Origin of the sequence: Mycobacterium appelbergii, from assembly GCF_032883035.1 — a bacterium.
In the GTDB taxonomy this organism is placed as follows: Bacteria; Actinomycetota; Actinomycetes; order Mycobacteriales; family Mycobacteriaceae; genus Mycobacterium; species Mycobacterium appelbergii.
In genome coordinates this window covers 55,757-171,099 of the sequence record NZ_JAMQTH010000016.1, presented here as the reverse complement: position 1 = coordinate 171,099, position 115,343 = coordinate 55,757, and the positions used below count along the sequence as shown (strand labels likewise).

Genomic DNA, 115,343 nt, shown 5'->3' with positions numbered 1-115,343 from the left:
GCCGGGAGACCGGGTCCTCGTCGACGACGGCAATGTGGGGCTGACAGTCGAGAGCATCGACGGTGAGGACGTCATCTGCACGGTCACCGAGGGCGGCCCGGTCAGCAACAACAAGGGCATGTCGCTACCCGGCATGAACGTCTCGGCCCCGGCGCTGTCGGAGAAGGACATCGACGACCTGGAGTTCGCGCTGCGGCTCGGGGTCGACCTCATGGCGCTGTCATTCGTGCGCTCACCGGCCGACATCGAGCTGGTGCATGAGGTGATGGACCGGGTCGGGCGTCGGGTGCCGGTGATCGCCAAGCTGGAAAAGCCCGAGGCGATCGACAACCTCGAGGCGATCGTGTTGGCCTTCGACGCCGTCATGGTGGCCCGCGGTGATCTCGGCGTGGAACTGCCGCTCGAAGAGGTGCCCCTGGTGCAGAAGCGGGCCATCCAGATGGCCCGGGAGAACGCCAAGCCGGTGATCGTCGCCACCCAGATGCTCGAGTCGATGATCGAGAACTCCCGCCCCACCCGCGCGGAGGCCTCCGATGTCGCCAACGCGGTGCTCGACGGTGCCGACGCGGTGATGCTCTCCGGCGAGACGTCGGTGGGCAAGTTCCCGCTGGAGGCCGTCAGGACGATGGCGCGCATCATCTCCGCGGTGGAGGACAACTCGGTGGTGGTTCCGCCCCTGACCCACGTGCCGCGGACCAAACGCGGGGTGATCTCCTACGCCGCCCGTGACATCGGTGAGCGACTGGACGCCAAGGCGCTGGTCGCGTTCACCCAGTCGGGCGACACAGTGCGCCGGCTGGCGCGCCTGCACACGCCGCTGCCGGTGCTGGCCTTCACCGCACTGCCGGAAGTCCGCAGCCAGCTCGCGCTGACCTGGGGCACCGAAACGTTCATCGTGGCGCAGATGGACACCACCGACGGCATGATCCGCCAAGTCGACAAGTCGTTGCTGGAGCTCGGCCGGTACAAGCGTGGAGAGCTGGTTGTGATCGTCGCAGGCGCACCGCCTGGCACAGTAGGCTCCACCAATCTGATCCATGTTCACCGCATCGGGGAGGACGACGTCTAGCGAGTTGATGGAAGGTGCCCGGTGTCACACTCGGATTTTGCGGAGCTGCTGGCGGTTCTCGATCTCAACAGGATCGACGACGACCTGTTCATCGGTTCGCATCCGAGCAAGAACCCGGTGCGCACGTTCGGGGGCCAGATGGTTGCCCAGGCGTTCGTTGCCGGGGGCCGCACGCTGGAGCACAAGCTGGCCCCCAGCGCGCTCAACGCGCATTTCATCGCGGGCGGTGATCCGGAGAAAGACCTGGAGTTCCACATCATCCGGTTGCGCGACGAACGACGCTTCGCCAACCGACGTGTCGACGTCATGCAGAACGGTCAGCTGCTCACCACGGTGGTGATCTCGTACATGAACGGGGGGCGCGGCCTCGAGCACAACATCGCCGCGCCGCAGGTGGCCGCTCCCGATACGCTGCCCAAGATCGACGAGTTGCTGCGGGGCTACGAGGAGACCGTGCCGCTGTTCGTCAACGCGCTGCGGCCGATCGAATGGCGCTACACCAACGATCCGGCCTGGGTGATGCGGGACAAGGGCGAGCGGCTCGACCACAATCGTGTCTGGCTCAAGACCGAGGGCGTCATGCCCGACGACCCGCTGCTGCACGCCGCCGCGTTGGTGTATTCGTCGGACACCACCGTGCTCGACTCGATCATCACCACACACGGTCTGTCGTGGGGTTTTGACCGGATCTTCGCGGTCACGATGAATCACTCGGTGTGGTTCCACCGCCCGATCCAGTTCGACGAATGGGTGTTGTACTCCACCACCTCACCGGTTGCGGCGGAATCCCGCGGACTGGGCACCGGACACTTTTTCGATGTGTCGGGACAGTTGCTGGCGACTGTGGTGCAGGAGGGCATCGTCAAGTACTTCCCCGGCACAAGCCCGTGAAAGTCGCACCGCGGCTGCCTGCAGGTGAGCGGGTTGTCATCCACGTCGACTCCCCGGCGGGTCGGTGGATCTGCGCACTCGCGGTGTTCAGTGGATTCTGCTGGTTGATTGTGCTGTTGGCCCACGATCCGCATCACGCGGACTGGGATCCCGCCAGCCGCTGGACGTGGTCGCTGACGATCCTCACCGCGGTCGGATTCATTTCTCGTGGGATCTTCCTGGGCCGGCCGGTCACGGCTGCCCACGCGGGAATGGCATCTGCGATGGTGTTGGCCGGCCTGGCCGCGCACATGCTGTTCTTCGACGAACTCGGCAATCTGCTGATCGTCGGGGCCGCGATCGCATTGATGTGGCCGACGACGGTCCGGCCCGATCCTCGTGATCTACCGCATGTTTGGGCGTTGGTGGATGCCACCACCGGTGACCCGTTGGCGCCGTTCGCCATGCAGATGACCAAGTGTCACCATTTCAACGCGGCGGGTACCGCGGCCATCGCCTACCGGACGCGACTGGGCTACGCGGTGGTGAGTGGAGATCCGATCGGTGATGAACGTTGCTTCGCCGATCTGGTGGCCGACTTCGCGGCGCTGTGCCATCAGCGCGGTTGGCGCATCGTGATACTCGGGTGCAGCGAGCGTCGGCTGAGCCTGTGGACGGACCCCGCGGCAGTCGGACAGACCCTGCGCCCGGTGCCGATCGGGCGCGACGTCGCCATCGATGTCGGAACCTTCGACCTTGCCGGGCGCCGGTACCGCAACGTACGTCAGGCCGTCCAACGCACCCGAAACTCGGGCATCACCACCGAAATCGTTGCGGAACAAGAGCTTCCCGCGCCACTGCGGGGCGAGCTTGTCGAGGTGCTCGAGGCCTCACACAGCGGATCACGCACCGAACGTGGCTTCTCGATGATCCTCGACGGTGCGCTTCTTGGCCGGTATCCGGGCATCGAGTTGGCCGTGGCCCGCGACAACGCGGGACGGGTACAGGGTTTTCATCGTTATGCCACCGCCGGTCACGGCACCGAAATCACCCTCGACGTGCCATGGCGGCGGCGCGGAGCGCCCAACGGAATTGACGAGCGGCTTTCCGTGGAGATGATCCTGGCTGCCCGAGAACGAGGTGGTCAACGGGTGTCGTTGGCGTTCGCCGCTTTTCCGGAGCTTTTCGATGAGAAGAATCGGAGCCGGGTACAGACCCTGCTTTACACCGCAATACATCTGGGCGACTCCCTCATCGCACTGGAGTCACTGTACCGCTACTTGCGGAAGTTCCATGCCGTCGGCGCACGCCGGTATGTCCTGCTGACCCTGAACCAGGTGATTCCGTTGTTGTTCATTCTGCTGTCGTTGGAGTTCATGCCGCGCCGCCGGCAGTCGGTCGGCGCGCCTTAGCGGCTGGGTGTCGGCGTAACGCCGAATTCACCCTCAAGGCGTTGCCGGAAAGTGTCCTCGCATTGCTGTTGCGCGGCTTGGTCGCTGCCTGCATCCTGCATGCAGTTCACGTAGTCGCTGCCGCCGAACTCGTTGAACCAGCGTTGCCCCAGGTTGACCCATATCGCGATGAACACCAGTGACAGCACGATCGCGACGCATCCGAGCGCGATCCCGGTGGTGGCCACCCCGCCGTTGTTCGCCTCGCCGCGCTTGACCCTTCCGCGCGCGACGAAGCCGAGGATCACCGCAGCGACGCCGAGTGCCAGGCCGCCGATCACCGACCACACCAGCACGAGACCGATGATCGCGGTTACCAGCGCCGCGATGCCCAGCCCGTTCTTGGGTGCGGCGGGCGGTGGGGTCATGGCCCCCGGATAGGGCGGGGGATAGCCGCCGTACGGAGGCGGCGGTGGATATCCGCCGGGATAGGCACCATACGGGTACGGGGGGACAGCAGCAGATGGCGGCTGGGATTGCTCCGGCCTATCCGACTCAGTCCCTGCGGCGCGCTCGTCGGTCATGTCTGTGAGGCTACCCGCCGGGAACGCTGTTGAGTTCGTGACTTCGAATGACAGGGCATTCGATGTGTGCAGGCAGATGATGGGTCGCCACCACCACGGTGCGGTCGGGCGGAAACAGCGCGCCGGGTGTGAGCAGCTCGGTCAGGATTCGTTGGCCATCAGCAGCATCCAGATTTTCGGTCGGCTCGTCGAGCAACACGATCGGGAACGTGGAAATCAGCACCCTGGCCAGAAGCAGGCGACGTCTCTGCCCGGCCGACACCGCCGCGGCCCCGCCGACCAGCACACTGGACAGACCGTCGGGTAGTTCGGCAAGCCAGGCATGCAGTCCGACGCGTTGCAGGGCAGTGCACAGTTCCTCGTCGGTGGCGTCGCCGCGCGCCACGAGCAGGTTGTCCCGCACGGTGGTGTCGAACAGGTGCGCGTCCTCAGCGAAAAACGCCGCCTGACCCGGTGTCTGGCCGTATCTGTCGGCCATCGCCATCAGCAGTGTCGTCTTACCGGACCCGCTCGGGCCGACGACCGCCAGCCGGCCACCCGCGGGCAGCTCGATCGGCGGCGCGACCGGACGCGGGCGCAGCCGGTCCTGCGGTGCGGTGAGTTCCCAGAGTCTGCGCGCGGCGATGCGCGAACGGCTCAGTTGCACTGCGGCATCGGGAAGGGCCGTGGTGGCCTCGAAAGCCGACAGAGGCAACAACATGAGGATCGCCAGCGTGGTCGGTGCGACCGTCGGTGCCAAGGCGATGCCTGCGACTACGGCGCCCAGCACACTGGCGCCGATGGCGATGCTCGGCATGGCCGCGGCCACCGCGGCGGGCGCCGCGGCGCGGTCGCCGGCGCGACCCCAATCGTGATGGTGACGTTCTGATTCGGCGATCACCGCATCAAGGCGCCCGCTGACCCGCAGCTCCGGCCCGTACTCCAGCGCCAGCATCGTCGCGGTGTCACGGCGCGAACGGTATTGGTCGGCAATGGCTTCCGCGGCGCTCACCGCGCGGGAGGCCAGTGCGGGAGCGAGCACGCCCGCGATCAGGAGACACAACGCCAATACCGCGGCGGAGGCTGGGGAAATCGCGGCGATGGCTCCCACGGCCGCGCATGACAACACTGCGGCCACCGCGATCGGCAATACCGCGCGTACCAGGACGTCGGACAACTCATCGACGGATGCACCGACCCGAGCGACCAGTTCGCCGCTGGACATGCGCGCTGCATCGTCGACCGGGCCCTCGGCGAGGCGACGGTACAACCCGGTGCGGGCGTTGGCGGCGGCGCGCAGAGCGGTGTCGTGGGAGGCCAATCGTTGGCAGTAGCCGAGCACGCCACGCGATATCCCGAGGGCTCGCACCGCCACCACCGCAACGCTGAGATCCAGGATGGGTGGCATCTGCCACGCCCGGGTGATCAACCACGCTGAGATTGCGGCCAACGCCAGTGCGCTGCCCAGCGACAGCACACCGAACAATCCGGCCAACAGCAGCCGGGACAGCCTCGGCCGCAGCAGGTCGACGGTCAGCTTCAGGAGCGGATCATCGCGGAACAAGCGACTCACCCACCGTCACCAGTTGATCGGCGATGTTGAGCACCGGATCGCGATGCCCGACCACCAGCACCGTGGCCCCGGCGCGGGCGCGGGCGACCACCGCTGACAGCACCCGGTCCTCCAGCACCGCATCGAGATGAGCGGTCGGCTCGTCGAGCAGCAGTGCGGGGGCGGCTGAGCCGAGCACGCGGGCCAGGCCGAGGCGCTGTCGCTGACCGAGCGACAACCCGACACCATCGCGACCGAGCCGGGTCTCCAAGCCATCGGCCAAGGTGCTCAGCACCTCGTCGAAACCTGCGGCGCGGCAGGCACTCTCGATGTCGGGCAGTGGCCCGAGGAGCTCGAGATTGTCACGGACGCTGCCTGGAATCAACACCGGGCGATGCGGTAGCCATGCCACCTGTCGCCACCACGCTGACAGGTCGAGTTCACCGATGTCGATGCCGTCGATCAGGATTCGGCCGCGCGGCAACTCGGTCAGGCCCAGGATCGCCTGCAGCGCGGTGCTCTTGCCCACGCCGTTGGGACCGGTCACAACGGTGACCCGGCCGGGCTCGATCGTCGCGCCCAACTGCTCGACGGCAATGGTGGGCGCAGTCGTCGGCACCTCGCGGGTGCCACCGAACCCAGAGTGCGGTCCACACAACCGGAATGCTTGTTCAGCGGCGGTTTTCCCATCCTGGGCGGCATGGAAGGCCGCGCCGACGCGCCGCAGCGGCCAGAACACCTCGGGGGCCAGTAGCAGTGCGGTCAGCCCGGCTTCCAACGTCATGTCGCCGAACACCAGTCGCAGCCCGACGCTGACGGCGACCAGCGCGACACCGAGGGTGGCCAGCAGTTCGAGGACCAACGACGACAGAAAGGCGATCCGCAGGGTTGCCATGGCCGAACGCCGGTGCGCTGCGGACAGTTCGGCGATGCGCGTCGCCGACCCGGCGGCCCGGCCCACCGCACGCAGGGTCGGGATGCCTGCGACCAGGTCGAGCAACCGGCCGTGCAGAGTGGTCATCGCGGTCAGCGCAGCCGCCGATCGATCCGCGGTGACCAATCCGATCAGCACCATGAAGATCGGGATCAGCGGCAGCGCGATCATGACGATCGCCGCGGCCTGCAGGTCGTAACACGCCATCACCACCAGAGCGACGGGGGTGAGGATGGCGGCCTGCACGACAGCCGGTAGATAGCCGGTGAAGTACGGGCGCAGGCCGTCGAGGCCGCGGGTCACCACTGTCGCGGCGGCATCGCGGTCGGCGGTCAGCTGCCGGGGCGACTGGGCGGTCACCGAGCGCAAGACGCGGCCGGACAATTCCCCGATTACCGCGGTGGCGCCACGCTGGGAAAGCCGCCCTTGGAGCCAGTGCGCCAGTGCGCGGACCAACCACAGGGTCGCCAATGCGCTCAGTGCCGCCCCCCATTGGGCGCCCGAGCGAGGCGCGGTGATGACCCCGGCCACGATGTGAGCCAACACCACCGCCGCGGCAATCGTGGTGCCGGCGACCACGATGCCGCAGATCACCGAGGCGAGCAGGTAGCGCCGCAGTGCCGCGGCGGATCCGGTGCCGCCGCGGATGCCGAGTGCGCGCCAGAGGTTCAGACGGACCGCCGTGGCAGTCCGACGGGCGCGGGTATCCGGTCGGCAGAGATCCGTTTACGAAACACCCAATAGGTCCAGGCTTGGTAGACGACGACCAACGGCGCGAATATCAGTGCCGCCCAAGTCATGATCTTCAGTGTGTATGGAGACGACGATCCGTTGTAGATGGTCAGGCTCCAGTCCGGGTTCAGTGTGGAGGGCACGAGGTTCGGGAACAGCGATCCGAACAGCAGGATCACCACGGCGGCAACCACAATCGTGGTGTAGACGAATGCCCAGCCTTCACCGCTGCGGCTGAAGACCCGGGTGATCGCCGCCAGCTGGGCACCGACGGCGACCGCGAGCACGATCCAGGTCCACTCCTTGCCGTGGGCAAGCTGGGTCCACAGCCCGAATCCACCGACCAGCACGGTGACGGGCACGGCTAGAAGTTGGGCGAACCGGAATGCGTCGCTGCGCATTTCGCCGGAGGTCTTCAGCGCCACGAACACCGCGCCGTGCAACGCAAACAATCCGCCGGTGGCCAATCCGCCGAGCACGGTGTAGGCGTTGATGAGTTCGCCGAATGACAGTTGTATCTGTTTGTCGGCGTCGACCGGCAGCCCACGCACCAGCGAGGCGAATGCGACGCCCCACAAAATTGCGGGTGCCCAGGAGCCGACGGCGATGCCGAGGTCGGCCCACCGGCGCCAGTGCGGATCGTCGATCTTGCCGCGCCATTCGATCGCGACCACGCGCACGATCATTGCGCACAGGATCGCCAGTAATGGCAGGTACAAGCCAGAGAACACGGTGGCGTACATCTCGGGGAAGGCGGCGAACATGGCGCCACCGGCGGTGATCAGCCAGACCTCGTTGCCGTCCCACACCGGCCCGATGGTGTTGAGCGCGGCCCGGCGGTACGGCTCGGGGTCGCCGCCGCGTCCGTTGGCGACCCTGCCGAAGAAGGCCATCAGCATGCCGACGCCAAAATCGAAGCCCTCGAGGATGAAGAAGCCGAGGAACAGCACGGCCAGTAGGACAAACCAGATTTCCTGTAATCCCATTGCGTTTCGCTCCTCAGTACGCGAACGACAACGGCGCCACCTCGTCGGAACCTGGCGGTTCCGGCGGCGCGGGTTCGGAGTCGTGTTCCAACGGGCCCTCGACGATGTAGCGACGCAGCAGCCAGAACCAGATGACCGCCAGTACCGCGTACACCAGAGTGAAGGTCGCCAGTGAGAACACCACCAGGCCCATCGGGTGATCGGATACGCCTTGGGCGACGGTGAGTCGGATGTCCTGATCCCCAGTGGGGTTCGGCACCACCACCCAGGGTTGACGGCCCATCTCGGTGAACACCCAGCCGGCGCTGTTGGCCAGGAATGGCGTCGGGATGGTCAACAGGGCGAACCAGGAGAACCATCGTTGATGCGGTATCCGGCCACCACGGGTCAACCACAGTGCGGCAAGGGCGAACAATGCCGGGACGGCCAGGAACCCGATCATCGCCCGGAACGACCAGTACGTGACGAAGAGGTTGGGCCGGTAATCACCGGGTCCGAACTTGACCTCGTATTGCTCCTGGAGGTCCTTGACGCCGTCGAGGTGCACGCCACTGAACTTGCCCTCGGCGAGGAAGGGTAGCACGTAGGGCACCTCGATGAGGTGGACCACGCTGTCACAGTTGTTGTGTGTGCCCACCGTCAGGATGGAGAAGTCGGGATCGGTTTCGCTGTGGCACAGGGATTCTGCCGAGGCCATCTTCATCGGCTGCTGCTGGAACATCAGCTTTCCCTGGGCGTCGCCGGTGAAGAACAACCCGATCGCCGCCACCAGAGTCACCAGGCATCCCAGGATGGTGGCAGGCCGGTACATGGCGCTACCCAAGGCGTCGGTCCCGCCGGTTCGGTGCGAGCGCACCATCCGCCATGCGCACACACATGCGACGAACGTGCCTGCGGTCAGGAACGCACCTGCCACCGCGTGGGTGAACGCCGCTATCGCAGTGTTGTTGGTGAACAGCGCGACGATGCTGGTGAGTTCGGCACGGCCGGTTTCGGGATTGAACCGGGCACCGACCGGATGTTGCATGAACGAGTTGGCCGCGATGATGAAGAAGGCCGACATGTTCACCGCGATCGCCACCACCCAGATGCAGGCCAGATGGACCAGGCGGGGCAGTCGCGTCCAGCCGAAGATCCACAGCCCGATGAACGTGGATTCGAAGAAGAACGCGGCCAGTCCCTCCATGGCCAGCGGTGCGCCGAAGATGTCGCCGACGAATCGGGAGTACTCACTCCAGTTCATGCCGAACTGGAACTCCTGGACGATTCCGGTGGCGACGCCGATGGCGAAGTTGATCAGGAACAGCTTGCCGAAGAAGCGGGTGAGTCGATACCAACTCTCATTGCCGGTGATGACCCACACCGTCTGCATGACGGCGATAAGGGGCGCCAACCCGATGGTCAGCGGAACGAAAATGAAGTGGTAGACGGTGGTGATCCCGAACTGCCACCGCGACACATCCAACGCGTCCATCTGACCTCACTTCCAAGGTCGCTAGGCCAATCTACGACGGAGTGTAGTAGATCTCCGTAACAGTAGCTACCGTCCGACCCGGGCCCGGCTCGGTGTTTTAAGTCACCGGCGGCGGTGACGTGAGTGCCGAACCCAACTTCTTGGCGTCCCGGCGGATGCCGAACGCCGACACGATCTCGAATACGCCGAGCACAACCAGGATGATGCCCGTTACCTGGGTGATCGCGACCAATCCTTCGAGCGGCGCCACGAACATGATGATGCCGGCGATGACGCTGACGATGCCGATGATGATCTCCCAGATGCGTCCCGGCAGCGACGGATCGCCGATGGCCGACATTGCCGTCGCCACGCCGCGGAAGATGAACCCGACGCCGATCCAGATGGCAAGAAGCTCAATCGAGTTCTGGAGGTTGATGAAGCACAGTACGGCCAGGATCAACGCTGCGGCCCCGCTGACGAACAGCAGTACCCGACCGCCCACCGACGAGCGCAGACTGAACGCGAGCACCACCTGCGAGATGCCGGTCACCAGCAGATAAGCGCCGAAGAAGATCGCGGTCACGAGGATCGCGGCCGCGGGCCGCACGAACACGAGGACTCCCAGGATGACTGCGATGACGCCCGTGATCAACGCCGTCTTCCAGAGATGAGGCAACAAGCTTGGGCGAGCAGTGGTTTCCATGCGGGCAGTTTGGCACAGCGCAGCCTGGTGGGCGCGGATTTTACGGTACGGCTGTGGTGTCGTACTGCGGTCGTTAATGTTCCGTTACCGGCAGTGCGCGCTGGGTCCATGGCCGTTAACGTCATCGCCTGCAAGTAACGAAGACGGCCCGATGCAGAAAGAAAGAGGCAACCGTGTCAAGTGGATGTCAAGTCCGTCGGGGGAAGTCATGGCGTATCGCGGCCGTCTTCGCCGCCAGCGCCGTGCTGTCGCTGTCAGCGTGTGCCAGCGGCACGGACAGTGGTTCGTCGGCACCCGAAACCGACACCACCGGGGTTTCGGCCGAAAAGGTCGACGCGATCGCGAACACCGTTCCTGCCCCCATCAAGGACTCCGGGCAGTTGGTCGTCGGTGTCAACATTCCGTACGCTCCCAATGAGTTCAAAGATCCCAGCGGCAAAATTGTCGGTTTTGACGTCGACCTGATGAACGCGATCGCCGCGACCCTCGGCCTGAAGGCGGAATACCGCGAGGCGGACTTCGCCAAGATCATTCCGTCGATTCAGGGCGGCACCTACAACGTCGGTATGTCGTCGTTCACCGACACCAAGGAGCGGGAGAAGTCCGTCGACTTCGTCAACTACTTCAATGCAGGCATTCTGTGGGCGCAACGCCCCGATGCTCCGGTCGATCCCAACAATGCCTGCGGCAAGAAGGTTGCCGTGCAGGCCACCACGACCGAGGAAACCGACGAACTGCCTGCCAAGAACAAGGCCTGCATCGACGCGGGTAAGCCGGCGATCACGATCATGCCGTTCGACGGTCAGGATGCGGCCGCGAACGCGGTGGCGCTCGGCCAGGCCGACGCGATGTCCGCGGATTCACCGGTGACGGCGTACGCCATCAAGCAGAGCAACGGCAAGCTTGAGCCGGCCGGGGAGATCTTCGATTCCGCGCCGTACGGCTGGCCGGTAACCAAGGGCTCGCCGTTGGCGCAGTCCATGCAGCAGGCGCTCGATCACCTGATCGAGTCCGGCGCCTACAAGGAGATCGCCGCGAAGTGGGGCGTGGAAAACGGGATGATCGAGAAGGCCACGATCAATGGAGCAGTCAACTGAAGCTGAAGGACGATGAGCGCTTGCGCGAAGAGCGGGAGATAGCGATGAGCGCTTGCGCGAAGAGCGGGAGATAGCGATGAGCGCTTGCGCGAAGAGCAGGAGACACCACTGCGATGACTGATGTCGAGACGTCGTCACCCACGGCCCCGGCCGCGATCGACGCGGTGCCGTTGCGTCACCCGTGGCGGTGGGTGGCGGCGGTCGTCATTCTCGTCCTGGTCGTGCTGTTCCTGTACGGTGCGGCGACCAATGACGCCTACGGGTGGTCGACGTATTGGGAGTATCTGTTCAACGAGCGGGTCTTGACAGTCGGTGTGCTGAACACCCTGCAGCTGACCATCTACGCGATGGTGCTGGCCATCGTGCTGGGTGTGCTCCTTGCGGTCATGCGGTTGTCGCCCAACCCGGTGTTCCGGTGGGTCGCATGGGTGTACCTGTGGATTTTCCGTGGCACGCCGATCTATGTGCAGTTGGTGTTCTGGGGTCTGATCCCGACCATCTACAAGAACATTCAGCTGGGCGTGCCGTTCGGGCCGTCGTTCTTTCACTTCGACGTGCAGAGTCTGTCGATTCCGTTTCTGCTCGCGATACTCGGCCTGGCACTCAATGAGGCCGCCTACATGGCCGAGATCATCCGCGCCGGAATCAGTTCCGTGCCGGAGGGGCAGTCGGAAGCGTCGACCGCGTTGGGCATGTCGTGGACGATGACGATGCGCCGGACGGTCCTGCCGCAGGCGATGCGGGTCATCATCCCGCCGACGGGCAACGAGGTCATCAGCATGCTGAAGACCACGTCGCTGGTCACCGCGGTTCCTTTCACGCTGGATCTCTACGGCATCACCTCGCGCGAGATCGCGGCGCGGACCTTCGAGCCGGTCCCGCTGCTGCTGGTGGCGGCGACTTGGTATCTGGTGATCACCAGCGTCCTGATGGTCGGTCAGTTCTACCTTGAGCGGTATTTCTCCCGCGGCGTATCGCGCAAACTGACCACCAAGCAACTGGAGGCGCTCGCCAAGGCGCAGATGGGAGAGCCGCACCCGTGACGCCGATGGTGAAGGCCGAGCAGGTCTGCAAAAACTTCGGTGCCCTGCAGGTCCTCAAAGGCGTGACGCTGGAGATCGACAAGGGCGAGGTGTTGTGCATGGTCGGCCCGTCGGGTTCGGGCAAGTCGACATTCCTGCGCTGCATCAACCATTTGGAGCAGGTGAACGCGGGCCGCCTCTACGTCGACGGCCAGTTGATCGGCTACCGCGAGCGTGGCAGCAAGCTGCACGAGATGCCGCCCCGGGAAGCCGCCAAACAACGGCGCGACATCGGCATGGTGTTCCAGCATTTCAACCTGTTCCCACATCGCACCGCGCTGGAGAACGTCCTCGAGGCGCCGATCCATGTCAAAGGGATCAAAAAGGGTGCCGCCACGGCGCGGGCCAAGGATCTGCTCGAGCAGGTGGGGTTGGCGGCCAAGGCCGACGCCTATCCGGCGCAGCTGTCCGGTGGCCAGCAGCAACGCGTCGCCATCGCGCGGGCCTTGGCGATGAGCCCCAAGCTGATGCTCTTCGACGAGCCCACCTCGGCACTCGATCCTGAACTGGTCGGCGAGGTGCTGGCCGTGATGAAGAAGCTCGCCAGCGAGGGCATGACGATGGTGGTGGTCACCCATGAGATGGGGTTCGCCCGCGAGGTCGCCGACAAGCTGGTGTTCATGGACGGTGGTGTCATCGTGGAGAGCGGGAACCCGCGTGAAGTGATCAACAATCCGAAACATGAACGCACAAAGGCGTTCCTGTCGAAGGTGATGTAGCTTCGGTTGGGTGGGCTCAACGCGATCGGATGTAGTTGTCAGCGTCGCCGAACTCGGCCGACTCATCGCGGCGGGCGATCCGGTGACGCTGCTGGACGTGCGCTGGACACTGGCCGAGCCTGATGGTTCGGACGCGTACCTGAGTGGCCACCTGCCCGGAGCGGTCTATGTGTCCCTGGACTCGGACCTGACCGATCACAATGTGAACGGCCGGGGCAGGCACCCACTGCCGTCCGGGCGCGCGCTGGAGGCGGCGGCGCGGCGCTGGGGTGTTCGTGAAGGGGTGCCGACAGTCGTCTACGACGACTGGAACAGGGCCGGTTCGGCCCGGGCCTGGTGGGTGCTGACTGCGTCAGGCATCGGCGATGTCCGCATCCTCGATGGCGGGTTGGCGGCCTGGACCGCCGCAGGCGGGGTCCTGGAGACCGGGCCTGTCACACCGCCGCCGGGCGACGTACACGTGGTTCACGAAGACCTGTATCACGGCGCACGCCCCACCCTGACCGCGCAGCAGGCCGGTTCGGCGCCGGGTCCGCTGCTCGACGCGAGGGCGCCCGAGCGGTTCCGCGGCGACGTCGAACCGGTGGATGCGGTCGCCGGGCACATCCCCGGGGCGATCAATGTGCCCAGCACCAAACTGCTGGCCGAGGACGGCACAGTGCTGCCGACATCCGACCTGCGCGCGCTCCTGACCGACCATGGCGTTGACGGGTCCGCCGCTGTCGGCGCGTACTGCGGATCAGGCGTCACCGCGGCGCTCACGGTCGCGGCCCTGGCCGCAGCCGGCGTGGATGCCGCGCTGTTCCCCGGGTCGTGGTCGGAATGGAGTAGCGACTCGACGCGCCCCGTGGCGCGGGGCGCGCAGTAGCAGGCACGCGCAGAAGCGGTGCACCTGCGGCCGCGTCGGCGACTTTATGCTGGGCAGATGCAGGACCGCCCCGATCCGGTGACGCCGTTGTGGCGGGCGGCGCAGATCTTCCGGTTGCTGAGTTGCATCTACGCGCTCGGCTTTCAGATCGCGGTGAACGCCGATCTGAAAGCGCCGATTCTCGGATGGCTGCTGTTCTCGGTGCTGATTGCGTGGAGCGTCGCGTGTGCGGTCGCCTACCTGCACGGTTTCGGGCGCCGCCCGGCCTGGGTGATCGCCGAGATCGTGGTGGTCGTCGGATTGATGCTGTCCACCGCGCTGATCGCGCCCGGTCAGTGGGTGGCCGACAATCAGTCGTGGCCGACCACGCTGTGGGCGACCAACGCAACCATCTCGGCGGCACTGCAGTTCGGCCCGGTCGGCGGGATGGCCACGGGGGTGGCGGTGATGGCGGCGGCAGCGGTGTTGAAGGGCTACATCAGTGTCGATCTGGGCCGCAACGCGACGATCGTCATCGAGGTGGCGGTGGGCTTGGCGGTCGGCATGGCTGCGCAGACGGCGCGCAGCGCCAGCGCCGAACTCGAACGGGCAGCGCGTCTGGCAGCCTCCCTGGAAGAGCGTGAACGGTTGTCTCGACGGGTGCACGACGGCGCAATCCAGGTGCTGGCCCTGGTTGCCCGGCGGGGCCGTGAAATCGGCGGACAGACAGCGGAATTGGCGGAACTCGCCGGAGAGCAGGAGCGGGCGCTGCGTCGCCTGGTCAGTGCGGCCGACCCCGATACGGACCTGGGCGTCGGTACGCCGGCCGACATCGGCGCGTTACTACGCGCCAGGGCCTCCGACCGGGTCTCGGTGAGCCTTCCCGCGGAGCCGGTGCTGCTCGACGGTGAGGTGGCGCGTGAGTTGTTCGCGGCCGCGGGAAATGCCCTCGACAACGTCGCTGCCCACGCCGGGCCGGATGCCCATGCGTTCGTGCTGGTGGAGGATCTCGGCGATGAGGTCACCGTGAGCATCCGCGACGACGGTGCCGGAATCCCGCAGGGACGCTTGGACGAGGCTGCCCGGCAGGGCCGCCTCGGAGTGTCGAAATCCATTGTGGGCCGGATGGACTGGCTGGGCGGCACGGCGCAGCTGAGCACCGGACCGGATTGCGGCACGGAGTGGGAGTTGACGGTACCGCGTGGACCTGAGAGGGGAGGGCGAGATGGTGGCCGATGAGGCGCCGACCGTCATGGTCGTCGATGACCATCCGATCTGGAGGGACGCCGTTGCGCGCGACCTTGCCGACGACGGCTTCACCGTGGTGGCCACCGCAGACGGGGTCGCCTCCGCGCGTCGTCGTGCCGCTGTCGTGCTGCCCGACGTGGTGGTGATGGACATGCGCTTGACGGACGGCAATGGTGCCGCGGCGACTGCGGAAGTGCTTGCGGTGTCACCATCGACGCGGGTACTTGTGCTTTCCGCGTCTGACGAACGCGACGACGTGCTGGAGGCGGTGAAGGCCGGTGCCACGGGTTACCTGGTGAAGAGTGCGTCGAAGGCCGAGTTGGGTGCGGCCGTGCGCGCGACGGCAGAGGGGCGAGCGGTGTTCACCCCAGGCCTGGCCGGGCTGGTGCTGGGTGAGTACCGGCGGATCGCACGGAGCCCGGACGACGGGCCGGCGACGCCGAGCCTGACCGAGCGGGAGACCGAAATCTTGCGTTATGTGGCAAAAGGGTTGACGGCCAGGCAGATCGCGAGCCGTTTGTCGCTCAGTCACCGCACTGTGGAGAACCACGTGCAGGCGACGTTCCGTAAACTGCAGGTGGCCAACCGCGTCGAGGCGACCCGGTACGCGATGGAACATGGTCTGGACGAGTAGTCCTACTCATCTCAGGTACCCCGTCGGGCTGTCACGATGTCGGCATGACCGAACCGCATCGCGCTGTCATCGCCCGGGTGTCGGCGGATTTCGCCGCGATCTCGGCCTATCTGAACAGAATATCGAGCGACCTGTCCGAACTCGACCGAATGCTGAGCCAGGGCCCCGCGGTACCGCAGTACCGGGCCCCGGCGCTGTATCAGCTTGCTCCACAACAGGTCCCGATGGCGCAACCGACGGGTCTGTCCGAGCCGGCCCCGGGCACGCCGCAACGCTCCGACGGCTGGATCGGCAAAATGCTGGCGGTCGCGGGAGTGGCGGTCACCCTGATCGGAGTGGTGCTGCTGCTGGTGCTCGCGGCACAGGCCGGGATCCTGCGGCCCGGGTTCCGGGTCACAGCGGGCGTAGTACTGGCCGCAGGTCTGGTGGGTGCTGCGTGGTGGCTGTATCGCCGGCCCGGTGGGCGGGTCGGCGCGATCGCACTGGCCGCCACCGGCGTGGCGACCGCCTACATGGATGTCATTGCCCTGACGAGGATCTACGACTGGGTTTCGGCGCCCTCGGGTTTGATCACCGCCGCTGTCATCGGCGGTGGGGGATTGATGTTGGCGCGCCGGTGGAACTCCGAGCATCTGGGGCTGCTCGTGCTCGTTCCGCTGATCGGTTTGGCGCCGGTGGTCACCGACGGCGTGACCCTGCTGCTCGTCGGCTTCATGCTGGCGCTGTCGGCGGCATCGCTGCCCGTCCAACACGGCAAGGACTGGATCCGGCTTCATGCCGCGCGGACCGCGGCGAGTTCCGTCCCGCTGTTGGTCGCCCTGGCCGCGGCGGCGATAGACGATCGCGAGGATCTGGCGCTGGCATGCGCCTGTGCCATGGCAGCCGTGCTCGCATTGACCGGTGGCTTACTGCTGTTGCGGTGGACGGTGAACCCCTCTGCCGTCGCGGTGCTGACCGCAGCGGGAGTGGTTCCGTTGCTGTGTGTTTCAGCCTGCGTCGACCGGGTGTTGGGCGCCTTGATGGTCTCGACGCTGGCGGCGGCGCTGTTGGCCGTCGTGGCGATCGGCGATCGGCTGCCCGGTGTGACGACGGCGGTGCGCCGGATCTGGTCGGCTCTTGCCGCGGTCGCTGCACTGGTCGTGGTCACCGTCGCATTCGACGGCGCGGTGGCGGGCCCGGTGCTCCTCGCGATGGCGATCGTGCTCGCCATCGCCGGTCGGCGGGACATCACCGCGAGGTGGGCGGCTACCGGATTCGGGGTCGCCGGCGGCCTGTTCTATCTCAGCTACGCACCGCCGGACGCCGTGGCGCGCGCCACCGAACTGCGCGCCGGCATCGCGGCGTCGGTGTTGATCGCGAGTGTTCTGCTGATCGCTGCCTCGGTGTCGATCAGCTGGTCGTGGGCGGGCGGGCCCGCCGCCACCGAGGCCACCGTCACGATTGTGTGGGCTTTGGCAGCCGTTGCGACCGGGTACGCGATCACGACCTTCACGGTCACCACGGGAGTACTCATCGGCGGTACCGGCGGCGGTTTCTTCGGCGGGCACATGGCGGCCACCATCTGTTGGATGGCGGTTGCGGCCGCGTTGTTCGCAGGTGCGGCGCGACGACCGAAGGAGCGACGGTCCCGACCTGTCGGGGCAGGCCTTGCGTTGGTGGCGGCAGCGATGGCCAAGCTGTTCCTGTTCGACCTCGGGACCCTTGACGGCATGTTCCGGGTGGTGGTCTTCATCGTCGTCGGACTGGTGCTTCTGGGCACGGGCGCCGGATACGCCCGGCTGCTCACGCAGCACGACGAACTGGCGCAACGCGCGGAGCACGCTGGTACGTGATGTTGACCACAGGCAGTCTAATCTGGAACCATTCCAGAATAGACCGCGTTGGACAAGGCATGAGTACACGTCGAACAGAAACAGATATCCAGGGTTACCAGGCCCCCACTGCGCTCAGCGACAGCTTGCAGCGTGTTCTCGTCGACCTGATCGAGCTGGCCCTGCAGGGCAAGCAGGCCCACTGGAACGTCGTGGGCACCAACTTCCGCGACCTGCATCTGCAGCTGGACGAGCTCGTCGATTTCGCCCGCGAAGGCGGCGACACGATCGCCGAACGGATGCGCGCCCTCGACGCCGTGCCCGACGGCCGGTCCGACACGGTCGCGGGAGCCACCACGCTTCCCGAGTTTCCCGCGTACGAGCGCAGCACTGCTGATGTGGTCGAGCTCATCACCACCCGCATCTACGCCGTGGTCGACACGATGCGCGGAGTGCATGACTCGGTCGATGCCGAGGATCCCAGCACCGCCGACATTCTCCATCAGCTCATCGACGGCCTGGAGAAGCTGGCCTGGCTGATCAAGTCGGAAAATCGCAAGGTCTAAGCACTCGCGGGATCGGCCACCGCGACGGCCTGCTTGCCGACCAGATACCAGGTCCGCATGACGCCTTTGCCCTTGATCTCCACCTCGCCCCGTTCCTCCAGCACGAAGGCATGGCTGAGGCGGTCGTAGACGTCTTGCGGCACCTGGATTCGGCCTTCGACGTCGGTGGTCTCCATGCGTGACGCGACGTTGACGGCATCGCCCCACACGTCGTAGAAGAACTTGCGGGCACCCACCACCCCGGCGACAACGGGGCCGGCCGCCAGGCCGATGCGCAACGGCACTTCACGACCCTGGGGATCCTTCAGATCGGCGACGGCGTGGGCCATGTCGAGTGCGAGGCAGGCGAGTGCCTCTACGTGATCGACCCGCGGTTCTGGCACACCGGCCACCACCATGTACGAGTCGCCGCTCGTTTTCACCTTTTCCAGGCCGTGCCGGTCCACCAGCGCGTCGAGATCGGTGTAGAGCCGGTCCAGGAACCGCACCAGGTCGCTCGGCGTGGTGTCGCTGGCCCGTTTTGTGTAGCCCGCGATGTCGGCGAACAGAATCGACGCGTCGTCGTATTTGTCGGCGATGATGTTGCGGTCGGGATCCTTGAGCCGGTCGGCGATCGTTGCAGGCAGGATATTGGCCAGCAACTTTTCCGAGCGCTGGTACTCGGCTTCCATCGCCCGCTCGGCACCCGCGATCTCGCGAAGCGACGACCACACCGTGGCGAAAACCATGACCGCCGCCGATACCGCCGAGACGGCGAAACCGACCGTCAGGGTCCACGGCGGTCCAAGGCCACGATCCTCGGGGACCAGTACCTCCAGTGCGATGGTCGCCACCACTCCGAACGCTGCCAGCGACGCCGCCAACACGATCCGCTCGATACCGAGCACCAGCACCACCAACGACGCCGACACCAGAAAATACAACTGCAAGCCGGACCCGGTGCCGACCTGGTAGCACATCAAAGAAACTGAAACGTAAGCGATTACGAAAAATGTCAGCGGTGCGATGAGTTCGCCGAACCGGTACAGCAGCGGCACCACCACGAACAGCGCCGCGAAACCCAGGTTGAGAAATCCGATCCGCCACAGCGGTCCGCCGACGACCAGCTGGAACACGCCGAAGAATCCGGAGACGCCTGCGGCGATCCAGGTCGCGATCGTGAGGACGCGAAATCGGCTCGCCACGCTCTCGGCGTAGTGCCGGGTGCGGGCAGGCACCCGGTTGTCCAACGCCAACTCGGGCATGCAGACCGAGCGTCGGAAATCGCTGACCACCACAGATAGAGCCTATCGCCGCAGGCAGCCGCATCGACCCGGATTCGCTACGCCCCCTGGCTCACGGCCCGTCCGGCCCAGCAAACATCTCCGGAAGTGGATGTGTCAGAATAGTGGTCCATTCCAGTGAGTGCGGCGGGGGTGCCGCGGATCTCCGGGGGAAGTCAGATGGTGCACCGATCGTGGGTACGCAACACGGCCATCAGCTGTGCCGTCGCGTGCGGCGCGATGGTCGCGGGGCCTGGGATGGTGGGCACGTCGGTCGCGTCTGCCGATTTGTTGGGCATCGACATCGATGTCTTTGATCTCTTCGACCACAAGCCGAAGAAGAACAAGAAATCCCACTCCGGTGGCGCCAAGGTCGGCGCTCAGCACAACGGCGGAACCCAGAAGACCGGTGGGCCACGCCGAACCGGTCTCGGCGGCCCCGCACAGCGCGGTCCGGAGAAGAAGGCTGCCGTCGTCGACCGGCGTGATGCGAGTGAATCATCGGGGCAGGCGCGCCGGTCCGCACCCTCGGCCGATGCGCCGGAGTCGACGCAGTTCGGTGGCACCCGCCAGGCGTTACCCGGGGTCGCATCCGGCGGTGGCGGTGGCGGTGGCGAGGTGCCGACGAACAGCAATATCGGTCGGGCGCCGAATCTGGCTCCGGTGCCGACCACGCCGAGCGCCCGCAGCATTGTCATCCGGGCGAACCCGCCCGAAGCGCCCGTGGTTCCGGTTTCGCCTCCGGCGGCCCCGGTACCTGTCGCCCCGGTACCTGTGGCGGCGCCTCCACTGCCGGTGGTCGTGCCCCCCTTGCCGTCGCCACCATCCGGCGGGATGCCGTCCTCGCCATCAGGCCCGAGCCTGAGCCCGCCGAGTTCCGAACCGCCCCCAGCCGATTCGCTGACCGTGCGCTCGATCCCGGATTCCTTCCGGATCGGCTACGCCGACTACCTGCGGGCGGCCAGTACCACCGACCTGCTGTTCGCGGTGCTGCCCGGAGTCGCAGGCATGGTTCTCCTCACCGCTGCCGGCGGCGTGGCGGGCTACCGGCAGGCCCGCGCGGCGCAGACGCTGCCGTCGCCGCAGATCGCCCGCTTCCTTCCGTAGTTACCGGAATTCACCCGTCACATCGAACCGCTCGCGGCGCTGCCGGCATGCCGTCGAAAATTTGCTGACACATGCGCGGGAGTAGCTGTGCGGCCAGTCCGCACGGGTCTGAGTCAACCGGTTTGCTGGACGTTCAGGTGAATGACGGCCGTACCGGAAATGGTGTCCACCACCGGCATTTGGTAGCCCACGGAATTCTGGTCGGAGGCTCTCGCGCGGCAATGCGCTGCGCGCCATGATGTCTCGCGGTGACGGCTCGTGTCGTCCGCACGGATCACGTGTTCCCGGCGATGGTCGCGGGTCATCGTCGGCATGAACGGCGAGTGTGCCAGTACCTGAGGCACCAGGTGAATACCAAGGCCTTGAGGCGATTCCGACGAACTCCGTCGTTTGCGCCGTTATTGACGCACCGGCATGGTTTACTCTTCGGGATCGGGTCGCGCTCACCGAGGCGCCGCACGTTTTGCGTTGCTCGCGCGGAGGGCCTGGGATGCCATCGCATTCGAGGTTCGGTCGTTTGCCGTGTCCGCATCCGATCGGTAGTTGCATGTTCGAGCCATGATGCCGAACACGGAAGTAGTCGGAGGGAACTCGCGATTTTCAGGATTCTGAAGCGGCTGTGGATACCACTGGTTCTCGTGGTGGTGGCGGTCGCAGGAGGATTTACGGTGTCGAGGCTGCACGGTGTCTTCGGCAGCGACCATCGCCCCACGTATGCGAGCGCCGAACGTGAGGAGAAGCGGCCCCACGATCCGAAGCATCTGGTGTACGAGGTGTTCGGCCCACCGGGAACGGTCGCAACCATCAGCTATTTCGACGCCGATGCGGACCCACAGGTTGTGCGAGAAGCGACGCTGCCGTGGTCGGTCGAGTTCCCGATCTCCGAAGCGACATCCATGGGAAATGTCACCGCGCAGGGCGACACTGACAGCATCGGATGCCGCATCCTCGTCGGCGACAAGGTCAAAGACGAGAAGATCCAGTACGGCGTAAGTGCATTCACCTTCTGCCAGCTGAAGGCCGCATGAGCTCGGCTGGTGAGCCGGCGACGGAGCCGTTGCAGTCACTCAACCGTCCGCCGTTCGTAGCGCGGATGATCCGTCGGCTGTCGGTGCCGATCATCCTCGGCTGGTTGGCGATAGCCGTCGTCCTGAGTATCACGGTTCCCTCGCTTGAGCAGGTCGAAAAAGAGCACGCGGTAGCGATGAACCTCTCAGCTGCCCCGTCGTTCCAGGCCATGCAGCGCATGGGTGAACTGTTCGGCGAATCCAATTCCAGCATTGTGGCGATGATCGTTCTGGAGGGCCAGCAACCACTCGGCGATGATTCGCACGCGTATTACGACGAGTTGATTCGTCAGCTGAAAGCCGACACCGCGCATGTGCAGCACGTACAGGATTTCTGGGGCGATCCGATCACGCAGGCCGCTGCGCAAAGCGCCGATGGCAAGGCCACCTATGTGCAACTGACTCTTGCCCCTCCCAGTGAGGGAGTCTCGGCGAACAAGTCCGTGGAGGCCGTCCGGGACATCGTGGAACGGACGCCACTGCCGCCAGGAGTCAAGGCTTACGTCACCGGGCCTGCAGCGTTCGCTGCGGATCTGGGGCCCGCCGGCAACAGGACCGTACTGCTCGTCACCGCGATAAGCCTCGCGGTGATCTTCACGATGCTGCTCCTTGTCTACCGATCCGTCATCTCCGTCATTCTCATGCTGGTAATTGTCGGAATAGAACTGACGGTGGCCCGAGGGTTTGTCGCGTTACTCGGCGACCTGGGGGTCATCGGTATCACCACGTTCGTCGTCAATCTGCTGGTGGCGCTGGCGATCGCGGCCGGAACGGATTACGGCATATTCTTCACCGGGCGCTATCAGGAGGCACGGCAGGCTGGCGAGGACCGGGATACGGCGTTCTACACAACGTTCCGCAGTGTTGCCAAGGTGGTGCTGGGTTCCGGCTTGACGATTGCGGGCGCCGTTCTCTGTCTGCACTTCACCCGGCTGCCCGTCTATCAAACTCTGGGTATTCCCACCGCCGTCGGTATGGTCGTTGCCGTCCTGGTAGCGATCACGCTGGTTCCTGCCGTGATATCCGTAGGCAGCCGTTTTGGCCTTTTTGAGCCCAAGCGGAAGGTCATGGTCCGTCGATGGCGACGGATCGGCACGGCGATCGTTCGGTGGCCCGGCCCCATCCTCGTTGCTACGTGTGCGGTTGCGTTCATCGGTCTATTGGCACTGCCCGCCTACCAACCCAGCTACAACGATCAGAAGTACATTCCGCAAGATATTCCCGCCAACGTGGGATATGCGGCCGCGGCGCGACATTTTCCCCAGTCGTTGATGATGGCGCCCGACATTTTGTTGATCGAGGCCGACCATGATATGCGCAACGCAGTCGACTTCCTGGTGCTGAACAAACTCGCCAAAGGAATCCTGTCCGTCCCAGGCGTTTCACGGGTGCAGTCGGCGACTCGTCCCGGCGGGGAACCCCTCAAACACACGACGATCCCGTTCATGCTGAGCATGAGCAGCGCGACGCAGACGCACCTGATGCCGTTTCAGAAGAATCGTATGGACGATTTGTTGGTCCAGGCTGATGACATGCTGAAAACGATCGCGATCATGCAGCGCATGCAATCCTTGACGCAACAGATGGTGGCCACGACTCACGACATGGTCGGCAAAACTCATGAGTTGGAAGACATTACGAATGAGTTACGGGATCACGTTTCAAATTTCGACGATTTCTTCAGGCCGATCCGCAATTATTTCTATTGGGAACCGCACTGCTACGACATTCCGGTTTGTCAGGCGATCAGATCGGTCTTCGACACGCTTGACGGTGTTGACCAGGTTGCCGACAAGTTGCGCGGACTGGTCGAAAATTTGGATCGACTGGATGAAATCCTGCCTCAAATGGTCGAACAATTTCCGGTGATGATCGAGACCATGCAATCAACACGGACGATGATGCTGACCATGCACAGCACCATGTCCGGAATCATTGATCAGATGGAATCGACGACCGATAATGCCACCGCGATGGGTAAGGCGTTCGATGCCGCTCAAAATGACGACTCCTTCTATCTGCCCCCAGAAGTATTCCAGAATGAAGACTTCAAACGCATCATGGATATCTTCCTGTCACCGGACGGGAAAGCGGCTCGTTTGCTCATCTCACAACGGGGAGATCCTGCCACACCCGAAGGTATGTCCCTGGTCGACCCGATAGAAACGGCAGCTGCGGAAGCGCTCAAGGGCACGCCGCTGCAAAATGCCAGGATCTATCTGACCGGCACCGCGGCATCGGCGAAAGACCTCGTTGACGGGTCCACATACGATCTCTTGATCGCGGCGACCGCGGCGCTCTGTCTCATTTTCGGCATCATGCTGATTGTGACGCGAAGTTTTGTCGCCGCCCTGGTCATTGTGGGCACGGTCGCGCTATCCCTCGGTGCAGCATTCGGGCTCTCTGTGCTGATTTGGCAGCATATTCTCGGAATCCCACTGAATTGGGTCGTTCTTGCGATGTCCGTGATCATTCTGTTGGCCGTCGGTTCTGATTACAACCTATTGTTGGTGTCGCGGATGAAAGAGGAAATACACGCCGGGATAAACACGGGCATCATCCGGGCAATGGGCGGGACGGGGAAGGTGGTGACGTCCGCAGGTCTGGTGTTCGCCTTCACCATGATGTCGATGGTATTCAGCGATCTGATCACCATCGGGCAACTGGGTTCCACCATCGGTGTCGGTCTGTTGTTCGACACGTTGGTGGTGCGTGCATTCATGACGCCCGCGATCGCCGCACTGCTGGGGCGGTGGTTCTGGTGGCCCCAACGCGTACACGCCCGCCCGACCAGTGCAGTACGGCGCCGAACGGGCCCCAGTCCGCTGGTGCGGTCGCTCCTGCAGAAGGAAGAGCGCTGACCGCAATGAACGCGTTTACCTTTCGCCTGGTGAAGGCCGCATGAGCGACAGGCAGCTGACGGGCCGGCCACCACTTATCGCTCGGATGATCTATCGGTTGTCGGTACCGATCATCCTCGGTTGGTTGGTGATCATCGCCATCGTGACCTTCGCCGTTCCATCGCTGGAGCAAGTTGGGCGAGAAAGTTCGGTGTCGCTGGTTCCGAAAGATGCACCTTCGTTCCAAGCGATGCAGCGCATGGGCGAGGTGTTCAAGGAATCCGATTCCGACAGCGTGGCGATGATCGTCTTGGAGAGTGACCAACCGCTCGGCGACGAGGCGCATCGCTATTACGACGAGTTGATTCGTCTATTGAAAGCCGACACGACGCATGTGCAGCACGTCCAGGATTACTGGGGAGACGCGCTCACGGCGACCGGTGTGCAAAGCACCGACGACTTGGCTGCCTATGTCCAGCTGAACCTCGCGGGTAACCAAGGCCAAGCCCTGGCGAACGAATCCGTCGAATCCGTCCGGGACATCGTGAAACGAACGACACCGCCGCCGGGCCTGAACGCCTATGTCACAGGTCCTTCGCCGTTGGTCGCGGACATGAACCACGCCGGCGATACATCCATCATGAAAATCACTCTCGTCACGCTGGTGGTGATCTTCGCGATGCTGCTTTTCGTATATCGGTCGATCGTCACCGTAGTTCTGCTGCTCATCATGGTGGGAATACAAGTACAGGCAGCTCGCGGAGTGGTCGCATTCCTGGGCGATCACGGAATTATCGGGCTTTCGACCTTTGCGGTCAACCTGCTGGTATCGCTCGGAATTGCAGTTGGAACGGACTACGGCATCTTTTTCACGGGGCGGTATCACGAAGCGCGCCAGGCCGGCGAGGACAAAGAAACTGCGTTCTACACCACCTACCGCAGCGTCGCGAAAGTCGTCGTGGCCTCCGGTTTGACGATTGCTGGAGCGCTCTTCTGCCTGAGCTTCGCTCGGCTGCCTTACTTCGAAACCATGGGTGTTCCCTCCGCTGTCGGTATGGCTGTCGCGGTTGCGGTGGCCGTCACGCTGGTCCCGGCTGTTATTGCCGTGGGCGGCCGATTTGGTCTGTTCGAGCCGAAGCGAAAGGTCTTGGTCCGAAGGTGGCGGTGGGTGGGTACGGCGATCGTTCGGTGGCCGGCACCCATTCTCGCAGCGGCGTGCGCGGTCGCATTCATCGGCATATTGGCCCTCCCGGGATATCAGACCAGCTACGACGATCGACTGTATGTGCCTGAAGATATCCCCGCCAACGTGGGATACGCGGCGGCTGAGCGACATTTCCCTGAGTCGAGGATGACCCCTGACATCCTGACGGTCGAGGCAGACCACGATATGCGCAATCCGACAGATTTTGTGGTTCTACACAAACTGGCCAAAAGGGTATTCGCCGTGCCGGGCATTGCTGCGGTTCAGAGCATAACCCGGCCCGAGGGAACTCCCATCGAACGCACGTCGATACCGTTTCAGATCAGTTTGCAAAGCGCTGGCCTCTTGCAGATCCTGCCGTTCGGTAAGGACCGCATGAAAGACATGCTTAAGCAGGCTGACGACATGACCAAGATGATAAATCAAATGCAACGCACATACGAGCTGATGAAGCAGATCTCCGACATCACCCACCAGACGATTATTCTAAACAGAGACCTAACAGCGACAGTTGACGAGTTGCGCAACAACATCGCCGACTTTGACGATTTCTTCAGGCCGCTCCGCAATTATTTATATTGGGAACCGCACTGCGAAAACATTCCACTTTGCTTCGCAATCAGATCCGTATTTCAGGGACTCGACCGTTCCGACGAGCTCAGTCTCAAATCGCACCAGATTCTCGAACGCGTGGAGACAATGGATGGGCTCCAGCGGCAGTTGGTCACCCTGCTACCGCCGATGATCACCACCATGAAAGCTATGCGAACCATGATGCTGACCATGCACAGCACCATGTCGGGGATGTTCGGCATGATCGACAACACGGCCGCAGATGCCACGGCGATGGGGAAGGTTTACGACGCCGCTCAAAACGACGACTCCTTCTACCTGCCGCCAGAGGTTTTCGAGAACGAGGACTTCAAACGCGCTATGAGCCTGTTCTTTTCGCCAGATGGGAAGGCTGTGCGGCTGATCCTGACTCACCTGGGCGATCCCGGGACCCCGGAAGGCATCTCGCGGGTCAACGCCGTGAGAAAAGCAGCCGAAGAGGCGCTCAAGGTCACACCGCTGGAGAACGCCACGATCCGCCTCGCAGGGACCGCTGCGACATTCAAAGACCTCCGGGACGGGTCCACATACGATCTCTTGATCGCGGGCGTCGCGGCGCTCTGTCTCATTTTTGGCATCATGCTGATTGTGACGCGAAGTTTTGTCGCCGCCCTGGTCATTGTGGGCACGGTGGTGCTTTCCCTGGGCGCAGCATTCGGGCTCTCTGTGCTGATCTGGCAACGCATCCTTGGCATAAAATTGCACTGGCTGGTCCTTGCGATGTCGGTAATCGTCCTCTTGGCGGTCGGTTCTGATTACAACCTGCTATTGGTGTCGCGGATGAAAGAGGAAGTACACGCCGGGATAAACACGGGCATCATCCGGGCAATGGGCGGGACGGGGAAGGTGGTGACGTCCGCAGGTCTGGTGTTCGCCTTCACCATGTTGTCGATGGTCGTCAGTGATCTGCGCATCATCGGGCAGGTGGGTTCCACCATCGGCTTGGGGCTGTTGTTCGACACGTTGGTGGTGCGTGCATTCATGACGCCCGCGATCGCCGCACTGCTGGGGCGGTGGTTCTGGTGGCCGCTGCGCGTACGACAGCGCCCCGCGAGCGCAAATCTGGGACCCACCGGACCCCGCCAATTGGTCGCGCAGGAGGCATAACTTGACGTGATATGGCGAGTTTGGCAAAGCTTCGGCGAGATCGTCATTGCCCGATTAGAGTCGGGCGATCGGGGATCAAAACTGTAGGGAGGAATTCTGCACATGATCCAACTATCGTTCACTAAATTGGCGGTCGGGCTTGGGGGATTGGCGTTGTCGTTGACCGCCGGAGCCGGGATCGCGACCGCAAGCCCCAATCTGGATTCGGCTGTCAACACAACCTGCACTTACGACCAATTGGTCGCGGCGCTGAACGCACAGAATCCGCAGTTTGCCAACGCATTCACCTCATCTCCGGTCATGCAGAAGGGTTTACGCGATTTCCTGGCTGCACCACCGGATAAGAGACAGCGGACGGCCGAGAACATGGTGAACACCCCGGGCGCCGGACCGTACATCGGAGCTCTCGAGCAGACCTTCAACACCTGCAATAACTTCTGACCCACAACGCACGCCGGCATTCGGGGTTCGCCCGCAAGCCGACAGGCCCGCAGCGCCAAACCTTTTGGAGTTCAGCGTGTACCGCCGGCGCCGCGGGGCTCGCTCGCTGATTTCGCCGAGCAGCCGAGCTGATCGGATTTCGCGGAGGAAAACCATGCGGCAAATAGCAAATTTTGCGGAGCTGTGCTTGTGACGGCCGCCGACCAGAGCGGGTCTGCGCCTCGCCCGGTTGCCTTGTTCGTATTGGGGGTGCCGCGATCTGGAACATCGGCGCTCACACGGGTTCTCTCGCTGTGCGGTGCGACACTCCCAACCGGGTTGTCGGGCGCCGACCCCCGCAATCCGCGTGGCTACTGGGAGCCGCGTGCGTCGCTCCACCTCAACAACACAATCTTGCGAAGCCACGGCAGCGCCGTGTTCGACACGTCACTGCGCTTGCAAGAGGACGGCGGTTTCGACGCGGACCAGAAGGCCGGCTGCGTCAACAAGATTGGTGAGTTTCTTTCCACGTTGCCGGCGGCGCCGCTCGTTCTCATCAAAGATCTGCAGATCACGCTGCTGTCCAGCGTGTGGTTCGAGGCGGCACGGGCCGCCGGTTTCGACATCACGGTCGTGAATATGGTGCGTCCCCCACAGGAGGTCATCGCATCGGGTGCGGCGGACTTTCTCACCTCACCAGAACTCGGTAGCGCCTTGTGGCTGAAATTCAATCTGCTGGCAGAGAAATCCTCCCGCGGACTACCTCGCGTATTTGTCGAGTACGCCAATCTCCTCGATGACTGGCGTCGGGAAGTGAAACGGATTTCGGTAGCACTCGGGATCGACTTCGGCACTAGGGATGAGGACGCAATAGAGGATTTCCTGACGCCGGATCTCCACCGTCAGCGACACACCGGTCCGGTGACGGAGACCTTTGGGACAGACTGGATTTCCGTGGTCTACGACGAACTGCACGCGGCCGCGCGCGACGAGCCCTGGGATCAGTCTGCGCTGGATCGGGTATACGCGGAGTATCGGGCCAGTGAACAAGGATTCCGGACGGTGTTCGAGAATTCGCAGCGATTGCACAAGCTCAACCGGTTCATCCGGCCGTCCATCCTGAAGCTTCGCTACGAAGCCGTGGCAATGGCCCACAGGCGTCGCGGGACCTGGGCCTAGAACCGCCGTCGGATGTCGGGGTGATGAAGGAGGCGGGTTGGTGCGAGGACGGGTGAGCCGTGCACGCGAATCGTTGAGAATGCGCCGCGCATCCAAAGGCGCGGCGCGACCGGATAATCGGCTGGCTCTGGCAGACGAAGCCTTGTTGGCGGAGCATCACGCAGCCGACATGAATGTGGTCATACAGGTCACATGGCTATACGAACGCGGTGTCGATCTCGATGCGGTACGGCGTTTTCACCAGAATCTCGGTCAGGGGTTGTTGGGTCGGCGCATCGAGCGTCCGGCGCTGCCGATCGCGCGGCATCGGTGGGTGGCGGATCAGGGGCACCCAGACATCGACATAGCGGAGTCCACCCGTCCGCGTGCCGAATTCAGCGACTGGGTCGATGAACGCTCACAACTTCCCGTCAGCGCAGAATCAGGACCGGGCCGGCATATCGGCGTCGTGCGTCTCGATGATGGCTCGACCGCCATCAGCCTTGTGCTTTCCCACAACCTGATCGACGGACTCGGGCTAGCGCTCGTGATAGTCGAAGCGGCCCTGGGCAAGACGCGCGATCTTGGCTACCCGGCACCGATGTCACGCACTCGGTTCCGCGCGTTGAGGCAAGATGTCCGCCAAACAGCGCGGGACGTACCTGAGGTCACCCGGGCGCTTGTCGCGGCGACGGCATCGGCGCGTAAGCAGGCTCGCGCCGAGAAGGAGAAGCGTCGTTCAGCGCCACCACGTGAGCCCGTCGCCGTCGAAGCAACCGATGCTGACGACGTTGTCCTCGTGCCAGCCCTCACGATCTACGTCAACCTGGATGAATGGGATGCGCGCGCGGAAGCTCTTGGCGGAGCTAGTCACACACTTGCCGCGGCCTTCGCTACGAAACTCGGAGAAGGCCTCGGGCGCCGACGCGCCGACGATGGCGCGGTCACCCTGCAGATCCCCATCAGCGATCGCACGGCCGACGACACACGCGCGATGGCACTGTCGTATGTGCGCGTCACCGTTGACCCGGTGCCGGTCACAACAGATCTGCGCGAGGTCCGTGCCGCCATCAAGCGGACGTTGAAGACTCTCAAGGAAACAGCAGACGACACTAGGCAACTTCTATGGCTGCCGTCGTTCGTGCCGAAGCGAATGTTGAGACGCATGGTGGCGAGGATTCCCGCCGACCCTGATCAGTCGGTCTTTTGCTCGTACCTCGGTGATCTCCGCTCAATGATCAGCAATGCCGATGGCACCGCCGCAGATTTCGCCAACGCACGAGCGACCGGACAACAAGAGTCCAGACGTCTCCTCGAGCGGATCGGCGGCCGGATGATCATTCTGTCTGGACGCCTCAGCGGCAAGATCTTCATCAGTGTCGGCGCGTACCAACCCGGCGCAAAGAACACACCCTGCGCTTTGCGTGAATTGGCCGAGCGCACACTGGCTGATTTCGACCTATCTGGAGAGATTTACTGACGCACCCGTAAGGTGATGGGTTAACCTTGACCGTCCAGGCCCAAAGCTCAGGTGCTACAGCGTTGTTCGTGACGTGTCAGACTGGAGATTTCATGCCGATAGAGCCGCGATGAAACTGGCGCTGGCAAGCTATGGAACTCGTGGCGATGTGGAACCCTGCGTCGCGGTTGGCTGTGAGTTACAGCGCCGTGGGCATGACGTCCGCATAGCGGTCCCGCCAGACCTGGTCGGGTTCGCCGAGTCGGCTGGGCTCACGACAGTGCCCTATGGACCCGATACGGAGGTGTGGTCGGACGCCCACCGCGACTTTTGGATTCGATTCTTCGGCAACTTCTGGAAGATCGGAGAACTCAAGAGGCTCTGGCGCGAAATGCGCGAAATCGGGGAGTCCGTTATCGAGTTTTGGGAGGAGATCACCACGACACTGACGTCGCTGGCTGATGGAGCTGACTTACTCATCACCTTCCTGAATTTCGAGCCGCCGGCCGTCAATGTCGCAGAGTACTACGGTATTCCGTTGGCCACGCTGCACGTCTCACCGGTGCGGGCCAACGGTCGGATGCTGCCATTTCTTCCTCCGCCGTTGGGCCGATACGCACTGACGGTGTACGAGTGGGCGAACTGGCGCGGAGTGAAGAAGTTTGACGATGCGCAGCGCCGTCAACTAGGCCTGCCGAAGGCCACGTCCTCCGGGCCGCGGCGGATCGCCGAACGTGGATCGCTGGAAATGCAGGCCTATGACGAGGTGTGCTTTCCCGGCCTGGCCACCGAATGGGCGAAATGGGATGGCCTGCGGCCCTTTGTCGGAGCACTGACGATGGAGTTGGCCACTAGTGGCGATGACGAGGTCGCCTCGTGGATTGAGGCCGGGACACCACCGATTTTCTTCAGCTTCGGCAGCACGCCGGTTAAATCTCCGGTCGAGACGCTCTATATGATCGGGGCGGCCTGTGAGCAGTTGGGCGAACGAGCGTTGGTGTGCGCCGGCTCGAGCAGCTTCAGCCATGTCACCGATCTCAACCATGTCAAAGTCGTTGACACGATGAATTTCGCAGCGGTATTTCCAGCCTGCCGAGCACTCGTGCACCACGGTGGCATGGGCACCATGTCCGCGGGCCTACGAGCGGGAGTACCGATGCTGGTTTTCTGGACGGCGCTCGACCAGGCGATCTGGGCGGCTCGTGTCAAGCGGTTGAAAGTAGGTTTTGGGCGGCGCATTTCGACCGCCACTCTCGAATCGCTGGTCGCAGACCTGCATACAATCCTTGACCCGAAGTTCGTCAGCCGCGCCCGCGAGATCGCCACCCAGATGAGCAAACCCGACGAAAGCCTTGCCAACGCTGCCGATCTCCTGGAACGTTTCGCCGCGTCGAAACGCGTTGACTGACATAGTTCAGCCGTCTCGAGCGCAGCAGACAGTCCCGCCGAGCCATCAACTCAGACGATGCCCAAACCCTTTACCACCTGCAATAACCCAATCATTATGAAGATTCCTATCATGACCTGCCTGCGGTTGGCCAAAGCCCAGTCGTGTACCGGTTGCAGCACTGCTTGGGTTCGCACCGGAGCGACGAGATGACTGACGACGGCGACTTCGAAAACTGTGAACATCGCGACAACGAAGAGGATAACGGCGATGATCTGCGTGCCGACCGTGGCACCCGAGGAAACGACGGTGGTCGCCACGAACAAGACCAGGGGAAATCCCGGCAAGAATCCCATTCCGCACACCAGTGCGACCCACAAGGCGCCACTGTCCCAGGCTTTTTGGAGACGGCCGAACAGCCGCCGAATCATGGATTTGCCTTCCGCCGCATCCTGCACACCGGCAAACGGCGAGGAGATTGGGCTCGGCTCGGCGGAGTGCAAGTCCTGGGTCGGAGTATTACCACTCGGGGCCGTCACCTGCGCCCGCCGGCGTGCCCAGAAGCGCACTGTAATCAACGCGGCGACCGCTAGTACGAGCACACCCATGCCGAGCTGTATGTGCCGGGCCGCCGCACTCGCGGCAGGAGCTTGAGGGCTGAACATCGGCGTGCGGTGCAACAGCATCAACGGGACCAACAACGCCGGAATATTTGTTGTGAGGCAGCCGATCCAGCACACGAGCAGATTTTGTACCGGCCTCGGGCGGGAGATGACAAGAAGGATGAGGGCCAGAAGTGCGGGGTTGAACGCCATCAGAATGGCCATCCCGAGCAGTGAACCCCACACGGGCCGGAACACTACCTGCAAGTTCTTGTGGGTTGGGCCTTTTGGAACCTCTGGGGTAGTCCTGAGCTAGCTGACACACGATTCCGGTGCGGAAGTGAGAGTGGGTGTTACCTCATGCGGACTGTCGAATCCTGCCCAGTATCTTCCAGATTCACCTGCTCAGTTTTGGACCGGAACCCGCGGCGGACAGGGATAATGGCCGATGTCCCCGGCTGGCCACGGGTTCGACAAGTGAAAGGCTCGAGGTTTTCGCGATGAAATTTGTGCTGGCGTTCTATGGGACTCGTGGTGATGTCGAGCCTGGTGTCGCAGTCGGCCGTGAGTTGCTGCGCCGCGGGCACGACGTCCGCATGGCCGTCTCGCCCGACCTGGTCGGGTTCGTTGAGGCGGCCGGCCCTACGGCAATTGCCTGTGGACCGGACGTGCGGGTGTGGCAGGACCTGAACCGCGACTTCTGGGCGCGGTTCTTGCGCAAGTTCTGGAAGAACTTTTGGAGGATCCGGGATTTGGCCCGTTTGTTGCGCGAGGATTGGCATCTGTTCGACCAGTACTGGCAGGACGTCAGCACAACGCTGACGTCGCTGGCGGAGGGCGCGGATCTGCTGTTTACCGGTGTGATTGGCGAGGAGGCCGCCGGCAATGTCGCGGAGGGTTGCGACATCCCGTTCGCCATGCTGCACGTCTTCCCGATTCGGCCCAACGGCCAACTGGTTCCGGCCTTACCGGCGCGGTTGGCCCGGGCGGTGATGAGGGTGTCGGAGTGGCTGAGTTGGCCGATGATGAAAAGGCTGGAGGATCCGCAGCGCCGCGAACTGGGCCTACCAAAGGCCACGGGCCCCTCCGCCTGGCGGGTCGCCGAGCGCGGATCGCTCGAAATCCAAGCCTACGATGAGCTTTACTTTCCCGGGTTGGCCGAAGAATGGGCGCAATGGAAGCATCAAAGGCCGTTCGTCGGTGCGTTGACGATGGAGTTGCCGACAGAATCCGATGATGAGGTCGCGTCATGGATCGCCGCAGGAACTCCGCCAATCTGCTTCGGTTTCGGCAGCATGCCGGTCGAGTCTGCGGCTGACACACTGGCGATGATCAGCGCGGCGTGTGCGCAGCTGGGGGAGCGAGCGTTGGTGTGCGCCGGCTCCAGTGACTTCAGCGATGTCCCTCATTCCGAGCACGTCAAGGTCGTCGACACGATGAATTACGCGGCCGCCTTCCCCGTCTGTCGCGCCGTCGTGCACCACGGCGGCGCGGGGACCACGGCCGCGGGTCTGCGTGCAGGTGTCCCCACGTTGATCCTGTCGACGGATCTGGATCAGACGCTGTGGGGGGCTCGAATCAAGCGACTGAAAGTGGGTACTGCCCGGAGGCTTTCGGCCACCACCCAGAAATCGTTGGTCGCGGATCTGCGCACGGTTCTCGAACCGGGATATGTCGCCCGTGCTCGCGAGCTCGCCACCGAGATGACGAAACCCGCCGAGAGCGTAGCGACCGCCGCCGATCTGCTGGAGAACTTCGCTCGTCTCAGGCGTGCTGGCTGATGCGCGGTCTACATGGATAGCAGAGCCTGCGACATTGCGCGCATGCCCAGGGGCGGCCCGGATGCTTCCTGGCTGGACCGGCGGTTGCAGACCGACCGGCTGGAATATCTGGACCGTGACGACGTGGATGATCTGAAACAAAAGGTCATGGACTCGCTGGACCGCGCCGGTCGCCGGCGGTGGATCGGGATTCACGAGAAGTGCGCCCGAATCGCGATTCGCGAAGTGGCCGACGTGCCCTCACCGAAGATCCTCGAGCTCGGGGCCGGCCTCGGCGGACTGTCGCGCAGATTACTGGAGAGACATCCCACTGCTCAGGTGACGGTCACCGATATCGACCCCGCATTCGTCGCAGGTATGGCCGCAGGTGACCTCGGAAGTCACCCACGCGCCGTGGTGCGAGAAATGGACGCCACCGAAATCGATTCCACAGACGGGTATTACGACCTCGCAGTGTTCGCTTTATCGTTGCATCACCTGTCGCCCGAACTCGCCGCTCAAGTGTTTGCGGCGGGCACCAGGGCGGCGAAGAAGCTGCTGATCGTCGACCTTCCCAGGCCGCCGGCGCCCCTGCACATAGTGTTGTTGGCTGTGGTGCTCCCACTCATCAAGTTCTCGCCGTTGCAACATGATGGGTTCATCAGTTCGCTCCGCGCCTACAGTCCCTCGGCGCTGCGTGCTCTCGGCCATCATGCCGATCCGAAGATTACCGTCGAGTTCAGGACCAAACGAGGGTTGAGTCCGACGGTCGCAGTGGCCCGTCGCGCCTGATAAACCCGAGTCACACCCCGATACGGGTGCCTCAGACGCTGTTCAATCCCTTGGCTACCAGCATGATCCCCGCCAACGTACACATGGCGACCAGGATCTTCCGATGGTGTGCCCATGCCCAGTCGTGGAGCCGTTGCACGATCGCCTCGGTTCGTTCCGGCGCGGCCAGATAGCTGACGAGGACAATCTCGACAACGGCAAGCATTCCTACGACGAACGCGATGGTGGCGCTGATCTGCGTGCCGAGCGCCGCGCCTGAGACCACGACGATGGCGAGGAGGAATAGCGCCACGTCGGGTGGTGCCCCGGCAAATGAGAAGCCGATCACGAACGCGACCCACAAAGATCCGTTCTGCCAAGCATCGTGGCCACGGCGCAACATCCGCCGGAATATGGACCCGCCCTCTGTCGTCGCATCCTGTGCGCGTTGCAGTAGCCGTGACACCGGCGTCGGCGCATCCGAGTCGAAGACCAGGGTCGACGTGTTGCCGTCTCGAGTCGACAGCCGCGCCGGCTGACGCACCCAGAAGCGCACCGACAGCACTGTGGCCGTCGTCAGCGCGAGCATTCCCATGCCGATTTGGATATACCCGCCAGTGGAACTCGTAGCCCATTCCTGTGCGGTCGACTTGAACATCGGCGTTGAGTGCAGCAGCGTCAATGGAACCACCAATGTGGGGATGCACGCCGTCACGCAACCGGCGCCGAAGACAAGCAAGTTCTGCACGGGCCTCGGTCGGGAGATCACAAGAAGGGTGATGCCGAGACGCATGGGATCGAGCCCGACCAGAAGCCCTAGTACCAGCACCGATCCCCACACGGCCGAAACACTACCCGGTTGCACTTCTCTGTCGGTCGTTTTGGAGCCATTCTGAGTTGCTAGAACGGTACTCGTGCGTCGATTGGGCGTCGGCGACGCTGCCCTCATTCAGGCACAGGCCTTAGGGGAGTGACGATTTCAGTCCGGCGTAGGTTCGCAGACGGTACGATTTTTCGGTGGCGTCAAGTTCCCCGAGGATGGTCGAGTAGACGTGGTTGTCAGAGATTGCCGACTGTGCGGATCGACTGGTCCCCATGAAACTATCGAGGTTCGCGAAATGATGTTCGGGACCAGGGAACTGTTTGAGTATTTCAGCTGCACTGCATGCGAAACGTTACAGATCAGCGATGCGCTCGTGGGTGAAGAACTCATGCGTCATTACCCGCCCAACTACTACTCGCACAGTGCTTCAGCTCAGCCGAGCGTCTTCCAATGGCTGGTCACCCACCATGACCGATTCAAATTGCGCGGCGGCCGCCGAATGTGGGGCGCACTCATAGCGGCGCCCGTATCTGAGGGAATCTTCCGAGTGCTTCTTGGAGGAGACGTCGTCAAAATGCTCTCGCAGCTTGCAGTTCAGCAAGATGCGCGGGTTCTCGATGTTGGGTGTGGAAACGGTGGTCTGCTCGACCGACTGGCCAGGCTTGGATTCAGCAACTTGTCTGGTGCGGATCCGTTCATCGAGGCCGATGGTGAGTCATCTGAAGGCGTGCCACTTCTGAAGCGAGATCTGAGCTCTGTGGACGGCACATTCGATCTCATAATGTTCAACCATTCGCTCGAACACATTCCGGACCCGGTTGCGACACTCAAAGTGGCACACGGGAAGCTCGCTGCAGGAGGTATTTGTTTGGCTCGCGTGCCGACGACCTCGTCAGCAGCGTGGACCACTTATCGGGCGGACTGGGTCCAGGCCGATGCCCCTCGACACATGGTCATACCTTCACGACGGGGGATGGCACTGGCAGCCGAGAGGGCTGGGCTGCGCGTGGACAGGACGTTTGACGACTCAAATTTGGGTCAGTTCATGGGAAGCGAAGCGTATCGGCGCGATGTTCCAGTGACCGACCCCAAGATCCTTCGGATGTTTGGGCCCAAACGGCTGTGGGAGTGGGAGAAACGTGCGGTTCAGCTCAACCGCGACGGTCGTGGTGACCAGGCCGGGTTCGTCCTGCGAGCGATATGAGGCGGGCAGGTGAGTGCAAAGGTGGCGAGAAAACGACTCTACTGCAATCTGTTTAGTAGCTTTCATCATTAACTGAAATTCGAGATGGGGCCCTCTTCACGTGACCGATCACGACGTTCGATCTCTCTACCTCGACCTGATCCGAGGCAATCTCACCAGGTACGGGATGCCGGAGCGAATGCCCAGTCAGTGGACACTGCGGCGACGTCTCTATTACAAGGCGCTCAACCGCATGGTCGTGCGAAGCGGTGCGCAGCGACTCGCGCGAGTTACGCCGGACAGTCGGCAAAGCGCGCTCGTTCAGCGCAAGCGTGACTTGGGCATTGACTGGCCGGCGGAGGCCGAGACGATGATCGGCATGCAGAGACTCACAAGTCTCCAACATTGCGTCGAGACCGTACTGTCCGAAGATATCCCCGGTGACCTGATCGAATGTGGAGTGTGGCGCGGCGGAGCTTGCATCCTGATGCGCGCTGTCCTGGCCGCACATGGCGATACAGCGCGAAACGTGTGGGTAGCCGATTCGTTCCAGGGCCTGCCACGCGTAGACGCCGCAAATTACAAAGCCGATAAAGGGCTTATGACCGGGACTGTCGCAGGCATACTTGGAGTGCCCGAAACCGAGGTCAGAGCGAACTTCCAGCGCTATGGACTGTTGGATGACCAGGTTCGCTTTCTTCCTGGATGGTTCAAGGACACGCTGCACAACGCGCCGATCGATCGGATCGCTGTCCTGCGAATTGATGGCGATCTTTACGAGTCCACGATCCAGGCGCTGGACGCGCTCTACCCGCGGCTGTCCCCACAGGGCTTCTGCATCATTGACGACTACCACGACCTGAAGCCGTGTCGGCAAGCCGTCACCGATTACCGTGCTGGGCACGGGATTACCGCGGAGATCGTCGACATCGACGGGACGGCCGTGTTGTGGCGCAAGGATTGACAGCAAATCTGGTCGATCGCCCGAGGTGATGACGGGTAGTGGCGCAGCTGCGCAAGGAAGGTGAGAGGCGAAAATAGGCGATGAAGATTGTGCTGGCCAGCTACGGAACTCGCGGTGATATCGAACCGTGCGTCGCTGTCGGCCGGGAGCTGATGCGCCGCGGGCACGACGTGCACATGGCCGTCCCGCCCGACCTCGTTGGCTTCGCCCAGTCCGCCGGCCCTACGGCGGTCGCCTACGGACCGGATCTGCAGGCCGTGCTGGACGCGCACCGCAATTTCTGGACGCATTTCTTTCGAAACTTCTGGAAGGTCCAGGATCTGCTCAGGTATCGCCGCGAAGTGGTGGAGCCGTTCCTCCAGTGCTGGAAGGACATCATCGGGACGTTGACATCACTCGCGGATGGTGCCGACTTGCTGTTCACCGGTGTGAATTTCGAGGATGCCGCGGGCAATGTCGCGGAGTACTACGACATTCCGTTGGCCACCCTGCACTTTTTTCCGCTCCGCGCCAACGGCCGGTTCGTGCCGTTCCTGCCACCGCCGTTGGGTCGCAAGGTGATGAAGGTGTCGGAGTGGCTTGCGTGGCGCCATGCGAAGAAGGTCGAGAGCGTACAGCGAGACGCGCTGGCCCTGCCGAAGGCCACAGCACCCTCGCCGTGGCGGATCACCGACCGTGGGTCGCTGGAAATCCAAGCCTACGACGGGGTCTGCTTTCCCGGCCTGGCAGAGGAATGGGCGCAATGGGCTGACCAGAGGCCTTTCGTCGGCGCACTCACGTTGGATCTGCCCGCTGATGCCGACGACGAGGTCGCCTCGTGGATCGACGCGGGAGCGCCGCCGATCTTCTTCGGTTTTGGCAGCTTGCCAGTCGAATCCGGTACCGAGACACTCGACATGATCAGTACCGCCTGCGCGCAACTGGGCGAGCGGGCGTTGGTCTGTTCTGCCGGTACGGACTTCAGCCACGATCCTCAGTACGAACACGTCAAGGTGGTGCCGGCAATGAATTACTCGGCCGCCTTTCCCGCTTGTCGCGCGGTCGTGCACCATGGGGGCACGGGTACCACCGCCGCGGGACTTCGCGCCGGAGTTCCCACGCTGATCCTTTCCACTGACCTCGATCAGACGCTCTGGGGAGCGCGGGTCAAACGACTGAAAGTGGGTACCGCCCGGCGGTTCTCGGCCACCACCGAGGAAACGTTGGTCGAAGACCTGCGCACGATTCTGACGCCGCGATATCTGGCCCGGGCGCGCGGGGTGGCAACCCAGATGACCAAACCCGCCGAAAGCGTGGCAACTGCGGCAGACCTTGTCGAGAAGCTGGCCGGTGTTGCCGATCGCCGTTAGTCGGGCCGCGGATCGCTCGACGGCGTGGAGCCGTGAGCGTAGGCGGGGCACGCCGGCGTGTCGGTTGTCTGCAGTGCTGGCGTGACGTCCCTGACTGCGCGGATTTCGATGCGCGCACCGCGGTGTGGAACGAAGGTGACATGCTTGAGCATCTGCTTCTCGTCGGCTGCCGTAGTGGTGATCAACTCGACCCGGCGCAGGATTTCACGCAGCACGACACGTGTCTCGACCATCGCGAAGGTAGCGCCGAGACAGCGGCGGTTGCCGCCGCCGAACGGCAGGTAGGTGGTCGGACTCAAGGTAGCCCTGAGCATCCGGTCCGGGTCGAACCGGTCCGGGTCCGGGTACAAAGCGGCGCTCGCATGCACCAGGCCGATCGACACGTCCACCGTGACACCGGCTGGAAGCCGGTAGCCGCCCACCTCGGTCGGCTCGGTCAGGACTCGGCCGGAGCTGTATATCACCGGGCGGACCCGCAGTGTCTCCTTGACGACCGCGTCCAGGTACTCGTCGCCGGCGGGATCGCCGGCCGCGCTGGCATCGGCGGCACGCACCGCCTTGGCCAGTGCGGCCGGGTGGCGTGTCAGCCGCTCCAGTGCCCAGGACAGCGACGTCGCGGTGGTCTCATGGCCGGCCAGGATCAGCGTGACGAGTTGGTCGCGCAGTTCGCGGTCGTCCATCGTGCGTCCGTCGTCGCCGGCGGAGCGCACCAGTGAGGCCAGCGCGTCCGTACGTTCTGCAAGGTCGGGGTCGGCGCGGCGGTCGGCGATCTCGGCGTAGAGCAAGGCGTCAACTTGTGCGAATCGCCTGCGCAGCGCCTGCCACGGGCGACGCCGCTGCAGCTTCGGGTTCGCAACTGCAAGCGTCTCCCACGGACTCAGATAAAGGAGCCGCGGCACGACCTCGCGCAGCGCCGCCAGTCGGGCCGGGTCAGTGGCGCCGACGACGGTCCGCAGGATCACCTCGAGCGCGATCTCGGCCGTCTTGTCCGCCACCGGAAAGCTTTTGCCCACTGGCCATCCTGCAATATTTGCGGCAGCGATCTCGGCCATCGCACCGGCCTGGTGCGCGACCGCGTCACGGTGAAACGCCGGCATCATCAGACGGCGCCGGTCGCGGTGTTCGTCCTCGTCGATCACGAACAGCGAGCTCTCGCCGAGCACCCCGCTCAGAATCCGGTGCCCTTCACCGCCATGAAAAACTCGTGGGTCGCCGCCGAAAACCGACTTGATGGCAACGGGATCCGCAACATAGACGACCGTGCCCACCAGCGGTTGACGCAGCGTGAACACATCGCCGTATCGGCGCTGACATCCGGTCAGATACCCCAACCCGTAGCGCAACATCAACGCTGCCTGCACCACCATGGGAAGCGGAGGTCCAGGCGGCAGTGCGGTTTGCGCAGACTTGCTCACTTTGCATGTTCCTAGCTACTAGACGAGAAAAGCTGACCCGCCGACGGCCTCCGGCTGCAAACTGACGCAGGTTTGCCGTTCGCGGCAAGTACCCATATCGGGTAGATCCACGGTTTGCAGATCAGCGGCTTTCGGTGAGTTCCAACCGTACGAGTGTCGGGTCGGACTTGCATGCATTTTCGGCGGTTGTGCAACGAGTGTCGAGGTTCGCCACGTCCGCTTGCCGGTCCGTGACCACGTCGACGACCGTCTGCGGCCTCGTGGAGACGCTGCCACCTGTGCGACCCAGCCGTTACTGGGCATGCTCTGGTTAATGTGCACAGGTTGCCTGAAACTGCGCAGCGGCGTACCGGAGTCCTGCACGCGATTGAGAACACGTTGCACTTACGTTGACGTAGATTACCCCTGCGGGGTGGCCGGGGCAACGATTGACTGTCCGTTTAATCGGGACGTACACGGTGTTTTCGGCACTCTCGCCTCGTGGGGCGGTGGGCCGGCGAGCCTCCTTAGGTGACGTACGGGCCGGTCGACGCGTTATTCACGACGCAGTAAGCAACTTCTTGCACCTGTTACCCGGCGTGCAGTTAGTTAACTCTGAAAATTTTTCTGAAATCACGGACGAGGTACGGAAGCTCGGTTAGATTTAGAACGTGTTCCACTTACGTCGGCGTAGATTACGTCGCCTAGACGGTCTGGAGAACGGTTGAGTATCAATCCATTCGACGACGACAACGGCAGATTCTTCGTCCTGGTCAACGACGAGGAGCAACACAGCTTGTGGCCCGCCTTCGCCGATGTACCTGCCGGCTGGCGGGTCGTTCACGGCGAAGCGGACCGCGCCGCCTGCCTGGACTACATCGAGCAGAACTGGCCTGACATACGACCAAAGAGTCTGCGCGACAGGTTGGGGCAGAGCCGGACTGTCGATTAAGTAGACGGGCGGCGGGGAGTCCGATGGAATCTGACAATACGACGTATCCGCTGACGCGGAGCCAGCTGGACATCTGGCTTTCCGAGGAAACGGGTCGTTGCGGTGCCAAATGGCACAACGGAATGCTCGGACTGATCGAGGGCCCGATCGCCTATGAGGCTCTTGAACAGGCCATCGGCCGCGTGGTGAGAGAGGCCGAACCACTCAGAACTGCCTTTGTCGAGGTAGCGGGCCAGATCGTCCAACGCGTAGTCGATTACTCGCACGTCGAGCTTGCCCGCTATGACCTCTCTGAATCTCCGGATCCTGCGCAGGATGCCTATCGGATGGCGTCAACGATCCAACGCGCGCCGATGCCGCTCAGTGGCCCGCTGTTCAAATTTGCGTTGCTGCAGGCCCGGCCGGACGAGTTCTACTTCTTCGTGTGTTGCCACCACATCGCGATAGACGGAATCGGCATGGCGATCGTTATCCACCGGATTGCGGAGGTCTATTCTGCAATCGCCACCGAATCGCCGATTCCTCCCACGATCTTTGGTTCGCTACGGACTCTCATCGATTCCGAGTCGGAATACGAAGCGTCTGACGATTATCTCGAAGACCAGGCCTACTGGGCCAAGAATGTTCCCCTCGACAACGGACCGCGTAACAGGTTCGAGCTCGACACCGCAGGACGGCCCAAGGAGTACGAGCCCTCTGCGCCAGTTCAATTGGACCCAGCGGTCGTTGCCAAGACCCGCGAGTTGTCGCACGTCCTTGGGGTGCGTCGGGCCTCGGTCATTACCGCGGCATGTGCGCTACTCGTGCGTGGGCAGGGCGGAGACTCTGAGGTTGTACTCGATTTTCCGGTGAGTCGACGTGTACGTCCAGAAACGCTGATGGTGCCCGGGATGGTCTCCGGAGTTGTGCCACTGGTGTTGAAGCCTCTACCAGAATCCACCGTGGCCGACTTCTGTGAACATGTCGACAGCCGCATACGAGAAGCACTGCAGCATCAGCGGTTCCCGGCGCGCGCGATCGAGAAGAAGGCACGGGTCCAAGGCTCCGCGCGGCCGTCCGACCGGGCCGCCATCAACTTCATTCCGGCGACCCGGATTGCGGATTTTGCCGGTGCTGCTGGATCGGGAGCCGTGACCCACACCGGCCTCACGGATCAGTTCGGGCTGGTCTTCATCAAGAACGACGACGAGCTCCTTCTCAGCACGTCCGGCGTTGGGCAGCTGTTTGCCGATTGCAATGCCCGTGATCTGGCTGAGCGGTTTGAGCACGTGTTGACGGCGATGACCGCCGATCCGGAGCGGTCGCTGTCGACGATCGATGTGCACGACGTGGATGAGCGTGCGGTGCTTGATGGGTGGGGTAATCGTGCGGCGTTGAGTTGTTCTGAGCCGGTGGCCTCCTCGATTCCGGCGGTGTTCGCCAGGCAGGTGGAGTGTGTTCCGGAGGCAGTGGCGGTCTGTTTCGGCGACACTTCGGTGACCTATCGGGGGCTTGATGCGGCTGCGAACCGGTTGGCGCATTTGTTGGTTTCTCATGGTGTGGGCCCGGGGGAGCGGGTGGCTGTGGTGTTCTCGCGGTCGGTCGAGGCGGTCGTGGCGATCATGGGTGTACTGAAAACGGGTGCGGCGTATGTGCCGATTGATCCGTCGGTGCCGGATGCGCGGTTGGATTTCGTGCTGGCCGATGTGGGGCCGGTGGTTGCACTGACCACAGCGGATCTGCTGGATCGGTTGGACGGGCGTGGGTTGGTGGTGATCGATGTCGATGATCGTGCGGTGTATGCGCAGCCGAGTACGGCCCTGCCGTTGCACACGGGCCCCGACGATGTTGCGTATGTGATCTATACCTCGGGGACCACGGGTGTGCCTAAGGGTGTGGCGGTTGCGCATCGGAATGTGACGGGGTTGCTCGAGGCGGTCGATGGCGCGCTGGAGTTGTCGCCGGGTCAGGTGTGGTCGCAGTGTCATTCGTTGGCGTTTGATTTTTCGGTGTGGGAGATTTTCGGCGCGCTGGCCCATGGTGGGCGGTTGGTGGTGGTGCCGGATTCGGTGGTGCGTTCGCCGGAGGAGTTTCATGCACTGCTGATCGAAGAACGCGTCAACGTCTTGAGCCAGACTCCTTCGGCGTTTTATGCACTACAAGCTCTCGATACGGCCCGTCCTGAACGACAACAGCTCAATCTTGATGTGGTGGTGTTCGGCGGGGAAGCGCTGGAACCGCAGCGACTTGCGACGTGGTTGTCCGATCATCCGGCTTGGCCGCGGTTGATCAACATGTACGGGATCACTGAGACCACGGTGCATGCCTCTTTCCGTGAGATCACCGTTGCTGATGTGGAGAGCACGTCCAGCCCGATCGGGGTGCCGCTGAAGCACCTCGCGTTTTCTGTGTTGGATGGGTGGTTGCGGCCGGTCCCGGCCAATGTGGTGGGTGAGTTGTATGTGGCTGGCGCGGGTTTGGGGTATGGCTATGTGGGCCGTGCGCCTTTGAGTTCCACTCGGTTTGTGGCGTGTCCGTTCGGGGGCACTGGGGTGCGGATGTATCGCACCGGGGATCTGGTGTGTTGGAGTGCTGATGGGCAGTTGCGGTATCTGGGCCGTGCCGATGAGCAGGTCAAGATCCGGGGCTACCGTATCGAACTCGGCGAAATCCAAGCCGCGCTTGCCGCGTGCGAGGGTGTCGAGCAGGCGATCGTCATCGCCAGAGAGGACCGGCCAGGTGACAAACGCCTCGTCGGCTATGTCACCGGCACCGTCGATCCAGCGCAGCTGCGCGCCGCGTTGGCCCAGCGATTACCGGATTACATGGTGCCCGCCGCCATCGTCGCACTGCAAACCCTGCCCTTGACCGTCAACGGCAAACTCGACAAAAAAGCCCTACCCACACCGGAATACCAACACATCGACCACTACCACGCACCGCAAACCCCCACCGAAGAGATCCTCGCCGGCATCTACGCCGAAGTCCTCGGACTGGACCGCGTCGGGGTCGACGACTCATTCTTCGACCTCGGCGGCGACAGCATCCTGGCGATGCAGGTGACGTCGCGCGCCAGGGATGCCGACCTGGCATTTCGACCGCGTGACATCTTCGTCCAGCAGACCGTGGCGCGGCTGGCACGGGTGGTCAGGATGGCTGACAGTTCCGCCGGGGTGATCGATGAGGGTCTGGGTCCGGTGGTGGCGACTCCGATCATGCGGTGGCTCAAGGGTATTGACGGTCCGATTGACCAGTTCAACCAGACGGTGGTGTTGCAGGCGCCGGCTGGGGTGAGCGAAGCTGATGTGGCTGTGGTGTTGCAGGCGTTGCTGGTTGGGCATGCGATGTTGCGGTTGCGCGCCGACGAGGACGATGCCGGCGGGTGGTTGTTGACGGTGCCCGAGGCTGATTCGGTGGATGCACGCGGGTGTCTGCAGGCGGTCGATGTGCTGACTGATGAGGCGCTGGTGGCGGCGCGGTCGCGGTTGAACCCGGCTACCGGTGCGATGGTCAGCGCACTGTGGGTGTCCTCGACCAGTCAGCTGGTGTTGATCATCCATCATCTGGCCATCGATGGGGTGTCGTGGCGAATCATCGTGGAGGACCTCAATATTGCCTGGGCCCAGCATCGCGGCGGTCAGCCGGTGCTGTTGCCGCCGGCTGGGACCTCGTTCACGCGGTGGGCAGAACTGCTCGTCGAACACGCGCAGCATCCGGCGGTCGTTGGTGAGACGGGCATCTGGCGACAGGTCACATCGGCTCATCCCACGCTGCCCGCGCTGCAACCCGCGGTAGACACCTATGAGACTGCGGGGCAGTTGTCTGTTTCGCTGGATCCAGATAACACCCATCTGCTGCTCGGTGCCGTTCCATCCGCGTTTCACGCTGGGGTGCAAGATATTCTGTTGATCGCGTTCGGTCTGGCTCTCGCCGAGTTCGTCGACAACGACAGCGCGCCGATTGGGATCGATGTCGAGGGTCACGGGCGCGCCGAAGATCTGGGCGGGTCCCTCGGCCGAGGTGTTGATCTGTCTCGCACGGTGGGGTGGTTCACCGCCAAGTACCCGGTGTCGTTGAATATCCGGGGGCCGCTGCGTGGGTTGCGCTGGACGCAGGTTGTCGCCGGTGACGCCGCCTTGGGCACGGTCATCAAAGACGCCAAAGAACAACTGCGTGCCCTCCCCGAAGGCCTGACCTACGGTCTCCTGCGCTACCTCAACCCCGACGTCGACCTGGCTGGACCCGACCCGACCATCGGCTTCAACTACCTCGGCCGCCTCAGTGGGGCCGCGGGCGACAGGCACGGGGATACCTGGCGCATCCGCTCCGAGAGTATGTCGTCGACCAGCGCTGCCCGGGCGGTGCCGACCCCGCTCGGACATACCGTGGAACTCAACGTCGCCACGGTCGACACCGGCACCGGCATGCGGTTGCGCGCCGACTGGACGTGGGCGCCTTCAGCCCTTGACCACACGCAAGTCGGCCGGCTGGGGCAATTGTGGTTCGACGCGCTGGTCGGCATCTGCGCACACGTGCGCAGCGGTGGTGGCGGGTTGACTCCGTCGGATATTGCTCCTGCCGAGCTGAATCAGCAGCAGATCGATGAACTGCAAGGGCAACACCGGATCGCGGACATTTTGCCGCTGACACCGCTGCAGCAGGGCCTGCTTTACCACGCCGGAACCGGGCAGGGCTCCGATGTGTATGCGATGCAACTCGATATCACGATGTACGGCCCGCTGGAGGAACACCGCCTGCGTGATGCCGTGCAGTCGGTGGTCAACCGGCATCCGCATCTGGCAGCGCGATTCCGCGAACAGTTCGGCGCACCGATGCAAATCATCCCGGCAGTTCCCACCACACCGTGGCGTTACGTCGAACTGGATGCCGGCGACGGTGACGAACACGACGAACAGGTCACGCGGATCAGCGCGGCCGAGCGTGCTGCCGTCTGCGACTTCGGCACCCAGACACTCTTCCGTGGCGCGCTCATTCGCGTCACGCAGAATCGGCACCGGTTCCTGCTCACCATCCACCACATCGTGCTCGACGGCTGGTCCATGCCGATCCTGCTGCAGGAGATCTTCGCTGCCTTCAGCGGGCAACGGCTGCCCGCCGCCGCGCCGTATCGCAGCTTCGTCGCCTGGCTCGCTGAACGGGACCACGCTTCCGCGCATACAGCGTGGCGTGATGCACTGGCCGGCTTCGACACTCCCACATTGGTGGATCCGGGCGGCAGGTCGGTTCTGGGCCCGCGCGGCATTGAATCGTTTTCGGTGCCTGAGGAGCTCACGCAGGCGCTTGGCGGGCTGGCACGGTCACATCACACAACCGTCAACATCGTGCTGCAGGCCGCTTATGCGCGCCTGCTCACCTCGCTGACGGGTCAACAGGACGTCGCGTTTGGTACGACAGTCTCGGGTAGGCCGGCCGAGGTCGTCGGTGCGGAGTCGATGGTCGGCCTGCTGATCAACACCGTGCCGGTGCGGGCGACGATCACGGCGGCCACCACCACCGCTGATCTGTTGGATCACCTGCAGAGTGCCCACATCGGCACACTCGAGCATCAGTACCTGGCGCTCAACGAGATCCACCGCATCGCCGGTCAGGAGCAACTGTTCGATACGCTTTTGGTGTTCGAGAACTATCCGATCGATACCACCGCACAGCTGGGCATCGACGGCTTGAGCATCGCCGAGTTCAATTTCCACGAATCGAACCATTACCCGTTGGCGATGCAGGTCCTGCCGGGCCGCGAACTGGGCCTTCGCGTCGAATTCGACACCGAGGTATTCGATCTCGCCGGCATCGAGGCGATGTTCGAGCGCTTCAAGCGGATTCTGATTGCGATGACCGCAGACCCACATCGGTCGTTGTCATCGGTCGATCTGCTGGATGCGACTGAGCATGCCCGCCTCGACGAATGGAGTCACCGCGCGGCCTTGACCAAACCGGCAATGGCGGAGTCGATTCCGGTGCTCTTTGCCGAACAGGCGGCGCGCACACCCGACGCGATGGCGGTGACCTGCGACGGCCAGTCGATGACGTACCGAGAACTCGACGAGGCGGCCAACCGGTTCGCACATCTGCTCAGGGTGCAGGGGGTCGGTGCGGGTGAGGTCGTGGCACTGCACCTTTCCCGGTCTCCCCAGGCGGTCATGGCAATCCTCGCCGTCCTGAAAGCCGGGGCGGCCTACATGCCGATCGACCCGGCACTGCCGGATGCGCGTCTGCGATTCATGGTGGCTGACGCCGAGCCTGTCGTCGCAATCACCACAGCCGGGCTGGCGGAGCGGTTCGAGGGTTTCGACGTGACGGTCATAGACGTAGATGGCTCCGCGGTGCAGAGCCAACCTGACACGCCACTGCCGGGGCCGGCTTCCGACGACATTGCCTACATCATCTACACCTCGGGAACCACTGGCATCCCGAAAGGGGTTGCCATATCTCACCGCAATGTGCCCGGGCTGTTCGATTCGTTGGGCGCCGGGTTGTCAGCGGGTCGGGGCCAGGTGTGGACGCAGTGGCACTCGTACAGCTTCGACGTCTCAGTGTGGGAGATCTTCGGCGCGCTGCTGCGCGGTGGGCGGCTGGTGGTGGTGCCCGAACCGGTCGCTGCCTCGCCCGAGGAGTTTCACGAGTTGTTGGTCGGCGAACACGTCACAGTGTTGAGCCAGACGCCGTCGGCGGCCGGAATGCTCTCGCCGCAGGGCCTGGAATCTGCTGCGTTGGTGGTCGCCGGGGAAGCCTGCCCGCCTGAGCTGGTGCAGCGATGGGCTCCGGGACGGACGATGATCAACGCCTACGGCCCGACCGAAGCTACGGTGTACGCCTCGATCAGCGCACCTCTGGTGACCGCGCCGACGGGATCAGCGGTGCCGATCGGTATACCGGTAGCCGGGGGCGCGCTTTTCGTTCTGGACGGCTGGCTGCGACCGGTGCCTCCCGGTGCGGTCGGAGAGTTGTACGTGGCCGGTCGCGGTGTGGGCGTCGGATATTGGCGTCGGGCCGGTTTGACGTCGTCTCGGTTCGTGGCCTGCCCGTTCGGAGGTGCCGGGGCGCGGATGTATCGCACGGGGGACCTGGTGCGATGGGGCGCCGATGGACAGGTGCACTACCTCGGGCGCGCCGACGAACAGGTCAAGATCCGCGGATACCGCATCGAACTCGGTGAAATCCAAGCAGCTTTGGCCGGTCTCGACGGTGTCGAGCAGGCGGTGGTGATCGCCCGCGAGGACAACGATGACAAGCACCTGGTCGGCTATGTCACCGGCACCGCTGATCCGGGCCGGATCCGGGCCCAGTTGGTCGAGCGGTTGCCGTCCTACATGGTGCCTGCCGCGGTGCTGTCGATCGACGTGGTGCCATTGACGGTCAACGGAAAACTCGACAGACGTGCCCTGCCTGCGCCGGACTACTACGACACCGACCGGTACCGTGCCCCGGCCACCCCGGTCGAGGAGATCCTGGCCGACATCTATGCCCGCGTTCTCGGGTTGCACCGAGTCGGCGTCGAGGATTCATTCTTCGATCTCGGCGGGGATTCGCTGTCGGCAATGCGCCTGGTCGCCGCGGTCAACAAGGAACTGGATGCCGCCATGACGGTGCGCTCCTTGTTCGACGCCCCGACGGTCGCCGCACTTGCACTTCGGATCGGTGGTGCGGAGGCTCGGCTGGAGCCCCTGGTCGCCCGGGAACGACCGGAAGTGCTTCCGCTGTCATTCGCCCAATCCCGGTTGTGGTTCCTTGACCAGTTGCAAGGGCCGTCACCGGTCTACAACATGGCCGCCGCATTCCAGATCGACGGGGCGCTCGACGTCGATGCGTTGCGTGAAGCCCTGGTCGATGTGGTGGGTCGTCACGAGAGTCTGCGTACGCTGTTCGCCGCACCGGACGGAATTCCGCGTCAGGTGGTGCTGGCGCCGGGACAGATCGAATTCGGTTGGGACGTCGTCGATGCCTGGCAGTGGCCCGCACGCCGTGTGAATGAGGCGATCGCTGCCGCCTCGCAGCACACTTTCGATCTGTCCGACGAGATCCCCTTGCGGGCCAGTCTTTTCCGTATCGCCGCGGATAATCATGTGTTGGTCGCGGTGGTGCACCACATCGCTGCCGACGGCTGGTCGGTCACCCCGCTGGTCACCGACCTGAATCTGGCCTACACCAGTAGGTCTGCGGGTCAAGCTCCGGACTGGTCACCGTTGACGGTGCAGTATGCCGATTACACGCTGTGGCAGCGTGCGCAGTTCGGTGAGTTGGCCGATGGACAGAGCCGCATCGGTGCACAGCTGGCGTATTGGCAGGATGCGCTGGCCGGCATGCCCGAGCGGATCGCGCTGCCCACCGACCGGCCGTACCCGTCGACAACCGACCAGCGTGGCGCCACGATAACCCTGGACTGGCCGGCGGAGCTGCAGCAGCAGGTGGCCCGGGTGGCCCGCGAACACCACGCGACCAGCTTCATGGTGGTGCAAGCCGCGCTGGCGGTGCTGCTCTCCAAGCTCAGTGCGAGTTCTGATGTAGCACTCGGTTTTCCGATCGCCGGACGGCGTGATGCAGCGCTCGATGAGCTGATCGGGTTCTTCGTGAACACCTTGGTGCTGCGCGTCGACCTCGGTGGAGATCCCACTGTTTCCGAGGTGCTGGCTCAAGTACGAGCGCGGGGCCTGGCTGCCTACGACCATCAGGACGTGCCGTTCGAGGTGCTGGTCGAGCGACTCAAACCGACCCGGTCACTGGCCCATCACCCACTGGTCCAGGTGGCACTGGCATGGCAGAACATCGCCGGCCGCGACGTCAACGATTCCGCAGCCGGAGTGATGTTCGGGGATCTGACCGTCGCCCAGATACCGGTGGAAACCCACACCGCCCGCATGGATCTGAACTTCTCGCTGGCTGACCGTCGGACCGAGGACGGCGAGCCCGCCGGAATCGGTGGGATGGTGGAGTACCGCACCGACGTGTTCGACGCCGACACCGTCGAAACGCTGATCGCGCGACTACGACGCATCCTGACCTCCATGACCGCCGACCCGACAGCACGCCTCTCGTCGGTGGATCTGCTCGACGACGATGAACACGCCCACCTCGTTGCGATCGGCAACCAGGCGGCGCTGACCCGGCCCGCGCCCAGACCGGTGTCGGTTCCGGAGTTGTTCGCCGAGCAGGTCACGCGTGCGCCCGAGGCCGTCGCGATCAGCTGCGGCGAACGTTCCTGGTCCTACCGCGAACTCGATGAGGCCACAAACAAATTCGCGCACATCCTCACCGGACACGGCGTCGGCCCGGGGACGTGTGTGGCGCTGCTGTTCAACCGTTCGGCCGAGGCGATCCTGGCGATCCTGGCCATTCTCAAGACCGGTGCCGCTTATCTGCCGATCGATCCGGCGGTGCCCGACGCGCGCTTGGAGTTCGTGCTCGCCGATGCCGCACCCGTTGCCGCGGTCACCAGCGCCGCTTTGGCGGACCGGTTGCGCGGGCGCGGATTGGTGGTCGTCGAGGTCGAACAGGGCAACAGCCGACCCGGTGCCGAGCTGCCGGTGCCGAAGGCGGACGACATCGCCTATCTCATCTACACCTCGGGTACGACGGGCATCCCCAAAGGGGTTGCCATCACCCACCACAACGTCACCCAGCTGCTGGAATCCCTCGATGCCGGACTGCCCCGCCCGGGCGTGTGGCCGCAGTGTCATTCGTTGGCGTTCGACGTCTCGGTATGGGAGATCTTCGGTGCCCTGCTTCGCGGGGGGCGCGTGGTGGTGGTGCCCGAGGACGTGGCCGGTTCACCGGAGGACTTTCACGCTCTGCTCGTTCGCGAACAGGTCGATGTGCTCACACAGACACCTTCTGCGGTAGCGATGTTGCCGCGTAGGGGTCTGGAATCGGTGGCGTTGGTGGTGGTCGGTGAAGCCTGCCCGCCCGAGGTGGTGGATCAGTGGGCACCCGGCCGGGTCATGATCAACGCCTACGGCCCCACCGAGACGACGATGTGTGTGGCGATCAGCGCGCCGCTGGCGCCTGGGTTGGGTGTGCCGATCGGCTCACCTGTCCCGGCCGCAGCGCTTTTCGTGCTCGACGAATGGTTACGCCCGGTGCCCGCCGGTGTGATCGGCGAACTGTACGTGGCCGGCCGGGGACTCGGCTACGGCTATGTCGACCGGACCGGGTTGACCGCCTCGCGATTTGTGGCATGCCCTTTCGGAGGTACTGGAACGCGCATGTATCGAACCGGCGATCTGGTGAACTGGCGCGCCGATGGACAACTGCAGTATCTGGGCCGCGCCGACGAACAGGTCAAGATCCGCGGCTACCGCATCGAGATCGGTGAAGTGCAGTCTGCTTTGCGCGATCTCGATGGCGTGGAGCAGGCGGCGGTTATCGCCCGCGAGGACCACTCCGCAGGCTTGCGCCTGGTCGGCTATATCACCGGATCTGCCGATCCAGTTACCGTGCGTGCGGATCTCGCCGACCGACTGCCGGCGTATATGGTGCCAGTCGCGGTGCTGGTGGTGGACGCACTGCCGTTGACCGTCAACGGCAAACTGGACATCCGGGCCCTGCCAGCCCCTGACTATGGCTTGGCCGCTGGGAATGACGAGCGGTACCGTGGCCCGGCCGGACCCGTCGAGGAGATCTTGGCCGGCATTTACGCCGAGGTTCTCGGGCTGGAGCGGGTCGGGGTCGACGACTCGTTCTTCGACCTTGGCGGCGACAGCATTCTGTCGATGCAGGTGGTGGCGCGCGCCCGGGCCGCGGGTCTGGTGTGTCGACCGCGCGATGTCTTCGTCGAACAGGCCGTGGCGCGGCTGGCGCGGGTGGTCGCGGTGGTCGACAGTGCGGGTGTGACCGACGAGGGCCTCGGCCCGGTGATCCCGACCCCGATCATGCAGTGGCTGAGAGGCATTGACGGGCCCACCTCCGAGTTCAACCAGACGGTGCGGCTGCAGGCGCCCGCACAGGTGGCCGAGTCCGACGTCGTCGCGATGGTGCAGGCCCTGCTGGATCAGCACGCCATGCTGCGGCTGCGCGTGACCGACGCGGGCGCCTGGTCCGGCACAGTGCCCGAGCCGGGTTCGGTGGATGCGCGCGGCTGCCTGCAAGCGGTGGACGCACTGTCCGATGAGGCACTCGTGGCAGCGCGGGCACGGTTGGACCCGGCCGCCGGAGCGATGCTCAGCGCACTGTGGGTGACCTCCACGAGCCAGCTGGTGCTGATCGTCCACCATCTGGCCGTCGACGGAGTGTCGTGGCGAATCCTGTTGGAAGACCTGAACATCGCCTGGGTACAGCATCGCGGCGGACGACCTGTCGTGCTACCACCACCCGGGACGTCGTTCGCGCGGTGGGCCGAACTGCTGAGCACCCACGCGAGCCACCCGGAAGTCGTCGAGCGGGCACCGACGTGGCGGCGGGTGGCGGCCACCCCTGCTGCGCTGCCCGCGGTGCGCCCCGACGGGGACACCCACGCGACCGCCGGCCAACTGTCGGTGGCGCTGGACGCCGAGACCACCCGCATGCTGCTCGGCGACGTGCCCGCGGCGTTCCACGCCGGGGTGCACGACATCTTGTTGATCGCGTTCGGGCTGGCGGTCGCGGAGTTCGTCGGGGCCACGGGCACACCGATCGGCATCGACGTCGAGGGGCACGGCCGTGACGAGGGTCTCGATCGGGACATCGACCTGTCCCGCACGGTCGGGTGGTTCACCACGAAGTACCCGGTGGCATTGAACTTCCGGAGGGCGGGCAGCGGACTGTCCTGGTCCCAGGTGGTGGCCGGCGACGCGGCACTGGGCGCGGTGATCAAGGACGCGAAGGAACAGCTTCGTGCCCTGCCGAATCCGCTGACCTACGGGATGCTGCGCTACCTGAATCCCGACGTCGATCTCGCGGACGCCGACCCGACGATCGGGTTCAATTACCTTGGCCGACTGGGCGGCGCGGCCACGGCGGCGTCCGACGATCTGTGGCAGATATCGGCCGAAGGGCTGACGTCGACCGGTGCGGCCGCGGCGATACCCATGCCGTTGACGCACACCGTGGCACTCAACGCGGGCACCGTCGACACCGAGGCCGGGCCACATCTGCTGGCCAACTGGACCTGGGCGCCGTCGGCAGTCGACCATGCCCAGATCAGTCGGCTCAGCCAACTGTGGTCCGACGCGCTGGCCGGCATCTGCGATAACGTGCGCAACGACGGGGGTGGACTGACGCCGTCGGACATCGCGCCCGCCCGGCTGAACCAGCAGCAGATCGATGAGCTACAGCGGCAGTACCGGATCGCAGATGTGTTGCCACTGACCGCCCTACAACAGGGCCTGGTCTTTCACCGCCGCGTCGCGCACAGCCCCGACGACGACCTGTATGTCGTGCAGTTGGACATCACGGTCGCCGGCACGCTCGACCGGCATCGGCTGCGCGACGCCGTGCGGTCAGTGGTCAATCGGCATCCCCACCTCGCGGCCAGATTCTGCGACCAGTTCGACGAGCCGGTCCAGATCATCCCGGCAGAGCCCGAGCCGGGCTGGCGGTATCTCGAACTGAACGACCAGCCTGAGGAACAGATCCAGCAGGTGTGCGCCGCGGAACGCGCGGCGGTCTGCGACCTGGCCCACCAGCCGGCCTTCCGGGTGGCATTGATCCGCACCGCAGAGGACCGCCATCGGGTTGTGCTCACCAATCACCACATCGTGCTAGACGGCTGGTCGCTGCCCATCCTGTTGCAGGAGATCTTCGCCACCTATCGCGGGCAACGATTGCCCCCGGCCACGCCGTATCGCAGTTTCCTCACCTGGCTCGCCGGCCGCGACCAGGCAGGCGCGCATGCAACTTGGCGCGAGGTGCTGGCCGGTTTCGAAACCCCCACGCTGGTCGGCCCGACACAGAAGTCAGGGTCGGGGCGACGGGGAGTCGTTTCGCATCTGGTGTGCGAGCGGACCACCGGGGCGCTGAGCGCGTTGGCCCGCGCACAGCACACCACCGTCAACACCGTGCTGCAGGGCGCCTGGGCACTGCTGCTCACCTCGCTCACGGGCCAGAATGATGTCGCCTTCGGTGTCGTGGTCTCGGGACGGCCGACCGAGCTGGCAGGCGCGGAATCGATGGTGGGCCTGCTGATCAACACGGTGCCGGTGCGCGCGAACATCACGGTGACAACGACCACCGCCGACCTGCTCGGTCAATTGCAGCATTCCCACACCAGAACCCTTGAGCACCAACATGTGGCGCTCAGCGAGATCCACCGCCTCACCGACCACGACCGACTGTTCGACACCCTGTTCGTGTTCGAGAACTATCCGGTGGACGCCGACGCACTGTCAGGTGCCGACGGGTTGCGTGTCACCGATTTCACCAGTCACGAATCCACCGACTACCCGCTGACCATGCAGGCCATACCTGGTGACGAACTGCGCCTGCGCGTCGAATACGACGGCGATGTTTTCGATGCCGCCGCCATCGCAGCACTCGCCGAGCGGTTCACGCAGGCGTTGGAGGCCATGACTGCCGATCCGCATCGGCCGTTGTCCGCGGTGGATCTGCTCGACGATCTCGAACGCACCCGCCTGAACGAAATCGGGAACCGTGCGGTGTTGGCCGACCTGCCACGGCCGGCGTCGGTCCCGGAGATGTTCGGTTCCCAGGTGGGGCGGATCCCCGACGCGGTCGCGCTGGTCTGCGGAGACCGGACCATGACGTATCGGGAGCTGGACGAGGCGGCAAACCGGTTGGCGCATCTGCTCATCGCTCGGGGGGCGGGACCGGGTGAGCGCGTCGCGTTGATGTTCCCCCGGTCGATCGAAGGGATCGTGGCGATCCTTGCGGTGCTCAAAGCCGGGGCGGCCTATCTGCCGATCGACCCTGCGCTTCCTGCGGCCCGTGTCGAGTTCATGGTCACGGATGCCGCGCCGATCGCCGCGGTCACCACCGCCGAGTTGACGCGGAAGTTCGACGGGTTCGAGCTACTCGTTCTCGATGTCGAGGGTCCGGAGGTCACCGCCGAGCCGTGCACGCCTCTGCCTGCGCCTGCGCCCGATGACGTCGCCCACATCATCTACACCTCGGGTACCACCGGAGCGCCCAAGGGCGTGGCGGTCACTCACCGCAATGTGACGCAGCTGTTCGACTCGTTGCAGATCGGGGTGCCGCTGGCGTCGGAACAGGTGTGGACGCAGTTCCATTCGTATGCCTTCGACTTCTCGGTATGGGAGATCTGGGGTGCACTGCTGCACGGCGCGCGACTGATAGTGGTGCCCGAGCTGGTGGCGCGCTCACCTCAGGAATTCCACGAACTCGTGGTGCGCGAACAGGTCACGGTGTTGACCCAAACCCCGTCAGCGGTGTCGATGCTGTCGGTGGAAGGCCTGGACGGTACGGCGTTGGTGATCGGGGCCGAACCGTGTCCGCCTGTGTTGGTCGACCGCTGGGCGCCCGGGCGGGTGATGGTCAACGTCTACGGACCGACCGAGACCACGATGTGGTTATGCGCCAGCGCACCGTTGACCGGGGAATCAGGGCCGCCGCCGATCGGCTCGCCGACGGCGTGGGCGGCGTTCTTCGTGCTCGATGAGTGGCTGCGCCCGGTGTCCGAAGGCGTGGTCGGCGAGTTGTATCTCGCGGGAGCGGGTGTCGGCGTGGGTTATTGGCGCCGCCCCGGATTGTCCGCGTCGCGGTTCATGGCCTGTCCGTTCGGGCAACCCGGGAGTCGGATGTATCGCACCGGGGATCTGGTGCGCTGGCGCGCGGACGGACAGCTGGACTACTTCGGCCGCGCCGACGAACAGGTCAAGATCCGCGGCTATCGCATCGAACTCGGTGAGATCCAAACGGCGCTCACCGCGCTGGACGGGGTGGATCAGGCGGCGGTGATCGCCCGCGAGGACCAGCCGGGCGACAAGCGGCTGGTCGGCTATATCACCGGTACCGCCGACCCGATCGGTGCGCGTGCCGCACTGGCCGAACGGCTGCCGGGTTACATGGTTCCGACAGCGATCGTGACGATCGCGGCCTTGCCGGTAACGGTCAACGGCAAGCTCGACGCCCGCGCACTGCCTGCACCGGATTACCAGGATCGTGATCACTACCGCGCCCCGACCGGCGCAGTCGAGGAGATCCTGGCCGGAATCTTCGCTCGAGTACTGGATGTGGAACGCGTCGGAGTAGACGAGTCGTTCTTCGATCTCGGTGGGGATTCGGTGTCGACGATGCGACTGGTGGCGGCCATCAATGCCGACCTGGACACCGATCTCGCAGCGCGCACGGTGTTCGAGGCGCCCACGGTTGCCCAATTGGCGCCGCGTATCGATCAGGGCGCGGGCCGCCTGGAGCCGCTGGTTGCCGGTGACCGCCCCGCGGTGGTGCCGCTGTCGTTCGCCCAGAACAGGTTATGGTTCGTCGACCAGTTGCAGGGTCCCTCACCGGTTTACAACATGCCGGTGGGCCTGCGTCTGCACGGGCGGCTTGACGCCGTTGCCCTTGGTGAGGCGCTGGCCGATGTGATCGGTCGCCACGAAAGCCTGCGCACACGATTCGACGCGCCCGATGGGACACCACGACAGGTGGTGGTGTCCGACGAGGAAGCCGATTTCGGTTGGGAGGTCGTGGATGCCGGTGGCTGGCCGGCGAGCCGGCTGGATGAAGCCGTCGCGGCCACGGCCTGTCACAGTTTTGATCTCGCCGCCGAAATTCCGTTACGGGCAAAGCTGTTCCGCCTCACCGACGACGAACACGTCCTGGTGGCGGTGGTGCACCATATTGCCGCCGACGGTTGGTCGCTCGCCCCGCTGGTGGCCGATCTGAGTGTGGCGTATGCCAGCCGGTGCGCGGGGCGTCCCCCCGGCTGGTCGCCCTTGCCGGTTCAGTACGTCGACTACACCTTGTGGCAGCGTGCACAACTGGGTGATCTCGACGACAGTGACAGTCCGATCGCCGCGCAGCTGGCCTACTGGGAACATGCGCTGACCGGACTCCCCGAACGCCTGGCGCTTCCGACCGATCGGCCATATCCGCCGGTTGCCGATCAGCGTGGCGCCACCCTGCCGGTGGAGTGGTCGGCGGACGTACAGCAGCGAGTGCGCGCAGTGGCCGGTGAGCACGGCGCCACCAGTTTCATGGTGATGCAAGCCGCCCTGACGGTGTTGTTGGCCAATCTCAGTGCGTGTTCCGATGTGGCCGTAGGCTTCCCGATTGCCGGGCGTCGTGACGCCGCACTTGACGAGCTGGTGGGTTTCTTCGTCAACAACGTGGTGCTGCGCGTCGATCTGACCGGTGATCCCACGGTGGGGGAGTTGTTGGCCCAGGTGCGGCGGCGCAGCCTGGCCGCCTACGAACATCAGGACGTGCCTTTCGAGGTGCTGGTGGAGCGGCTCAACCCCACCCGGAGCCTGACCCATCACCCGTTGGTCCAGGTGGCGTTGGCCTGGCAGAACATTCCTTGGCAGGACAGCGATCCCGCGAATGGGCTCAGGTTGGGTGACCTGCGGGTCACGCCCCTTCCGGTGGACACTCACACCGCCCGCATGGACCTGACCTTCTCACTCGGGGAACGCTGGACCCAGGCCGGCGAGCCGGCAGGCATCGGCGGGGCGGTGGAATTCCGCACCGACGTGTTCGATACGGACAGCATCGAAGCACTCATCAGACGGTGGCACCGGGTACTGGTGGCGCTGACCGCTGATCCCACCCGGCGAATCTCGTCGATCGATCTGCTCGACGAACCTGAACACACCCGCCTCGATTTGTGGGGCAACCGTACGGTGTTGACACAACAGGAGCCGGCTCCGGTGTCGGTGCCGGCACTGTTCGCCGCGCAGGTCGCCGGTGCACCCGATGCGCTGGCGATCAGCTTCGCCGGCTGCGCAATGACCTATCGGGACCTCGACGACTCCGCAAATCGGTTGGCGCACCTGCTCGTCAGTCACGGTGTCGGTCCGGGCGCGTGCGTGGCGTTGCTGTCCGAGCGGTCCGCGGATGCGGTCGTGGCCATGTTGGCGGTGCTCAAGACCGGGGCCGCCTATCTGCCGCTGGACCCTGCATTGCCAGATGCGCGAATCGAGTTCATGCTCGCCGACGCCGCACCGACCGCCGCGATCACCACCACCGGCCTGGCTGACCGGTTGGCCGGTTGCGACGTGCTGGTCATCGACGTCAGTGATCTCGAAAGCGCGCAGGTTGACCGTCAATCCGGTTCGGTGATGCCGGTGCCCAGCCCGGATGACATCGCCTACATCATCTACACCTCGGGCACCACCGGCGCCCCCAAGGGCGTGGCGATCACCCACCGCAACGTGACCCAACTGTTGGGATCGCGGGACACCTTCCTCGCGGGACAGGCGTGGACACAGTGGCATTCGTACTCCTTTGACGCCTCGGTAGAAGAGATCTGGGGTGCCCTGCTGCACGGCGGTCGGCTGGTGATCGTGCCCGAGTCGGTGGCCCGCTCACCTGAGGACCTCACCGCCTTGCTGGTCGCTGAACAGGTCAGTGTGCTGAGCCAAACCCCCTCGGCGGTGGCGATGCTGTCGCCGGAGTCTCTGGGATCGGTGGCATTGCTGGTCGCCGGTGAGCCGTGCTCGGCCGAATTGGTGCAGCGCTGGGCTCCTGGACGGGTGATGGTCAATGCCTACGGCCCGAGCGAGACAACGATCTGTGCGTCCAGAACGTCGCCATTGATTGCGGGCGCGGGTGCGCCGCCGATCGGTGCACCGGTGTCGGGGGCGGCGTTGTTCGTGCTCGACGGATACTTGCGCCCGGTGGCACCCGGTGTGGTCGGTGAGTTGTATGTGGCCGGCCACGGTGTCGGTGTCGGCTATGTCGGCCGCACGGGGCTGACCGGGTCGCGGTTTGTGGCATGTCCGTTCGGGCGTCCCGGGATGCGGATGTATCGCACCGGGGATCTGGTGGGCTGGGGCGTCGACGGGCAGCTGAGATATGTCGGCCGCGCCGACGAGCAGGTCAAGATCCGTGGCTATCGCATCGAACTCGGTGAGATCCACGCGGTGTTGGCCGGGCTGGACGGGGTCGAGCAGGCAGCGGTGATCGTCCGTGAAGACCGCGCCGGCGACAAGCGGCTGGTCGGTTACGTGACCGGGACGGCGGACCCGGCAAAGATTCGCACCCAGCTGGCCGAGCAGCTTCCGGCATATATGGTTCCGGCCGGAATTATGGCGTTGTCGGCGATACCGTTGACACCCAACGGCAAACTGGACACCCGCGCCCTGCCGGCACCCGAATATCACGACATCGATCACTACCGCGCGCCGGTCACCCTCACCGAGGAGATCCTGACCGGCATCTACGCCCGGGTGCTCGGTGTGGAGCGCGTCGGTGTGGACGACTCGTTCTTCGACCTCGGTGGAGACTCGCTGTCCGCAATGCGCCTGATCGCCGCCGTCAACACCGGCCTCGATGTCGGGCTCGCTGTGCGCACGGTGTTCGAGGCGCCGACCGTCGCCCAGTTGGCGCCCCGTATCGGCGGCCAGGGCGCCTGGCTGGAGCCGCTGACCGTCGGTCCACGGCCCGCGGTGATTCCGCTGTCGTTCGCGCAGTCCCGGTTGTGGTTCCTGGACCAGTTGCAGGGCCCCTCACCGGTTTACAACATGCCGACTGCGCTCCGGATCAGCGGGCCATTGGATGCCGACGCGCTGGGTGCCGCCCTGGCCGATGTGGTGACCCGTCACGAGAGCCTGCGCACCCGGTTCCCAGCAGTCGAGGGCATTCCACGACAGTGCGTCCAGTCTCCCGAGAACGCCCGGTTCGGATGGGACGTCGTCGATTCCACCAGTTGGGAAGCGGAGCAGCTGCGGGAAGCCATCGGCGACGTGGCGCGGCACACATTTGACCTGGCAACGGAGATTCCTTTGTGGGCGAAGCTCTTCCGGATCGCCGACGACGAACATGTGCTGGCAGCCGTGGTGCACCACATCGCCGCGGACGGTTCATCGATCACCCCGCTGATGGTGGATCTGGGAACGGCTTACGCCAGCCGGTGTGCGGGGCAGGCCCCCGGTTGGGCCGACCTGCCGGTACAGTACGTCGATTACACGCTGTGGCAGCGCGCGCAGTTCGGCGATCTGGCGGACAGTCAGAGCCGTATCGCCACACAGGTGGCCTATTGGCAGGATGCGCTGGCCGGGATGCCCGAACGCCTGGCGCTGCCCACCGACCGGCCCTATCCGCCGGCCGCCGATCAGCAGGGCGCCACGGTGACTCTGGACTGGCCCGCCGACCTGCAGCAGCAGATTTCCCTGGTCGCCCGCGAGCACAACGCGACCCCCTTCATGGTGCTGCAAGCCGCACTGGGGGTCCTGCTGTCCAAGCTCAGCGCGAGTCCCGAGGTGGCCGTGGGCTTCCCGATCGCGGGGCGTCGCGATCCCGCGCTCGATGAGCTGATCGGGTTCTTCGTCAACACCCTCGTGCTGCGGCTCGATCTGTCCGGAAACCCGACCGTGGCGGAATTACTGGCCCAGGTGCGGACACGCAGCCTGGCCGCCTACGAGCACCAGGACGTGCCCTTCGAGGTACTCGTCGAGCGGCTCAACCCGACTCGTTCTCTGACCCACCATCCGCTGGTTCAGGTGGCGCTCGCGTGGCAGAACGCCGCCGGTCACAGGAACAACACGTCGGGTTCCGCCGTGGCGCTGGGTGATCTGGAGATCGCCGAGATGCCGGCGGACACGCACACCGCCCGGATGGACCTGAGTTTCTCCCTGGCTGAACGTCGAACCCACGCCGATGCGCCCGCCGGAATCAGCGGCACGGTGGAGTTCCGCACCGATGTATTCGACCCGGCCAGTATCGAGACACTGATCAAGCGGTTCGAGCACGTGCTGATGACGATGACCACCGACTCGGGGCGCCGCCTGTCCTCGATCGATCTGCTTGATGCCGATGAACATGCCCGGCTCGACGCCATGGGTAATCGCGCGGCACTGAACCGGCCCTCGAGCATGCCTGTGTCGGTCCCCGCGCTGTTCGCAACGCAGGTCAGCAGCACCCCGCAGGCCGTCGCAGTCACTGCCGACGGTCATTCGCTGACGTATCGCGAGCTCGACGAGTCCGCAAATCGGTTGGCACACCTGCTCATCGGTGAGGGTGCAGGTCCAGGGCGCTGCGTGGCCCTGCTACTGGAACGGTCCGCGGAAGCGATCGTCTCGATGCTGGCGGTGTTGAAGACCCGGGCGGCCTATCTGGCGATCGACCCCGCGCTGCCGACCGCCAGAATCGAGTTCATGCTGGCAGACGCCGCGCCGGCGGTCGCGATCACGACCCGCGGTCTTATCGACCGGCTGACCGGATATCACCTACCGGTCGTCGATATCCACGACGCCGCACTGGCCGACCAACACGGTCACGCACTCCCTGATCCGGCCCCCGAGGACATCGCGTACCTCATCTACACCTCGGGAACCACCGGTATCCCCAAAGGCGTGGCCGTCACTCACCACAATCTGACTCACTTGGCCAGGTCGACACCGGAACAGTTGCCAGTGGAACAGGTGTGGACCCAATGTCATTCGTATGCCTTCGACTTCTCGGTGTGGGAGATATGGGCTGCGTTGCTGGGCGGGGCGCGTCTGGTCATAGTGCCCGAATCGGTCGCGAGTGCGCCCGACGACTTCCATTCCCTCCTTGTCCGCGAGCGGGTCAACGTACTCACCCAGACCCCGTCGGCCGCTGGTGCGCTGAGCCCGCAGGGGTTGGAGTCGGTGGCATTGCTGCTCGGCGGCGAGGCCTGTCCGGGCGAGGTGATCGATCGTTGGGCGCCCGGGCGGGTGGTGATCAACGCCTACGGCCCCACTGAGATCACCGTGTACGCGTCGATGAGCACGCCACTGGTCCCCGGGTCCGGGGCCGCACCCATCGGTGCGCCGGTCGCGACGTCGGCGCTGTTTGTCCTCGATGAGTGGTTGCGGCCGGTGCCGGCCGGGGTGGTCGGTGAGTTGTACGTCGCCGGTGACGGGGTGGCGTGTGGGTACCTCGGCCGATCTGGTTTGACGGCAGCACGTTTCGTGGCGTGTCCGTTCGGAGACGCCGCCGGTGCGGGGGGTCTGGCACAACGGATGTATCGCACCGGTGATCTGGTGAGCTGGCGCGCTGACGGACAGCTGCAGTATCTGGGACGTGCCGACGACCAGGTCAAGATCCGCGGATACCGCATCGAACTCGGCGAGGTGCAGGCCGCACTGGCGGCGCTGGACGGTGTGGCGCAGGCGGTAGTGGTTGCCCGCGACGATCATCCGGGCACCACACGCCTGGTCGGCTATGTCACGACGACCGGAGGGGTGGACCCGGCCGGGATGCGGAACGCGTTGGCCGACCGACTGCCCCCTTACATGGTCCCCACTGCGATCGTGGCGCTTGATGCGTTGCCTTTGACGGTCAACGGAAAACTGGACACCCGCGCCCTGCCCGCACCGGACTACCAGGACGCCGATTCCTACCGAGCACCGCAAACTCCGGTCGAGCAGATACTGACCGACATCTACGCCCAGGTTCTTGGGCTCGAACAGGTGGGAGTCGATGAGTCGTTCTTCGACTTGGGCGGAGACAGCATTCTGTCCATGCAGGTGGTGGCGCGGGCACGGGCGGCCGGCGTGATGTGCAGGCCGCGTGACATTTTCGTCGAGCAGACCGTCGCCAGACTGGCTCAGGTGATCGGCGTGGCCGGCGACGACGCCGGTCCGGTAGACGAGGGCCTGGGCCCGGTGGCGCCGACCCCGATCATGCGGTGGCTGCGCGACGTGGAACGCACCGGCGCGCAGATCGACCAGTTCAACCAGACGGTGGTGGTTCAAGCCCCGCCCGGGGTCACCGAATCCGACGTGGCGTCGGTGTTGAGCGCTCTGCTGGATCGGCATGCCACCCTTCGGCTGCGCGCCGAATACGACGACACCGGAAACTGGTCGCTGCGGGTACCCGCAAAGGGTTCGGTGCGAGCACATCTACAGTCGGTGGATACGTTGTCCGACGAGGCGTTGATGGCTGTCCGGTCGCGACTGAACCCGGCCGCCGGTCAGATGGTCAGCGCGCTGTGGGAGGCATCCACCGGCCAGTTGGTGCTGACCGTGCATCACCTGGCCATCGACGCGGTGTCCTGGCGGATTCTGCTCGAAGACCTGAACATCGCCTGGGCCCAGCACCGCGATGGACGACCCGTGACATTGCCGACCACGGGGACCTCGTTCGCCCGGTGGTCAGCCCTGCTCGAGGAACACGCTCACGCCGCGACGGTGGTGGATCAGGCCGACGGCTGGCGACGAGTGTTGGCCACCCCGCGCACGCTGCCGACGGTGCGGCCCGAACTGGACACATACGCCACCGCCGGTCACCTCACGGCATCGCTGGACGCCGAAACGACCCGCGTACTGCTCGGTGAGGCGCCGTCCGCGTTCCACGCTGGGGTACAAGACATTCTGTTGATCGCCTATGGACTGGCATTGACACAGTTCCTGGAGATCACGTTGCCGGTCACCATCGATGTCGAGGGCCACGGAAGAGACGAGGACCTTGCTCCCAATCTCGATCTGTCCCGCACCGTGGGGTGGTTCACCACCAAGTACCCGGTGTTGTTGAACGCAGGCGGGCCCCTGGGTGCGATGCCTTGGTCTGATGTGGTGGCCGGCCATTCGGCACTCGGCCACGTAATCAAGGACATCAAGGAACAACTGCGTGGCCAACCCGACGGAATGAGCTACGGGCTGTTGCGCTACCTGAACTCTGACATCGAGCTGCGGGGTGCCGATCCGACCATCGGATTCAATTACCTCGGCAGGCTGGGCGGGGCCGGGGCGGCCCAACCGGAGGCGTTCGCTGATCTGTGGCAGGTCAGCGAAGCCGGGGTGGCGGTCGGCGCTGCCACCGCGGCCATCCCGATGCCGCTCGGGCACACCGTGGAACTCAACGCGAGCACCGCCGAAACCGAGTCCGGTCCAAGCCTTTACGCCAGTTGGACGTGGGCGCCCTCGGCACTCGACGATGCCCAGGTCAGTCGACTCAATAAACTCTGGTTCGATGCCCTGACCGGCATCTGTGCCCATGTTCGCGGTGGTGGCGGTGGCCTGACACCCTCCGACATCACCCCCGCCCGGCTGACCCAGAAGCAGATCGATGAGCTCGGCAGGCAACACCGGATCGCCGACGTGCTGCCCTTGACGGCCCTGCAGCGGGGGCTGCTGTTCCACGCCAATGCGACTCGCGGTAACGACGACGACGTCTACGCCATGCAACTCGACGTGACCGTCACCGGCCCACTGGATCCGCACCGGTTACGCGAGGCCGTGCACACTGTGGTGAACCGTCATCCCAACCTCGCGGCCCGCTTCGACAAACGATTCGACGAACCGGTGCAGATCATTCCGGCTGAGCCGAACGTGCCCTGGCAGTACCAGGAGATGCCTGCGCGCCACAGCGATTTCGATGATCAGACGCAGCGATTGTGCGCCGGTGAGCGTGCGGCCGTCTGCGATCTGGTCCACCGATCGGCTTTCCGCACGGCGCTGATCCGCACCGCCGACAACGAGCACCGATTCGTCATGACCTATCACCACATCGTGCTCGACGGTTGGTCACTACCGATCCTCCTGCAGGAGATCTTCGCGAGTTACTACGGCCAGCGACTCCCTGCTGCCGGGTCCTACCGCAGGTTCGTCACCTGGCTCGCCGACAGAGACGTCGGCGCCGCCCAGACCGCGTGGCGTGAAGTCCTCGCGGGATTCCACACTCCGACCCTGGTCGCACCGGCGAGCAGGGCGAGGTTGGGCCGCCGCGACAGCAAGTCGTTCCGCTTACCCGCCGAAACCACCCAGGCCGTCAACACCTTGGCGCGCAGCTGCCACACCACCGTCAACACCGTGCTCCAGGCGGCCTGGGCGCAAGTGCTCATGTGGCTGACCGGCCAGCATGATGTTGCCTTCGGCGTTGCGGTCTCGGGCCGGTCCGCCGAAGTGGCAGGCGCGGATTCGATGGTCGGTCTGATGATCAACACCGTGCCGGTTCGAGCCACCATCACACCGGAGACGACTATCGCCAGCCTGCTCGACGACCTGCAACGCCGTCACAGCGACACCCTCGATCACCAGCATCTGGCTCTCAGCGAGATCCACCGTGCCGTCGGCCATGACCAGTTGTTCGACACGCTGTTCGTCTATCAGAACTACCCGGTGGAGACCGCGGCGTCAGACATGCCCAACGGGTTGGCCATCACCGAGGTCAACGGCCGCGAATACAACCACTACCCGTTGACCCTGCAGGCCATGCCGGGCACCGAACTGGTTCTGCGGGTCGAGTTCGATACGGACATTTTTGGCACGAACCGGGTGCAGAAAATCGTCGATCGGTTCCAGCGGGTGCTGGAGGCCATGACCGGGGAGGGACAGCAATCGTGAGAGCCGACGCCAACCGGCGATTGTTGTCAATGGATGTGCACGACGTGGATGAGCGTGCGGAGCTTGATGGGTGGGGTAATCGTGGGGCGTTGGGTTGTTCTGAGCCGGTGGCCTCCTCGATTCCGGCGGTGTTCGCCAGGCAGGTGGAGTGTGTTCCGGAGGCAGTGGCGGTCTGTTTCGGCGATACCTCGGTGACCTATCGGGGGCTTGATGCGGCTGCGAACCGGTTGGCGCATTTGTTGGTTTCTCATGGTGTGGGCCCGGGGGAGCGGGTGGCTGTGGTGTTCTCGCGGTCGGTCGAGGCGGTCGTGGCGATCATGGGTGTACTGAAAACGGGTGCGGCGTATGTGCCGATTGATCCGTCGGTGCCGGATGCGCGGTTGGATTTCGTGCTGGCCGATGCGGGGCCGGTGGTTGCACTGACCACAGCGGATCTGTTGGATCGGTTGGACGGGCGTGGGTTGGTGGTGATCGACGTCGATGATCGTGTGGTGTATGCGCAGCCGAGTACGGCCCTGCCGTTGCACACCGGCACCGACGATGTTGCGTATGTGATTTATACCTCGGGGACCACGGGTGTGCCCAAGGGTGTGGCGGTTGCGCATCGGAATGTGACGGGGTTGCTCGAGGCGGTCGATGGCGCGCTGGAGTTCTCGCCGGGTCAGGTGTGGTCGCAGTGTCATTCGTTGGCGTTCGACTTTTCGGTGTGGGAGATTTTCGGCGCGCTGGCCCATGGTGGGCGGTTGGTGGTGGTGCCGGATTCGGTGACACGATCTGCCGACGAGTTTCATGCACTGCTGATCGAAGAACGCGTCAACGTCTTGAGCCAGACTCCTTCGGCGTTTTATGCACTACAAGCTCTCGATGCGGCCCGTCCTGAACGACAACAGCTCAATCTTGATGTGGTGGTGTTCGGCGGGGAAGCGTTGGAACCGCAGCGACTTGCGACGTGGTTGTCCGATCATCCGGCTTGGCCGCGGTTGATCAACATGTACGGGATTACTGAGACGACGGTGCATGCCTCTTTCCGTGAAATCCTGCCCGCCGACATCGGCAACTCCGTCAGTCCCATCGGCAAGCCGCTGGCACACTTGGCTTTCTTTGTCCTCGATGGGTGGTTGCGGCCGGTTCCGGCCAATGTGGTGGGTGAGTTGTATGTGGCTGGCGCGGGTTTGGGGTATGGCTATGTGGGCCGTGCGCCTTTGAGTTCCACTCGGTTTGTGGCGTGTCCGTTCGGGGACACCGGGGTGCGGATGTATCGCACCGGGGATCTGGTGTGTTGGAGTGCTGATGGGCAGTTGCGGTATCTGGGCCGTGCCGATGAGCAGGTCAAGATCCGCGGCTACCGTATCGAACTGGGCGAAATCCAAGCCGCGCTTGCCGCGTGCGAGGGTGTCGAGCAGGCGATCGTCATCGCCAGAGAGGACCGGCCAGGTGACAAACGCCTCGTCGGCTATGTCACCGGCACCGTCGATCCAGCGCAGCTGCGCGCCGCGTTGGCTCAGCGATTACCGGATTACATGGTGCCCGCCGCCATCGTCGCACTGCAAACCCTGCCGTTGACCGTCAACGGCAAGCTCGACAAAAAAGCGCTGCCCGCACCGGAATACCAGGACGTCGATCACTACCGGCCCCCGGCCACTCACACCGAGGAGATCCTCGCCGGCATCTATGCCGAAGTTCTCGGACTGGACCGCGTCGGGATGGACGACTCATTCTTCGACCTCGGCGGCGACAGCATCCTGGCGATGCGCCTGGTGGCCGCGGTCAACAGGTCTCTGGACGCGAGCCTGGAAGAACGCGCTGTGTTCGACGCTCCTACGGTCGCCCAACTCATGGTCCGCATCGACGACGACGAGAGTCGGCTGGAGCCGCTGGTCGCCGGCGAGCGGCCGAGCGTGATGCCGTTGTCGTATGCCCAGAGCCGACTGTGGTTCATCGACCAATTGCATGGCCCCTCACCGGTCTACAACCTTGCCGTGGCGTTACGGCTGCATGGGCACCTTGATGTCGACGCGCTCGGCGCAGCGTTCACCGATCTGTTGAACCGTCACGAGAGCCTGCGGACATTGTTCCCGGCAGTCGACGGAATACCTCAGCAGCTGATTGCGTCGGGTGAGCAGACCGAATTCGGCTGGGGGCGTGTTGATGCAGCAGATTGGCCGGAACCCCGACTGACAGCTGCGGTCGAGGACACGGCTCGACACACTTTTGACCTGGCCGCCGAGGTTCCGTTGCGGGCCAGGCTGTTCCGCATATCTGACGATGATCACGTGCTGGTGGCAGTGGTGCACCACATCGCCGCAGACGGGTGGTCGATCACCCCGATGGTGACGGATCTGGGCGCGGCGTATGCCCGCCGGTGCGCTGGGCAGGCTCCTGCTTGGAAGCCGTTGCCGGTCCAGTATGCGGATTACACATTGTGGCAGCGCGCTCAGCTCGGCGAGCTCGAGAGCAGTGACAGCCGTATCTCTCAGCAGCTGACATACTGGGCGGACGCCTTGGCCGGAATGCCCGAACGCCTGGTGTTGCCCACCGACCGGCCCTATCCGCTGGTAGCCGACCACAGTGGCGCCAGGGTGGATGTGGAATGGCCGGCCGCGCTACAGCAGCAGGTGGCCCGCCTGGCTCGTGAACACAACGCGACCAAATTCATGGTGGTGCAGGCTGCGCTGGCAGTGCTGCTGTCCAAACTCAGCGCTAGTCACGATGTGGCGGTTGGTTTCCCGATCGCCGGACGGCGCGACCCCGCTCTGGACGAGCTCGTCGGCTTCTTCGTCAACACCCTGGTGCTGCGGGTGGATCTGGGAGGGGACCCCAGTGTCAGCGAGGTACTTACCCGGGTGCGGGAGCGAAGTCTGGGCGCATTCGAGCATCAGGATGTTCCCTTCGAGGTGCTCGTCGAGCGGCTCAATCCGGCTCGGTCCCTGACCCATCACCCGCTGGTGCAGGTGATGTTGGCCTGGCAGAACGTTCCCGGGCAGACCGACGATTCTGACGGCGCAGTGACGTTGGGCGATCTGCAGGTCACTCAGCTACCGCTGGACACCCGCACCGCGCGTGTGGACCTCTCGTTCTCGTTGGCCGAACACTGGACGGTAACGGGTGAGGCAGCGGGTATTTCGGGAACGGTGGAGTTCCGCACCGACGTGTTCGACACCAAAACCATCCAAACGCTGGTCGAACGGCTACACCGCGTGCTCGAGGCGATGGCCGCAGACTCCACGCGCCGATTGTCGGCGATCGATGTGCTCGATGCAGAAGAACAGGCACGCCTCGATGCCATCGGCAACCGGGCCGCGTTGGCCCAGCCGGTCGCTGGGCATTCGATTACGGGGTTGTTTGCTGAGCAGGTAGTTCGCGCGCCCGATGCGGTGGCGGTAAGTTTCGGCGGCAGTCTGGTTTCGTATCGGGAGCTGGACGTGGCCTCGGATCGGTTGGCGCATACGCTGATTGGGCGGGGAGTGGTTCCCGGTGCCCGCGTGGTGCTGCTGTTGTCGCGGTCGGTGGAGGCGATCGTGGCAGTCCTGGGCGTGCTCAAAACCGGTGCGGCCTATGTGCCGGTCGATCCGTCGGTTCCGGATGCACGGTTGGATTTTGTGCTGGCCGATGCTGCGCCAGTGGTGGTGTTGACGTCTGCGGATCTGGCGGAGCGTGTTGGTGGACGTGGGGTGACGGTCGTCGATGTGGCGGGTGGTGCTGCCGGTGGGGCGGTTGCGGGTGTGTTGCCGCAGCCGCAACCGGAGGACATTGCGTATGTGATTTACACCTCGGGTACCACGGGTGTGCCCAAGGGGGTGGCTATCCCGCATCGCAACGTGACGCGTTTGCTGGATGCCATCGACACGCGTCTGGAACTGACAGCGGATCAGGCGTGGTCTCAGTGTCATTCGTTGGCGTTCGACTTTTCGGTGTGGGAGATTTTCGGCGCCCTACTCCATGGCGGTCGGTTGGTGGTGGTGCCCGATGCGGTGGTGCGCTCACCCGAGGACTTCCATGATCTGCTTCTCGCCGACCAGATCAACATCTTGAGCCAGACCCCATCTGCGTTCTACGCCCTGCAGACCATCGACGAACTATCCCCGGAGGTGGATTCGGCTCTCGCCCTTGACGTCGTGGTGTTCGGCGGTGAGGCGCTGGAGCCGACGCGTCTGGCCACCTGGTTCGACGATCATCCGGTACGCCCGCGCTTGATCAACATGTACGGCATCACCGAGACCACCGTGCACGCGTCATTCCGGGAGATCCTGTCCGCCGACACGGACAACAACGTGAGCCCCATCGGCGTCCCACTGCCACACCTGGCATTCTTCGTCCTCGACGATCAGTTGCGGCCGGTCCCGGTCGGCGTGGTCGGCGACCTGTACGTGGCCGGCGCCGGGCTGGGCGCGGGCTATGTGGGCCGCTCAGGCCTGACCGCCTCGCGCTTCGTGGCGTGTCCGTTCGGCACTGTCCTCACCACCCGGATGTACCGCACTGGTGACGTGGTCTCCTGGGACGCCGAAGGTCAGCTGAAGTACCTGGGCCGCGCCGATGAACAGGTCAAGATTCGGGGCTACCGGATCGAACTCGGTGAGATCCAGTCGGCGCTGACAGCACTGGACGGTGTCGAGCACGCCGTCGTCATCACGCGGGAAGACCGGCCGGGGGACAAGAGGCTCGTCGGCTACATCGTCGGGACCGCCGACCCCGTCGAGCTACGCACCCGCGTCGCCGAGCGCCTGCCCTCCTATATGGTGCCCGCCGCCGTGGTGGCGATCGACGAACTGCCGTTGACCGTCAACGGCAAGCTCGACAGGAAAGCCCTGCCCGCACCGGAATACCAGGACGTCGATCACTACCGTGCCCCGGCCGGACCCGTCGAGGAGATCCTGGCCCGCATCTACGCCGAGGTTCTCGGACTGGAGCAGGTCGGGGTCGACGACTCGTTCTTCGACCTGGGTGGCGACAGTATTTCGGCCATCCAGGTGGTGGTGCGCGGGCATGCTGCCGGACTGGTGGGGCGTCCACGTGACATCTTCGTCCAGCAGACCGTGGCGCGGCTGGCACGGGTGGTCAGGATGGCTGACAGTTCCGCCGGGGTGATCGATGAGGGTCTGGGTCCGGTGGTGGCGACTCCGATCATGCAGTGGCTCAGGGGTATTGACGGCCCAATTGACCAGTTCAACCAGACGGTGGTGTTGCAGGCGCCGGCCGGGGTGAGCGAAGCTGATGTGGCTGTGGTCTTGCAGGCGTTGCTGGTTCGGCATGCGATGTTGCGGTTGCGCGCGGACGAGGACGGTGCCGGGGGGTGGTTGTTGACGGTGCCCGAGGCTGATTCGGTGGATGCACGCGGGTGTCTGCGGGCGGTCGATGTGCTGACTGATGAGGTGCTGGTGGCGGCGCGGTCGCGGTTGAACCCGGCTACCGGTGCGATGGTCAGCGCACTGTGGGTGTCCTCGACCAGTCAGCTGGTGTTGATCATCCACCACCTGGCTGTCGACGGGGTGTCGTGGCGAATCATCGTGGAGGACCTCAATATTGCCTGGGCCCAGCATCGCGGCGGTCAGCCGGTGCTGTTGCCGCCGGCTGGGACCTCGTTCACGCGGTGGGCAGAACTGCTCGTCGAACACGCGCAGCATCCGGCGGTCGTTGGTGAGACGGGCATCTGGCGGCGGGTCTCGACGATCCCTGCGGCGTTGCCGGCGCCGCAACCCGCGGTGGATACGTTCGCCACGGCCGGATTCGCGAGCGAGTTACTCGATACCGAGACCACCCGCATGCTGCTCGGTGAAGTACCGGCAGCGTTTCACGCCGGGGTGCACGAGATCCTGTTGATCGCCTTCGCGTTGGCGTGGACGCAGTATCTGGGGATGGGGGATGCACCGATCGCCATTGATGTGGAAGGTCATGGGCGTCAAGAGGAACTGGCAGATCATCTGGGTGGCGCTGCCGGCCGGGGTGTTGATCTGTCTCGCACGGTGGGGTGGTTCACCGCCAAGTACCCGGTGTCGTTGAATATCCGGGGGCCGCTGCGTGGGTTGCGCTGGACGCAGGTGGTCGCCGGTGACGCCGCGTTGGGCACGGTCATCAAAGACGCCAAAGAACAACTGCGTGCCCTCCCCGAAGGCCTGACCTACGGTCTCCTGCGCTACCTCAACCCCGACGTCGACCTGGCTGGACCCGACCCGACCATCGGCTTCAACTACCTCGGCCGCCTTGGCGCCCCGGCAGCGTATGCCTCGGGCGAGGTGTGGCGTTTCAGCCAAGAAGGCTTGTCAGTGGCCGGCGCGGCCGGCGGGATGCCCATTGCGCTGACGCACACGGTGGAACTCAACGCGGCCACCATCGACACCGACACGGGACCGCATCTCAACGCCAGCTGGACATGGGCGCCGTCCGCGCTGGATCGCACAGCGGTCACCCGGGTCAGCCGGTTGTGGTTCGACGCGCTCGCGGGCATCTGCGCACACGTCAGGCGCGGCGGGGGCGGGTTGACGCCGTCGGATGTCGCGCCGGCTCGACTGAGCCAGCAGCAGCTCGATGAACTGCAGGGCACATCGCCGATCGCCGATGTCCTGCTGCTGACACCCTTGCAGCAGGGATTGCTCTACCACGCCAGCATCGCCAAGTGCTCCGGTGACGATGTGTATGCGGTGCAATGGGATATCGCCTTGAGCGGCCGGCTCGATGCGGAGCGGCTCCACGAGGCAGTGCAGTCGGTGGTGGGCCGGCATCCGCACCTGGCGGCCCGATTCTGCCCACAATTCGAGCAACCCGTGCAGGTAATTCCCGCTGATCCCGTCGCACCCTGGCGATACATCGAAGTGGACGGCGGTGATCGGGACCGGGAGATCGAGCGGATCTGTGCGGACGAACGCGGCGCTGTCTGTGACCTCCTTGAGCAGCGTGCCTTCCGGGCCGCTCTGATCCGCATTTCCGATGACCGGCACCGGTTTGTGCTGACCAATCACCACATCGTGCTCGACGGCTGGTCCATGCCGATCCTGATGCATGAGATCTTCGCGCGCTACCACGGGCAGCGGCTGCCCGCGGCCTCGCCGTATCGCAGTTTCACGACATGGCTGGCCGAACGGGACCACGATGCCGCCTATGCGGCGTGGGGTGAGGCGTTCGCCGGTTTTGACACGCCCATCCTGATCGCACCGCCGCAGAAGTTGCAGTTCGCGCGGCGCAGTGTCGAATCGTTCCGGGTGCCTGCGAAAACCACACGGGCGCTTAGCAAATTGGCGCGCTCGCATCACACCACCGTCAACATCGTGCTCCAGGCCGCTTGGGCACTGGTGCTCAGCTCGTTGACGGGTCAGCATGATGTCGCCTTCGGCAGCGTGGTCTCGGGTAGGTCGCCCGATGTTCTCGGTGCGGAATCGATGGTCGGCCTGCTCATCAACACGGTGCCGGTGCGGGCAACGATCACCTCGAGCGGCACGATCGCCGACCTTCTGGATCAACTGCAGAGCGCGCACAACGACACCCTCGAGCATCAGCATCTCGCGCTGAGCGACATCCATCGCATCACGGGACAGGACAGGCTGTTCGACACGGTCTTCGTGTACGAGAACTACCCGACCGACACCGGCACGACGACCAGCGTCGACGGGTTGACCATCACCGGCTTCACCAGCCGCGACTACTACCATTACCCGCTGACCGTGCAGGCGGGTCCGGGCCGTGAACTCCAATTGCGCGTCCAGTACGACACCGATCTGTTCGACACGGAGAGCCTCGCAGCACTGATCGGGCGGTTCACACAGGTGCTGGCGGTCATGGCTGCCCACCCGGGGCGGCGGGCCGCGATAGGACACTCCGACCAGCATCCCAGGCTCAACCGCTGGCGCAGGCCGGAGTCCACGGCCCCGCCCGCGGTGTCGGCGCCCGACGGCGGCGACACCGGTGCCGCATATTGTGCCCCGGCCACCCTCATCGAGCAGATCCTGGCCGGTATCTACGCCGACGTGCTCGGCGTGGACCGGGTCGGGGTCGAGGAATCGTTCTTCGACCTGGGCGGGGATTCGATTTCCGCGATGCGGGCGGTCGCAGCAATCAATGCAGCGCTTGACTCCCATCTCGAGGTGCCGACATTGTTCGAGGCGTCGTCCGTCAGGAGCTTGAGCCGGCATCTGGGTGAACAGACCGCCACGGTCGACGAGGGCTCTGCCGTGAGCCCGACGCGCGATTCGTAGGCCGGCGCGGTCACCACATATGCGGAACCAGACGAAAGCGCGCTTTCTGGGCGTACTCGCGGTACCCGTCCAATTCTTCGACCAGCAACTTCTCTTCGTCGCGGATACGCACGATGAGCACGATGAGTCCGGGTATCACCGGGACCAGGCCCCAATAGGAGCCGAGCGCTAGAGGAAACCCGACGATCGTGACGACGTTGCCCGTGTACATCGGGTGGCGCACCAGCCCGTACAGACCGGTCGAGACCAGCTCCTGGCCTGTCTCCACCCGGACAGTGGACGCCGCGAAGCTGTTCTGAATCACCACCAGACTGGTCACCCCGAGCCCGACGATGACCAGCACATCACCCACCAGACAGACGACCGCGGGTACCGACGACCAGCCGAATCGGTGGTCGAGGGCGCTGACCAGGAGCATCGCCGCCAGCGACGAGTACCAGCAGGCGATGAGAAGCTTCTGCACCGCCCGGGTCTCTGCCACCGGGCCCGCGTGTTTGCGCCGACGATGCGCGTCGGGGTTTGCCTGCTGGAGATAGATGGTCGGGATCCAGGTCGACAGGGCGAATACCGCCAGAAAAACCCACGCCTGCCAGTAGTCGAATGTCCCGGCGAGCAGGAACAGCACCAATCCGAATACGGCGAGTTCGACAAGACCGAATGCCAGCACCTTCGCAGTGGCTTTCACGGATACTTCTCACCTTCTGTCCGGGTCCCCGCGCAGCATCGATGACCGGCAGTCACTACCGCGGCGCACGGCTAAAACTACCGTTGGTCACCCAGATGATGTGGGCGATTGGCCCCAGGTTTTCGCGAACCGCGCGTCCGGCGTCGGCACGGTCAAAAGCGTGCCGGCCATTGCCTTTCGGGCTATCGCGGGACCACATCAGCAAAGGTGATCGCAGTGCTTTTCCAGTGGTCTGGTGCCCTCGGTGAGATTCGAACTCACACTGTACGGGTTTTGAATCCGTTTCCTCTGCCAGTTGGGATACGAGGGCGTGCGCATCGTTGGATGCTGCGGCCTACCACCATAGAGGATGGCCCCGCGCGCGCTGATCGGCGGTCGCCACGACACAATATGGGTCATGACGTCTTCCACGACCGGGTCACCGACTGACGCTGACAGGCCGCGGCGCGTAGTCGTCGCCGAGGACGAAGCGCTCATCCGGCTCGATCTGGCCGAGATGCTGCGCGAAGAGGGTTACGAAGTGGTCGGCGAGGCCGGGGACGGGCAGGAGGCGGTCGAGTTGGCCGAGAGCCTGCGGCCCGACCTGGTGATCATGGACGTCAAGATGCCCCGCCGGGACGGCATCGACGCGGCCTCCGAGATCGCAGGCAAGCGCATCGCGCCGATCGTGATGCTCACCGCGTTCAGCCAGCGCGACCTGGTCGAGCGCGCGCGTGACGCCGGAGCCATGGCGTACCTGGTGAAACCGTTCAGCATCACCGATCTGATTCCGGCCATCGAAGTCGCGGTCAGCCGGTTCAGTGAGATCACCGCGTTGGAAACCGAAGTCGCGACGCTGTCGGATCGGTTGGAGACGCGCAAACTGGTCGAGCGGGCCAAGGGTTTGCTGCAGAGCAAGCATCAGATGACCGAACCCGAGGCGTTCAAGTGGATTCAGCGGGCCGCGATGGACCGCCGCACCACGATGAAACACGTCGCCGAGGTGGTGTTGGAATCCCTCGATGAGCCCGAGGGCACGCCCGCACCGGATCAGTAGCGACCGGCGCCAGTGTTAATTGTCGGTTTCTGACGGCGCGATATCTCGCGCTCAGGCGACCCGCCTGTGATGAGCATCGCTCAACATCCCGCACCGCAGCCACACGTTGGTTATGTTTCTACCCGAAGCATCGGCGCCGGCCCGGGGTGGGCATGGTTGTCGGAGCCGCCGATAACTCTGACCCGGAGGTGAAACGTGCGCGGTCGCGTGGCACGCAAAGCATTTGCTCTCGGTAGTGCGGGCCTGATTGCGCTCAGCATTGCCGGCTGCAATCAGTCCTCGCCCGAAGAGGACGCTTCGCAATCCAATCTGAAGATCGTCGAAAAGGTGCAGATCGACGAGAACGGGGCGGAGGTCAAGGCCGCAGAAGGCGTCGCACCGGCCGATCCCGCCGGAGACGGAAAGGCCACCTGCCCGCCCGTGATGATCGGCATGATGGGCGCACTCAACGGTCCCGACTCGGCACTGGGCATCAACATCAAAAACGGCGTCCAGTTGGCGATCGACAAACACAACGCGGCCAACCCTGGCTGCCAGGTGCAGCTGAAGGCCTTTGACACCGAAGGTGATCCGCAGAAGGCCACGGGTGTGGCCCCGCAGATCGTCGACGAGCCGTTCATCATCGGTCTGGTCGGCCCGGCGTTCTCCGGTGAAACCAAAGCCACCGGCGACGTGTTCAACCAGGCCGGTCTGGTGGCCACCACCGCGTCGGCCACCAACGTCTCCCTCAGCGACAACGGGTGGCGGACGTTCTTCCGCGGCCTGGCCAATGACGGCGTGCAAGGCCCTTCGGTCGCCAACTACCTGAAGAACACCCTCAGCCACAAGAAGGTGTGCGTGGTCGACGACAGCACCGACTACGGGCTCGGGCTTGCCGAGGCAGTGCGTGAAACTCTTGAGCCAGTGGCAGATTCGGCGTGCAATATCTCGGTGAAGAAGGGTGACAAGGACTTCTCTGCCGCGGTCACCCAGATCAAGGGCGCGGCTCCTGACTCGGTTTTCTACAGCGGGTACTACTCGGAGGCCGCACCGTTTGTCCAGCAGCTGAAAGACGGCGGTGTGACGGCGACGTTCGTCAGCGCCGACGGCACGAAGGACCCCCAGTTTGTCAACCAGGCCGGTGAGTCGTCCAAGGGCGCACTGCTGTCCTGCCCGTGTGGCCCCGCGACCGGTGCCTTCGCCGATGAGTACACGCAGAAGTTCGGCCAGGCACCGGGTACCTACAGCACTGAGGGATACGACCTCGGCACGATCCTGCTGAAGGGCATCGACTCCGGTGCCATCACACGGGAGGCGCTACTGGATTACGTGCGCAAGTACGACGGTCAGGGCATCGCCCGCAAGTATCAGTGGACCGACAAGGGCGAGCTGACCACCACGCTCATCTGGATGTACGAAGTCCAGTAGTGCACTGAACGAAACGCGTCCGAGGCCGCACGAAGGACTCGGACGCGTTTCGTTCCCATCCACTTATCAGGGAGCCGCCACCGGATGATCCATCAGTGCGTCGATCAATACGCCTGCCTGGCTGCCAACATCAGCTTCAACCTGGAAGGTCTGCGACACGGCTTCTGGCAGTTGACGATCGACGGGCTGTCCTGGGGCGCCATCTATGCGCTGGTGGCGGTGGGCTACACGCTGGTGTTCGGCGTGCTGCGGCTGATCAACTTCGCCCACTCCGAGATCTTCATGCTCGGCATGTTCGGCGCGTATTTCTGCCTTGACGTGCTGCTCGGATTCACCCCCAGCGGGAACGCGTACAGCAAGGGTGTCGCGCTCACCGTGCTGTACCTGGCCGTTGCCATGCTGTTCGCGATGCTGGTCTCCGGAACGGCGGCCATCGGTCTGGAGTTCATCGCCTACCGCCCGCTACGAAAACGCAATGCCCGGTCGTTGACATTCCTCATCACTGCCATCGGAATGTCGTTTGTGCTGCAGGAATTCGTGCACTTCGTGCTGCCCAAGTTGCTCAAGGGTTACGGTGGCAGCAACGCACAGCAGCCGATCACCCTGGTTCAACCGAAGACCCAGTTCACGGTTTTCGGCGCCACGGTGTCGAACGTGACGCTGGTGATCATCGGCTCAGCGTTGGTGTTCGCACTGCTCACCGACATCGCCATCAACCGCACCAAGTTCGGACGTGGCATCCGTGCGGTGGCACAGGATTCGACCACCGCGACCCTGATGGGGGTGTCGCGGGAACGGATCATCATGACGACCTTCCTGATCGGCGGGCTGCTGGCGGGGGCGGCGGCACTGCTCTACACGCTGAAGGTGCCGCAGGGCATCATCTATTCGGGCGGCTTCCTGCTGGGCATCAAGGCCTTCGCGGCGGCGGTGCTGGGCGGCATCGGAAACCTTCGCGGTGCCCTGCTGGGCGGGTTACTGCTGGGCATCATGGAGAACTACGGCCAGGCGGTGTTCGGCACGCAGTGGCGCGACGTCGTGGCGTTCGTCCTACTGGTCCTGATCCTGTTGTTCCGCCCGACCGGCATACTCGGAGAGAGCCTGGGGAAGGCACGGGTATGAGCAACGAGCACGAGACCCGATCGGGCCGCTCGGCGGCCGCGGCGTTCCTGGCGCCCGGCGATGTCATCCGCGAGTGGTGGTCAAGTCTGCCCCGGACCATGAAATGGGTTGTCGGCCTGGTGGGGTTCACCTTGCTGGGTGCACTGCCACTGTTCACGCCCAGCTTCCTGGACACCCCCGGCATCAGCTTCGGTGGCACCATGGCGCAGTTCGCGATGGTCGCGGTCATCGCGATCGGTCTCAATGTGGTGGTTGGCCAGGCAGGCCTGCTCGACCTCGGTTACGTCGGCTTCTACGCCGTCGGCGCCTACACCGTCGCGCTGCTGACCAGCCCGTCCAGCCCCTGGAACCAGATCGGCGTGGACGGGTTCCTGCACAGTGACTGGGCCTGGTTGGCGTGCGTGCCGCTCGCCATGGCGTTCACCGCACTGGCCGGGCTGATCCTCGGGATACCGACACTTCGATTGCGCGGTGACTACCTGGCGATCGTGACGCTCGGATTCGGCGAGATCATCCGCCTGCTGGCCGACAACCTGTCCGATGTCACCAACGGCGCGCGTGGCCTGAACGAGGTTGCGTACCCGCGGTTCGGGGTCTCCGACGAGCAGCCCAGCGGTGTGTTCTCGCACGGCAACTCAAGTGGTGACGCCAACTACGGCACCTGGTGGTTCTGGCTCGGACTGATCCTGATCGTGGCCATCCTGCTGCTTGTCGGCAACCTGGAGCGCAGCCGGGTGGGTCGCGCCTGGATCGCGGTGCGTGAGGACGAGGACGCCGCGGAGGTGATGGGTGTCAACGCCTTCCGGTTCAAGTTGTGGGCGTTCGTGATCGGTGCCGCCATCGGCGGGCTCTCCGGTGCGCTCTACGCCGGCCAGGTGCAGTACGTCGCGCCGCCCACGTTCAACATCATCAACTCGATGCTGTTCCTGTGCGCCGTGGTTCTCGGCGGCCAGGGCAACAAACTCGGCGTCATTTTCGGGGCATTCATCATCGTCTATCTGCCCAACCGGCTGCTGGGGGTGGAGTTCCTCGGCATCAACATGGGAGATTTGAAGTATCTGTTCTTCGGGTTGGCGCTGGTGGTGCTGATGATCTTCCGGCCGCAGGGGCTGTTCCCGGCGCGCCAGCAACTACTGACCTACGGAAAGTCGGCCCGCCAGCTGTTGCGTGGATCGCCGGCGGAGGAGTCGACACGATGACGGAGCTTCCGGAATCCGTCGAAGAACTGGCGGGGGTGCACCGCGAGATCAACGCCGCCGAGGGCGAGACCTTGCTCCAGACACAGGAGCTGACCGTCAAGTTCGGCGGTCTGGTGGCTCTGGACTCGGTGACCTTCAATATCCGCCGCGGTGAGATTCTCGGTTTGATCGGGCCCAACGGTGCGGGCAAGACCACCTGCTTCAACGCCATCACCGGGGTGTACCGGCCCACGTCGGGCTCGGTCCTGTTCGACGGTGCGCCGTTGGGCAGGATCAAACGCCATCAGATCACCAGGCGGGGCATCGCCCGAACGTTCCAGAACATCCGGTTGTTCGGCGAGATGACCGCGCTGGAGAACGTCATGGTCGGCACCGACGCGCGGCACAAGACCTCGGTGCCTGGCGCGTTGGTGCGTACCCCTCGACACCGCCGCGAGGAGCGTTCCGCCGTCGAACGCTCCGCTGCGCTTCTGCATTTCGTGGGAATTGCGCACCGAGGTGAGGAGAAGGCCAAGAACCTTCCCTACGGGGATCAGCGTCGGCTCGAGATCGCCCGCGCCCTGGCCACCGAACCCAAACTGCTGTGCCTGGACGAGCCCGCCGCCGGGTTCAATCCCAGCGAGAAGGCCGCACTGATCGAGTTGATCCGCAAGATCCGCGACGACGGCTACACCGTGCTGTTGATCGAACATGACATGCGGCTGGTGATGGGTGTGACCGACCGGATCGTGGTGTTGGAATTCGGCCGCAAGATCGCCGATGGCCTGCCCGCGGAGATTCGCGAGGATCCGAAGGTCATCGCCGCCTACCTGGGGGTGCCCGATGACACAATCGCCTGAACCGGCGCGGCCGGTGTTGCTCGAAGTGCGCGACGCGGTCGTGCACTACGGGAGAATCGAGGCGTTGCACGGAGTTTCGCTCGTGGTGCACGAAGGCGAGCTGGTGACACTGTTGGGTTCCAACGGCGCAGGCAAGACCACGATGATGCGGGCCATCTCCGGGTTGCGTCCGTTGACGTCAGGCTCGGTGTGGTTCGAAGGACGCGACATCTCGCGGGTCAAGGCGCACCGACGGGTCGTCGACGGACTCATTCAGGCACCGGAGGGCCGCGGCGTGTTCCCGGGCATGAGCGTACTCGACAATCTTGAAATGGGTTGTTACGGGCGTAAGTTCGAATCCAAACACGAGCACCGCGAGCGATTGGACTGGGTCCTCGAGACGTTCCCCAGGTTGGCCGAGCGGCGCAGCCAGGTCGGGGGCACCCTGTCCGGTGGGGAGCAACAGATGCTGGCGATCGGCCGGGCGCTGATGGCGAGGCCGAGGGTGCTGCTGCTCGACGAGCCATCGATGGGGCTGGCCCCCATGGTGATAACGCAGATCTTCAGCATCATCTCCGATATCAACGCCCAGGGCACCACGGTGCTGCTCGTGGAACAGAATGCGCAGCAGGCGCTGAGCCGGTCAGACCGGGCGTACATTCTGGAGACCGGCGATGTCACGCGGTCCGGAGTGGCCCGGGAGCTGTTGGCCGATGACAGTATTCGCGCCGCCTACCTCGGTGTGGCCTGAGGAGGTCTCTAGGCTGAGGGAGTGACCGCACTCAAGTCGATCATTCTGTTCGTGCTGGCGGCCGTGTTGGAGATCGGCGGCGCCTGGCTGGTATGGCAGGGGGTGCGGGAACATCGCGGCTGGCTGTGGGCCGGGGCGGGCATGCTTGCCCTCGGCGCGTACGGCTTCGTGGCGGCATTTCAACCCGACGCCCATTTCGGCCGGGTGCTCGCCGCGTACGGCGGGGTGTTCATCGCCGGATCACTGTTGTGGGGAATGATCGCCGACGGATTCCGGCCCGACCGCTGGGACGTCACCGGGGCGTTGATATGTCTGGTCGGGGTCGGGCTGATCATGTACGCACCGCGTTGAGGAACTGAGATCAGGCGAGCGCGATCGTCTTTTGGAGGTCGTCGCGGCTCAGACCCATCGGGTCAGTTAACCGCCGGCCGTGTGATCGCCACAGACTGCGCTCACCGCTTCGTCGATGATGGCCCGCATCGCCTGTTCGGCACGCTGTTCGTCACCCAACCGGACGGCGCGGGCGACTTGATCGTGCAACTCGATAGCCTCCGGATTGGGGATGGCAGGCATCATGCCGTGGTGCGTGCGGCCCGCCAGGACCTCGGCCACCACATCATTGAGGGCGCGGAACATCTCGTTACCGCTGGCTTCCAGCAGAGTCTGGTGAAAGACCTTGTCTGCCTGCAGATATGATTCCAGATCGCCGGACCGTCCGTGTATCACCATGTCCGACACGGCGGCTGCCATGATGCGGCACTGGTCCAGGTTCGCCCGACGGGCAGCGAGTGCGGCTGCGACCGGTTCGAAGCCCCGCCTCAGTTCGGAGAGCGACACCAGCTGGGCGGCCCGGTCGCCGGATTCCAGGCGCCAACGAATCAGCCTGGGGTCGAACATGTTCCATTTGGTCGACGGCTGAATGGTGATCCCGACCCGACGGCGCGATTCGATCATGCCCATCGACTCCAGTACCCGGATCGCCTCGCGGGCCACGCTGCGCGACACCCCGTGATGCGCGCTCACCCCCTCCAGCGTGAGTACCTGCCCGCAGGCCAGTTCGCCCGAGACGATCCCGGCGCCGAGCGCGGTCAGGAGGCTGCCGTGCAGCGCGCCGACATGGGATGGCTGGGACACCCATACATCGTGTCATACCGGTGTCGGGCTCGATTAAAAACACATTAAAGGAGATTTTTCTTGCAAAGATCTGATCTTTGAGCGATGCTATGTGACGGCAACCACAATCGTGAGGCGGAATGTATGGGTTCACCGATCGTCGTCATGGGCGTTTCCGGCTCGGGCAAATCGACTGTCGGCGCCGCACTGGCTCAGCGACTGCGTGTGCCGTTCGCAGATGCCGACGACTTCCACCCGCAGGCCAACATCGCCAAGATGACCGCAGGGCACCCCCTCAACGATGAGGACCGCCATCCCTGGCTGGAAGCGCTGGGGGACTGGCTCGCCGAACACGACGCCGGCGGCGTCATGAGCTGTTCGGCGCTCAAGCGCAAATATCGCGATCAGCTGCGCCGGCACAACCCGAACGTCAGCTTCCTGCATCTCACCGGATCGCTCGAGGTCATCGGTCGGCGACAAGCCAGTCGCCCCGGGCACTTCATGCCGGCAGCATTACTGGCCTCTCAGTTCGAGACGCTCGAACCGCTGGACTCCGATGAGGCCGGCATCGTCATCGACGTCGATCAGAGTATCGATTCGATCATCGAGACCTACATGGCCCGAGCCGCCAACCCCACAACAGAACAGGACCGTTGATGACCTCTGAGCTCACCTATCTTGCGGCCGGCACCGAGCTGGCCGAGCCTGTCGCCGCCGGATGGCAGTTGGTGCTGGCCGCGCTGGCCGGCATCGCGTTGATCGTCGTGCTGATCACTGTCGCGAAGCTGCATCCGTTCCTCGGGTTGATCTTCGGTGCGCTCACGGTCGGCGTGGCCGCTGGGGTGAACGTCGGGTCGGTCCTCGACTCGTTCGGCGACGGCTTCGGTTCCACCGCGGCCGGTGTCGGTATCTTGATCGCGCTCGGTGCGATGTTCGCGAAACTGCTTGCCGATTCCGGTGGTGCCGACGAGATAGTGGACACCATCGTCGGACACGCATCCCCGAGGGCGCTGCCGTGGGCGATGGCGTTGGTGGGCGCCATCATTGGTCTGCCGATGTTCTTCGAGATCGGCCTGGTGCTGCTGATGCCGGTGATCTACCTGGTCGCCCGACGCTCGCAGTTGTCGCTGATCACCGTCGGAATCCCGGCATTGGCAGGCCTTTCAGTGATGCACGGCTTGGTGCCGCCCCACCCCGGCCCGCTGACCGCCATCGATCTGCTGCACGCCGATCTCGGTGTCACGCTGGCCCTGGGCGTTGCCGTCGCCATCCCGACGCTGATACTGGCCGGTCCGCTGTTCGGCAAGCTGGCCGGTCGCTGGGTCGTGCTCGAGGTACCCGACCGCTTCGATGCCGATGACCTGTCCGGAGCGGGCAACGGAGGCGGCAACGGAGGCGGCAACGGAGGCGGCACCCTGACCGCTACCGAGACCAAAGTGCGTCCCAGCTTCGGCATCACGATGTTCAGCGTGCTGCTGCCTGTTGCGTTGATGATGGGCAAGGCCTTGGCCGACATCTTCATCGACGACGAGAACAATCTGTTGCGCCAGATCTTCGACATCCTGGGCCGCCCGCTGATGGCTCTGCTGATCGCAGTCATCGTCGGCATGTTCACGCTGGGACGCGGCGCCGCGATGACGCGGAATCAGCTCGTCAAGTGCATCGAAAGTTCGCTGCCGCCGGTGGCGGGCATCATCCTGATCGTCGCGGCTGGCGGCGGGTTCAAGCAGGTGCTGGTCGACACGGGCATCGGCACCCTGCTGGCCGAATGGGCCAAGGGTGCAGCCATTCCGGTCGTCGTGCTGGCGTGGGTTCTGGCCGTGCTGATTCGCCTGGCCACCGGCTCGGCCACGGTCGCCACGATCACGGCGTCATCGTTGATGCTGGGCCTGGTCGAGGGGATGAGCACCGGCGAGGTCTCGCTGGTCGTGCTTGCGGTCGGCGCAGGCTCGCTGTTCTTCTCCCACGTCAACGACGCCGGGTTCTGGCTCGTCAAGGAGTATTTCGGGATGTCCGTCGGCCAGACCATCAAGTCCTGGTCGATCATGGAGACCGTACTGTCCGTCGCCGGTCTGATCTTCGTACTCCTGCTAAGCATCTTCATCTAGCCGAGCAGACACTAAAGCCCCCGAAACGTGGCCGTTTCGGGGGCTTTAGTGTCTGCTCGCCGGGTGGGCTCAGCTCTTGACGACCTGCGTGCCGCCCGCGAACTCGTCGTGCTTGCCCTGCTTGGTCGGGCTGCCGCTGATGGTCACCGCGATCACGATCATCGCCACGACCCCGAGGAACCCACCGACCAGCGGGATGATCGGCAGGAGTGTGAAGGCATTGCGGATCGCGGACTGAGCTGCGGTGGGCTTGGACGCGCCACCCGGCCCGCGCACCGACAGGCCGAGCATCTTCTTGCCCGGCGTCCACCCCTGCGTGGTCTCGAATCCCACGTAGTAGACGAACATCAGCAGGCCCGTGAACAAGCCGGTCACCCAGATGCTGGAAAGCGAGTCGGTGAAGAGGGACAGAAAGAACGAGACGATGCCCACGATGATGCCGTCGATGACGCGGGCGAAAAACCGCCGTGCCAACCCACCCGGCGGCTGGGCACCGTAAGGCGGCGGTGGGTATCCGCCAGGTTGTCCGTACTGTCCCGGTTGCGGTTGGAAGTCGCCCGTTGTCATACCGTCAAAGTTACCGTTTGCGGAGCCTCCCGACGCGGGTCCGTGCGACGTCGGCCAGTTCCGTTCCGCGTTCGCGTGCGGTTTCGGTCATTTCGGGGGCCCGTTCGCGGGCGACGTGGGCCAGTTCGGTCGCGCGTTCCCGCGCCGCCTCGGCGAGTTCGGGCGTGCGCGCCCGGGCGACCTCGGCCAGTTCGGTCGCGCGTTCGCGCGCCACCTCGGCAAGCTCACCGCCGCGCTCCCGGGCGACGTGGGCCAGTTCTACCCCGCGCTCCGAACCGGCCTGCAGGCCGTGCCCGATCTTCTCGGCCACCTCACTGTCTGCGAGCGATCCGCCGGTGCTGCCGCCCACGGGCAGCGCCGCGGAGACGGTGTCCGACACTCTGCGGGCGGCGCGCCGGCCGCGCCAGCCCAGCGACGGCTTGCCCTCGGTGTCGACGGCGGCGATTATCAACCCGCCGATCAGGCTGACATCGGTGAGGAACGCGCGGCGTTCGTCGGCTTGACGCTGCGGGTCGGCCTCCTCCCAAAACTTATGCGCACCAAGGCTCCCAGGAAGAACGCTCAGTGCCAGCGCCGCAGAGGTCAGCCGGGGGAGTCTGCCGGTGGCCAGCAGCAATCCGCCGCCGACCTGGACGGCTGCAGTGATACGGGCGACTGTTTCGGCACTCGGCGGGGCGCTGGGTGCGACGGGCGGGGGCAGCTTGCTCAACATCGCGAGCGTGGGCCGGGCCGCGTCGGCTGCGGGTTTCGGGCTGCGCAGGGCATCGACACCGCGCGCGATGAACGTCGCAGACAACATGGGCCGGGCGATTCGTCTGATCAACATGCCTCTAAGTGTTCCCAAACAGAGGTACGGCAAACCACCACGTTTCACTGCAGCTCCGTCGGTGGCAGCGCGCCGAGCCGCGGCGTGGTCGTCGGTACGGGCAGGAGCGCCTTCACGTAGTAACTTCGCAGGTGTGTCTCTAGTTGCCGGTATCGACTCGTCCACACAATCCTGCAAGGTGGTGATCTGCGACGCCGAGGACGGCACCGTCATCCGGTCTGCCTCGACGCCGCACCCCGATGGAACCGAGATCGATCCGCGCCATTGGTGGTCGGCCCTTCAGTCCGCTATCAGCGCAGCGGGCGGCCTCGATGATGTCGACGCAGTATCGGTGGCTGCCCAGCAACATGGCATGGTGTGCCTCGACAAGTCAGGCTCGGTGGTGCGGGATGCATTGCTGTGGAATGACATCCGATCGGCGGCCAGTGCGGTCGACCTGACGGCCGAATTGGGCGGGCCGGAGCAGTGGGCCGAGCGGGTCGGTGTGGTCCCGGTGGCCTCGATCACCGCGACGAAGTTGCGGTGGCTGGCCGATGAGGAGCCCGGCCACGCCGATGCCACCGCGGCGGTCTGTCTTCCCCATGACTGGCTCAGCTGGCGGCTGACCGGTTCGACGGACATCGCGGACCTTGCCACCGATCGCAGCGATGCCAGTGGCACGGGCTATTTTTCCGCGCAGACCGACAGCTATCAGCATGATCTGCTGGAGCTGGCATTGCGGGGCCGGCGTCCTGTGCTCCCGAAGGTCCTCGGACCTCGTGATACCGCAGGACGGATGCCCGCCGGTGCGATCATCGGCCCGGGGGCCGGCGACAACGCAGCCGCGGCGCTGGGCCTGGGTGCCGGCCCGGGAGACTGCGTCATATCCCTCGGTACTTCCGGAGTGGTCAGTGCGGTGGGTGACGCCGCGCCACACGATCCGGAGGGCATCGTCGCGGGGTTCGCCGACGCCACCGGGCGTCAATTGCCATTGGTGTGCACACTCAACGGGGCGCCGGTGCTGGCCGCGACGGCGGCGATGCTGCGGGTGGGCTTCGAGGAACTGGACCGACTCGCATTGTCGGCGCCCGCCGGTGCCGACGGGCTCACCCTGGTGCCGTATCTGGAGGGCGAGCGTTCACCGAATCTGCCGGGCGCCAACGGAGCGCTGCACGGCGTTACGGCACGGAACTTCAGCTCCGCGAATGTCGCCCGCGCGGCGGTGGAGGGACTGTTGGCTTCGATGGCCTACTGCATTGACAAGATCGCCGGTCAGGGCGTCGAGGTCGATCGGGTGATCCTCATCGGCGGGGGAGCGAGGTCTGAAGCCGTCCGGCAGATCGCTCCGGCTGTCCTGGGGCGGCCGGTGGATGTGCCTCCTCCGGCCGAATACGTCGCGCTCGGTGCGGCCCGTCAGGCCGCCTGGACATTGGGGCACCAGGATTCGCCCCCGCCATGGGTCCTCGGCCAGACCAGTCAGTACACCGCCGGGGCCACCCCCGAGGTGATCGCCCGGTACCGGGCTGCCCAGTCGCTGACTTTGGGGCAGTGAACCACGATTGTCTGTCCGGGAATGCCGAACCGATGTGCGACGATGCGCCAATGACGGAGTCCGTGGCCCACTTCACGCAGTCCAGCGAGGATTGCTTCCTGCCCACCCGCTTTGCCCAGAGCCATTGGGGAGAGGATCACCTCAACGGGCCGGCTTTGGTCGGGCTCGCCGCGTGGGCGTTGGAGTCGCACTACGGTCTGGCCGAATTTCTACCGGCCCGCCTGACCGTCGACCTGTTCAAGGCGGCCCGGGGTGTGCCGACGACCACGAAGGTGGCGCTGGTGCGCGACGGTCGCCGGGTTCGCAATTCAGAGTGCGAGTTGGTGCAGGACGGTGTGACGGTCGCCCGCGCCACGCTCGTGCAGTACCGCATATCGGCAGCTCCGCACGGCGAAGAATGGGTTGACACGCCGCAGTTTGAACCGCCGGCCGCGATGGATGATGCGGTGATGACCTATATCGGCAGTGATGAGGCGGGGTGGAGCCGGTCGATCGCCGACCATCAGAACGCCTCCCGCAAACGATTCATGAATCGAACCATCACTGTGATTGACGGCCAACCGAATTCGCCGTTCGTACGCGCAGCGATGGCGGCCGAGGGCACCAGCCTGGTGACCAACCGGGGCACCCACGGGGTCGGGTACATCAACGGGGACCTCACGGTGGCGCTGTCCCGGTTGCCCGGTGATGAGTGGATCGGCGTCGAAGCGGATTCGCACTGGGCGGCCGACGGGATCGCGGTCGGTGCGTCGACCCTGTTCGACCAGTCGGGCCCCTTCGGCACCGGGCTCGTCACGGCGGTCAGCAACCCGGCGGCACAGATCGACTTTGCCAACGATCCGTTCCCGGAGCGCAGCGCACCGCGGTGAACCGAGGCATTCCGGCGTCGAAGTAGGGTTGACCCGTGGAACTGCTGCTCGGAATCGATATCGGGACGGGAAGCACCAAGGGCGTCCTGGTCGACGTGACCGGTTCGGTCATCGCCACTGAAACCATCCCCCATTCGATGGACCTCCCGCGGCCGGGCTGGGCCGAGGTCGACGCGGAGAATCTGTGGTGGCGCGAGATTTGCCAGATCAGCAACGCTCTGATGGCACGCATGCCCGGCGGGGGTGTGTTGGCCGGGATGTGTGTCAGTGGAGTCGGTCCATGCCTGGTGCTGTGCGACTCAGACCTGCGCCCGCTGCGGCCGGCGATCCTGTATGGCATCGACACGCGAGCGGCAGCCGAGATCGAGGCTCTGACCGCCGAATTGGGTGAGGCGAACATCCTCGAGCAGGGCGGCACGCTGCTGTCCAGCCAGGCTGTGGGCCCCAAACTCGAGTGGGTGCGCCGCCACGAACCGGAGGTGTTCGAACGGGCCGCGGGCTGGTACGGGTCGAACTCCTATATCGCCGCCAAACTCACCGGCGAGTACGTGATGGACCATCACACGGCCAGCCAGTGCGACCCGCTCTACGCCACCCGTGAGTTCACGTGGAATCTGCCGTGGGCCCAACGTATCTGCGGCCATCTGCCATTACCGCGGCTGGTGTGGCCGAGCGATGTGGTGGGCACCGTGACCGCCCTGGCCGCCGCGGACACGGGGGTGCCGGCCGGCACCCCGGTATCGGCGGGCACGGTGGACGCCTACTCCGAGGCATTCTCGGTCGGCGTGCGGCGGCCCGGTGATCTGATGCTGATGTACGGATCGACGATGTTTCTGGTCCAGATCATCAACGAGTACCACAGCGATCCGGTGTTGTGGACGACCGCCGGGGTGGAGCGCGGCACGCGCGCGCTGGCCGCGGGAACCTCGACGGCAGGCAGCCTGATCGGCTGGTTGCAGACGGTGACCGGGGGTGCTTCGTTCGACGAGCTGATGACGGAGGCGCGGGAGGTGCCGCCCGGCAGCGAAGGTTTGCTGATACTGCCTTACCTGGCGGGGGAGCGCACCCCGGTCTTCGATGCGCAGGCCCGCGGCGTGGTGGCCGGATTGACGCTGCGGCATGGCCGCGGACATCTCTTCCGGGCCGCCTACGAAGGCATTTCGTTCGGTATCCGGCAGATCCTCGAACGGTTCGGCGATGCACACACCGCCACCCGGACGGTGGCCGTCGGTGGCGGTCTGCGCAGCCCCATCTGGGCGCAGGCGCTCAGTGACATCACCGGCCGTCCGCAGTTGGTCCCCGAACAGGCGATCGGAGCCAGCTACGGCGACGCCTTGCTCGCCGCGATCGGCACGGGGCTGGTGCCAGCTGACACGGACTGGGCCAGGATCGACAGGGAGATCACCCCGGATCCGCGCCATCGCGGTCTGTATGACGACTTGTATGCGACCTGGCTGGAGTTGTACCCGGCCACCAAAGACCAGGTACACCGGCTGGCGAATCAACCCATCGTGTAACCGCCGTCAATGGGGATGTCCACACCGTTGATCATGCTGGCGGCGTCGGAGGCCAACCAGACCACAGTGTCGGACACTTCATGTGGTACAGCGAAGCGGCCCAACGGAATCCGGGCGATCATGGGTGCGGCCTTGGCTTCTTCGCCCCATACCCGCTGTCCCATTTCGGTGAGCACCACCGTCGGGCAGACCGAGTTGGCCCGGATGCCGTGCGGCCCGAGTTCACGCGCGAGCACCTTGGTCGCCATCACCAGGCCTGCCTTCGAGGCGCAGTAGGCGTAGTGGTCGGGCAGCGGCGCCAATGCGGCCGCGGAAGCCACCGTGATGATGGATCCGCCGGTGCCGGCGGCGACCATCGCGGCCCCGACCGCCGAGGCGAGCAGCGCCGGTGCGCGCAGATTGACCGCGATGGTCGCGTCGAACAGCACCGGGTCGGTGTCGACGGCCGGTTGCGGATGGGAAACGCCGGCGTTGTTCACCAGGATGTCCAGTCCGCCGAATGCCGCTGCGCCCTGACGGGCCAGCTCGCTCGGGCCGTCAGGTGTCGCCAGATCGACTGCGGCGGTGTGCACTTCGACGCCGAACTCCTCTCGTAGCGCCTCTCTGGCCGCCGACAGCTCGCCGGTGTCGCGGCCGCTGAGGACCAGACCGGCGCCCGCACCGGCGAAGGCACGGGCGATATCGGCGCCGATACCTTTGGTGGCGCCGGTGATGAGCGCGCGTTTCCCGTCCAGACGAAGTGCCCCGGCATATCGAGGATCGGTATGGGTGCTCATGTCGACTCCGTGGTCTTGAGAATGGCTGTTGCGGTGGCCGGATCGGTGATCAGCTGGTTGAAGTACCCGCCGCGGGCACCGGCGACGATCGACTCGACCTTGTCCTTGCCGATCGCGACCGCGATGGAGACCGGAACATGACGCAGTACACCGAGTTCCACGGCGATGAGCCGGTCACTGCCGTTGAATTCGACCGGTTCGCCTGCCCGGTCGTAGAAGCGGGAGCAGACGTCACCGATCGCCGATCGCAGCGAGCTCGAGCCGGTCGGCACGAACTGGGGGATATCGGAACGCATCAGGGGTGGCGCGCCCACGCCCATCAGCGCGCACCTGGCCCGGGGCCAAAGGTGCAGCACCCGTTGAATACTGGGGTCGTTGGTCAGCGAAGGGTGCAGGTCAGCACCCGGCAGGGCGGGCGCGAACAGATAGTTCGGCCGGCCATTGACCCGATTCGCCACCAGGCGGGTGATCTCATTGGTCTGGTACCACTCCTCGGGCTGGTCGGTGCCACCCACGGTGGGCGCGACCAGTACGCCGGGCAGGTCCACGAGTTCGTGTTGGGCGACTTCGTAGACGGTTCGGCCGGACGAGACCAGCAGCACGTCACCTGGCAGCAGCCCGGCCGCCGCCAACGCCCGGCCGACCGCGGGCGCCAGTACACCGCCCATCACGTCCACCGCGGTGCGACCCGGCCCCGGGTTGGGTAGCGGGTGGCTGAGAATGACCCGGTCCAGGGACAGGGCGCGGGCGAGTTCGTCGGCGATGTCGCCGGAACCCAACTCGGCCGGGGGCACCACCTCGATCCGGACGATGCCACGTCGCTTCGCTTCGGCCAGAAGCCGGCTGACGGTTGCCCGGCTGGTTCCCAACTGCCCCGCGACGTCCGCCTGGGTGGCGTCCTCGTTGTAGTACAGCTTCGCTGCGGCGTAGAGCAAAGAGGCTGGAAAATGGCCTGATTCGGCCGGTGTCGACTGACCGTCGGCACCGGCAGCAGAGGTCGGCTGCACAGAACGGGGCACGTGACGAGTATCGCACTGAACATATGTTCTTGGTCAAGGGTTCTCTGAACAGCTGTTCTGGACATATGTGCATAGGTTGGTTAACGTGACTGCAACCACAGTTCGAAAGGTGTGCCGTCATGTCCGATCAGATCCCCGAAAAGATGCAGGCCGTGGTCTGTCACGGCCCGAACGATTACCGGCTCGAAGAGGTTGCAGTTCCGCAGCGCGGTCCCGGCGAGGCGTTGATCCGCGTCGAGGCCGTCGGCATCTGCGCCAGCGATCTGAAGTGCTACCACGGCGCCGCCAAGTTCTGGGGCGACGAGAACAGGCCGGCCTGGGCCGAGACCATGGTGATTCCCGGTCATGAATTCGTGGGTCGGGTAGTGGCCCTCGACGACGAAGCCGCGAAGCGGTGGGGTATCGCGGTCGGTGACCGGGTGACGTCCGAGCAGATCGTGCCGTGCTGGGAGTGCCGGTTCTGCAAGCGCGGTAGCTATCACATGTGTCAGCCGCACGACCTCTACGGCTTCAAGCGCCGCACGCCGGGCGCGATGGCCTCCTACATGACCTATCCGGTCGAGGCGCTGGTGCACAAGATCTCCGGCGATCTGCCGCCTGCGCACGCCGCGTTCGTCGAGCCACTGAGCTGCTCGCTGCACGCTGTGGAACGCGCCCAGATCACCTTCGAAGACACCGTGGTGGTCGCGGGCTGCGGGCCCATCGGGCTCGGCATGATCGCCGGCGCCAAGTCCAAGAACCCCATGCGGGTCATCGCGCTCGACATGGCACCCGAGAAGCTGGAGCTGGCCAAGAAGTGCGGCGCCGACCTGGTGATCAACATCGCCGAGGAGGATGCCGAGAACATCGTCAAGGACTTGACCGAGGGCTATGGCGCCGACGTGTATCTGGAAGGCACCGGCCACACCTCGGCAGTGCCGCAGGGGCTGAACCTGCTGCGTAAGCTCGGCCGCTACGTCGAGTACGGCGTCTTCGGCAGCGACGTGACCGTCGACTGGAGCATCATCAGCGACGACAAAGAACTCGACGTCTTCGGCGCCCACCTCGGGCCGTATTGCTGGCCCGCCGCGATCAAGATGATCGAGTCCGGGACGCTGCCGCTGGACGAGATCTGCACGCATCAGTTACCACTCGCCGAATTCCAGAAGGGGCTGGAGCTGGTGGCCAGTGGGGCGGAATCGGTCAAGGTCTCGCTCATCCCGGCTTGATTGCGTAAAGGACTACACGACATGAGTCGAGAGCGTTATCGCGGAGCCCTGGCAGGACAGCAGCTGTCCCGCCGGAACATGTTGGCCGCCATGGGACTTGCCGGCGCGGCTGCGGTGAGCCTGCCGGTGTTGTCGGCGTGCGGTGTCGGTGGAGGAACGAGTTCACCGAACGGTGCGGCGGAGGTCACCGGAGGGTTCGACTGGCGCAAAGCAGCCGGGTCGACCATCAACATCCTGCAGACCCCGCACCCCTACCAGCTGTCCTATCAGCCCCTACTGGCGGAGTTCACCGAACTCACCGGGATCAACGTCAACGTCGACCTGGTGCCGGAGGCGGACTACTACACCAAGCTCAACACCGAACTGGCCGGTGGATCGGGCAAGCACGACGCGTTCATGCTCGGCGCCTACTTCATCTGGCAGTACGGGCCACCCGGATGGATCGAGGATCTCGGCCCCTGGCTGCAGAACACCGCCGCGACCAACGCCGAGTACGACTTCGAGGACATCTTCGAGGGGCTGCGGACCTCCACCCGGTGGGACTTCGTCACGGGTGACCCGCTGGGAACCGGTGGACAACTGGCGATCCCGTGGGGATTCGAGAACAACGTGGTGGCCTACAACAAGGCCTACTTCGACAAACGCGGCATCACCCGGCTACCCGACAATTTCGACGACTTCATCCAGTTGGCGGTGGACCTCACCGACCGCTCGGAGAACCGGTACGGGATCGCGACGCGCGGGTCGAAGTCGTGGGCCACGATCCACCCCGGCTTCATGACGCAGTACAGCCGCGAGGGTGCGGTCGACTACACGTTCAACGGCTCGGAGCTGATCGCCGAGATGGACAGCGATAAGGCCATCGAGTTCACCAAGAAGTGGATCGAGATGCAGCACAAGGCCGGCCCGACCTCCTGGACCACCTACGACTATCCCAATGCCACCGGCGATCTCGGCGACGGGAAGGCGATGATGGTGTACGACGCCGACAGCGCCACCTATCCGAAGAACAAGCCCGGCGCCAGTAAGGAAGCCGGCAATCTCGGGTGGTACGCGGGTCCCGCAGGACCGGACGGCAACTACAAGACCAACCTGTGGACGTGGAGCTGGGCCATGAGCGCCAACTCCAAGAACAAGTTGCCGGCCTGGCTGTTCATTCAGTGGGCAACCGGCAAGGACTCGATGAACAAGGCCGTGGAGGCCGGAAGTTACGCGGATCCGGTGCGGAAGTCGGTATTCGACAACACGTTCAAACGCGTTGCGGCCGATCAGTTCGGCTACCTCGAGGCGTTCGAGACGGTGATCGGGGAGTCCAAGATCCAGTTCACCCCGCAGAAGAAGTTCTTCGATACCACCCAGAACTGGGCGGTGGCGCTGCAGGACATCTACGGCGGGGATGACGCCGCCTCCCGTCTGCGCAGCTTGGCCAAGACCAATACTTCCAAGGTCAACCTGTAGGAGCCAGCGATATGACAACGCATACGTCCAACGCTCCGGCAGGCACTTCAGAACCGGCCGCCGAGCGACCGTCGGGCCCGCTGCCGGAGGTGCCGACCTGGCGCCGCAAGCTGCGGCCCTACCTGCTGTCGGTTCCGGCCGTGGTGATCGTGATCGGGATCCTCTACCCGTTCTTCGTCGGCGCCTACTACGCGTTCCTCAACTACGCGGCGGTCAACCCGGATCCGCATTTCGTCTGGTTCGAGAACTTCAAATCCGTGCTCGGTGACCAGGTTTTCTGGCAGAGCGTCAAGGTCACCGGCATTTTCGCGGTGGTTGCGACAGTGATCGAAACCGTCATCGGGGTCGGTCTGGCCCTGTTGCTCAACCGGTCCTCGATCATCGGCAAGATCTTCGAGAAGGTGTTGATCCTGCCGCTGATGATCGCCCCGGTGATCGCCGGTGTGATCTGGAAGCTGATGTTCAACCCGCAGTTCGGCATCCTCAACCATGTTCTGGGACTGGGTAACACGTTCGACTGGTTGTCGTCGGCCAATGCGCTGTGGTCAGTGATCCTGGTGGATCTGTGGATCTTCACGCCCTTCGTCGCGATCCTGGTGCTGGCCGGAATCCGGTCGCTGCCCAAGGAGCCGTTCGAAGCGTCAGAGGTCGACGGTGCGGGCTGGTTCTACATGTTCCGCAAACTGATGCTGCCGATGCTGTGGCCCTACATCCTGGTGGCAGTCATCTTCCGGTTCATGGACAACCTCAAGGTGTTCGACCACATCTATGTGCTGACCGCAGGCGGCCCGGGTGTCGCCACCAGGACCCTGCAGATCGGCGCGTTCGAGGACTCCATCATCAACCTCGACTACTCCCGCGGCAGCACCTACATGCTGCTGCTCTGGGTCATCGTGTTCATCACCGCGCGCTACCTGGTCAGCGTGCTGGGCAAGGCGCAGCGCCGAGCTGCCGGAGCGGAGTCCTAGGTCATGGCACTTTTCAGTAGAGCCGAATTGCTTCCCGGTCAGAAGCGCCTGTCCGTCGGATCGGTTGCTGCCGACATCGGCGTGATCTTCTGGTTCATCTTCTCGCTGTTTCCGATCTTCTGGATGCTGATGCTGGCACTGAAGAACGCCGAGGAGCAGACCACCACGTACTTCTCGTTCAGTCCGACGTGGTCCAACTTCGCAACTGTGCTGTCCGACAAGGGCACCCAGATGACGAGCGTCGACTTCAAGGCATCGCTGCTGACCAGCTTGCTGAACTGCGGTGGCGCGGTGATCGTTTCCCTGCTGATCGGCATACCGGCGGCGTACGCCGCCGGGCGTTGGCAGTACAAGGGCAGCAATGACCTGATGTTCACCATGTTGTCGTTCCGGTTCGCGCCCGAGTTGATGGTGATCGTGCCGTTGTTCGTGATCTACAACCAGATCGGCCTGTTCGACACCAAGGTCGGCATGATCTGGGTGCTGCAATTGGTGACGATGCCACTGGTCGTGTGGATCCTGCGGTCCTACTTTCAGGACCTGCCGGAGGATCTCGAGCAGGCCGCGTTGCTGGACGGCTACACCCGCAGGCGGGCCTTCCTCATGGTTGCGCTGCCGATCGTGCGCCCCGGGATCGCGGCGGCCGCCCTACTGGCGTTCATCTTCGCGTGGAACAACTACGTGTTCCCGCTGATTCTCGCCGACAGCAATGCCGGCACGGTGACGGTCGCGATCACCAAGTTCCTCGGTGGCGGTGGACAGGCTTACTACAACCTGACCGCCGCGGCCGCCATCATCGCCGCGCTTCCACCGCTGATCCTGGCACTGACCATTCAGCGGTACCTGGTACGCGGCCTGTCGTTTGGGGCGGTGAAGGCCTGATGTCTTCCGTATCGATCGCCGGTGTGCGCAAGGCATTCGGCAAGACCACGGCCGTTGACGGCCTGACGGTGGATATCGCCGACGGTGAGTTCTTCGTCATCCTCGGTCCCAGCGGCGCAGGCAAGACCACCACGTTGAAGTCGGTCGCCGGTCTGGTCGACATCGACGCAGGCTCGGTTCACATCGGCGGTGCCGACGTCACCCGGGTGGAGCCCTATCACCGCAACGTCGCGATGGCCTTCGAAAGCTATGCGCTGTACCCGCAGAAGACGGTCGCCGAAAACCTCGCCTCGCCATTGAAATCCGGGCGCACCGGCAAGTACACCGAGCAGGAGCGGGCACAACGGATCGACCAGGTCACCACCACCCTCGGGATCAATCACCTGCAGCAGCGGTTTCCGCGTGAGCTGTCCAACGGGCAACGTCAGCGGGTGGCTCTTGGCCGGGTGCTGGTTCGTCCGGCCGATATCTACCTGCTGGACGAGCCGTTGAGCCATCTGGACGCCAAGTTGCGTGCGGCGATGCGCGCCGAGCTGAAGCAACTCAGCGCGATGAGCAACACCACCACGATCTACGTCACCCACGACTACCAGGAGGCGCTCGCACTCGGCGACCGGATCGCGGTGATGCGCGAGGGCCGGCTGGTACAGATCGGCACACCCGAGCAGATCTGGCGTCATCCGGCGGACACCTTCGTCGCCAAGGCTCTGGGACAGCCTGAGATCAACCTGCTCGAGGGAGTCATCGATGCCGGCCGGATCCAGTTGGGCGACGGTTCGTTGGACCTGGCGCTGCCCACCGGTGTCGAGTGTGCGACCGGTGATCGGGTGCGGGTGGGCCTGCGGCCCTGCGACATCCACGTCACGACCGGACCGGCCACTCTGCGCGGGCAGGTGCTGCTGGCCGAACGACTCGGCCGCAACGTCGAACTCACCGTCGATGTCGGCGGCGCCAAGCTGATCGTGCTGGCATCCGGTCGGGAAGGTGTCGGGGAGGGTGCCGAGATCGCGTTGACCGTCGCCGAGTCCGACATTCACGTATTCGCCTCCGGCCCCGGCGACACTGCCCGTTTGGGATCGCCCGAGCGTGATTCGGCACTGGAGGAGGCACAGTGACATCCACCGCAACGACAGCTCCAGCGACGGCGAAGAGCCTGACGCTGGAGGGCCTCGTGAAGACGTACTCGTCGCGCGGCCGGGAAAGCTTCCAAGCCGTCAAGGGCATCGACATGGCGATCGAGGCCGGCGAGTTGGTGGCGCTGCTGGGTCCTTCCGGCTGCGGTAAGACCACCACACTGCGCATGATCGCCGGACTGGAAACCGTGACGAGCGGGTCCATCCGCATCGGCGACCGCGAAGTGTCCCAGTTGCCGGCCGCCAAACGCGGCATCGGCGTGGGATTCGAGAGTTACGCGCTCTACCCGCCGATGTCGGTGCGGGAAAACCTGCTCTACGGACTCAAGGCCCGCAAGGTCAAAGGGGCCGAGCAACTCGTGGCCTCCATCAGCAGTCGGCTCGAGATGGACGACATGCTCGGGCTCCGTCCGGCCGGGTTGTCCAGCGGTCAGAAGCAGCGCGTGGCGCTCGCCCGGGCGCTGGTGCGTAACCCACCGGTGCTGCTGCTCGACGAACCGTTGAGCCACCTCGACGCGTCTGCCCGGCAGCGGGTCCGCCGTGAACTCAAGGTGCTGCAACGCGAATTCGGCTACACCACCATCGTTGTCACACACGACCAGGTGGAGGCATTGTCGTTGGCCGACCGGCTGGCGGTGATGGACGCCGGTGTCGTGCAACAGTTCGGCACCCCCGACGAGGTGTTCGACGACCCGGCCAACTTGTTCGTCGCGCAGTTCGTCGGCGAGCCGCAGATCAATGTGGTGCCGGGGACGGTCCGGGTGGCCGACGGACAGACCCGGGTCGAGATCGGCTCGGGCGCAGGATCACTGGACTGCGGTGCCACAGGCGTGGCCGACGGCACCCGGGTGACGGTGGGCATCCGGCCGCAAGATTGCGCGTTACGACCCGATACCGATACCGGCATCAGCACCACGGTGGCGTACTTCGAGCACCTGCTGGAGTTCGGGTTGGCCACCAGCACGGTAGCCGGGGTGGAAGAGGGCATCGTGGTGCAGACTCCCGCCGCGGAGAGCTACGAGCCCGAGCAGCAGGTTAAAGTGACGGCGGCGCCGGAACGGGTCTACCTGTTCGACACGGATTCGGGAGCGAGGTTGCGATGACCAGACTTTTCAACGACCCGGCACGGTTCACCGAGGACATGTTGGTCGGGTTCCTCGACGCGAACGCCCGCCATGTCAGCGGGGTCCCCGGTGGAGTGGTGCGCGCGCACCGGACCCGACCCGGCAAGGTCGCCGTCGTCATCGGCGGCGGATCCGGTCACTACCCGGCGTTCTGCGGCACAGTGGGACCCGGCTTCGCCGACGGCGCTGTCGTCGGCAATGTCTTCACCTCACCATCGGCCGAGGAGGCCGCGTCGGTGGCGCGGGCCGCCCACGGCGATGCCGGCGTGCTCCTGACCACCGGCAACTACGCCGGTGATGTGATGAACTTCGGCCTCGCCGTCACGCAGCTTCGCAGCGAGGGCATCGACGCCCACTATTTCGCCGTGACCGATGACATCGCCAGCGCCGAGCGCGGTGAAGAATCGAAAAGACGCGGTATCGCAGGTGATTTCACGGTGTTCAAGTGTGCCAGCGCGGCCGCCGAGGAAGGCCTGGATCTGACCGGGGTGGTCCGGGTGGCCGAGGCCGCGAACGCCGCCACCCGCACTTTGGGCGTGGCGTTCGACGGTTGCACGCTGCCGGGTGCGGACCATCCACTGTTCACCGTGCCCGAGGGGCACATGGGGCTCGGACTGGGAATCCACGGTGAGCCCGGGGTTTCCGATGAAGCGATGCCCACCGCCGCGGGCCTGGCTGCGACGCTGGTCGAGGGCGTGCTGGCCGATCGCCCTGATGCTCCCGAGAAGCGAATTGCGGTGATCCTCAACGGGCTCGGCCGCACCAAGTACGAAGAACTCTTCGTGGTGTGGGGTGAGGTCTCCCGGCTGCTGCGGGACCGTGGCTACACCGTCGTCGAACCGGAGGTTGGTGAGTTGGTCACCAGCCTCGACATGGCCGGATGCTCGCTGACCGTCATGTGGCTCGACGAGGAGTTGGAGAAGTACTGGACCGCCCCGGCGGACACCCCCGCCTACAAGAAAGGCTCGGCCGGGTCACCGCAATCCGGCGCGCTTCGCGGCGATGAGCAGGCCGCGGTCAGCGCTGCGACACCACACGTGTCGGAGCGCTCCGACGAGGAAGGACGCAAGGGCGGAAAGTTCGTCGCGCGTGCGTTCGACGCGATCGCCGAGGTACTCGTCGACGCTGAGGATGAACTCGGCCGTATCGACGCAGTCGCCGGGGACGGCGACCACGGCCGCGGGATGGTCAAGGGGTCGTCGGCGGCCCGAGAGGCCGCGGCTGCTGCTGTCGAGGCAGGCGCAGGCCAGGGCTCGGTACTGGTTGCTGCCGGAAAAGCCTGGTCCGCCAAGGCCGGTGGCACCTCGGGCGTGCTGTGGGGCGCGCTGCTCACCGCGCTGGGCACCCGCCTGGGTGACACCGGTGTACCTGACTCGGCCACCGTGGCGTCCGGGATGCGTGACAGCTACGACGCTCTGACCCAACTGGGCGGCGCGACACCGGGGGACAAGACCATGCTCGACGCGCTGTTGCCGTTCGTCGAGGAACTGGAGCGCGGCACCGCGAGCGGACAGCCGTGGCAGACGGCCTGGCGCGCTGCCGCCGACGTCGCGACCGAGGCGGCCAAGGCAACGGCAGAACTTCGTCCCAAGGTGGGTAGGGCCAGGCCACTCGCCGAACGCAGCATCGGTACGGCCGACGCCGGCGCCACGTCGCTGGCGCTGTGCGCACGCACCGTCGCCGGGTGTTTCGCATTGACCACACAAGGAGATAACTCATGACACTGCGCATCGTTGTCGGCTCGGATGACGCCGGGTACGAATACAAGGAAGCGCTCAAGGGTGACCTGACCGCCGACGATCGCGTGGCCGAGGTCATCGACGTCGGAGTCGGCTCCGACGAGGACACTGCTTACCCCCATGTCGCGGTCGCCGCGGCCCGGCTGGTCGCCGACGGCAAAGCCGATCGCGCACTGCTGGTCTGTGGAACCGGACTGGGCGTGGCGATCAGTGCCAACAAGGTGCCCGGTATCCGGGCGGTCACCGCCCACGACGGCTTCTCGGTCGAGCGTTCGGTGTTGTCCAACAACGCGCAGGTGCTGTGCTTCGGGCAGCGTGTCGTCGGCCTCGAGCTGGCTCGCAGGCTGGCGCGGGAATGGCTGGGTTACGAGTTCGACCCGTCCAGCAAGTCGGCGGACAAGGTCGAGGCGATCTGCAGCTACGAGCCCACCTCGCCGTAGCGGGAGGTTTGCCCGTCGGACAAACAGGCAATTCAACTCCCCGTGGCACACGAGGGTCCGCAGTTTCGCCGTGATCTGTTGCAGGAGTTGCTGTGGGCCTACGGGCCGTGCGGCCAGGAGGACGCGGTTCGCGAGGTATGTCGTCGCGAGCTCGCTCCGTTGGTCGACGACATCTGGGTGGATGCGGCCGGGAATCTCATCGGATTGATCAGGGGCGAGTCCGAAGACGCTCCGGCGGTGCGGATCATGGCACATCTGGACGAGCTCTCGATGGTCGTCAAGCGCGTCGAATCCGACGGCACGCTCAAACTCACCCCGCTGGGCACGATGTACCCGGCCAACTTCGGGCTAGGACCTGTCGCGGTGCTCGGCGGGCATGAGCAGTTCACCGCAGTCCTGGCATTGGGTTCAGAGCACACAACCAAAGAGAGCGAACGGATCTGGGCGACCAAGCCCGATCAGGGAGACAAGGCACTGGACTGGCCCGACGTCTACGTGTTCACCGGACGCACTCCTGATGAGCTCACGCGCGCGCAGGTACGGCCGGGAACCCGCGTGTGCATCGACCGGAGCAAGCGGACCCTGATCGAAGTAGGCGACTACCTCGGCTGCTACTTCATGGACGATCGGGCCTTGGTGACGGTCCTGCTGCGGACCGCGCAGCTGCTGCGTGAGCAGGGAAAGCGCCCGCAGGCCGACGTCTACGCGGTGTTCACCGTGGGTGAGGAGATCGGCGGCGTGGGCGGCTCGTACGCCGCCCGCAACCTGCCGGGCGAGCTGACCCTGGCGCTCGAGGTCGGCCCGACCGAACCGGAGTACGGCACCACGGTTACCGGCGGGCCCATCGTCGCCTACAGCGACGCCCAGAGCGTCTATGACAAGGACGTGGCCGACCGGCTGATGGACATAGCCACCGAGTTGGAGTTGTCACCGCAAGCGGCAGTGCTCGGCGCGTTCGAGTCCGACGCTTCGCACGCCAGGGCCACCGGGTTGTCGCCACGGGCGGGGCTGCTGTGCCTGCCGACCCTGAGCACGCACGGCTATGAGGTCATTGCGCGCGACGCCATCCCGGCCTTGGCCGATGTGTTGGTCGAATTCCTGGTGTAGCCGTGCGAAATCCCGTGGACGGGACGGCTGCCGCTACCGTTCAATGCAGTGGTGACCGCGAATACTGCCCGCACGGGTGCATTGATGGCGATGTGCTCGATGGTGTGTGTGCAGCTCGGCCTGGCGGTGGCGGTCGGATTGATCGACGACATCGGTGCGGAGGGGGCGGCCTGGCTGCGGCTGGCGTGGGCCGGGGTGCTGATGCTGGTAATCGTGCGGCCGCGGCCTTCGGCATTCACCCGATCGGCCTTTGGAACCTGCGTGGTGTTGGGTCTCGTCACCGCAGGCGTCACGTTGCTCTTCATGGCCGCGCTGTCGCGGATCCCGCTCGGTACCGCCAGCGCGCTGGAGTTCCTGGGCCCGCTGAGTGTCGCCGTCGCGCATGGCAGGGGCCGCAATCGCTTGGTGTGGCCCGGGATCGCCGCGGTGGGGGTGGTGCTGCTGACCGAACCGTGGACCGGCAGTGTCGACCTCATCGGTGTCGGGTATGCCCTCGGCGCGGCGGCCTGCTGGGCCTGCTACATCCTGCTCACCCAACGCGTTGGTGACGCGGTGGCCGGCATCAACGGCCTTGCGGTGTCCATGCCCGTGGCGGGACTGGTCGCCACCGCGACGGTCGGTCCATCGGTGTTCGGCAAACTCACACCGGAGCTGCTGCTCATCGGCGTGGGACTGGCGATCCTGCTGCCGATGATCCCGTTCGCCCTCGAACTACTGGCGTTACGGCGGCTGAACACTGCGGCATTCGGCACCTTGATGAGCCTGGAACCGGGGTTCGCGATGATCATCGGGCTGGTGGTGCTGCATCAGGTGCCCGGGCCAACCGGGGTGGTGGGGATCTGCTTCGTGGTGGCCGCGGGGATCGGAGCGGCGCGCACCGGCAGCCGTAGTCTGCCGGTGCCCGCGGAGATCGGCTGATCACGGCGGGGGACAGGCGGTCACCGCTACCCTGGCGCGCATGGCACGTGGAATCTTCAGCACGCCCGTTGTCCGCTGGTTCAATGCCGCCGCCGTCGGTCTCACGCATCTTCCGGTGATCGGTCCGCGGCTGGGCCATGGACTCGTGGTCATCCGCTACACCGGGCGCCGTTCGGGCCAGGTGTTCGAGACACCGGTTTCGGTCAAGCGCACCGGCGACCAGGTCGTCATCCGGGTCATGACGCCGGACAGCAAGAGCTGGTGGCGCAACTTCCTCGACGAGGGAGGACGCCTCACGCTGCTCAACCTGGACGGTGCGGACCGCACCGGACACGCCTCCGCGCGACGCGACGCCCAGGGCCGGGTGTCGGTGACCGTTCAGCTCGACACCCCATAGAGACACCCGGTACTACTCGGGCGCCCGGAAGCCGCCGATGTGCGGTTCGAGCAGTTCGGCCAGCCGCAGCGGGGTGCGGTCCTCAAACATCGGACCGATGAGCTGCACTCCCACCGGCAGACCCTCGGCGGAGCGCCCCGCAGGCATGGCGGTGGCGGGCAGCCCGGGCATCGTAGCCAGACCGGCCCAGACGAGCTGGTCGAAGTACGCGTACTCGACGCCGTCGACACCGATCCGACGTGCCAACAGATCCGGGTTGTGGTCGTGGCCGAACGCAGGAGTCGGCGTGATCGGACACACCACGGCATCGAACTCGCCGAACAGCTGTCGCCAGCCGTGGCGGTGCAGCTCGCGACGGTTGTTCACCTCCATCCAATCGCGGTGGCTCAACACCATTCCGCGCAGCCGCGCCGCGTCGAGACTCTCGTCGTCCGCGCCCAGACCGGCAGCGCGGGTCCGCAGCTGCTCGTATGCCTCGAGGGGGAATCGCGCCACCGAGCCCGAGAACAGCAACTGCGTGTACAACGACGCGGATTCGGCCAGATCGGGCAGCAACGGGCTGCGTCGTTCGACGCGGGCACCACTGGAGCTCAAGGCGTCAGCCACCCGGTTGACTCCGGCGCGCACCGCGGCACCGGTCGCGATGAACGGATGCTCCTCGAGGATCAAGACCCGGAAGTCGCCGAGTTGCTCGTGACGCGGGGGCGGCAGCAAAACCCTGTGCGCCACACCGAGAGTCAGCGGATCCGGTCCGGTCATCACGTCGAGTAGGAGGGTCAGGTCGCGGGCGGTGCGCGCCATCGGACCGACGACAGCGAGGTCGGCTTCGGTCGGCAACGCCGGCGCAGGCGGCGGGGTCATCCCACGCATCGCGGCCAGCCCGATTGTTGGCTTGTGCGCGTAGATGCCGCAGAAGTGTGCGGGGGTGCGCAGCGACCCGGCGAGGTCGGAGCCGATGGACAGGGCACCGAACCCCGACGCCAGGGCCGCGGCAGAGCCGCCGGAAGATCCGCCCGACGTACGACCGTGATCCCACGGATTGTTGGTGGTGCCGTAGATCTCGTTGAAGCTCTGGATGTCTTGCAGTCCGAATGGCACGTTGGTCTTACCGAGCACCACCGCCCCGGCTGCCTTGAGCCGCGACACCTGTACCGCGTCCTCGGCAGGCACAAAGTCCCGATATTGCGGCATGCCCCAGGTGGTGGGCAGCCCGGCCATGTTGTAGGACTCCTTGACCGTCACCGGAATACCCAGCAGCGGCCGATCCTCGCCCCGGGCACGCGCCTGGTCGGCATGGCGCGCAGCCTCCCGCGCACGGTCGAAGTCCGGCACGCAGATCGCGTTGACCACCGCGTCATCCCGCTCAATCCCAGCGATCGCCGCCTCGGTCAATTCCGCCGACGACACCTCACCAGCACGCAACGCGACCGCCAACTCGCCGGCCGACTGAAAATTCGACCCCTCCATGAACCCGACGCTAACGACCCGCCGCGAGGGCCATAAAATGCCGCTACCCGCAACACCTAGATGTCGACACGCTTGCGCCGATAAAGCGTCCCCGCCATCAGCAGCAGCAGGCTCACCACGAGGATCGCGGTGGCCAGCACATTGATCTGCGGCGGCACCGCCGCTTTGACCGCGGCGTTCACATACAGGGGGTAGGTGACCGTGGATCCGCTGACGAAATATGTGATGATGAAGTCGTCGAGCGACAATGCGAACGACAACATCGCCGCCGCGACGATGCCCGGAACGATCAGCGGCAGAGTCACTCTGAAGAAGGTGCGGCTCGGGCTCGCGCCGAGATCCATCGATGCGTCCTCGAGGGTCCAGTCGAATCCCCGCACCCGGGCCCGCACCGTCATCGCGATGAAGCTCACCTCGAAAGCGATGTGGGCGATCAGGATCGTGGTGTACCCAGCGGCCCAACCGAAGTCGAGGAACAGGGTCAACAGCGAGGCGCCCATCACCACCTCGGGCGCGGTCAGCGGCAGTATCAGGAATGTGTCGACGGCTTTCTGCCCGCGGAATCGTTGACGCACCAAGGCAATGGCCACCAACGTGCCCAGCACCAGCGCGACAGCGGTCGACACCGCGGCAATGTTCAGGCTCAGCTTCAGCGCGTCGGTCAGCGCCGGGTACTTGAACGGGTCGGCCCAATTGTCGAGGGTGAAGCCTTCCCAGGTGTAGTTGAACTTGCCTGCCGGCTTGTTGAACGAGAACAACACGATGACGAAGATCGGCAAGAACAGGTACAGAAGTACCAGTCCGGCCACGACACGCAGCGCCAGGTCGCCCCACTTGGGGGAGCCTTTCACGGTTTTCGCCGCTGCCGGGCTCGTCGCAGCCGCTACCGCCGTCGCCGTCATACGAGGTCCTCCGTGCCCAGTGCCCGGGTGTAGAGCAGAACTCCGACAAGAATGATCACCATCAACACCATGCTGAGCGCAGACGCAGTCGGATAATCCTTGACCACCAGGAACTGCTTCTGAATCACGTTGCCGATCATCGTGGTTTGGGTGCTACCCAGATAGTCGGCGTTGATGAAGTCGCCGACCGCCGGGATGAACACCAGCATGCTGCCCGCCAGAACTCCCGGCATCGACAGCGGCAGAATCACTTTCGAGAAACTTCGGGGATTCGACGAATACAGGTCCTTCGACGCCTCGATCAGCCGGGGGTCGATCTTCTCCAGGCTCACATAGAGCGGCAGGATCATGAAGATGATCCAGTTGTAGACCAGCCCGCCGATCACTGCCCAGCTTGTCGACAGCAGCCGCCCTTCGCTCGGTAACAGTCCGATCGAGCCGAGCGCACCGACCACCCAGCCGTCGTCGGCCAGAATGGTCTTCCAGGCCAGCGTCCGGATCAGGAACGTCACGAAGAACGGCAGGATGACGAGTCCGAGGAGCAGGTTCTTGTACCGCCCGGCCTTGAAGGCGATCACGTAGGCCAACGGGAAGGCCAGCAGCGCGCACACCACCGTGGCAACCAGGGCGTAGCCGAACGACCGCAGGATCTGGTCCTCGTAGTGGCGGAACGCATCGAGATAGTTGCCGAAGTTCCAGTCGAACGTGAGCGTCGGAAGGTACACCGAGCCGCCGGAACTCGACAATGAGGAGCGTGCCAGCGTGATGAACGGCACCACGAAGAAGACCCCGAGGTACAGCAACGCCGGGAGGATCATCAGATACGGCGCGATCTTGCTCCGCTGCCGACCGCTGGTGGCTACGCCTGCCATCGGCGTCAGCCGCCGGTAACTGCTGCGTAGAGGCCGCTGAACTCCTGCGTCTGCTCGTCGGTGAGGGCAGCCCAGTTCTTGAGGTTGGCCGACATCGACGCGGGCGGGTTGATCAGCGGATTATTGGCGATCGACGGATCGATCTTGGCCAGCTCGTCGGTCATATCGGTGAGTACCGGGACAAACTGCGTGAACGCAATGAGCTGGGCGTAATTGGGCCGGTCATAGATGTAGTCGATCCACGCCTCGGCAGCCTTCTGGTTCTGCGTCGTGTACGGGACCACCATCGTGTCGATGAACCAGTCGCCACCGGATTCGGGAACCACGAACTGCAGGTCGGGGTTGTCTGCCTGCAACTGCACGACGTCACCCGAATATGCCTGGGCCACAGCGATATTACCCGCGGCCAGATCGTCGGCATAGTCATTGCCGGTGAACTTTCGGATCTGCCCCTTGTCCTTCTGCTCGCGGACGAGGTCGACAGCCTTCGTGATGGTCTCGGTGGTCGGATTCTCCGGGGAGTTGCCCTGAGATTGCATGATCATCCCGAGCCCATCCTGCACATCAGAGAGCAAGCTCACCCGGCCCTTGAATGCCGGGTCCCACAGATCGTCGATCTTGGTGATGTCGCGTCCGGTAGCAGCCTTGTTGAAGGCGAGACCGACCATGCCGGTCATGTACGGCGCGGTGAATTTACGGCCCGGGTCAACCTGCGAGTTGAGCAGGTCGGGACGCAGGTTCTTCTTGTTGGGTACCCGGGAATCACGGATTTCGTTGAGCCAGCCGAGACCGTTGATGCGTGCGGCCATGAACTCGGTGGGCACGACGAGATCGGCGCCGATGTCCTGCTTGCGCGACAGCGGCTCCTTGACCTTGGCGAACCACTGCTCGTTGTCGTTGAAGTCCTCTTTGTAATCCACCGTCAGGCCGGAGGCCTTCTGGAATGCCGCGACGAACCCGTCGGCCATGTACAGCGGCCAGTTCGACACCCGCAGCAGGCCGCTGGCCGGTGAACCGTCGTCGGGCGCAGCCGAACTCGTGGGGGCGCTGCCTTGATCGCTGGATCCGCAAGCCGCCAGCACGGACGGGCCGAGCGCCAGCGCTGCGGCAGCCGCGGCGCCGCCGCCCAGGAACCGGCGCCGCGAGGTGCGATTGGTGGCGAGCCGGGCGAGAAGTCGAGGGTCGGTGTTGCTGCGCATGGGCGGCAGTGCCTTTCGTCGGGGATTGAAGAAGGGGGAGGCTCGGCTATCGGTGGTTACGAATCGTCGAGCATCTCTTCGAGATCCTCGGTGGTGGGAATGTCAGCGGCGGGCAGTACGCGGGAGGCGTCCGGAGACCAGCCGACGTGCACACGATCGCCCGGTCGCAGCAGCGGAAGGTCCTGCTCGGGGCCGACGTGGGCCACCACCGTCGAGTCATCCGGCGCGGCAAGGGAAACCCTCAGCATCGGCCCTTGGAACGTCAGATCCTTGACGGTGGCTCCTACCGTCGCGACATCGCCTGTCGGAGCATCCATTGAGATCCGCACCCGCTCCGGGCGGACCATCAGGGTGGCGTGGCCGCCGGATTCGATGGTGGTGTCGCCAGGTTTGGCCTTCAAAGTCGTCCCGAGCACGTCAACCTCGACGTAGTCGCGGTTGGCCCGGCCGGTCTGCCGGCCCGCCCACAGGTTCGCCTGCCCGATGAAGCTGGCCACGAAAACCGTTGCGGGCCGGTCATAGATCTCGGTGGGGTTGCCGATCTGCTCGACGTTGCCCGCGTTCATCACCGCGATCCGGTCGCTCATCGTGAGCGCCTCCTCCTGATCGTGGGTGACGTAGATGAAGGTGATGCCGACCTCGCGCTGGATGCGTTTGAGCTCGAACTGCATCGCATGGCGCAGTTTGAGGTCGAGCGCCCCCAGTGGCTCGTCGAGCAGGAGCGCACTGGGGTAGTTGACCAGCGCCCGTGCCAGGGCCACCCGCTGTTGCTGGCCGCCGGACAGCTGGGCCGGTTTGCGTTTGGCGAAGTCGGTCAGCCGCACGATCTCCAGCAGGTCATCGACGCTGCGCTTGACCTCGGTTTTGTTCTTCTTCATGCTGCGAGGCCCGTAGGCGACGTTGTCCCACACCGTCATGTGCGGGAACAGCGCGTAGTGCTGGAAGACCGTGTTGACGTTGCGCTTGTGCGGAGGGACGCGGGAGACGTCGACGCCTTCGAGTCGGATGGCGCCATCGGTAGGGGTCTCAAAGCCCGCGATCATGCGGAGCGTGGTGGTCTTGCCGCATCCGGACGGGCCGAGCATCGAGAAGAACTCACCTGACGCGATGGAGAAATCGGCGTCCGCCACGGCCACGTAGTCGGAGAACCGTTTCGTGACGTGGTCGATCTCGATGACGGGACTGCCACTGGTTGGTGGTGTCCCGTCCTGTCCTGTCGGATAGTCGACGGCGGTGGTGTCTGTGCCAGTCAGCGGAGTCCTCCTCGGGTTCAGCCGTGACGCTGTGGGTAAAACAATCGCTGATCACGACGGCCTTGGCAAGCGATTCCGCAACGAATTAACATTTTTACAATGGAATCCTTCGTGCAACCGGCGTTTGCATGCCCGATTCCGCCGTAAGGCCCGCAACTGTCCACGGCAGGTGCACCCTGCCTGTTGGTGCGGGTTTAGTCGTTCAGTTTCGCAGTCCGCCGGCATGACCCGACGGGAAATGGACGAGGAGGTCAGCCCCACTCGTGGTTCATCGCCCGGGTCTCCGACATCGTCTCCACCGAGGCATCGTGCCGGTCCGGTGCGCGCGACACCGCGATGAGCGCGAGCGCCAGCGCGGCGGTCACCGCACCCGCGACAAAGATCACGATGAAACTCGTCTCCGGTGGCACCAGCGCGTGGCCGAGCATCACCGCGACGACAGCGGCCGCGGTGGAACTGCCGATCGTGCGGGCGATGGCGTTCATGCTGGTGGCGACGCCGGTTTGGCCGACGTCGACCTCGCTGACGACCAGTGCGGGAAGGGCGCCGTAGCCCAGGCTGATGTACGCGTTGGCCAGGACGCCCGCGACGATCACCTGCCACGCGCGGTCGTGGGCCACCGCGAGCGTGACGAATCCGGCGATGCCGGCCAGTGCAGCGACCACCAACACCCGCCTGGCGCCGAATCGGTCGATGAACCGGCCGCTGACGAGCGCGACGAGGAATCCGGCGACTGCGCCAGGAAGCAGGAAGTAGACGCTGGCCTGCAGTACCGTGGCGCTGAATCCGTATCCTTCGGCGTCCCGCGGCATCTGTACGAACTGGGTGAGGCCCAGGAACGCGAAGTACAGCCCCATGCCGACGAAGATGGTCGCGATGTTGGTCAGCAGGATCGGCCGTCGAGTGAGCATGAACGTGGACACCAGTGGTTGCGCCGCCCGTCGTTCCCAGAGCCACCAGCCGACGAGCACTGCGGCGCCGCCGACCAGGAATCCCAGTGTCGCGGGCGCAGCCCAGCCCCAGGAGTTGCCCTGGGTGACGCCCAGCAGCACGGCTGACAATCCCACGGCCAGACCGACGGCGCCGAGCCAGTCGATCGTGCCGGTGGCGGACGGGCGGCGGGCCGGGATCACCACCGCCGCGGCAATGATGACGACGACGGTGAATGCCGTGGTCAGCCAGAACACCCGGTGGTACCCGGCATCCCCGGCCATCAGCAGGCCCGTGACGACCAGGCCGGTCCCGCCGCCGAAACCCAATGTTCCCGACAGCACCGCCATCGCTCCCATCAGGCGGTCTTCGGCGAGTTCGTCGCGCAGGATGGCGATACTGATCGGATACAGCGCGTACGAGGCGCCCTGCAAGATACGTCCCGTGATGAGCAGGGGCACGGATGCGGTGGTGGCCGCCAGCACCGAACCGACCAGCACCACCATCAGGACCGCGAGCAGCACCCATTTCTTGCTGTAGAGGTCGGCGAGCCGGCCGATCAGCGGGGTGGCGGCCGCGGCGGCCAGAAGATTCGCGGTCACCGCCCAACTGACCGTCACCAGAGAGGTGTTCAGTTGATCGGCGATGACGCCGAGCACCGGGACCACCGCGGTCTGCAACACCGCGGTGGTGAGGACGACCAGGCTCAGCCCGGCGATCAGCGGACCGGAACGCCGCGACGGCGCGGCGGTGACGGCAGACCGAGAAGTACCGGTCCCAGCCACACCCGCTCCGATCATTAGCTCATCTTGATGGTTTGTCGATTATGGACCGCGGGCGGCGTCCGCGCCGAATCGTGCCCACGGTGGCCCGCCGCCGCATGCGGTCGCCGTGATCGAATGGGCGCATGTCTTCAGGACTCAGTGCGCTGAACGCGGCCACCTTCAGCGGACGACGACCCACCGGCGCCGGGGATCTGGCGGTGGAGACGCACGGGATCGCCCCGATCGGCGAAGACCAGCGGTACGGCCGCCCCGCCCGGCTGTTCACGGTGTGGTTCGCGCCGCAGGTCAACATGACCGGAGTCTTCACCGGCACCCTGGCGATCACCTTGGGCCTCGGGTTCTGGCTGGGGCTGCTGGCGATGGTCATCGGTACCACGCTGGGTTCACTTGTAGTCGCCTACCTGTCGACCTGGGGGCCGCGTACCGGGACCGGCCAGCTGCCCAACGCACGCATGGCTTTCGGTGGCTTCGTTGTGGTGCCGGGAGTGCTGCAGTGGGGATCGTCCATCGCCTGGGATGCCTTGGTGGGGTTGTTCGGCGGCGAGGCGCTCGCTGCGTTGCTGGGCATTCCGTTCTGGGTTGCCGTGCTCATCGTGCTGGGCGTGCAGGGAGCCGTCGGGTTCTTCGGCTACGAAGTGATCCACCGGTTGCAGGCGGTGTTGACGGTGGTGCTGTTCGCCACGTTCGTGGTGTTCGCGGTGAAACTGGTCGGCGGCCACGACATCGTGACGCCGGCCGGCGTCCATGGTGCCGATCTCGCCGGGGCGTTCGTGCTCGAACTGACCATCGCCCTGAGCTTGTCGATCTCCTGGGCGAGCTATGCCTCCGACTTCAGCCGTTACCTGCCGGCGGATTCCCCACGGGCGCGGATCTTCGGCTACACCTTCGCCGGAATCGTGTTGGGATACATCTTCGTTCAGGGCATCGGGATCGCGGCGGCTGCAGCGATCGGGGAGCACACCGCCGACGGCGTACATGCCGTGATGGGCGGGGGAGTGCTCGGTGGGGTGGCCCTCCTGGTGATCGCATTGGCGGCCGTCGGTTCGGGTGTGATGAACGACTACAGCGGGTCGCTAGCCCTGCAAACCATCGGCGTGCGCGTACGTCGCCCTGTTTCGGCCGTGATCGTCACGGTCCTGGCGTTCTTCCTCATCCTGTGGCTGCACGCGGCTGACACCGCCACGCGATTCACCGATGTGCTGCTGTTGGTCAGTTACTGGATACCGGCGTTTGTCGCAGTGGTGGTCGTGGACTGGGCCACCCGTATCCGAGGCCGCGCCAGCCTTGACCCGTCCGCAGAATCCACCACCCGTGCCGATGCGATCGCCGCGCTGGTCGCCTTTGTGCTGGCGTATCTGGCAGCCATGCCGTTCATGAACACCACGCTGATCCAGGGTGCAATCGCCACGGCATGGCACGGCGCCGACATCGCGTACTTTGTCAATTTCGTTGTGGCACTGATGGTCTACGGCGGTTACCGGAGATTTGCACGGTGATTCGGCGTGGTCCGTTGCGCTGATTGCAACGGAGCACGCCGAAACCTCTCGTTACAGCGGGATCCACGTGCCGAGGAACCAGAAGCCCCAACCGGGGCCATTCCCGGCCCGCATCGGTGTCACTTGCTGGCCATTCCAGTTGAACGGCTGATGATCACCACGGCCCTGATCGATGCCGCGGTTCTGCCAGCCGGCCGGGGCGGGGCCCTGGTCATTCCGGTGGTCATCACCGCGGTCTCCACATTGCTGGGCGCCCGGACGGTCGCAGCCCGGGCCGGGGTTTGCGCCCGCCGTCCCGAGCCCGACACCGAGCAATCCGGCCAGCCCGATTCCAGCGGCCAGCGTGGACACACCAATGGTCCGTTTGAAGGTCATCGCATCACTCCGTTCCTAGTTTTCATGACGGGAACGCCCGCATGTGAGAGTGAAGTTAATTTGCTGCTTTTTGGTTGCCCTGTGCTGACGATGTGGGCGCGCTGTGCAACGCGCAACGGGTTGGTAACCCGGGGCAGGTGCCTAACGGAGTAGTAACGTCATCGCTGCGGTAGGGTCCGGATCGCACTGAATCAGCCAACTGCGCAGTGTGCCGGTCAGATCGGATGGGCCGCGAACCACTCCAGCAGTAGATCCGCAACCACATCGGGTCTCTCATCGGGCAGCCAGTGGGACGCGCCGGTGAGCGTTTCGAAACGGTACGGACCAGTCACGTACTTGGCCGTGGCGAGGGCCGGCTTCGCTGTGAGCGCGATGTCGCGGTCACTCCACACATACAGTGTCGGCACGGTGACCTTCTGGCCCGCCGCGCGTACATCAGAAAGCGGCATCGCCCGGTACCAATTCAGTGCAGCAGTGAGAGCGCCCGGTCGCACCATCTCGCGGGTATCGCGTTCGGCCACCTCGGGGGTCTGTCCGCTGCGCAGCAAGGCTTTGGTGATGCTTCTGCCCTTACCGTCGGGCCCGAGAAATCGACGCTCCGGAATCACGGGCAGTTGGTAGTAGTACATGTACCAGGACGCCAGCCCTTGTCGGCTGGTCGCCAAGGCACGTAAGAAGGCCCCCGGGTGCGGGACGGACAGCGGTGAGACCGACGCGAGGCGGTCCGGCGCGGTTGCGGCCACGCCCCAGGCGACAGCCGCGCCCCAGTCGTGTCCCACCAGGTGCACCCGCTGCGCACCGCTGGCATCGATCAGTGCCACGGCATCGTCGACGAGTTCGGACATCCGGTAATCACGACGACGCATCGGCCGCGCACCGGGGGAGTAGCCCCGCTGATTGGGTGCCAGGCATCGGAATCCCTGGCCGGTGAGGCGGGCGATGACAGCATCCCAACTGGTGTTGCGCTGCGGAAAACCATGCAACAACACCACGACCGGGCCATCGGGAGGACCCGCATCGACGACGTCGAAGACAAGGTCACCGCGCCGGTACTGATCCATGTCGCAGCCCTCACCGGTATCAGGAGCGGCGCCGCATTCGGCGCTCCGCGTTCAGCATCGCCGCATCGTCGCCTGCGATCAAGCGTCGGTGAGGCGTTTGACGAAATACACGCGAGAAAATCCATCTCGCGTCGCACGCCCGAGCTCGGTGTAGCCCAGGTGTGGGTACAGGCTGAGATTCTCGGTCATGGCGGCGTTCGTGTAGAGGCGTACCTGCGCGTGGCCCAGCCGGCGGGCATGGTGTTCGGCATGGTCCATCAATCGCCGACCGTAGCCACGGCCGTGCGTGTCCGGGTCCACGGCCACGGTCTCGACCAAAAGGTGGTCGGTTTCGTCGATGGCGACCAATACGCCTACCACGGAATCGTTCTCAGTCAGCAGCACCACGTAGCTGCTCGCGATGGCCGCGCGGTGGTCCGCGGTCATCGGTGCGGGCTCGCGGCCGAGGCGCACGAGGTAAGGGCGGAACGCGCGGTCCACGACCCGCTCGATGGCGGCGAGGTCATCGAGCGTCGCCGGCCGCAGGACGGTAGCTGTCGTCATGGCGACCACACGGTACATCCATATGGCAGACACCGAGGTTGTGGGTGAGGCACAGTTGCCACCATGAGCAGTCAGAAGATCCCAAAGCCCAGCGACCTCAAGTCGGCTGCGCAGGCTGCGGTCGAGACAGCCCAGAATGCCGTGGACACCGCGCAAGCGGTGGCCAGCGGCGCGATGCGGATCCCGCCTGCGTCAGCTCAACTTGCCGCGCAGTTGCCCGACCTGTTGGAGAACCTGGCGGTCGCCACTGAGCGGCTCAACACCACTATTGACCGGACCGAACGCTACCTCGCGGTAGCCGACCCGATGTTCCGGACAATGGACCGCCTGCTGCCACAATTGGAAGCACTCATTTCGACGGGCAACGACGTTTTCAAGGCGCTGTCCACGATCCCGGGCCTCTCGACACTTAATCGACTCACCGGCGGTCGTGGCGCACCGAAATGAGCACTTCGGCAAGCACGGCAGCCTCGCTGATGTCGACGGCCTTGCTGGCGGTGAGCAATACCAGTGTTCTCGTGCTTGCCAGTTCGCGTAAATGCGCCAAGGCTTCGGCCCGCACGGGGTCGGTCAACTCGGCCTCATAACGACGGGTGAACTCCGGGAACCGTTCCGGCACATGGCTGTACCACTTGCGCAGTTCGTTGGACGGCGCAATCTGCTTGCACCACTCGTCCAAATCCGCTTTTTCCTTGGTCATCCCACGCGGCCAGATCCGATCCACGAGCACTCTGGCGCCGTCGCCGTCGCGTTCGTCATACACACGACGCACCTGCACCGTAGGGCCACTGCCCATTGTTCCTCCCGTCGCAGACAAGCCACAGTGGCGCCGAGGCGTCTGAAGTCTCTAGACTTGTTAATATCAACGAATTATATCCCTTAAATGCGCGGAGGGTGTGGGTGTGAGGTGAACGAGGATCCAGTCCCCGCTGTAGATCCGCGCGCACGGCGAGATCGCCTGCCACGCAACCGGCAACGCGAACGGGCCCTTCAGATGGTGCGTGAGCACGGCGGTGCCATCGATGCGGTCGAACTGGCCTCGCGGATGAAGTTGCACGTCAGCACGGCGCGTTTCCATTTGGACGCGTTGTGTGATGCGGGTGCGATCGAGCGCGTCCGGATGAACCGGGACGGCGTGGGACGGCCACGCACCGGATACCGGGCAGTCGTCGAGCGCCTGGACTATCGGATACTCGCCGAGATACTTGCGATGGAGCTGGGCGAGACGGTGGAAGCCCGCGCTCAACGGACCCGGCACGCCGGACAGCAGTGGGCGGCACGGATCGCGGATTCTCAGGGCGAAGACGTTGGAGGCGAGAATGAGTCGACCGTGACCGATCCGGACGACCAGTTGGATCGGGGAGCGGCGATGGTCACCGAGGTCTTCGGTCGGATGGGATTCGATCCTGAACTGGCCGCTGAATCGGAACCGTCGACATCGCTGTCCGAGGACGGCCATGAAGTATTCGGAGAGGAGCGGGTCATTCGCTTGCGCGCCTGCCCGGTGCGGGACCTGGCCCGC

80 protein-coding genes and 1 tRNA gene (2 of these 81 running past the window's edge) are annotated in these 115,343 nt (G+C 64.7%); 53 read left to right on the top strand and 28 right to left on the bottom strand.

Annotation, left to right across the window (positions count from 1 at the left end; all coding sequences use genetic code 11):
• The 3 genes in view from pyk to M1247_RS30390 are tightly spaced (at most 21 nt apart) and all read left to right on the top strand, a layout consistent with a single transcriptional unit that may run on beyond the window.
• Positions 1–1,069: the 3' portion of a pyruvate kinase gene (gene pyk / locus M1247_RS30400; protein WP_317160133.1), read on the top strand. The gene continues 350 nt to the left of window position 1, outside the view; the window shows 1,069 of its 1,419 coding nt (coding positions 351–1,419); the start codon falls outside the window, past its left edge; its stop codon occupies positions 1,067–1,069.
• Between the two features lie 21 nt (positions 1,070–1,090).
• Complete coding sequence (locus M1247_RS30395) at positions 1,091–1,960, top strand: acyl-CoA thioesterase II (RefSeq protein ID WP_317160132.1); 870 nt, start codon at positions 1,091–1,093, stop codon at positions 1,958–1,960.
• Complete coding sequence (locus M1247_RS30390) at positions 1,957–3,351, top strand: MprF family protein (RefSeq protein ID WP_317160131.1); 1,395 nt, start codon at positions 1,957–1,959, stop codon at positions 3,349–3,351. Before M1247_RS30395 ends, M1247_RS30390 begins: the two co-directional genes overlap by 4 nt.
• On the opposite strand, the gene M1247_RS30385 is transcribed toward M1247_RS30390, so the two are convergent.
• The 6 genes from M1247_RS30385 to M1247_RS30360 form a co-directional block, all read right to left on the bottom strand.
• Positions 3,348–3,914 carry a DUF4190 domain-containing protein gene (locus M1247_RS30385; protein WP_317160130.1) on the bottom strand — a complete coding sequence of 189 codons (567 nt, stop codon included), beginning with the start codon at positions 3,912–3,914 and terminating at the stop codon, positions 3,348–3,350. The two genes, M1247_RS30390 and M1247_RS30385, sit on opposite strands and share 4 nt — an antisense overlap.
• Positions 3,915–3,924: 10 nt before the next feature.
• Positions 3,925–5,457, bottom strand: a complete 1,533-nt coding sequence (locus M1247_RS30380; protein ID WP_317160178.1) for an ATP-binding cassette domain-containing protein — start codon at positions 5,455–5,457, stop codon at positions 3,925–3,927.
• Positions 5,444–6,997 (bottom strand): thiol reductant ABC exporter subunit CydD, encoded by a 1,554-nt coding sequence (gene cydD, locus M1247_RS30375; RefSeq protein WP_317160177.1) that lies wholly within the window; start codon positions 6,995–6,997, stop codon positions 5,444–5,446. Before cydD ends, M1247_RS30380 begins: the two co-directional genes overlap by 14 nt.
• Positions 6,998–7,047: 50 nt before the next feature.
• Positions 7,048–8,097 carry a cytochrome d ubiquinol oxidase subunit II gene (gene cydB, locus M1247_RS30370; protein ID WP_317160129.1) on the bottom strand — a complete coding sequence of 350 codons (1,050 nt, stop codon included), beginning with the start codon at positions 8,095–8,097 and terminating at the stop codon, positions 7,048–7,050.
• A 13-nt stretch (positions 8,098–8,110) separates the two neighbouring features.
• Complete coding sequence (locus M1247_RS30365; RefSeq protein WP_317160128.1) at positions 8,111–9,571, bottom strand: cytochrome ubiquinol oxidase subunit I; 1,461 nt, start codon at positions 9,569–9,571, stop codon at positions 8,111–8,113.
• 97 nt (positions 9,572–9,668) lie between these two features.
• Positions 9,669–10,256, bottom strand: coding sequence for an HdeD family acid-resistance protein (locus tag M1247_RS30360; protein WP_317160127.1), 588 nt, complete (start codon positions 10,254–10,256; stop codon positions 9,669–9,671).
• Between the two features lie 173 nt (positions 10,257–10,429).
• Here M1247_RS30360 and M1247_RS30355 point away from each other — a divergent pair, with 173 nt between their 5' ends.
• The 8 genes from M1247_RS30355 (at position 10,430) to M1247_RS30320 (ending at position 18,260) form a co-directional block, all read left to right on the top strand.
• On the top strand, positions 10,430–11,353 hold the full coding sequence (locus tag M1247_RS30355; protein WP_317160126.1) for an ABC transporter substrate-binding protein: 924 nt from the start codon (positions 10,430–10,432) through the stop codon (positions 11,351–11,353).
• Between the two features lie 113 nt (positions 11,354–11,466).
• Positions 11,467–12,396: an amino acid ABC transporter permease gene (locus M1247_RS30350; protein WP_317160125.1), complete on the top strand. Its 930-nt coding sequence runs from the start codon at positions 11,467–11,469 to the stop codon at positions 12,394–12,396.
• Between the two features lie 5 nt (positions 12,397–12,401).
• Positions 12,402–13,154, top strand: a complete 753-nt coding sequence (locus M1247_RS30345; protein WP_317160176.1) for an amino acid ABC transporter ATP-binding protein — start codon at positions 12,402–12,404, stop codon at positions 13,152–13,154.
• A 10-nt stretch (positions 13,155–13,164) separates the two neighbouring features.
• A complete protein-coding gene (locus M1247_RS30340; RefSeq protein ID WP_317160124.1) occupies positions 13,165–14,022 on the top strand; it encodes a sulfurtransferase in 858 nt (285 codons plus the stop codon).
• Between the two features lie 57 nt (positions 14,023–14,079).
• Entirely contained in the window at positions 14,080–15,240 is a 1,161-nt protein-coding gene (gene macS, locus M1247_RS30335; RefSeq protein ID WP_317160123.1) for a MacS family sensor histidine kinase, read from the top strand.
• Entirely contained in the window at positions 15,227–15,883 is a 657-nt protein-coding gene (locus tag M1247_RS30330; RefSeq protein WP_317160122.1) for a response regulator, read from the top strand. The genes macS and M1247_RS30330 overlap by 14 nt, the downstream gene beginning before the upstream one ends.
• A 44-nt stretch (positions 15,884–15,927) precedes the next feature.
• Positions 15,928–17,715: a DUF2339 domain-containing protein gene (locus tag M1247_RS30325; protein ID WP_317160121.1), complete on the top strand. Its 1,788-nt coding sequence runs from the start codon at positions 15,928–15,930 to the stop codon at positions 17,713–17,715.
• A 59-nt stretch (positions 17,716–17,774) separates the two neighbouring features.
• On the top strand, positions 17,775–18,260 hold the full coding sequence (locus M1247_RS30320; protein WP_317160120.1) for a Dps family protein: 486 nt from the start codon (positions 17,775–17,777) through the stop codon (positions 18,258–18,260).
• Here the strand turns inward: M1247_RS30320 and M1247_RS30315 are convergent.
• Positions 18,257–19,504, bottom strand: coding sequence for an adenylate/guanylate cyclase domain-containing protein (locus M1247_RS30315; RefSeq protein ID WP_317160175.1), 1,248 nt, complete (start codon positions 19,502–19,504; stop codon positions 18,257–18,259). The genes M1247_RS30320 and M1247_RS30315 overlap by 4 nt on opposite strands.
• A gap of 198 nt (positions 19,505–19,702) precedes the next feature.
• Here M1247_RS30315 and M1247_RS30310 point away from each other — a divergent pair, with 198 nt between their 5' ends.
• On the top strand, positions 19,703–20,629 hold the full coding sequence (locus tag M1247_RS30310; protein WP_317160119.1) for a hypothetical protein: 927 nt from the start codon (positions 19,703–19,705) through the stop codon (positions 20,627–20,629).
• Positions 20,630–20,742: 113 nt separating this feature from the next.
• On the opposite strand, the gene M1247_RS30305 is transcribed toward M1247_RS30310, so the two are convergent.
• The gene (locus tag M1247_RS30305; RefSeq protein WP_317160118.1) at positions 20,743–20,943 is read right to left on the bottom strand and encodes a hypothetical protein; all 201 of its coding nucleotides are present in this window, start codon (positions 20,941–20,943) and stop codon (positions 20,743–20,745) included.
• A gap of 303 nt (positions 20,944–21,246) precedes the next feature.
• Here M1247_RS30305 and M1247_RS30300 point away from each other — a divergent pair, with 303 nt between their 5' ends.
• From M1247_RS30300 to M1247_RS30270, 7 genes are all read left to right on the top strand, one after another.
• A complete protein-coding gene (locus M1247_RS30300) occupies positions 21,247–21,657 on the top strand; it encodes an MmpS family transport accessory protein (protein WP_317160174.1) in 411 nt (136 codons plus the stop codon).
• On the top strand, positions 21,654–24,557 hold the full coding sequence (locus M1247_RS30295; RefSeq protein ID WP_317160117.1) for an MMPL/RND family transporter: 2,904 nt from the start codon (positions 21,654–21,656) through the stop codon (positions 24,555–24,557). Before M1247_RS30300 ends, M1247_RS30295 begins: the two co-directional genes overlap by 4 nt.
• Before the next feature lie 40 nt (positions 24,558–24,597).
• On the top strand, positions 24,598–27,459 hold the full coding sequence (locus tag M1247_RS30290) for an MMPL/RND family transporter (protein ID WP_317160116.1): 2,862 nt from the start codon (positions 24,598–24,600) through the stop codon (positions 27,457–27,459).
• A gap of 102 nt (positions 27,460–27,561) precedes the next feature.
• Positions 27,562–27,900 carry a hemophore-related protein gene (locus M1247_RS30285; RefSeq protein ID WP_317160115.1) on the top strand — a complete coding sequence of 113 codons (339 nt, stop codon included), beginning with the start codon at positions 27,562–27,564 and terminating at the stop codon, positions 27,898–27,900.
• 189 nt (positions 27,901–28,089) lie between these two features.
• Positions 28,090–29,058 (top strand): sulfotransferase family protein, encoded by a 969-nt coding sequence (locus M1247_RS30280; RefSeq protein WP_317160114.1) that lies wholly within the window; start codon positions 28,090–28,092, stop codon positions 29,056–29,058.
• Positions 29,059–29,137: 79 nt separating this feature from the next.
• Positions 29,138–30,517, top strand: a complete 1,380-nt coding sequence (locus M1247_RS30275; RefSeq protein WP_410506969.1) for a hypothetical protein — start codon at positions 29,138–29,140, stop codon at positions 30,515–30,517.
• A gap of 109 nt (positions 30,518–30,626) precedes the next feature.
• Complete coding sequence (locus tag M1247_RS30270) at positions 30,627–31,904, top strand: glycosyltransferase (RefSeq protein ID WP_317160113.1); 1,278 nt, start codon at positions 30,627–30,629, stop codon at positions 31,902–31,904.
• Between the two features lie 50 nt (positions 31,905–31,954).
• Here M1247_RS30270 and M1247_RS30265 read toward each other — a convergent pair whose 3' ends face one another.
• Complete coding sequence (locus M1247_RS30265; RefSeq protein ID WP_317160112.1) at positions 31,955–32,710, bottom strand: GAP family protein; 756 nt, start codon at positions 32,708–32,710, stop codon at positions 31,955–31,957.
• A 275-nt stretch (positions 32,711–32,985) separates the two neighbouring features.
• Here M1247_RS30265 and M1247_RS30260 point away from each other — a divergent pair, with 275 nt between their 5' ends.
• Positions 32,986–34,266 carry a glycosyltransferase gene (locus tag M1247_RS30260; RefSeq protein ID WP_317160111.1) on the top strand — a complete coding sequence of 427 codons (1,281 nt, stop codon included), beginning with the start codon at positions 32,986–32,988 and terminating at the stop codon, positions 34,264–34,266.
• Positions 34,267–34,278: 12 nt separating this feature from the next.
• A complete protein-coding gene (locus M1247_RS30255) occupies positions 34,279–35,037 on the top strand; it encodes a class I SAM-dependent methyltransferase (RefSeq protein ID WP_317160110.1) in 759 nt (252 codons plus the stop codon).
• A 31-nt stretch (positions 35,038–35,068) separates the two neighbouring features.
• On the opposite strand, the gene M1247_RS30250 is transcribed toward M1247_RS30255, so the two are convergent.
• On the bottom strand, positions 35,069–35,857 hold the full coding sequence (locus M1247_RS30250; RefSeq protein WP_317160109.1) for a GAP family protein: 789 nt from the start codon (positions 35,855–35,857) through the stop codon (positions 35,069–35,071).
• Between the two features lie 277 nt (positions 35,858–36,134).
• On the opposite strand from M1247_RS30250, the gene M1247_RS30245 reads away from it, so the two are divergent.
• The 3 genes from M1247_RS30245 to M1247_RS30235 all read left to right on the top strand — a co-directional run bounded on the left by M1247_RS30245 (position 36,135) and on the right by M1247_RS30235 (position 39,335).
• On the top strand, positions 36,135–37,043 hold the full coding sequence (locus M1247_RS30245) for a class I SAM-dependent methyltransferase (protein ID WP_317160108.1): 909 nt from the start codon (positions 36,135–36,137) through the stop codon (positions 37,041–37,043).
• A 100-nt stretch (positions 37,044–37,143) separates the two neighbouring features.
• Complete coding sequence (locus M1247_RS30240; RefSeq protein WP_317160107.1) at positions 37,144–37,986, top strand: TylF/MycF/NovP-related O-methyltransferase; 843 nt, start codon at positions 37,144–37,146, stop codon at positions 37,984–37,986.
• Between the two features lie 80 nt (positions 37,987–38,066).
• Positions 38,067–39,335 carry a glycosyltransferase gene (locus M1247_RS30235; protein ID WP_317160106.1) on the top strand — a complete coding sequence of 423 codons (1,269 nt, stop codon included), beginning with the start codon at positions 38,067–38,069 and terminating at the stop codon, positions 39,333–39,335.
• On the opposite strand, the gene M1247_RS30230 is transcribed toward M1247_RS30235, so the two are convergent.
• Positions 39,332–40,750, bottom strand: a complete 1,419-nt coding sequence (locus M1247_RS30230; RefSeq protein WP_317160105.1) for a cytochrome P450 — start codon at positions 40,748–40,750, stop codon at positions 39,332–39,334. The two genes, M1247_RS30235 and M1247_RS30230, sit on opposite strands and share 4 nt — an antisense overlap.
• A gap of 703 nt (positions 40,751–41,453) precedes the next feature.
• Between M1247_RS30230 and M1247_RS30225 the strand changes: the two genes are divergently transcribed.
• Genes M1247_RS30225 through M1247_RS30215 form a run of 3 tightly spaced genes read left to right on the top strand, consistent with a single transcriptional unit; the run spans position 41,454 to position 74,220 of the window.
• Positions 41,454–41,681, top strand: a complete 228-nt coding sequence (locus M1247_RS30225) for an MbtH family protein (protein WP_317160104.1) — start codon at positions 41,454–41,456, stop codon at positions 41,679–41,681.
• 23 nt (positions 41,682–41,704) lie between these two features.
• Positions 41,705–66,037, top strand: a complete 24,333-nt coding sequence (locus tag M1247_RS30220; RefSeq protein WP_317160103.1) for a non-ribosomal peptide synthase/polyketide synthase — start codon at positions 41,705–41,707, stop codon at positions 66,035–66,037.
• Positions 66,034–74,220, top strand: coding sequence for a non-ribosomal peptide synthetase (locus M1247_RS30215; RefSeq protein WP_317160102.1), 8,187 nt, complete (start codon positions 66,034–66,036; stop codon positions 74,218–74,220). Before M1247_RS30220 ends, M1247_RS30215 begins: the two co-directional genes overlap by 4 nt.
• A 10-nt stretch (positions 74,221–74,230) precedes the next feature.
• On the opposite strand, the gene M1247_RS30210 is transcribed toward M1247_RS30215, so the two are convergent.
• Complete coding sequence (locus tag M1247_RS30210) at positions 74,231–74,905, bottom strand: methyltransferase family protein (RefSeq protein ID WP_317160101.1); 675 nt, start codon at positions 74,903–74,905, stop codon at positions 74,231–74,233.
• A 233-nt stretch (positions 74,906–75,138) separates the two neighbouring features.
• A tRNA-Leu gene (locus M1247_RS30205) sits at positions 75,139–75,215 on the bottom strand.
• Between the two features lie 87 nt (positions 75,216–75,302).
• Here M1247_RS30205 and M1247_RS30200 point away from each other — a divergent pair.
• From M1247_RS30200 to M1247_RS30170, 7 genes are all read left to right on the top strand, one after another.
• Positions 75,303–75,941: a two-component system response regulator PdtaR gene (locus tag M1247_RS30200; protein ID WP_317160100.1), complete on the top strand. Its 639-nt coding sequence runs from the start codon at positions 75,303–75,305 to the stop codon at positions 75,939–75,941.
• 195 nt (positions 75,942–76,136) lie between these two features.
• Complete coding sequence (locus tag M1247_RS30195) at positions 76,137–77,348, top strand: branched-chain amino acid ABC transporter substrate-binding protein (RefSeq protein WP_317160099.1); 1,212 nt, start codon at positions 76,137–76,139, stop codon at positions 77,346–77,348.
• An 84-nt stretch (positions 77,349–77,432) separates the two neighbouring features.
• Positions 77,433–78,470: a branched-chain amino acid ABC transporter permease gene (locus tag M1247_RS30190; protein ID WP_317160098.1), complete on the top strand. Its 1,038-nt coding sequence runs from the start codon at positions 77,433–77,435 to the stop codon at positions 78,468–78,470.
• Complete coding sequence (locus M1247_RS30185) at positions 78,467–79,669, top strand: branched-chain amino acid ABC transporter permease (protein WP_317160097.1); 1,203 nt, start codon at positions 78,467–78,469, stop codon at positions 79,667–79,669. The genes M1247_RS30190 and M1247_RS30185 overlap by 4 nt, the downstream gene beginning before the upstream one ends.
• Entirely contained in the window at positions 79,666–80,508 is an 843-nt protein-coding gene (locus tag M1247_RS30180; protein ID WP_317160096.1) for an ABC transporter ATP-binding protein, read from the top strand. The genes M1247_RS30185 and M1247_RS30180 overlap by 4 nt, the downstream gene beginning before the upstream one ends.
• Positions 80,492–81,238 carry an ABC transporter ATP-binding protein gene (locus M1247_RS30175; RefSeq protein WP_317160095.1) on the top strand — a complete coding sequence of 249 codons (747 nt, stop codon included), beginning with the start codon at positions 80,492–80,494 and terminating at the stop codon, positions 81,236–81,238. Before M1247_RS30180 ends, M1247_RS30175 begins: the two co-directional genes overlap by 17 nt.
• A gap of 21 nt (positions 81,239–81,259) precedes the next feature.
• Positions 81,260–81,589: a YnfA family protein gene (locus M1247_RS30170; RefSeq protein WP_317160094.1), complete on the top strand. Its 330-nt coding sequence runs from the start codon at positions 81,260–81,262 to the stop codon at positions 81,587–81,589.
• 66 nt (positions 81,590–81,655) lie between these two features.
• On the opposite strand, the gene M1247_RS30165 is transcribed toward M1247_RS30170, so the two are convergent.
• Positions 81,656–82,372 carry a FadR/GntR family transcriptional regulator gene (locus M1247_RS30165; protein ID WP_317160093.1) on the bottom strand — a complete coding sequence of 239 codons (717 nt, stop codon included), beginning with the start codon at positions 82,370–82,372 and terminating at the stop codon, positions 81,656–81,658.
• Positions 82,373–82,495: 123 nt separating this feature from the next.
• Between M1247_RS30165 and M1247_RS30160 the strand changes: the two genes are divergently transcribed.
• Both M1247_RS30160 and M1247_RS30155 read left to right on the top strand, forming a co-directional pair.
• Entirely contained in the window at positions 82,496–83,008 is a 513-nt protein-coding gene (locus M1247_RS30160) for a gluconokinase (protein ID WP_317160092.1), read from the top strand.
• On the top strand, positions 83,008–84,459 hold the full coding sequence (locus M1247_RS30155) for a GntP family permease (RefSeq protein ID WP_317160091.1): 1,452 nt from the start codon (positions 83,008–83,010) through the stop codon (positions 84,457–84,459). Before M1247_RS30160 ends, M1247_RS30155 begins: the two co-directional genes overlap by 1 nt.
• 69 nt (positions 84,460–84,528) lie before the next feature.
• Here M1247_RS30155 and M1247_RS30150 read toward each other — a convergent pair whose 3' ends face one another.
• Both M1247_RS30150 and M1247_RS30145 read right to left on the bottom strand, forming a co-directional pair.
• Positions 84,529–85,026, bottom strand: coding sequence for an RDD family protein (locus tag M1247_RS30150; protein ID WP_317160090.1), 498 nt, complete (start codon positions 85,024–85,026; stop codon positions 84,529–84,531).
• A gap of 10 nt (positions 85,027–85,036) precedes the next feature.
• Positions 85,037–85,852, bottom strand: coding sequence for a DoxX family membrane protein (locus tag M1247_RS30145; protein WP_317160089.1), 816 nt, complete (start codon positions 85,850–85,852; stop codon positions 85,037–85,039).
• A gap of 133 nt (positions 85,853–85,985) precedes the next feature.
• Here M1247_RS30145 and xylB point away from each other — a divergent pair, with 133 nt between their 5' ends.
• Genes xylB through M1247_RS30130 form a run of 3 tightly spaced genes read left to right on the top strand, consistent with a single transcriptional unit; the run spans position 85,986 to position 89,769 of the window.
• Positions 85,986–87,383, top strand: a complete 1,398-nt coding sequence (xylB, locus tag M1247_RS30140) for a xylulokinase (protein ID WP_317160088.1) — start codon at positions 85,986–85,988, stop codon at positions 87,381–87,383.
• Positions 87,384–87,433: 50 nt separating this feature from the next.
• Positions 87,434–88,252 carry an acyl-CoA thioesterase domain-containing protein gene (locus tag M1247_RS30135; protein WP_317160087.1) on the top strand — a complete coding sequence of 273 codons (819 nt, stop codon included), beginning with the start codon at positions 87,434–87,436 and terminating at the stop codon, positions 88,250–88,252.
• A 35-nt stretch (positions 88,253–88,287) separates the two neighbouring features.
• Entirely contained in the window at positions 88,288–89,769 is a 1,482-nt protein-coding gene (locus tag M1247_RS30130) for an FGGY-family carbohydrate kinase (RefSeq protein WP_317160086.1), read from the top strand.
• Here the strand turns inward: M1247_RS30130 and M1247_RS30125 are convergent.
• Together M1247_RS30125 and M1247_RS30120 are read right to left on the bottom strand one after the other, a co-directional pair.
• Complete coding sequence (locus M1247_RS30125) at positions 89,754–90,545, bottom strand: SDR family NAD(P)-dependent oxidoreductase (RefSeq protein ID WP_317160085.1); 792 nt, start codon at positions 90,543–90,545, stop codon at positions 89,754–89,756. The two genes, M1247_RS30130 and M1247_RS30125, sit on opposite strands and share 16 nt — an antisense overlap.
• Positions 90,542–91,564: a sugar-binding transcriptional regulator gene (locus M1247_RS30120; protein WP_317160084.1), complete on the bottom strand. Its 1,023-nt coding sequence runs from the start codon at positions 91,562–91,564 to the stop codon at positions 90,542–90,544. Before M1247_RS30120 ends, M1247_RS30125 begins: the two co-directional genes overlap by 4 nt.
• A 119-nt stretch (positions 91,565–91,683) precedes the next feature.
• Here M1247_RS30120 and eltD point away from each other — a divergent pair, with 119 nt between their 5' ends.
• From eltD to M1247_RS30065, 11 genes are all read left to right on the top strand, one after another.
• Positions 91,684–92,772 carry an erythritol/L-threitol dehyrogenase gene (gene eltD, locus M1247_RS30115; protein WP_317160083.1) on the top strand — a complete coding sequence of 363 codons (1,089 nt, stop codon included), beginning with the start codon at positions 91,684–91,686 and terminating at the stop codon, positions 92,770–92,772.
• Positions 92,773–92,850: 78 nt separating this feature from the next.
• Positions 92,851–94,230 carry an extracellular solute-binding protein gene (locus M1247_RS30110; RefSeq protein ID WP_410506968.1) on the top strand — a complete coding sequence of 460 codons (1,380 nt, stop codon included), beginning with the start codon at positions 92,851–92,853 and terminating at the stop codon, positions 94,228–94,230.
• Positions 94,231–94,241: 11 nt separating this feature from the next.
• Entirely contained in the window at positions 94,242–95,198 is a 957-nt protein-coding gene (locus M1247_RS30105; protein WP_317160081.1) for a carbohydrate ABC transporter permease, read from the top strand.
• Positions 95,199–95,201: 3 nt separating this feature from the next.
• On the top strand, positions 95,202–96,080 hold the full coding sequence (locus M1247_RS30100) for a carbohydrate ABC transporter permease (protein ID WP_317160080.1): 879 nt from the start codon (positions 95,202–95,204) through the stop codon (positions 96,078–96,080).
• Positions 96,080–97,195: an ABC transporter ATP-binding protein gene (locus M1247_RS30095; RefSeq protein ID WP_317160079.1), complete on the top strand. Its 1,116-nt coding sequence runs from the start codon at positions 96,080–96,082 to the stop codon at positions 97,193–97,195. The genes M1247_RS30100 and M1247_RS30095 overlap by 1 nt, the downstream gene beginning before the upstream one ends.
• Positions 97,192–98,316, top strand: coding sequence for an ABC transporter ATP-binding protein (locus M1247_RS30090; RefSeq protein ID WP_317160078.1), 1,125 nt, complete (start codon positions 97,192–97,194; stop codon positions 98,314–98,316). Before M1247_RS30095 ends, M1247_RS30090 begins: the two co-directional genes overlap by 4 nt.
• Positions 98,313–100,058 (top strand): D-erythrulose 4-kinase, encoded by a 1,746-nt coding sequence (gene derK, locus M1247_RS30085; RefSeq protein ID WP_317160077.1) that lies wholly within the window; start codon positions 98,313–98,315, stop codon positions 100,056–100,058. Before M1247_RS30090 ends, derK begins: the two co-directional genes overlap by 4 nt.
• The gene (gene derI1, locus M1247_RS30080) at positions 100,055–100,516 is read left to right on the top strand and encodes a D-erythrulose 4-phosphate isomerase DerI1 (protein ID WP_317160076.1); all 462 of its coding nucleotides are present in this window, start codon (positions 100,055–100,057) and stop codon (positions 100,514–100,516) included. Before derK ends, derI1 begins: the two co-directional genes overlap by 4 nt.
• 42 nt (positions 100,517–100,558) lie before the next feature.
• Positions 100,559–101,623: a M42 family metallopeptidase gene (locus M1247_RS30075; protein WP_317160075.1), complete on the top strand. Its 1,065-nt coding sequence runs from the start codon at positions 100,559–100,561 to the stop codon at positions 101,621–101,623.
• Between the two features lie 51 nt (positions 101,624–101,674).
• Positions 101,675–102,541, top strand: coding sequence for an EamA family transporter (locus M1247_RS30070; protein WP_317160074.1), 867 nt, complete (start codon positions 101,675–101,677; stop codon positions 102,539–102,541).
• A gap of 40 nt (positions 102,542–102,581) precedes the next feature.
• Positions 102,582–102,938 carry a hypothetical protein gene (locus M1247_RS30065; RefSeq protein WP_317160073.1) on the top strand — a complete coding sequence of 119 codons (357 nt, stop codon included), beginning with the start codon at positions 102,582–102,584 and terminating at the stop codon, positions 102,936–102,938.
• Positions 102,939–102,950: 12 nt separating this feature from the next.
• On the opposite strand, the gene M1247_RS30060 is transcribed toward M1247_RS30065, so the two are convergent.
• The 6 genes from M1247_RS30060 to M1247_RS30035 form a co-directional block, all read right to left on the bottom strand.
• Positions 102,951–104,405 (bottom strand): amidase, encoded by a 1,455-nt coding sequence (locus tag M1247_RS30060; protein ID WP_317160072.1) that lies wholly within the window; start codon positions 104,403–104,405, stop codon positions 102,951–102,953.
• A gap of 56 nt (positions 104,406–104,461) precedes the next feature.
• A complete protein-coding gene (locus tag M1247_RS30055) occupies positions 104,462–105,307 on the bottom strand; it encodes an ABC transporter permease (RefSeq protein WP_317160071.1) in 846 nt (281 codons plus the stop codon).
• On the bottom strand, positions 105,304–106,179 hold the full coding sequence (locus tag M1247_RS30050) for an ABC transporter permease (protein WP_317160070.1): 876 nt from the start codon (positions 106,177–106,179) through the stop codon (positions 105,304–105,306). Before M1247_RS30050 ends, M1247_RS30055 begins: the two co-directional genes overlap by 4 nt.
• 5 nt (positions 106,180–106,184) lie before the next feature.
• Positions 106,185–107,378, bottom strand: a complete 1,194-nt coding sequence (locus tag M1247_RS30045; RefSeq protein ID WP_317160069.1) for a polyamine ABC transporter substrate-binding protein — start codon at positions 107,376–107,378, stop codon at positions 106,185–106,187.
• A 56-nt stretch (positions 107,379–107,434) separates the two neighbouring features.
• On the bottom strand, positions 107,435–108,463 hold the full coding sequence (locus M1247_RS30040) for an ABC transporter ATP-binding protein (protein ID WP_317160172.1): 1,029 nt from the start codon (positions 108,461–108,463) through the stop codon (positions 107,435–107,437).
• A gap of 419 nt (positions 108,464–108,882) precedes the next feature.
• Positions 108,883–110,361, bottom strand: coding sequence for an MFS transporter (locus tag M1247_RS30035; protein ID WP_317160068.1), 1,479 nt, complete (start codon positions 110,359–110,361; stop codon positions 108,883–108,885).
• Between the two features lie 107 nt (positions 110,362–110,468).
• On the opposite strand from M1247_RS30035, the gene M1247_RS30030 reads away from it, so the two are divergent.
• Positions 110,469–111,842, top strand: coding sequence for a purine-cytosine permease family protein (locus M1247_RS30030; protein WP_317160067.1), 1,374 nt, complete (start codon positions 110,469–110,471; stop codon positions 111,840–111,842).
• Positions 111,843–111,893: 51 nt separating this feature from the next.
• Here M1247_RS30030 and M1247_RS30025 read toward each other — a convergent pair whose 3' ends face one another.
• The 3 genes from M1247_RS30025 to M1247_RS30015 form a co-directional block, all read right to left on the bottom strand.
• Positions 111,894–112,217 carry a hypothetical protein gene (locus tag M1247_RS30025; protein WP_317160066.1) on the bottom strand — a complete coding sequence of 108 codons (324 nt, stop codon included), beginning with the start codon at positions 112,215–112,217 and terminating at the stop codon, positions 111,894–111,896.
• A 215-nt stretch (positions 112,218–112,432) separates the two neighbouring features.
• Positions 112,433–113,278, bottom strand: coding sequence for an alpha/beta fold hydrolase (locus M1247_RS30020; protein ID WP_317160065.1), 846 nt, complete (start codon positions 113,276–113,278; stop codon positions 112,433–112,435).
• 78 nt (positions 113,279–113,356) lie between these two features.
• Positions 113,357–113,821, bottom strand: coding sequence for a GNAT family N-acetyltransferase (locus M1247_RS30015; RefSeq protein WP_317160064.1), 465 nt, complete (start codon positions 113,819–113,821; stop codon positions 113,357–113,359).
• 63 nt (positions 113,822–113,884) lie between these two features.
• Between M1247_RS30015 and M1247_RS30010 the strand changes: the two genes are divergently transcribed.
• A complete protein-coding gene (locus tag M1247_RS30010; protein ID WP_317160063.1) occupies positions 113,885–114,268 on the top strand; it encodes a hypothetical protein in 384 nt (127 codons plus the stop codon).
• Here the strand turns inward: M1247_RS30010 and M1247_RS30005 are convergent.
• The gene (locus M1247_RS30005) at positions 114,240–114,617 is read right to left on the bottom strand and encodes a DUF488 domain-containing protein (RefSeq protein WP_317160062.1); all 378 of its coding nucleotides are present in this window, start codon (positions 114,615–114,617) and stop codon (positions 114,240–114,242) included. The two genes, M1247_RS30010 and M1247_RS30005, sit on opposite strands and share 29 nt — an antisense overlap.
• 198 nt (positions 114,618–114,815) lie before the next feature.
• On the opposite strand from M1247_RS30005, the gene M1247_RS30000 reads away from it, so the two are divergent.
• Positions 114,816–115,343, top strand: partial view of a helix-turn-helix transcriptional regulator gene (locus tag M1247_RS30000; protein WP_317160171.1) — the 5' portion only. Its footprint extends 177 nt past the window's final position; 528 of the gene's 705 nt are visible here — the first part of the coding sequence; the start codon lies at positions 114,816–114,818; the stop codon falls past the right edge of the window.

Excerpts from the sequence above, each read along its gene's own strand:
- derI1 (WP_317160076.1), top strand. The coding sequence starts at position 100,055 with ATGACACTGCGCATCGTTGTCGGCTCGGATGACGCCGGGTACGAATAC.
- M1247_RS30285 (WP_317160115.1), top strand. The coding sequence starts at position 27,562 with ATGATCCAACTATCGTTCACTAAATTGGCGGTCGGGCTTGGGGGATTG.
- M1247_RS30065 (WP_317160073.1), top strand. The coding sequence starts at position 102,582 with ATGGCACGTGGAATCTTCAGCACGCCCGTTGTCCGCTGGTTCAATGCC.
- M1247_RS30245 (WP_317160108.1), top strand. The coding sequence starts at position 36,135 with ATGATGTTCGGGACCAGGGAACTGTTTGAGTATTTCAGCTGCACTGCA.
- M1247_RS30320 (WP_317160120.1), top strand. The coding sequence starts at position 17,775 with ATGAGTACACGTCGAACAGAAACAGATATCCAGGGTTACCAGGCCCCC.
- M1247_RS30315 (WP_317160175.1), bottom strand. The coding sequence starts at position 19,504 with ATGCCCGAGTTGGCGTTGGACAACCGGGTGCCTGCCCGCACCCGGCAC.
- M1247_RS30185 (WP_317160097.1), top strand. The coding sequence starts at position 78,467 with ATGAGCAACGAGCACGAGACCCGATCGGGCCGCTCGGCGGCCGCGGCG.
- macS (WP_317160123.1), top strand. The coding sequence starts at position 14,080 with ATGCAGGACCGCCCCGATCCGGTGACGCCGTTGTGGCGGGCGGCGCAG.
- cydB (WP_317160129.1), bottom strand. The coding sequence starts at position 8,097 with ATGGGATTACAGGAAATCTGGTTTGTCCTACTGGCCGTGCTGTTCCTC.
- M1247_RS30150 (WP_317160090.1), bottom strand. The coding sequence starts at position 85,026 with ATGACAACGGGCGACTTCCAACCGCAACCGGGACAGTACGGACAACCT.
- M1247_RS30290 (WP_317160116.1), top strand. The coding sequence starts at position 24,598 with ATGAGCGACAGGCAGCTGACGGGCCGGCCACCACTTATCGCTCGGATG.
- M1247_RS30265 (WP_317160112.1), bottom strand. The coding sequence starts at position 32,710 with ATGGCCATTCTGATGGCGTTCAACCCCGCACTTCTGGCCCTCATCCTT.
- M1247_RS30385 (WP_317160130.1), bottom strand. The coding sequence starts at position 3,914 with ATGACCGACGAGCGCGCCGCAGGGACTGAGTCGGATAGGCCGGAGCAA.
- eltD (WP_317160083.1), top strand. The coding sequence starts at position 91,684 with ATGTCCGATCAGATCCCCGAAAAGATGCAGGCCGTGGTCTGTCACGGC.
- M1247_RS30350 (WP_317160125.1), top strand. The coding sequence starts at position 11,467 with ATGACTGATGTCGAGACGTCGTCACCCACGGCCCCGGCCGCGATCGAC.
- M1247_RS30270 (WP_317160113.1), top strand. The coding sequence starts at position 30,627 with ATGAAACTGGCGCTGGCAAGCTATGGAACTCGTGGCGATGTGGAACCC.
- M1247_RS30325 (WP_317160121.1), top strand. The coding sequence starts at position 15,928 with ATGACCGAACCGCATCGCGCTGTCATCGCCCGGGTGTCGGCGGATTTC.
- M1247_RS30060 (WP_317160072.1), bottom strand. The coding sequence starts at position 104,405 with ATGGAGGGGTCGAATTTTCAGTCGGCCGGCGAGTTGGCGGTCGCGTTG.
- M1247_RS30310 (WP_317160119.1), top strand. The coding sequence starts at position 19,703 with ATGGTGCACCGATCGTGGGTACGCAACACGGCCATCAGCTGTGCCGTC.
- M1247_RS30015 (WP_317160064.1), bottom strand. The coding sequence starts at position 113,821 with ATGACGACAGCTACCGTCCTGCGGCCGGCGACGCTCGATGACCTCGCC.
- M1247_RS30110 (WP_410506968.1), top strand. The coding sequence starts at position 92,851 with ATGTTGGCCGCCATGGGACTTGCCGGCGCGGCTGCGGTGAGCCTGCCG.
- M1247_RS30050 (WP_317160070.1), bottom strand. The coding sequence starts at position 106,179 with ATGGCAGGCGTAGCCACCAGCGGTCGGCAGCGGAGCAAGATCGCGCCG.
- M1247_RS30045 (WP_317160069.1), bottom strand. The coding sequence starts at position 107,378 with ATGCGCAGCAACACCGACCCTCGACTTCTCGCCCGGCTCGCCACCAAT.
- M1247_RS30175 (WP_317160095.1), top strand. The coding sequence starts at position 80,492 with ATGACACAATCGCCTGAACCGGCGCGGCCGGTGTTGCTCGAAGTGCGC.
- M1247_RS30025 (WP_317160066.1), bottom strand. The coding sequence starts at position 112,217 with ATGACCTTCAAACGGACCATTGGTGTGTCCACGCTGGCCGCTGGAATC.
- M1247_RS30005 (WP_317160062.1), bottom strand. The coding sequence starts at position 114,617 with ATGGGCAGTGGCCCTACGGTGCAGGTGCGTCGTGTGTATGACGAACGC.
- M1247_RS30220 (WP_317160103.1), top strand. The coding sequence starts at position 41,705 with ATGGAATCTGACAATACGACGTATCCGCTGACGCGGAGCCAGCTGGAC.
- M1247_RS30105 (WP_317160081.1), top strand. The coding sequence starts at position 94,242 with ATGACAACGCATACGTCCAACGCTCCGGCAGGCACTTCAGAACCGGCC.
- M1247_RS30125 (WP_317160085.1), bottom strand. The coding sequence starts at position 90,545 with ATGAGCACCCATACCGATCCTCGATATGCCGGGGCACTTCGTCTGGAC.
- M1247_RS30275 (WP_410506969.1), top strand. The coding sequence starts at position 29,138 with ATGCGCCGCGCATCCAAAGGCGCGGCGCGACCGGATAATCGGCTGGCT.
- M1247_RS30235 (WP_317160106.1), top strand. The coding sequence starts at position 38,067 with ATGAAGATTGTGCTGGCCAGCTACGGAACTCGCGGTGATATCGAACCG.
- M1247_RS30260 (WP_317160111.1), top strand. The coding sequence starts at position 32,986 with ATGAAATTTGTGCTGGCGTTCTATGGGACTCGTGGTGATGTCGAGCCT.
- M1247_RS30330 (WP_317160122.1), top strand. The coding sequence starts at position 15,227 with ATGGTGGCCGATGAGGCGCCGACCGTCATGGTCGTCGATGACCATCCG.
- derK (WP_317160077.1), top strand. The coding sequence starts at position 98,313 with ATGACCAGACTTTTCAACGACCCGGCACGGTTCACCGAGGACATGTTG.
- M1247_RS30360 (WP_317160127.1), bottom strand. The coding sequence starts at position 10,256 with ATGGAAACCACTGCTCGCCCAAGCTTGTTGCCTCATCTCTGGAAGACG.
- M1247_RS30095 (WP_317160079.1), top strand. The coding sequence starts at position 96,080 with ATGTCTTCCGTATCGATCGCCGGTGTGCGCAAGGCATTCGGCAAGACC.
- M1247_RS30155 (WP_317160091.1), top strand. The coding sequence starts at position 83,008 with ATGACCTCTGAGCTCACCTATCTTGCGGCCGGCACCGAGCTGGCCGAG.
- M1247_RS30180 (WP_317160096.1), top strand. The coding sequence starts at position 79,666 with ATGACGGAGCTTCCGGAATCCGTCGAAGAACTGGCGGGGGTGCACCGC.
- M1247_RS30055 (WP_317160071.1), bottom strand. The coding sequence starts at position 105,307 with ATGACGGCGACGGCGGTAGCGGCTGCGACGAGCCCGGCAGCGGCGAAA.
- M1247_RS30035 (WP_317160068.1), bottom strand. The coding sequence starts at position 110,361 with ATGATCGGAGCGGGTGTGGCTGGGACCGGTACTTCTCGGTCTGCCGTC.
- M1247_RS30295 (WP_317160117.1), top strand. The coding sequence starts at position 21,654 with ATGAGCTCGGCTGGTGAGCCGGCGACGGAGCCGTTGCAGTCACTCAAC.
- M1247_RS30365 (WP_317160128.1), bottom strand. The coding sequence starts at position 9,571 with ATGGACGCGTTGGATGTGTCGCGGTGGCAGTTCGGGATCACCACCGTC.
- M1247_RS30345 (WP_317160176.1), top strand. The coding sequence starts at position 12,402 with ATGGTGAAGGCCGAGCAGGTCTGCAAAAACTTCGGTGCCCTGCAGGTC.
- M1247_RS30100 (WP_317160080.1), top strand. The coding sequence starts at position 95,202 with ATGGCACTTTTCAGTAGAGCCGAATTGCTTCCCGGTCAGAAGCGCCTG.
- M1247_RS30030 (WP_317160067.1), top strand. The coding sequence starts at position 110,469 with ATGTCTTCAGGACTCAGTGCGCTGAACGCGGCCACCTTCAGCGGACGA.
- M1247_RS30020 (WP_317160065.1), bottom strand. The coding sequence starts at position 113,278 with ATGGATCAGTACCGGCGCGGTGACCTTGTCTTCGACGTCGTCGATGCG.
- M1247_RS30040 (WP_317160172.1), bottom strand. The coding sequence starts at position 108,463 with ATGCTCGGCCCGTCCGGATGCGGCAAGACCACCACGCTCCGCATGATC.
- M1247_RS30200 (WP_317160100.1), top strand. The coding sequence starts at position 75,303 with ATGACGTCTTCCACGACCGGGTCACCGACTGACGCTGACAGGCCGCGG.
- M1247_RS30160 (WP_317160092.1), top strand. The coding sequence starts at position 82,496 with ATGGGTTCACCGATCGTCGTCATGGGCGTTTCCGGCTCGGGCAAATCG.
- M1247_RS30145 (WP_317160089.1), bottom strand. The coding sequence starts at position 85,852 with ATGTTGATCAGACGAATCGCCCGGCCCATGTTGTCTGCGACGTTCATC.
- M1247_RS30255 (WP_317160110.1), top strand. The coding sequence starts at position 34,279 with ATGGATAGCAGAGCCTGCGACATTGCGCGCATGCCCAGGGGCGGCCCG.
- M1247_RS30190 (WP_317160098.1), top strand. The coding sequence starts at position 77,433 with ATGATCCATCAGTGCGTCGATCAATACGCCTGCCTGGCTGCCAACATC.
- M1247_RS30305 (WP_317160118.1), bottom strand. The coding sequence starts at position 20,943 with ATGCCGACGATGACCCGCGACCATCGCCGGGAACACGTGATCCGTGCG.
- M1247_RS30135 (WP_317160087.1), top strand. The coding sequence starts at position 87,434 with ATGACGGAGTCCGTGGCCCACTTCACGCAGTCCAGCGAGGATTGCTTC.
- M1247_RS30010 (WP_317160063.1), top strand. The coding sequence starts at position 113,885 with ATGAGCAGTCAGAAGATCCCAAAGCCCAGCGACCTCAAGTCGGCTGCG.